Here is a 104,709-nt window from a genome sequence, read left to right on the forward strand (position 1 = left end):
GGAAACTAGTCCGGGCAGGACGGGCCGGTGTTCATTTCTCACCACACGCCGAAGTGGACTAAATCCTGCCGCTCACATGGAGACTTTCCACACGCTCACACGGCCCACTTTCTATTGAACAGACACAACCCAACCGCGCCATATCCAACACCCCGGCCGCCGGCCACACCATCCGCCAGTCACACCGGCCGAACCGGCTATACTCGCACGGCGGCGCAGCACACCCTGCATCACCGATCCACGCAACGTCCCACCACGCCTCATGACAACCCGGTGTCCGATAAGACACCCGTACCGCCGCAAACCGACCGCCACACATCAACCCGCGCCACCGCGCCATGCGGGTTTCACCACACCATGCGGAACAGGACATGGAACCGTTACGACTGTCGCACCTCATGACAACCCGGTGTCCGATAAGACATCCGTCTACAACGGTGTCCCATCGGACACCAGCCTGCCACAAGCCGACCGCCATACAGCGACCCTCACCGTTACAAGCCGACCCCCATTCAACCCGCGTCACATCATCCGGCCACACCACATATCGATCCGTATCCACCGCCAAATCCAACGCGCATACGCACTCCCGGCCACCCATCGCCCGCCCGCACATCAATCAAACGGTGTCCCATCGGACACCGGGTTGCCACGACCGCGAAGGAACAACCGACGCCCCTCCGGGAACCCCGACACCACCTAGTCACTACCCAGTCACTGCCCCGGCACCACCCAGTCACCACGCATCCGACACGGTTCTTCCTATGGACGGCTATCAGACGGCGGAATACCGCCGACTCCCGGCCCTGACGCGCATTCGCGCCGAAAGCGCGCGGCTGGTAGACCGGGAGCATGACCTCAGATCTCGTACATCACGGCGAATCCTTCGACGGCACTCCCCTCGGCTTCGCGACCAAATCCATCCACCTCGGCAACGGGGTCGACGCCGAAACCGGCGCGATCCGCCGCCCCATCACCCTCGCCAACGCGTACGCGCTGCCCTACGACCCCTCCGCCATCAACTGGTCCAGCTCGGACGTGAACCTGTACACACGCAACGGCCACCCCAACCAGCGCTACCTCGAAGCGAAACTCGCGAACCTCGAAGGCACCGAGGACGCCGTCGTGCTCGCCTCCGGCGTCGCCGCACTCGCCGCCACCTTCACCACGCTGCTGAACCGCGGCGACCACGCGATCTTCTCCGACACCACCTACATCGCCGCATACCGTCTGCTCAACCAGATCCTGCCCGAAAAGTACGGCATCGAAACGTCCATCGTCGACACGTCGGACCCCGCCAACATCGAACGCGCCATCAGACCGAACACGAAGCTCGTGCACATCGAGACGCCCGCCAACCCCACGCTCAAGGTGACCGACATCGAGGCGGCGGCGAAACTCGCACACAAGGCGGGCGCGCTGCTCAGCGTCGACAACACGTTCAACTCGCCGTTCAACGTGCGACCCGCAAGCCTCGGCGCGGATGTCGTCATCGAAAGCCTCACCAAATACATCAACGGACACGGCGACGCGCTCGGCGGCGCCATCGCCACCCGCAAAGAGATCACCGACCAGATCCGTTTCACGTATCAGGTGAACTACGGCGGCATCATCTCCCCGTTCAACGCATGGCTCATCAACCGCGGCTCCGTCACGCTGCCGCTGCGCATGCGACAGCACAACGCGTCCGCGCTGGCCATCGCGAAGCACTTGGAATCGCTGCCGCAGGTGCGGTTCGTGGCGTATCCGGGGCTCAAGTCGCATCCGGGGCACGACGTGGCCGTCCGCCAGCTCGCCCGTCCGGACGCCGGCTTCGGCGGCGTGCTCTCGTTCGGACTCGACACCGACCACGACGGGCACAACCGCTTCGTCTCGAAGTTGAACGTCATCACGTCGGCCGTGTCGCTCGGCCACGACGAAAGCCTCATCGTGTTCCTCGGCGAGGACGACGAACGCCAGTACCTGTACCCGCCGGAGTTCCACCGCGGCTTCTTCCGCCTCGCCGTGGGCCTCGAGGACACCGACGATCTTATCCGCGACATCGACCACGCACTCGCCGAAGCCGGGTTGTAGGCAAGGTCAAGTGCAAAGGCCGCCCCGTAGAGACCAGGCGCCGAAGCCGGACGTGAGCGGTCATCAGGAACCGGGCTTGTTCGGCTGTAGGGGCCCGGCCCACGGAAAGCCGTATCCCCGCATGATGCATGATGCGCCGAGGGGCTCCGTCACTGTGAACCGCCCCCGATTGTTGGACTGAAGTAATTCAGATTCGATGATCGGAGGTGCGGTTCACATCATGGAACGCCCCTCCGACCTCGAGCCCGTGGACCCGGAAGAGCAGCAACCACCTCCATTACACTCCGGACCACAGCACCTTGGTCCGGAAGGCCGCGCTGACCTCAAATCGCACTCCGGGGCCACAATTCCTGCACCCGGAACACACCAACACCGCCTTCCCCGCACTCCGGACCACAGCACCCTGGCCCGGAAGGCCGCGCTGACCTCAAATCGCACTCCGGGGCCACAATCCCTGCACCCGGAACACACCAACACCGCCTTCCCCGCACTCCGGACCACAGCACCCTGGCCCGGAACACCACACAGTCCCCGAATCACATTCCCGGTCCACTATCCCCTAGCCCCAGCGAGGCAATCTGGCAAGAACCACCCGAACCGCTTCACAAACCAAGCACCATGCGAAGCATACGAAAGGGGCCGCCTCCGAAATGCTTCGGAAGCGGCCCCTGACCAGTCGGACTCAATCAGGCCCACGCTTCAGGCGTCAGACCCAGACCCCGGCATCAGCCGAATCAGTCCTCGAACGGATCGAAGTCGCGGCGCACGCGGCGACGCGGGCGCTCGTTGCGCTCCACGCGGTCGGCGTGGTACTCGTCGTAGTTCTCGTCGGTGGCATAGCGCGGGTTGCGGTCGTAACCACCGCGGCCACCACGGCCGCCACGGGAGCCGCGACGGTCGTCGCGATCATCGCGATCGGCGGAACGACGACGACGCGGACGGTCGTCATCGCGATCGGAACGGTCGGAACGATCGGAACGGTCGGCGCGGGAGCCGCGACGGTCGTCACGATCGTAGTCGCGGTCGTCACGGTCATCGCGATCGGCGGAACGACGACGACGCGGACGATCGTCGTAATCGCGGTCATCACGACGATCGTCGTCGTAATCGCGATCGGCGGAGCGACGGCGACGCGGACGATCGTCGTAATCGCGGTCGTCGTCATCGTCGCGGTCCACCGGACGGCGACGACGCGGACGATCGTCGAAGTCGCGGTCGTCACGGTCGTCACGGTCGCGACGCGGGCCACGGCCGCCGCGCGGACCACGGTCGCCACGGTCGCCACGGTCATCGCGGTCGTCACGGCCGCCACGCGGACCACGGTCGCCGCCACGACGGGCGCCGGACTCCTGGTCCTCGAAGCCGGGGATGGCGAGGGAGATCTTGCCGCGGTCGTCGACGCCCTGGACGACGACCTCGACGGTGTCGCCCTCCTTGAGGACGTCTTCGACCTGGTCGATGCGCTCGCCGTTGGCGAGGTTGCGGATCTGGGAGATGTGCAGCAGGCCGTCGGTGCCCGGCGTGAGGTTCACGAACGCACCGAACGACGTGGTCTTGACGACCTTGCCGTTGTAGGTCTCGCCCGGCTGCGGCACGTGCGGGTTGGCGATCTGGTCGATGATCTCCTTGGCCTTCTGCGCGGCCTCGCCGCCTTCGGAGGAGATGAACACGGTGCCGTCATCCTCGATGGCGATCTCGGCGCCGGTGTCCTCCTGGATCTGGTTGATCATCTTGCCCTTCGGTCCGATGATCTCGCCGATCTTCTCGACCGGAACGGTGGTGGTGATGATGCGCGGGGCGTACTCGCTCATCTCGGCCGGGCCGTCGATGCACTCGTTGATGACCTCGAGGATGGTGGTGCGGGCGTCCTTGGCCTGCTGCAGGGCGGCGGCCAGGATGTCGGCGGGGATGCCGTCGAGCTTGGTGTCGAGCTGCAGGGCGGTGATGAACTCGGAGGTGCCGGCGACCTTGAAGTCCATGTCGCCGAACGCGTCCTCGGCGCCCAGGATGTCGGTCAGGGTCTTGTAGATGTGCTGGCCGTCCACGTCGCCGGACACGAGGCCCATGGCGATGCCGGCCACCGGGGCCTTGAGCGGCACGCCGGCCGCGAGCAGGGACAGGGTGGAGGCGCACACGGAGCCCATGGAGGTGGAGCCGTTGGAGCCGATGGCCTCGGAGACCTGACGGATGGCGTAGGGGAACTCCTCGCGGTCCGGCAGCACCGGGACGAGGGCCTTCTCGGCGAGGGCGCCGTGGCCGATCTCGCGGCGCTTCGGGGAGCCGACGCGGCCGGTCTCGCCGGTGGAGTACGGCGGCATCTCGTAGTTGTGCATGTAGCGCTTGGACTGCGGGCCGGAGAGGGAGTCGAGCTGCTGCTCCATCTTGAGCATGTTCAGCGTGGTGACGCCCAGGATCTGGGTTTCGCCGCGCTGGAACAGGGCGGAGCCGTGGACGCGCGGCACGATGTCCACTTCGGCGGACAGGGTGCGGATGTCCTTGAGACCGCGGCCGTCGATGCGGTAGTCCTCGGTGAGGATGCGGCGACGCACGATCTGGCGCTGCAGCTCCTTGAACGCGTTGCCGAGCTCCTTGTCCTTCTCGGCGTCGTCCATGTCGGTGAACTCGTTGGCGAGGATCTCGCGCACGTGCTCCTTGATCTCGTGGATGCGCTCCTGGCGGGGCAGCTTCTCCGCGATGGTGAGGGCCTCGTCGAGGTCCTTGTGCGCGATCTCGTCGATGCGGTTGTAGAGGTCCTCGGTGTACTCCGGGAACAGCGGGAATTCGCGGGTCTCCTTCGCCGCGGCGGCCTTGAGCTCGTTCTGGGCCTCGCAGATGACCTTGATGAACGGCTTGGCGGCTTCGAGGCCTTCGGCCACGACGGCCTCGTCCGGCTTGGTCTGGCCCTCGTCGTAGATGAGGTGCCAAGCGTTCTTGCCGGCGCCGGCCTCAATCATGGCGATGGCGACGTCGCCGTTCTCGATGACGCGGCCGGCCACGACGATCTCGAAGACGGCGCGTTCGCGCTCGCTCCACTTCGGGAAGGCGACCCACTGGCCGTCGATGAGGGCCAGGCGCACGCCGGAGACCGGGCCGCCGAACGGCAGGCCGGAGATCATGGTGGAGGCGGAGGCGGCGTTGAGGGCCACCACGTCGTACGCGTCATCCGGGTTGACGGCGAGGATGGTCTCGACGACCTGGACCTCGTTGCGCAGCGTGTGCGGGAACAGCGGGCGCAGCGGGCGGTCGATGATGCGGCAGGCCAGGATCGCGTCGTTGGACGGGCGGCCCTCACGGCGGAAGAAGGAGCCGGGGATCTTGCCGGCGGCGTACATCTTCTCTTCGACGTCGACGGTCAGCGGGAAGAAGTCGTAGTTCTCCTTCGGGCTGTTGCCGGCGGTGGTGGTGCTGAGCACCATGGTGTCGTCGTCCAGATAGGCGGCGACGGCGCCGTCCGCCTGCTGGGCGAGACGGCCGGTTTCGAAGCGCAGCGTGCGCTTGCCGAACGATCCGTTGTCGATGACGGCCTCTGCGGCCTTGATTTCGGGACCCTCCATAGGGTTCCTCCTTTGTTCTTGTTCTGTTGTGTGTTCCTTGTTGTCCTGCAACCTGTGGCCCTTCTTCAGCCGGGCCTGGCTCTTCACATTCGCTTCTGGTTTCGGCGGTGCGTTCCGGCGCCTTCCGGTGCGTTCCGCGTTCCGGTTCCGGTGCCGTCCGTCGCCGCCGCGCGGCCCCCGGCCGCGTTCCTCGTGTCAACCTCTCGATTCGTAAAACCGGGCCTCTCTTGTCGGCCGCCCTTGCGGCCTATCCTCTTCGGCCCGTTCCCTTCTCGTCGGCGTTGCCGTTGGCAGGCGTATGCAAAACGCCCGAGCGCCTGTGGGCGCCCGGGCGGAAGTCTTGAGTTATCGACGCAGACCCAGCTTCTCGATCAGCGCACGGTAACGGTTGATGTCGTTGCGCTTGAGGTAGTCCAGCAGGGCGCGACGGTCACCGATCATCATCTGCATGCCGCGACGGGAGTGGTGGTCGTGCTGGTGCATCTTGAGGTGCTCGGTGAGGTCGGAGATGCGCTTGGAGAGGAGCGCGACCTGGACCTCCGGGGAGCCGGTGTCGCCTTCGTGCGTCGCGTATTCGTCGATGATCTGCTTCTTCTGTTCAGCCGTCAGTGCCACGGCATCCTCCTTATGGTCGGTTTGTTGCGCGGTGCCCCGGGCTTGCTGCTCGGAGCGCTCTCTATCCGCGGGCGATTTACGCCAAAGAGCAACTATAGGGGGTGGTACGGACCATGCGGCGTTCCGTCGTGACGTGCGCCGTGACGTCCGTCGTGACGTGCGTCGTGACGCGACCGTCCGGCCGGCCGCGTCGCCCCCACCTGTCTACGCCGTCACGCCGCCGCGCCGACGGTGGCGAGCACGCCGCCGAACATCACGATGAGCAGGGCCGCGGTCTCGATGGCGAAGAACAGGATGAACGACGTCCAGCTGCGCGTGAGCACGTTGAGCGGCGAGTCCTTGCGGATGATGACGAGCAGGCCCACCCACACCACGGCGAACACGGCCACGCCGAATCCGGCGGCGATGATGCCGAGGTCGGCGGCGTTGGCCATGGCCGCCGCGTCGCCGTACACCACGTAGGTGGAGTACCAGAAGTCGAAGCGGAGAAGGCACACGCCGGCGATGAACTGTTCGGCGGCGAGGCCCACGGTGAACACCACGCGCCACAGCCATCGCCCGGAGTCGACCACGGCGAGGCCGAGACCCGCCAACGCCACGAGGGTGACGGTCCAGGAGAGGAACGTCACGCCTTGCGGGGTGAACGCGGTGAAGCGTTCGGTCACCCATGCGGTGTGTTGCGCGGCGAGCATGCGTCCGTACCAGTAGGGGGCGATGATGGCGACGAGCACGGCCGCCCCGTACACCACCCATTGCACGGGGTGGGAGCGGCGGCGTTCGATGTCCGCCAGGGAGAGGTCGGTTTCGGGGATGGAGGGGTCCGGGTGTTTGGACACTTCGACCGTCTCCACCGCGCCGTCCACGATTTCGGTGGCTTCGTTGTGTTCGCTGCTGTCCGCCATGCGCCCGCTGCTCCGCCTTGTCTCGCCGTTGTTGTCTGGTTGCGTGGTCCAGTGTAGTAGGCCCGCCGGTGGAGGGATGCGCGACGCCACGCCGGCGCGACCATGCGGTCACGCGGACGCGGCCACGCCGGGATGGAGGTCGGCCTGCATGAGCGACGCGGTCTCCTCGCCGCCGTCGGCGGCTTCCGCGTCGCCCGTCTCCGGTTCGCCCAAGCGACCGGCGGCTTTTTCGGCGTCAAGCATGGCGGTGAGCATGGCGACCTTGTGTTCGAGTTCGTCGATGCGTCGCACCTGCTGCGAGATGAGCAGGTCGCGGATGTCGTCGGACCCGCCCACGCCCATCGCGACGTCCGTCTCGCCGGACGCCGCGGGAAGCACGATGGCGCGTTGCGACGCGTCGACAGCGAACGACGCGGGTGTCTTCCTTCCGCGCGTCGCGCGGGAGGTCCATCGTCGCCGCTCCCCTCCGACGCCCTCCTCGCCGGACGTCCCCTCCGCCTGGTCCGAAAGGAGATCGCGGTAGTCCTCCCGCCAGCGGGCGAAGCAGCGTTCGATGCGCTTGTAGCCGATGAGCGCGGGGTCGAGTCCCGCTTCGCGGAACAGTTTGACGGGTGAGCCGCCTTGGTTGTATTGGATGATGCAGTATCGTTTGAAGGCCTCGGCGTAGGTGATCCGCTTGGGCGAGGCCTCGACGACCGCCGGCAACGATTTGAGATACGTGACTTCTTCGGGACTGAACTTCCCTCCGCCGCTGACCATGATGTACTGCGCTCCTTTGTCTACGGCGACGTTTCTGCTCGGATGGGGACGGACGTCGTTCATTCGTGGCGATTGCTCCCCCTCGTCGTCATATGGCGAAGATGGTAACCCCGCGGAACGGTTTACCAATAACCCCGATACGGGGGTATTTTTCTTCCCCGATGTCCGCGGGTCCTTCCACGCGCATCCCGGTGGGCGGATGGAGATGGCGGGGACGACCAGCGCGACCGGGATGAACCGCCCGGAACGACTTGGGAGACAGACGCAACCGGAACGACCGGGGGGAGACCGGAACGCGAACCTCCCGATACGACGAGGTGGCCGGCCCGGAAATCCGGGCCGGCCACCTCATATCGTCATCGTTCCTGCGTGTGCGGGTCTCGACCGTTAGAGCCGCGACCCGTCACACCACAGCAGCGATGGTGGTCAGGCTCACGCGTTGAGCGCGCGCTTGGTGCTGCGGCTCTTGGCGAACACGGTGGCCGCCGCGCCGGCGAGCAGGGCGCCGAGCACGACGAACATCGCGATGCCCGCGGCACCGGTGAGCGGCAGCTGGGTGATGGACTTCACGTTCTTCACCGTGGCGGTGTTGTCACCGGGGGCCACCAGACCGAGCGTGTCCTTGGAGAAGGTCACGGTGCCGTCCTTGGCGATGGTCACGTCGAACGTCGGCAGGAACTGGGTGGAGTAGCCGTTCGGGGCCACGACCTCCTCGATGGTGTACTCGCCGGCGCGCAGACCCTTGAACTCCACGGTGCCGTCAGCAGCGCTGGTCACGGTGTAGTCGGTCTTGTTGGTGGTGGAGTGCCAGCTGGGCAGGGACCACTGATCGGTCTGACCGTACTCGAGGTACGTCTCCTCACCCTTGTACTTGATGGCGAACTGCGCGCCCGCCAGGGCCTTGCCGTCGGCACCCTGCTTGGTGAACTTCACGTTCACGGTCTTGAGGGTGTCATGCTTGCCTCCGACCCAGTTCTGGTTGTCATTGCCGACGTACGGGGTGTTGGTCACGCCGTCAGTGGCGGCATCCTCGGTCACGTATGCCGTGTAGGCGACCAGCAGGGTCTCGCCCGCGTGGCCGGCCACGTTGTCGATCTTCACGACAGTAGTGGTGCCGGTCTTGGCGTCGCCGGTCTGCGATTCGATGGAGTAGCCGCTCTTGAGCACTTCGGAGTTCTGCAGCTTGCCGTCCTTGTTGGCGTCGTAGCCGGCGCGGAAACCGGTGAAGTCGCCGACCTTGGCCGGGACCTTCAGGCCCTTGGACGCGACATCCTTGACGTACAGAGGCAGCGGGTGCGTCTCGTCATAGTTGGTGGTATCCGGAATGGTCGCCTTGATGGTGTAGGTCACGGACTCGCCGTAGCCGACCACACCGACCTCGTCCTTGTCGCTGGTCTTCCCCGGAACCGGGTTCTCGGAGTGCTTCGCGTTGAACTTGCCCGTCACGTCGATGCCATTCTGGGTCGGATCGGCGTTCGCGACCGGCAGGGTCTGGTCGTTCGCGTCGCCAAGCGGGGTCGCCACGATGGCGGACGCACCACCGGACACGACGGTGCCGTCGGCCTTGGTCACGGTGTCGGTCACAAGGTACCAGCCCTGGCCGCCCACGTTCAGCGTGGCGTCCTCGCCGGTGCCGGCCACGGAGCCCGCGCTGTCCTTGGTCGTGATGGTGACGTCGCCGCTAATGCCGAACTGGCCATCCAGGCTCTTGCCCAGAACCGCGGTGAATGCGTCGGCGAACTTGCGCAGCGTCGCCTGATCGAACGTGGTCACGTACGCGGCCGGCTCACCAGTGTACGGTTCCGGAACCGCGTCCACGCCGGCGGCCTGCGCGGCCAGACCGGCCACGACCTTCTCATAGCCGCTGATCGTCAGCTGGGCGCGAGAGCCGCTGGCGGTAGTCACCTCGACCTCGTTCTTGCCGTCACGCTGCACGAGCTTGAGATCGGCGAACTTGTACGCCGTGTAGGTGTGGCTCTCCTGCGAATTGCCCACGGTGATCGCGGACGGCACCTCCGCCGCATTCGCGGTGGCCGCGCCCAACGCGAGACCACCCAGCAGGGTCGCCGCCGCGGCGACGCCTGCGAAAAGCTTCCTCAACTGCATGAGAAAACCCTCTCTTCCTTAACTGCTTGCCGTGCCGCCGACGGACGCCGCCGGCACGATGGTTGTTCTTGCAATCGCGGAGGCTCCGGCTCCTCCCGGAGCCTTCACGATCCGCAAATCTTCTGTTGTGCGGCCGGTCGCGTCGAACGCACCGGCCGCGGATGTCGGCCCGGTCAGGCCGTCATGCGCTTGCGCCACACGACGTACGAGCATCCGGCCAGGGCGAGGAGCGCGCCGCTGCCGATCAGCCACGTGCGTCCGGTGGTGCCGCCGGTCAACGGCAGCGCGGAGACGGGCAGGTAGTGGATGAACACACCGGTCTTGTCGTCCATGACCTTTTCGGGTGTGGTCTTGGAGGCGTCATCGCCGTACACCTGAACCACCTTGGCGGTGGCCTGGAGCTTGCCGTCCGTGCCCTTGTCCACAGTCACGTGCACGCGGTAGACGGCCTGCGACTGCGTGATGTCGTGGTTCGTCTGCGCGGATTCGTTGATGCGGTAGGTGTATTTGCCTTCGGCCGTGTAGGTGATGTCGCCGAACGATTTCGCGTTCTTGTCCGTCACGATGATGGACGTGTTGCATTCGTTGACGTTGTAGCCGTCCGGCATGGGCTGGCAGTCGGCTGCGGCGCGGGTCCTGCCGTCGCCGGCCTTGCCGTTGAGCACGTAGGTGAATGCGTCGGCCGGATCGGTCTTCCAGTCGCGGCCCACGATCACGGCGCGCGCCTTGAAGAACTCGGCGGCGGGCAGGGTGACGGTGTCCTGCCTGCGCTGGTTGGTGACGGTGACGGACGCATCCCCGTCGGACACGGTGACGATGCCGCCATCCGGGCTATAGGTGACGTCGTAGGCGGCAAGACCGCTCGCATTGCCGTTCACCGCGGTCTCGGTGACCTTGTAGCGGCCGTTGTCGAGATATTCGAACACGCCGGACCAGGTGCCGGACTTCAGCGTGAGGTCCTTCTGACCGTCGACCGCGGTGGGGTTGGCGCACTGCGTGTCGGTGTCGGCGCACTTGCCGAGGGACACGGTGACCGTGTCGTCCTTGTGGGCCGTCGTCTCATCGTTGCCGTCCGGGTCGAGCCAGGTCTTGGACACGGTCAGCGAGGGCTTCGCGGTGACGGTCCACACGCCGTTGGCGGAACCTTCGGAGGGGACGCTGACGTCGATGTAGCGGTTGCCGTTCCCATCGGTCTTCACGCCGGTCGAATCCGGCGTGCAGTCACCGTCGCAGGCAAAGCTCACGTTGTACCGGTTCCAGTTCGAGCCTTCGAGGGTGAACCGCACGGTGTGGCTCTTACCCTCCTCGGAGAGCATGGGCACGGTGGCGCTGGTGGAGCTGGTGCTGCCGGTGACGGCGTCGGTGCTTGCGGACGTGTAGCCTTCGGACGAAACGGTGCCGGTGAACTTGTCCGCGGCGTCCTTGACGTTCACGGTGGTGACGGTGGTGCGGGCGTTCGCGACGATCACGCCGAACACGGCGCCCTGCTGCGAACCGTAGCTGGCGTTGTGCAGGGTGATGGACACTTCATTGGGACGCGGGGTCTGATACAGGCTGATGCCCTGGTAGTCGTTCATGTCCACGCCTTCGCAGGTCACGGAGTTCGCGGTCTCCTCGGTGACGTCGCAGAACGTGTACCGGTTACCTTGAGCGTCCACGCCGTTGGCGGGGAAGCTGGCGAACTTCGTGAGCGTCTTGTCGGAGGCGAAGGAGATCCGCTCGGGGACGCGGCTGTTGTCGAGGTTGGTGCTTTCGCCGTCGGACAGCACGAATGAGTAGTCCTTGTTCACGGTGGTGCCAGAACCGTCCCTCACGGTGATGCCGGAAATCGTGATCTTCGTGTTGTCGCTCCAGGAGGCTCCGTCGGAGTTATCGGACTGGTACAGCACCGGCTTGAAGCCGTCCGTGAATCCGGTGTAGCCGAACCGGCCGAACGAAGCCTTGGGCCAGCTCGGCGCGCTCTGCGGGTACACGTACCGCACGCCCTGCATGCCGCTCTCGTTCGTGGTCTCGTACGAGACGGTGAACGACATGGTCAGTCCGCCGCCGAGATCGATGCTCATCTCCTGCGAGCCGCTGTTCGACCGGCCGCCGGCGTTGAACGCGCTCATGTCCAGCCAGCACACGTTCGGCAATCCCGCGTCCGTGTGCTGCGCGTATTCACAACCGCTGCCGGCCGCACGGGCCGCGGCCTTCGCGGCGGTCGCTCCCGCCTTCGCCTTGGACGCCGTCGTGACGGCGGCCGTGGTCTTGGCGGACGTCGTGTTCTTCGCGCCGTCCGCGGCCGTGGCGGCCATCGCGCTGGCGGTGACGCCCGCGACGCCGGTGAGCATGGCGGCCGCAGCCACCACGGCGGTGATCCGTTTGCCGTTCCTCTGCGCCGCTTCCCCTAGGGCGGCGAGCCAATCTGCGAACTTCCTCATGTCTTGCCTGTCTTCTTGCCTCCACGCGCCAAGTGCTGGTGCGCCTCATACAGAAGCCCAAACTATGGGGATTCACCATGCCATGCGTCCACCCTCCAAGTGGGTTCCCGCTCCCCGATTTTTCGCGGTTTCCTGTCTTCAGGCCGTATGTCTTCCCCCGCCATGTCCCCGTCCGTAACGGACAATTTTCACCATGCGGCCCATGTCCCGGCATGTCACGCGATTATGGTCCGCCATCGACGCCGTCATGATGCGCACCCCGTCACCCGCACACTGACGCTTGACGATGCCATTAGCAGACATTGGTATCATTTCATGCAAATCAAATCGGAAATCCAACGAAATCCTCTACGGAGGCTATCGATGTCTACTTCGACGACTTCCACGACTGATTACTACAGTACCCCGGCGAAATCCTCGACGAAGAATTCCTGCAGCCGCTTGGCATCAGCGATTCCGACTCACCAAAAGCATCGGCGTCAGTGAGACCGCGATCGGCGAAATCGTCAATGGGAAACGACGCATCACCACGGCGATGGCATGGGGGCTGTCCAAGGCCCTTGGCACCAGCCCGGAATTCTGGGCCAACCTGCAGACCGACTACGACCTGCTGACCTTCGACTCCAGTTCCCTGGGCGACATCCACCCACTCGTCGAGGCCTGAGCGGTATAAACCGGTTCTTCGCATTGTGGCGTGCAGGAGGGCGCGCGGTCTCATCGTGGCGGTCTCATCGTGGCGGTCTCATCATGTCAGAGCGGCACGCCCGATATGAATCACCACGGCACGTCACGCGCGCCGGGAATGGTACGCAACACACGATTGCGGCAGCCGAGGTGTTGCGTACCACCAATCCTGGGTACACGACGCGGTCTCCGGGGGCTTTCCGCATCATGTACCAATCGCTCTATGGGGGCGTGTCGCGCCGGATATTCCAAGAATGTTGGAATTCCAGCCTTTCCACGGAATCCGCGAATGGTACGTGAACCAATCAGGGACGGTTCGGGCGTCGTGTACCACAGGGCATTGGTACAAAACCATGCGGCACGCCGTCACGACATTGCGTACCACGAATTCCTGGTACGCACACATATTCCGAGACTGTTTCGTATTGCATCCCAATGACGCCCGCCGCCGAGACGGGAGACAGCACCGACCAATCCGGACAACACATCCGAACCACCCCACCAGCCACACGCCACAATGCGAAGAACCCATGAACCGAACCATGCGGCTGTTGGCCAGCCGAACCTCACCGGCATTTCAGTGGTATGCATATGACGGCCGGGACGCCCAACCAGTGTCCGCCGGACAACATCCGATTCCGGAATACGGAGGTTGTCCGGCACCGCTTTGTGCCGGATAACCACAGAAAACCCGATTCCCGCGTTACCCGGCACCACCCCGTGCCGGACAACACGAATCCGCGCCACCCCGGAGTTATCCGGCACGACATCGACCGGCCCGAACCCTGCCGAACCCCGCCGCCAGCCCGGATACGCGAGAGGCCGGAACCCGAAGGTTCCGGCCTCTCGAACGTGGAGCGGGCGACGGGAATCGAACCCGCGTAATCAGTTTGGAAGACTGAGGCTCTACCATTGAGCTACGCCCGCGTGCCGCCTCGCCGCTCGCCCGGGCAACGCTTCCAGCACACATGCCGCGGGTTCGCAATCGAAACAACTCGAGCCATTATACACAACCCCGCGCCCGCACCTCCCCGCGCGTCGCGGACGCGGCAGACGCGACGGGCGTCGCACCATCGGCCGGCTCAGGCCGGCAGCACGCCCACGTCGGCGGTGCGCACCACATGCATCGCACCATCATCGGAACGCAGCGTCAACGACGCGTCGTCGTTCAACGCGATCGCCTCGCCCACCAACTCACGCCCGTCGACGAAATGCGCGACGGCGCGACGGCCCAACGTGACGCAGCACGACGCCGCCTCACGCCGCAACGCGGCGGCCTCGCCGTGCGGATCGGCCGTGAACGCGGCAAGCCGGCGACGCAGCGCGGCGACGGTGCCCGCCGCGATCATGTCGCGCATCGCATCGCCCTCGGGCAACGGACCATAGTGCAGCTGCAGCGACGTGGCCTGCGCCGTGGGCAGCCGATCCGCGGGCACGGCGAGGTTCAGGCCGACGCCGAACACGATGGCCACGTCGGCGGGCGAACCGGACGCGGGAGAACCAGACACGGGCGAGCCGGACGCGACACCTGGCAAGGCATCAGACGCGACGCCGGACACGGTTTCGGACGCGCGCCGCTCCTCCGGCAGCGGCACGAGTTCGGCGAGGATGCCGCCGAGCTTCCGGTCGCCTACGAAGATGTCGTTCGGCCACTTGAGTCCAAGTCGGTCGGCGACGACGACGTCTCCGGAAACGGGAACGGACTTGCCCCCGGCGACGGCATCGCCGTCGGCTTCGGCATCGGCGTGCAGCGGACGGGCGCCCGCCCGCTGCAACGCGGCCCGCAGGCCGTCGAGCGTGGCGAGACCGGCGATCATCTGCAGCCAGCCGTTCACGGTTTCGTCGCGGGCGACGTCGTACGGCACGCGCACCACGTACGACACGGTGGACGACTCCCCCGCGCCACTCACCCACGTGTGGTCGAGTCGGCCGCGGCCTGCGGTCTGGCGGTCTGTCGCCACGACGTTCACGGACGGCGCCACGCCCATGCGTGACGTCTCGTCGTCCACGGCGAGCGCGGCGGACGCGACGAGCCGACGCGCTAACGTGTTCGTCGAGCCGGTCTCGTCGACGAACGCCACGCGTCGGGCCGCGGCCGTCGTGCGCGGCATGCGTTTCGACGCGGCCGTCCAGTCGATGCCGTCGTGTCCGTTGCCGTCGTACGCACCACCGTCGCGGACGATGCCGTCCGACGTTATGCCGTGTTCGTTTTCCTTACGATGATCTTCACGAGGCTCTTCCATACCCCACGACCGTACGCCGCGACGGGCGGAAAGTACAACCGGCGACCAGGCCGCCGGGCGACGGACCGCGCCCGTCGGACGCAGGATGCAGAACCCGCCCGCCGACCGCACGTCACTCGTGCGCGACGACCACCTGCGAGCCGTACGGCTCGAGCGCGATCTCACGCGGCAGCGGCACGCCGTCGATGCTGTCGAGCACCGCGGTCTCGTCGGAATCACGGAAGTTGAACACGCCCACCACCACGCGGGAGCCGGACTTGCGGACCACGGCGAGCACGCCGTCGTCGTGCGCGTTCCACGTGGTGACCCAGGCGTCGGGCGCGAAGCACGGGTCGTGGCGCATCGCGCGCAGATCCTCCATGCCCTCCCACAGACGGTTCTGCAGCGTGCCGGACTTCTCGCGCAGCGCGGCCTTCGACCAGTCGAACGGGCTGCGGTGCAGGTTGCGGCTGTCCTCGATGCGGTCCGGATCCTCCTTGTACTCCCAGCCGTTCAACTGGCCGATCTCGTCGCCGCAGTTGAGCATCGGGAAGCCGCGCAGGAACGCGCACGCACGATGCATGAGCAGGTCGCGCCTGACGGACTTCTCATAGGCGACATGGTCGTGCGTGATGAGCGCCTTCTCCACGCCGCACAGGGACGCGGTGGTGCCGCAGCTGCGCGCGTCGCCGGTGGCGGCGTCGTAGTTGTACAGCTCGCCCATCGACCAGCTGCCGGGCGTGCAGCCCTCGTAGAAGTGGTAGAGGTACTGCTTGTGCAGGAACGGGTCGATGCCGAGGCGACGCTCCTCATCCTCGTCGAGACCCCAGCCGATGTCGTCATGGCAGCGCAGATAGTTCACGAACCAGCAGTTCTCCGGCAGGGCGTTGAGCTTGTCGAGCTGCGCGGCGAGCAGACGCGTGTCGCCGGTGGCGAGCGCGCCCCACAGGTTCACCATGATGGACACGTTGTACAGCATGTGGCATTCGGGATGCTCCGGGGTGCCGAAGTAGGCGGCGAGCTCCTTCGGCGCCATGACCACCTCGCCCTTGAGCACCACGGCCGGGCAGACCACCTCGAGCATGATGCGCATCATGCGCACGATGGTGTGCACCTCGGGCAGATTGCGGCAGTTGGTGCCGAGCTGCTTCCAGATGTACGGCACGGCGTCGATGCGGAACACCTCCACGCCCAGGTTGGCGAGATGCATGACCGAGGTCATCATGGCGGTGAACACCTTGGGATTGCGGTAGTTCAGATCCCACTGGAACGGGTAGAACTGGGTCATGACCCACTTGTGCATCTTCTCGTTCCACGTGAAGTTGCCGGGCGCGGTGTTCGGGAAGACCTGGGGGACGTGCGCGTCGTACTCGTCGGGCACGGTGCGATCGTCATAGCAGAAGTAGTAGTCCTGATATTCGGGGTCGCCGGCCTGGGCCGCCTTGGCCCAACGGTGGGTGGAGGCGGTGTGGTTCATCACGAAGTCGAGGCAGAGGCTGATGCCCGCCTTGCGCAGCTTGGCGGTGAGGTCGGCGAGGTCCTGGTTGGTGCCGAGCTTCGGGTCCACGGCGTCGAAGTCCTGCACGGCGTAGCCGCCGTCGTTGTTCGGATGTGGCATGTCGAGCAGCGGCATGAGGTGCAGGTAGGTGAGCTTCTGCTCCTTCAGGTAGTCGATCTTGCCGGCGAGCTTCTTCAGATCCCCGGCGAAGAGGTCGGTGTACATGGTCATGCCGAACATGTCGCCGCGCTTGTACCACTCGGGGTCCTGTTCGCGGGCGCGGTCAAGGGCCTTGAGGTCGGCGGGGCGCATGGCGTGAGCGGCGGCCATGGCGCTTTCGAAGACGCCGAGCTCCTCGCTGTCGCCGTAAAGGGAGCGGAACAGGCCTTCGAGCTCCTCGCGGTGGCGGGCGAAGCGCTCGTTATAGATGCCACGTTCGGCGGGGTCGTAGGTGGAGGGGGCGGCGGGTGCAGTCTCCACGGAGACGTCCGCGTGCGCGGTTTCCTTGTGCGCGGTGCGACGATGCGTGCGGTTGGTGTGATGCGAGGCCATCTTCAGACTCCTTCTTCGGCGTTCCTGCTTGTCATGCCGTTCGACTGTTCGGCTATGGCGACCGTTCGTTGTCGCGGTGCGTTGCGTCCAGTGTATGCGCGTGCGATTCACGTCTCAAACCGGTTCGATACCGGCGTGTCGAACCGTTTCGATATGTGCCGCGCCATCGACGCCGCGACAAACGGACGCCGAACAACTCCCGGCGGCCGAAAACCGCGGCGCGACCACAGCCACCGCGACAAACGGACGCACAGAATTAGCCAGCGGTCGAAAACCGCAACAACCGGATAGGCATCGCGACAATCGGCCGTCAAGAACCAGCCAGCGACCGAACGCCGCGGAACAGGGATAGGTACCGCGACAAACGGCCGCCCAGCAACTCCCAGAGACCGAGAATCGCGAGACAGAGATACTTACCGCGGCAATCGGCCCCGCAGAGCTAGTCAGCGGCCGATAATCGCAGAAACCCCATAATCACCGCGACAATCGGCCGCTAAGAACCAGCCAGCGGCCGAACGCCGCGGAACAGGGGCAACCACCGCGACAAACGGCCGCCAGGAGAAAACCAGAAGCCGATAATCGCGGAACAGAGACACCTACCGCAACAATCGGCCCCTCGAAGCTCATCAGCGGCCGAACGCCGCGGAACAGGGGCAACCACCGCGACAAACGGCCGCTCAGTGACTTCCAGCGGCCGAAAATCGCGGGAACCCCATAGCCACCGCGACTATCGGCCCCCGAGAAAGACTCAGCGGCCGATAATCGCGGAACAGAGATGCCCACCGCGGCAATCGGCCGCTGAACAACTCCCAGCGGCCGAAAATCGCGGAACAGGGATAGGTACCGCGACAATCGGCCCACAGAGTTCACCGGCAGCCGAAAATCGCGGAAAGCGGGTCAACGGGAGCAGAGCATGGCGACGGCAGAGGCGACGGGACCGTCGTGACTCAATGAGATATGCCAGATCGGACCGGAAGCCGCCGCGGACACGGTCATACGCTCAGCCGCGGGCGCAGCGGAGGCGGCGGCCATCATCGCAGCCGGAGTCGGCGTCGCCTCGGACGCGGAAACGGAAACGGACGACGGACCGCCTGCAACGGGCGGCAGGGAGGAACGCAGCGCGGCCTCGACGTCGGCGCGCAGATCCACATGGGGCACGCCGCGCGAATCGTCGAGGATCTCGACGCCGGCCCACGGGAAATCATCGAGCGTGTACGGCAGCGGCATCTCCCCCAGCGCCTCGCACCACGCCTTGAGCACCGCCTCCTTGCCGGCCCAGCGCGCGGCGAGATGCACGGCCTCGCCGTCGTTCTTGAGACGGGCGCGCGTCACGGCCTGCCGCACCTCGCGCACCGAGAACAGGTTCCTCATGCGCGAGCCCGGTTCGGCGAGCTGTTCGCCGAACGCCGCCACATCGACCACGTCATGTCCCAACCCCAATACGGACATACCCCACGCACCTCGCATCCCATCGGTCCGATCATCGCATGACACCACTGTATTGCGCCCCGGCCACCGCACCGGCATCCACTTCCGGCAGCCACGCATCAATCGGATGTCGGCACCATATCAACTCAGTCCCACCAGAGGCGGATCGCCGACCACAGGCAACCGCAGGTCCGCCGGCATGTTGGATACGAATCACGGATCGACGGCGGGTCGGCCGCCGACCAGCCGCACCGCCGGCGCACCGGACGAACGTCAGCCACACGTCAACCGGACGTCGAACATGCGCGAACGAACGCCCATCGACATACACGATTGACGAAAACGTCAAACAGTCAAAATGTTGACCTCTCTACGAAACAGTCAAAAACGGTGTAAATCCTAGCGACACACCGCATCAACCATTCGTTGAAGTCAAACGTTTGACGTCTTAACTTGGTTAACACAAGCCGACGAAGGCTGGAGAGAGCACCACTGGAGCAACCAAGGGAGGAGGAGCCATGGTCACGATGAAGCAGATCGCCAAACGCGCCAACGTCTCCATCTCCACCGTCTCCCTCGTCCTCAACAACCGTGACGCCGGCCGCGTCAGCCCGGACGTCGCCGCCCGCGTCCGCGACATCGCCGCAACCCTCGGCTACCGCACCAACCGCCTCGCCAGCGGGCTGCGCACCAACCGCACCCGCATCATCGGCCTGCTCAGCGACGAAGTGGCCACCACGCCCTTCGCCGGCAGGCTCATCGAAGGCGCGCAGGACGCGGCCCGTGCGCTCGGCTACATGCTGCTCACCGTGGGCGTCAACGGCGGCCCCGCCGGCGCCGACCGCGAGATCGTCGCCCTGCGCCAGTACGGCGCGGACGGCTTCGTGTACGCGCGCATGTACAACCAGCAGACCATCCTGCCGCAGTCGCTGGAGGGATGTCCGGTCGTCGTGGCGGACTCCACCGACGCCACCGGCGAAGCCCCCAGCATCGTCCCGGACGAGCACAGCATCGGCTTCAAGGCCACAAGCCACCTCATCGAGGCCGGATGCAAGCGCATCGCCTACGTGGGCACCGTCTACAACATGGTCGCCCAGCCGGGGCGCGTGTCCGGATACATGGACGCTCTCGCCAAGCACGGCATCGCGTTCGACCCGGAGATCATGGTCAACGTCGAATCCGGCAGCGACGCCGCCGCACGGATGCCCTCCTTCTTCGACAGGCATCCCGACGTCGACGGCTTCTTCTGCTTCAACGACACCCGCGCCTGGTGCATCTACACGGAAGCCATGCGGCGCGGACTGGCCATCGGATCGGACATCGCGGTGGTCGGCGTCGACAACCACCAGGTCATCGCCGAAACGCTCGACCCGCCCCTGTCCACCGTGGAGCTGCCGCACTACGAGATGGGCTACTGGGCCGTCGGCAAACTCGTCTCGATGATCGAAGGCGAGCAGGTCGACCCGTTCCCACGCAACAGATACCCGGTGGACCGCGTGCCCCCGCCCCCGCTGACCGACCACACCGCCAAACTCGACTGCAAGCTGATCGTCAAGCAATCCTGGGTGAGGCCGCGCAAACCGTAGCCGCATCCACACCACAAGCCACGCCCCACAAACCGCGAACCACGTCCCCGCCCGCACCGCCGGCCCGCGACGCACCGCAGCGTAACGGACCGACCACCACCGACCACCACCCCAGCAACCAGCCGACCAAGCCAACAACCACACAACCACCCACCAACAGACTTCACACGTACACCGCACGGACCGGCCTCAAACCGGTTCGACACTCAAGGAAGAAACAGGAAAAAGGAGGAGCATCATGCCCCATTCCATCAGGCGAACCGCCGTCAAGGCAATCGCCGCCGCACTCGCCCTGGCGGGCATCGCGACCGTCTCCGGTTGCGGCGAGGCGCAACGCGCCGCCGCCAAGGCCAACGCCAACGAAATCACCATCTGGACGCACACCGCAGGCTCCGAAGCCGAGCTCGCCGGCGTCCAGCAGATCATCAAGGACTACAACGCCAACCCGGACAAGAAGGCCACCGTCAAGCTCCAGTCCTTCCCGCAGAGCTCCTACAACGATTCGGTGATCTCCGCCTCCTCCGCCGGCAACCTGCCGTGCCTGGTGGACGTGGACCAGCCGAACACCCCGTACTGGGCCTGGGCGAACATCCTCGCCCCGCTCGACGACGAGGCGCTCCTCAAGCGCACCAAGGACCTCATCCCCTCCGCCACCGGCAAGTGGAACAACACGACGTACACCGTCGGCTACTTCGACGCCACCATCGCCCTGTTCGCCCGCAAGTCCGTGCTGAACAAGCTCGGCATCCGCATCGCCACCGTGGACAAGCCGTGGACCAAGGCCGAGATGGACGACGCGCTCGCCAAGCTCAAGGCCACCGGCGAATGGACCTACCCGTTCGAGATCGGCACCGCCGACAACAAGAGCGAGTGGTACGCCTACGCGTACGCGCCGATCCTGCAGTCCTTCGGCGGCGACCTCGTCAACCGCAAGGACTACCAGAGCGCCGACGGCGTGCTCAACGGCAAGGAAGGCAAGGCGTTCGCCCACTGGATGCGCGACCTCGTCGACAAGGGCTACATCTCCTCCAAGGGCGGCTCCGACACCGCGCTCGACTTCGTGAACAACAAGTCCGGCCTGCTCTACGGCGGCATCTGGTCGATGAGCACCTTCCAGAAGTACGCCAAGGACTACAAGGACATCGTCGTCATGCCGATGACCGACTTCGGCCACGGCTCCGTCACCGGCGGCGGCTCCTGGACGGTGGGCATGACCACCACCTGCGCCAACAAGGAGGCCGCACAGGACTACATCCGCTTCTCGCTGCAGGACAAGTACATCGCGAACATGGCGAGCGCCGGCATGAACATCCCGACCACCAAGGCCGCGCAGCAGCTGGTCAAGCCGTTCGCCAAGGGCGGCGACATGCAGATCTTCACCGAGATCTCCGAGAAGTACGTGAAGATGCGCCCCGAGACCCCGGCCTACAACTTCATCTCCACCGAGTTCCGCAAGACCATCGGCGACATCATGAACGGCGCCGACGTGGACACGTGGCTCGACAAGGCCGTCAACCATATCGACGGCAACATCCAGGGCGCTGACGGATACAGGAAGAACTGAGAGGACCCATCATGACCAACGCAACCGCACCCGTCGCCAAGTCCACACGCACCGCCGAGCAGCGGCATGAGAACGCCGTCGGCTGGGGCATGATCCTCCCCGCGGCCATCCTGCTGCTCCTGTTCATCGGCATCCCGGTGCTGCTGGCCTTCGGCCTGGCGTTCACCAACGCCCGCACCATCAGCCCGAACCCCACCCGGTTCATCGGCGTCGAGAACTTCACCCGACTGTTCTCCGACCCCACCTTCTGGCATGCGCTGCGCAACGTGGCCGTGTTCGCCGTGGTGGTCGTGCCCGTCCAGGCCGGTCTGGGCCTGCTGCTCGCCGTGCTCATCAACAAGCAGGTGCGCTCCTCCGTGTTCTTCCGCACGGTCTACTTCCTGCCCGTGGTGACCTCCATGGTGGTCGTCTCCCTGCTGTGGATGTTCATCTACCAGAACGACGGCATGCTCAACCAGGTCATGGCCAAGCTCACCTTCGGCCACTGGCAGGCCGTGGACTGGCTCAACAACCCGAAGACCGCGATGGCCGCGATCATCGTCATGTCCATCTGGCAGGCCGTGGGCCAGCACATGCTCATCTGGCTGTCCGGCCTGCAGACCATCCCGGGCGAGCTGTACGAGGCCGCCGAGCTCGACGGCTGCAGCGCCTGGGAGCAGTTCAAGAACGTGACCTGGCCGTGCCTGCGCTCCACGCGCAACATGATCCTCATCACCATCACCATCGCCGCGATGAGCCTGTTCACCCAGATCAACGTCATGACGCAGGGCGGCCCGCGCGACTCCACCACCACCGTGGTGTTCGAGGCGGTGCGCTCCGGCTTCCAGCAGCAGGAGATGGGCTACGCCTCCGCGATCACGCTCGTGTTCTTCTGCATCATCATGATCATCACCGGCATCCAGCGCTACCTGACGCGCGAGAAGTGAACGGAAAGGAAAAGGGTTTCCAATGAGCAACGCAACCGCAACCACCGCGCATGACAAGCGCGCGGCCAAGGAGGCCAAGAAGGTCGCCTACAAGCACAACCGCCTGACCGTGGGCGGATGGATCGTGCGCATCCTGTTCGCCTGCCTGTTCGCCTTCCCGCTGATCTTCATGGTGGTCAGCTCGTTCAAGCCGGACGATGAGATCATGGCGGACCTGGGCTCGTTCAAGGCGTTCCTGCCGGTGGGCCACATCAGCCTCGACAACTACGCGCAGGTGTTCACCCGCGTGCCGGCCGCCACGTTCCTCATGAACTCGGTGATCATCACCCTGGTGACCGTGGTCCTCGGCGTCATCGTCAACTCGATGGCCGCGTTCGCCCTGCAGCGTCTCCAGGTGCGCGGCAAGAAGGTCATCTTCACCTTCATCCTCGCCACCCTCATGGTGCCGTTCGAAACGTACGCCATCCCGCTGCTGTGGTGGGTCAACCAGCTGCCGCGTCCGGCCGTCGACCAGTTCGGCCTGTACTTCACCCGCGGCTGGATCGACACGATGCCGGTGCAGATCGTCCCGTTCATCGCGAACGCGTTCTCCATCTACCTGTACATGCAGTACTTCGAGACGATTCCAAAGGACCTCGACGAGGCCGCCCGCGTGGACGGCGCCGGCTGGTTCCGCATCTACTCGCGCATCATCATGCCGCTGTCCGGCCCGGCCACCGCCACCGTGGTGATCCTGAGCTTCCTGCCGATGTGGAACCAGTACGTGTGGCCGCTCATGGTGGTGCAGTCCGAGAGCCTGCGCCCGGTGATGATCGGCGTGCAGTACTTCCAGCAGATGACCACCTCGTGGGGCCAGATCATGGCGTACAGCTCGCTGATCACCGTCCCGATCATCATCGTGTTCGTCATCTTCCAGAAGCAGTTCGTCAGCTCCATCGCCTCCTCCGGAGTCAAGGGCTGACGCGTCAAGCAAACAGCCCTGTGGGCTGTTTGCAGCGTCAGCCGAGCGGCGACAGCCGCGAGGAAACTACCAACCACTCACAATCCCCCGGGGAGGGGAGTCGCTTCGGGCCGCAGGTCCAGCGCCTCCTCCCCTCCCCGCCACACATACTCGCCGGATGGGTTCTTTCCCCTTTTTCACCCATCCGGCCTCATTCATATCCGCAACCGCTATATTGGCAACCGTCCGGCGATCGCCCGCCGACTCCCCCGGAACCATCCAACGGCCGCAGTTCCCGCCGGCACCGACCGCCACGAGCAGGTCGGCCCGTCCATGCAAAGGAGCATCAATGACCACCGTCACCACTTCCGCCACCGCCGCGCCGTCCGACGGCACCGTCATCGCCGCCGACGGCTACACGGCCTTCGAGGCGTTCGTCGCGTACGCCGGGGACGGCGACCGGCCGGGACTCCTGCGTCTGACCCCGATCGTGCCGGACGCCGACGCCGACGTCACCACCGCAACCGACGCCGCAACCACCACCGCTCCCCTCGAAGCGACCCTGACGCGCGAGGAGCGTCGCGGCCGCATCACCCTGCCCATCGATCCGGCCGCACGCTACACGCTGCACGTCGAGGGCCTCGAGCTGGGCTTCGCGTATCTCACCGGCGGCGACGACCTCATCGACCGCGGCATCCGCATCGTCACGCCGGACACGCGCGCCACGGCCTACCGTCCGGACGCGCATTTCGAGCCGGCGCAGCATTGGATGAACGATCCGAACGGCCTGTGCCGCTTCCAGGGCCGCTACCACCTCTTCTACCAGTTCAACCCGTACGGCTGGAACTGGGACGACATGCATTGGGGCCATGCGGTGAGCCGCGACCTCGTGCATTGGACCGACCTGCCGGTGGCGCTGCTGCCGCAGCCGGACCTCACGCGCGAGCCGGATCTGGCCGGCGGCGCGTTCTCCGGTTCGGCGGTGACCGTCGACGACGACGGCCGTATCGTGCCGGGCGACGAGGCGAGCGCGATCCGCGCGTATCTGACCCGTCATTGGGAGCGTCGCGGCGACCGCACGTCCGTCGTCGAGTTCCAGACGACGACGGTGAGCCGCGACGGTGTGACGTTCGGCCCGGAGACGGAGGCGATCCGCCGTCCCGTGGACGACATGGGCCTCGACTTCCGCGATCCGAAGCTTGACGACACGTTCCTCGACCCGTCCATGTCCTTCGTGGCGTCCGCTGTGACGCCCGCCACCACTTCCGCCGTCACCTCCTCCCCCGACACCCCCACCCCGGTCATCGTGGTGGCGACGAACCTGCCGTCCGACCAGGCGCCGGCGGCCGGCGAGCCCGGCTCCACGCCGCGTCCGGCGGAGGGCGACTACTGGTTCGGCGAAGGCGGGTTCGCCGCGGCCGGCGAGCAGACGCCGGACATGGCGCACACGCCCGCGCTGGCGCTGTTCCGCGCCGCCGACGGCCGTACGGACGCCGAGGCCTGGGAGTATGCGGGCCCGCTGCTGTTCGAGACGGGGCTCGCCGAATCGTTCACCTACGAGTGCCCGGACGTGTTCGGTCTGGACGGCTCCGCGGTGGCGGTGGGCTCGCTCATGCACCTGCATGACCGCACGGGCCGCTTCCAGCCGATCCGTTGGTACGCGGGTTCCGTCGAAAACACTCTCGAAAACGCGACCTCCCCGCGTCTGGCCGTGTCCGAGACCGGTTGGTGCGATTTCGGCTCCTGCTATTACGCCGTGCAGTCGTTCCGCGACCGTCATGTGGCAGAGGACGGCACGCCCGTGGACCGTCGCATCGCGATCGGCTGGCTGTGCGACTGGTTCGGCGTACGCATCGAGCGCGAGACCCATGCGAACGGCGTGATGAGCCTGCCGCGCGAGCTGCATGTGCGTGACGGCCGCATGGTCTCCCGTCCGGTGGACGAGGTCTATGACCTGCTCGTCGGCGACGTGCTCGCCGAGATCCCCGCCGAAGGCATCGACCCGCGCCGGCCCGTGGTCGTCGACGCGCCGCGCGGCGCGTACTACGCGGACATCCGCCTGACGCAGGACGCCGCAGACGCCGCGGAACAGCAGGGCGATCCGCTCTCCATGACGCTGGTCTCCGGCACGCGCACCCAGAAAGACGGCTCTGTCGTGCCGGCGTTCCTGAACCTCACGTGCGACGGCGAGCGCGTGCACCTGACCACCGCCGGCCTGCCCACGGACGGCTTCGACTACGTGTCCGCCACCGGCCGCGTGGAGCGCGTGGAGGTGTTCTACGACCGCGGTGTGGCCGAGGTGTTCGTCAACGATGGCGAGGATGCGGGCGCGATCCTCTTCGACTGCGACGGGATGGCCGACGACGGCTTCTCCTCGCCGCTCGTCGTGGAGCGTCTCGACGGCGAGGCCGTCGTCCGGGAACTGCACGGCATCCGCTGAGCGCCCGACCCATCCCAGCTATAAGGGGTACATCCGGTATCTCGCGGACATCCATCTGCGTTACAAGGGGTTGTTGACCGAAGTACAACGACCCCGGAACGGCGGAATGACGTTGCGGGAAAGCCGTCTTGCGGATGAGCGGCACCCCTCATAGAGCAGATAGAGCCCTGCAAGGCCACGAATGTACCCCTTGTAACACGGAAAGCCCTTCCGTGGTGGAACCTCCGCTGAGGATTCCACCACGGAAGGGCTTTCGTCATGCCTTGCGGCCCCGGGAGCCGGAACGGGAGCAGGCCTCGAAGTAGCCGGACGCGCCGAGACGGGCGTTCGGGTCGAGCAGCATGGCCTTCTCGACCTCGTGGGCGTCGTAGCGGCCACCTCCCGCGAGCCTCGTGCCGTCCTCGCGGAAGCGGCGGTTGTCGATTGGCTCGTACAGCGCGGCGCGGCCCATCATGCCCTCCTCGAGGCGGCGCTGGCCGGCGGCCAGACGCGCGTTGGCGCGTTCGCGCCACTCCTCCAGGGCCTCCGAGCCTTCGGTCTTCGCCACGGCGGCCTCGAACGCGCCCGGGTTGACGAGCGCGACGAAGCCGGAGACGTGCCCGAAGCCGAGCGACGTGGCGAGACCCGCCTTGACCGGACGCCCCTCCGCGACGCGGCCGAACGCGTCCTCGCCGCCGCCGATGCGCAGCGGCTTGCGGAGCCACACCATGTGGTCGTCCTTCGCAAGCTTCGGGTCGACGCAGTCGAGCGAGGCGTTCGCCGGGATGACGCCGGAGGCGAACAGCTGCGTGAGGCCGTTGACCTGGAAGACGCAGGCACCGCCCTTCGCATGGCCGGTGAGGGTCTTCTGCGAGATGACGAACAGCGGGTTGCCGTCGGTGCGGCCGATCGCGTGGGCGAGCGTGTTGTGCAGCTCGGACTCGTTCGGATCGTTCGCGTTGGTGGACGTGTCGTGCTTGGAGACCACGGCGATGTCGTCCGGCGTGACGCCGAGCTTGGCGAGGTCGTGGACCAGCTTCGAGTCGCGTCCGCCGAGGCCGGCGGCGAGCGCGCCGAGGCCCGGGGCCGGGATCGACGTGTGGGCGCCGTCCGCGTAGGAGTGGATGAAGCCGATGACGCCGGCGACCGGCAGGCCCAGCTTCAACGCGATGTCGCCACGCGTCAGCAGGATCGTGCCGCCGCCCTGGGATTCAAGGAACCCGCCGCGGCGACGGTCGTTCGCGCGGCTGAAGAAGCGCGCGTCGATGCCCTTGCCGTACATCTCGGCGGAGTTGGCGGTCGCGTTCATGTTGCCGAAGCCGATGACGGATTCGACGCCGATGTCGTCGATCGCGCCGGTGACGACGAAGTCGGCCTTGCCGAGCGCGATCTTGTCGGCGCCCTCCTCCAGCGACACCGCGGCGGTGGCGCAGGCGGAGACCGGCTGGATCATGTTGCCGTAGCCGCCGATGTAGCTCTGCATGACGTGTGCGGCGACGACGTTCGGCAGCGCCTCCTGGAGGATGTCGGTCGGGATCTCGTGGTTGAGGAACCGGTCGAGGTAGAGCTTGCGCATCGAGGCCATGCCGCCGAAGCCGGTGCCCTGCGTGCTCGCCACCAGCGAGGGGTGGATCGCCTGGAGGATCTCGGCCGGGTTGAATCCGGCGGACAGGTAGGCGTCCACGGTGGTGACGATGTTCCACAGCGCGATCTTGTCGACGTCGCCCACCATGGAGGCGGGGATGCCCCACTTGACCGGGTCGAAGCCCTTCGGGAACTGGCCGCCGACCGTGCGGGTCATGGCGGCGCGGCGCGGCACGCGGATCATTGAGCCGGCGTGGCGGGTCACGTTCCATTCGCCGGATTCGGCGTCCTTGGCGATGGACGTGTGGGCCTCGTCGAGCTTGACGTATTCGCGGGCGACCTGCTCGGTGGGCACGGAGAAGGTGACGTCGTGGTCAAGGTAGACCTCGGCCTCCTCCTCGTCGGCGCCGTCCTTGTAGTCGTTGCCCATGCCCTCTTCGAACGGGCGGATGCCGGAGCGGGCCACGACCTCGTCGTGGTAGCGTCCGGCGATGTCCTCCTCGGGCACGAGTTCGCCGTCGGTGTCGTACCAGCCGGGCTTGGGGCTGTCCTGCCAGGTGAGCAGGCCCATGTTCCACGCGAGTTCGAGCACGGCGCCGGCGTTGAGGTCGACGGTGCCGTCCGGGTGGATGCCGAGTTCGGCCTGGGCGCGCGTGCGGCCGGAACCCCACGGGCCGAGTTCGCCGACGGAGACGATGACGATCTCGTCCTCCGGGCGGGCGGTGACGCCGGTCCAGTCGTTCAGGTCGACGTGCGGCTGGTGCGGGACGTGCGGCGTGGGCAGGGCCTTGATGAGCGTCTCGTCCTTCGACGCGGCGTCGGTTTCGGTCTCCACCGTCGTTTCGGCCGCCTTCGCGGCGTCGGCCTCCGCCTCCGCCCTGAGCGCCTTGATGTCGATGGGCGTGTCGCCGAGTCCGCCGGTCAGGTCCACGTCGAGTGGCGCTTCGACGGCCGCCTTGCGCGCGTCCGCCGTGCACAGGTCGAGCAGTTTGGCGGCGATCTGTGCGGTGGAGTACGTGTGGATGCCGTGGCGTTCGACGACGGCGACGAGCGGGTCGTTGCCGCCCATGAGGCCGGTGCCGCGCACCCAGCCGATCTTCGGGTGGGCGAAGGTGACGCGGTTGGACCATGCGTCGCGTTCGGCGCGGGCGCGGTTGACGATCGCGTCGAAGGCCGACTTGACCTCGCCGTACGCGCCGTCGCCGCCGAAGCGGCCGCGGTTCGGGGAGCCGGGCAGGACCACGTGCAACTTGTGCTGCACGTCGGTGTCGGCGCCGATCTTCGACAGTCCGGCGATCGCACGCTCGACGCCCCACAGCATGAGGCGGGCCTGCGATTCGAACAGTTCGCCGGAATCGGCGAGCGTGCCGTGGACCGGCGGGGCGGCGAACGGGAAGAACAGGGTGGGTTCGTAGGCGGGCTTGAGGATGGTGGTGGTCGCGCCGTTCACCTTCTTCTGCACGTGGCCCACCCAGTCCGCGAGCGCGTCCACGTCGCGGAAGCTGGACAGGTTCGCGGGCACGAGCCAGAGCCTGGCGTTTCCGGCCGCGTGCGAACGGTACGCCTGCTTGGCCCACGCCTTGATGGACGGCTTGAAGCTGTGCGAGGTGGCGATGACGGTAGCGCCACCGGCGAGCAGGCCTTCGACCACCTGTGCGGCGATCGAGTTCGGGCTCACGCCGGTGACGACGGCCACGTCGCCCGCGAAGCGGGACGCGGTCTCATCGGCCGAGGCCGGTTCGAGGGCTTCGGCGGCGATGCGGGTGAACGCGTCGGCAAGGTTGACGAACGTGTCGTCGGTCTCGCCGGCCGGGACGAACACGTCGGTGACCGCGAACGAGTCTTCGTGGCGTCGCGACACTTGCGTAGCGAACCACTTGGCTTCGTCGGCGACGGCCTTGCCGAGGCCGACGAACGAGCCGTCGAGCGCGGCGGCGTCGTGCTCGTAGAACGCGCGGGCGAGGTCCTCGCGGGCGGAGGCCCAGCGGTCGTCGAAGAGGATGGCCTTGGAGGCGTCGAAGCGCGGTTCCACCTGCTTCGGCCAGTCGGAGCCGAGTTCGGCTTCGACGGCCGCGACCACGGCGGCGTTCCCGTCCTCGCCCGGCTCGGGGGCCGGGGCGGCCACCCCGAGCTCGTTCAGCACGAAGCGGGCGGTGGCGGCGAGCACGCCGTTGGAGCCGGTGACCTTCTCGGCGAACGCGTCGAGCGCGGCGGAGTCGACCACGGCGCCACCGGCCGAACCGCCGGCGGACGGCTTGGAGACCGGCACGCCCTTGGTCTGGCCGACGAGCGTCACGGCGTCGTCGATGAGCTGGTCGGCGGCGGCCGCGTTGGCGGCGGCGCCGGTGGGCAGCTTGGCGAGGTCGCCGCCGCGGGAGCTGGCGCCTTCGCGGGTGTCGAGCAGCAGCGCCGCGGTGGTGGCGGCCACCCAGCCTTCGCCGAGACCCCACACGCCGGTCACACGTTCGCGGATGTGCGCGGGCTTGACGCCGGCGGCGCCGAACAGGGCGCGCAGACGGTCGCGGATCGCCTCGGACAGAACCGGGCCGAACGGCTTGTAGTTCGGGGCCACCTTGTTGACGAGCGCGGCGAGCTGGTCGAGGGTCGCTTCGGCGGCGCCGTCCACGCTGGCCACGCCCAGTTCGGAGCTGATGTCCATGAGCAGCTGGTTGCGACGGGAGGAGACGCCGTTGGTGAGCGTGTCGGTGGTGTCGGACGCGCCGATCTGGTCGAGGCGCAGCTTGGCGGAGTAGGCCATGAGCACGCCGATCGCGTCGGACGCCTTGAACGGCAGGTCGGCCGCCGGACCGTTCGCCACGGAGCCATCCGCTTGGGCGGCGGCCGGAGCGACTGGAGCGGGGGCGGCGGCCGGAGCCGGAGCCGGAGCCGCAGCCGGCGCCGCCGGAGCGGCGGAACCGAGCTTGGCGACGGCGGAACCGCCGGCGGGCGCGGTCTCGGCCTTCGTGGCCGGAGCCGCGGATGCGGCCTCGGCGCTCTCCTCCGGCTCGTCGGGCACGAGGGAATCGGAGTCGGTCATGTACACGCGGCCTTCGTCTCGGCCCACGTTGTACACGGTGACGTCGGTGTTGGAGAACTCGGGCAGACGCAGGGTCTTGGCGCCGAGGTTCGCGAGGGTCGGGGCGTTGCCGAGGCCGACCTCCACGTACTCCTCCACGCCGAGCCCGCCCTGCGCGGCCTTGCGGAACAGCAGGGACTGGGTCTCGATCCAGCGCACCGGGGAGGCGAACTGCCAGGAGAGCAGTTCGGTGAGGAGCAGGCGGCCGAGTTTCTGGTCGTCGGCGGCGTAGGAGTCCCACACGGCCGGGTCGTCGAGCGCCTCCTTGATGCGCGTCGAGGGCACGACCTCGAGGATCTTCGCGGCGAACTCCTTGGTCATTTCGAACGGCGCGGCCACGAGGTTCGGGATGTAGCGGCCGACGAGGCGTCCGCGGTAGTCGATGTGCTGCGGGAGCAGCGCGTCGAGCTTGTCGCGGAACTCCGGCACGCCCTTGCGCAAGAGCGTGGAGTGGAACGGCACGTCGATGCCGGGCACGAGCATGAACGCCGGCTTGCCGCCCGCCTCCTTGGCGCGGCGGTTGGCGTCCGCCTGCAGGGCCTTGAGGCCGGCGATGGTGCCGGCGACCGCGTACTGCGCGCCGGCCAGGTTGTAGTTGACGATCTGCAGGAACTCGCCGCTCGCCTTGGCGACGCCCTCCACGTATTCGCGCACGTGCGCGTCGTCCACGCCGAACTGGTTCGGACGCAGCGCGCCCATGCGGTAGTTGGAGCGGCCCTGCGCGTCGCGTTCGATGAGGTGGTGCATGGTGGAGCCGCGGTGGAACACGAGCTCGAGCACGGTCTCCAGCGGGATCACGCCGGCGAACGCGGAGAGCGCGTTGTATTCGCCGAGCGAATGGCCGGCGAAGTAGGCGGGCCAGATGTCGCTGCCGGATTCGCGCAGTCGCGCGGTCTGGGCGAACGCCACGGTGGCGAGCGCCACCTGCGTGAACTGGGTGAGGTTGAGCAGGCCCTCCGGGTGGCGGTAGGTGACGCCGTTGGCGGTGAGCTCCTTCGGGTTATCGCGCACGAGGGCGATGATCGAGAAGCCGAGCTTGGCGCGGGTGAGCTTGTCGGCGCGCTCCCACACGTCGCGGGCGGCGGGCGACTTGGCGCGCTCGTCAAGGGCCATGCCCTGCTTCTGGATGCCTTGGCCGGGGTAGACGAACGCGGCCTTGGGGGCGCGCACGAGCGCGGTGCCGCGGGAGACGAGCTGGCCGTCGATGCGGCAGGTGACCTCGAGGGCCATGCCGCCGTGGTCGAGCTTGCCGACGCGTTCCACGGAAATCTCGACCTCATCGTTCAGCTGGACCATGCCGTACATGTTGTAGGTCCAGCCGGCGATCTCGTAGTGGGCGCCCTTGTCGTCGGTCGCCTGGACCGCGTGCTGTGCGGTGGCGGACAGCCACATGCCGTGCACGAGCGGCGCGGCGAGGCCGGAGATGGCGGCGCCCCGCTTGGAGGTGTGGATGGGGTTGAAGTCGCCGGAGGTGCGGGCGAACGCGGTCATGTCGTTCGGCGCGGTCACCTTGACGCGGCGCAGCAGGCGGCGCGGCGTGGGCAGGACCTTGGTCTCCTCTTCGCCGTCCTCCTCGGATGCGGTGGGGTGGGCGGCGAGCCAGTCGCCGTATTCCGGCGCTTCGGCCGGCAGCGCGTCGGAGTAGACGCGGCCGCGGATGGCGAAGCGTTCGGTCTCGCGGGCGAGCAGGGTGCCGTCGGCGGCGGTGTGGGTCACGTGGATGGTGACGACGCGTCCGGAGGCGGATTCGACGTAGTCCTCGGCCCACGATTCCAACGTGATGGTTTCGCCGACGTGCTTCAGCAGTTCGTCCTCGGTCTCCTCGAGTTCGATGAGGTGGTCGAGGTGGACGGCGTTGAGCAGGCCTTCGATGACCGGGTAGCCGTGGACGGACACGGAGCCGAGCGCCGCGTAGATGGCCGGCCATGCGGGGCCGACGAGCGCGTCGGGCGCGATGCGCGAGGCCCTCAGGGTTCCGGGCAGGGCGCCGCCGGTCGCGGCCTCGTGGTCGTAGCCGAGGTTCGCGGAGAGGGTGTAGTGGGCGTGCGCTTCGCCAAACGGACGCGAAGCGGCCGTTACATGCGAAGCGCGCGAGGAGGAGGACAGTCCGGTGGACTGTCCGACGACGGAGCCATCCGTTTCCTGTCCGGGCACCGTCTCGATCTCCGGCATCGCGACGAGCTTGTCGCCGGTGATGGCGGTGTTGCCGATGCCGGCGGTGGCGGCGAGCATCGCGTACACGTCGGGGATGAGGCGTTCGCGGTTGACGATCGGCATGCCGCCGGTGGCGTCCTTCGGCACGGTGAGCGGGATGACGATGTCGCGCACGGCGTGCTTGGACGTGCCGCCGTCCGGGTCGTCGTCCCAGTAGGTGTCGAGGTGGATGTCGAGGTCGTATTCGCCGTTCGTCTCGTCGACGGCGCGGATCTCGTAGTGCTTGTCGCCGAGGGCGGTGCCGTAGGCGGGGTTGTCGGTGACGTGGCCCACCCAGGAGATGTTCGGGGACTTGCGGATGTAGTCCTCGGCGCTGACGGCTTCGCCGAGCGTCGCATACAGCGGTTCGGCGGAGGTGGTTTCGGCGGAGTCCGCGGCGAGCGTCTTCGCGCGTTCGATGGCGGCGGTCTCGAAGCGGCCGAGGATGTCGGCCACCGGCTCGTCCACGGTGGTGATGCCGGCCACGGAGATCGGGCCGGGGATGACGCGCACGGAATCGGCGGAGTAGCGCGGGTCCTCGGACTGCCACAGCTGGTCCTGGCCCCACCAGCGCAGCAGGTCGTTGTCGATGACCGGCACGAACGGCATGGGCTTGGGGTATTCGCGCACGAGCACCGGGAACCAGGCCTCGTCGGCGGGGGTGACCTTGAGTTCGGCGGCCTGCGGGTACGCCTGCGCCAGCGCCTCCAGCGCGGGCGCCGGGTCGGCGATGACGTCGTCGCGCGTCACGTCGAGCTTCGAGGCGAACTTGCCGGAGTCGACGTCGGCGACGCGGGCCTCGATGCGGTGCAGCAGGTCGAGGAAGCGGTCGGCGTACGTGTCGTCGACCCACGGGTAGGCGAGGTCGGCGAAGCGCTGCGCCCACTGGAGGTAGGTCATGGTCTTGAGGTCGCCGAAGTACGGCTTGGCGGTCTTGTCGAGCGCGGCGATGATCTCGTCGCGGCGGGATTCGAGCTCCTCGGGGTGCTTCATGACGCGCACGAGCAGGCGGCCGCAGGCGGCGGAGGCATTCTCCACCTCGTAGATGTCGGCGTGCAGGTGGCTCAGGCCGGAGGCGACGCCGCCCACGGACTTGCCGGACGGCACCCACGTCTCGCCGGCCGGGCCGAACGGGTCGGTCTTGGCCGCGGCCGCGGCGGTCTCGGGCGTGATGCCGGGCGTGGCGACGAGCAGCTTCTTGACCTCGGGGCTGGTGTGCGCCTCCTTGGCGGTCATGACGGCGGTGCCGACGAGCACGCCGTCGACCGGCATGTCGGGCAGGCCGTAGGCGCGCGACCATTCGCCGGACAGGTAGTCGGCGGCGCGTTCGGGCGTGCCGATGCCGCCGCCGGCGACGAGCACGAGGTTCGCGCAGGCGCGCACCTCGGCGTACGTGGAGGTCAGCAGGTCGTCGAGCGACTCCCAGCTGTGGTGGCCGCCCGCGGCGCCTCCTTCGACCTGCATCAGGATGACGGTGGGGGCGACGGCCTTGGCGATGCGGATGACCTGGCGAATCTGGTCGACGGTGCCGGGCTTGAAGCTCACGTACGGCAGGCCGTCCTTCCGCAGCTGCGCGATGAGCGCGACGGCCTCGTCGAGTTCGGGCACGCCGGCGGAGACGACGACGCCGTCGATGGGGGCGCCGGACGCGCGCTTCTTCGGCACGATGCGGGTGGAGCCGAACTGGAGGTTCCACAGGTAGCGGTCCATGAACATCGCGTTGAATTCGACGGTGCGGCCCTCGTCGAGCAGCTCCTCGAGCTTGGCGACGTGACGGTCGAACACCTCGGCGGTGACCTGGCCGCCGCCGGCGAGCTCGGCCCAGTAGCCGGCGTTCGCGGCGGCCGCCACGATCTCCGGGTCCACGGTGGTGGGGGTCATGCCGGGCAGCAGCACCGGCGGCTTGCCGGTGAGTTCGGAGAACTTGGTGACGAGGCGGTCGCCGGCGGGCGTGTGGGCCACGCGCGGGGCGAACGTCTTCCAGTTCTGGGTGCGGGAGGGTTCCTCGGTGGCGGTGGACAGCGCGGCGCGTTCGGCCAGCGTGGAGGCTTCGACGACGCCCACGCCGGTGCCCTGCGCCACGTTGCCGATGAGCTTGCCGAGCGTGTTGCCCGGGCCAAGGTCCACGATCCACAGCGTGGAGGGGTCGTTGTCTTCGAGCGCGGCGCGCACGCGGGAGGCCCAGTCCACGTGGTTGAGGAGCACCTCCTCGGCGAGCGCGCGGGCGCGGTCGGCGTCGAAGCCGCACGTCTCCGCCCAGGCGACGGTCTGGTCGACGGCCGGCTTCATGAGCGGGGAGTGGAACGGCAGGGTCACGTCGAGGTATTCGAGGACGGGCGCGAACACGGCGCCGCCGCGCACCTTCCCTTCGCGCAGGGCGGCCTGCTTCCTGTGCTCCTTGGCGACTTCGACGGCGAAGGCGGCGAGGTCGTCCGGGAAGCCGGAGATGACGTGGTGGTCGGCGGAGTTGGTCACGGCGACGGCGATGGGCCCGCGCGGGTTGTTCACGCGTGCGGCGAGCAGGTCGACCTGTTCGCGGGTGGCGCCGCGCACGGACAGCATCGGCGTGGCTTCGCCGTGGCGCGGGTTGAGGGCGAGTTCGCGGGCGGCGCGCGTGCCGGCGGCGCCGATGAGGGCTGCGGTGGCGAGGATCTCGTCGATCTGGTCCGCGGCGGCTTCGATGGAGCCGGCGGCTTCGATGGCCTTGACCATGTGCACGGCGAGCACGCCCTGCGAGTGGCCGAGCACGGCGGCCGGCTTGGCGGCGGCCACGTCGTAGCCGAGGTGCTGCAGGTCGATGAGCGCGCCCAGCTGGGTGAGGGCGATGCCTTCGACGGAGGCGGTGGCGTCCGCGGCGGCGCCGAGGCGGGCCGGGTTCGGTTCGAAGCCGAACAGGTCGACGGGCCTGCCGGTGGTGGCGAGCAGGTCGGCGTTCACCGGGGTGAGCTTGGTCGCCGCGGCCTTGACGTGCGCGTGGAGCGCGTCGGCGAGGTCGGGGTCGGCGGTCTGGTCGGCGAGCGCGGACGGCCACGGCGTGGATTGTCCGGCGAAGGCGAGCGCGTGCGGCTCGCCGGCGGCCAGGCGGTTGAGGAAGAATGCGGTCATTGGTGTTCCTATCTGTGTGTATCTGTGTGTTGCGTTTCGGGTTGTTGCGTAGGTCTGTGGTTACGTTCCGTCATGCGGATGGCTCCGTCGGAGGACAGTCCACTGGACTGTCCTCCTCGCGCTGTGACCTGCCGAGCGGGTCACAATGGCTGGTTGCCATGGTGCTTGTCGACCGGCCTCACACGGCGTTTGCCGGCGAGGGTGGCGAGCGAGGAGGCGATCGCCTCGCGCGTCTGCTCGGGGTCGATCATCGCGTCGATCTGCCCGAGTTCGAGCGAGAGGTTCGCGTTGACGGTGGTGGATTCGTAGTCGGCGATGTACTTCGCGCGCAGCGCCTCCACGTCCCCGCCGGAGGCCTTGGCCTTGGCGAGGTCGTGGCGGTGGATGATGTTGACCGCGCCGGCGGCTCCGAGCACGGCGATCTGGGAGCTGGGCCAGGCGAAGTTCATGTCGGCGCCGATGGCCTTGGATCCCATCACGATGTATGCGCCGCCGAACGCCTTGCGCAGCACCACGGTGACGAGCGGCACCTGCGCGTTGGCGTACGCGTAGATGACCTTGGCGCCGCGACGGATGATGCCGGCGTGCTCCTGTTCGGCGCCGGGCTTGTAGCCGGGCGTGTCCACGAGGGTGATGACGGGCAGGTTGAACGCGTCGCACAGGCGCACGAAGCGCGCGATCTTCTCGGAGGAGTCGACGTCGAGGATGCCGGCGTTGACGTTCGGCTGGTTGGCGACGACGCCGACGGGGTGGCCGTCGATGCAGGCGAAGCCGACGAGCGCGGAGGCAGCGAACCGTTCGTGCACCTGCACGAATTCGCCGTAGTCGACGATGCAGCGGATCACGTCGATCATGTCGTAGGGCTGGCGGTCGTTGTCGGGCACGATGGCGGCGAGGCGCTTGGCGGTGTCGCGTTCGGCGCGGGTGGCGGCGTACGCGTAGACCGGCGGCTGTTCGCCGGCGTTGGACGGCAGGTAGGCGAGCACGGTGCGCGCGTAGTCGATGGCGTCGGATTCGTCCTCGCCGAGGTAGTGCGCGACGCCGGATTTCCGGCTGTGCACGTCGCCGCCGCCGAGGTCGGCCATGGAGATGGTCTCGCCGGTGGCGGCCTTGACCACGTCCGGTCCGGTGACGAACATGTTCGAGTTCTCGCGGGTCATGATGATGAGGTCGGTCAGGGCCGGGCAGTAGACGGCGCCGCCGGCGCAGGGGCCGAGGATGAGGGAGATCTGCGGGATGAAGCCGCTGGCCTCGCAGGTCTTGCGGAAGATGCGCCCGTATTGGGTGAGCGCGGCGACGCCCTCCTGGATGCGCGCGCCGCCGGAGTCGACGATGGCGACGACCGGGATCCGCAGGGCGATGGCCATGTCCATGAGGTGGCAGATCTTCTCGCCTTCGGCGGTGCCGAGCGTGCCGCCCTTGACGGAGAAGTCCTGCGCGTAGACGGCGACCTTGCGTCCGTAGACGAGGCCGAAGCCGGTGATGACGGCGGAGCCGGCCTTGCCGGCGTTGATGTCGCCGCCCTGGAAGCGTCCGATCTCCTCGAAGGTGCCGGCGTCGAACAGCAGGTCGAGGCGTTCGCGCGCGGTGCGCTTGTGCTTGGCGTGCTGCTTGTCGCGCGCGCGGTTCTCGGCGTCGCGCGCGAGTTCGGCGGCGCGGATGACGGCGGCGCGCAGCGGTTGGCGTCCGTTGGCGGCCGGCGCGGCGGTCGCCGCCGACGCCGAGGCCTCCGATTGTTTCACGCCGTGTTCCACGGCTCCGGCAGACCGTTCCACGCGCTGTTTCACGGCCTGCTGCACGGCGGGCATGTTCACGATGTCGGTCATCTCAGGCCTCCTTCGTCTTGTCGCCGACGGCTCCGGCGGCTGCGGAGGCCGGCTTGCCGGCCGAGCCGGACGCCCCAACCACGTCCAGCGTGACCAGCGTGTCACCGGCCTCCACGCCGTCGGCGGGGCCGACGAAGATCTTCGTCACCGTGCCGGCCGCGGGCGCGTACACGTAGTTCTCCATCTTCATGGACTCCAGCACGACGAGCAGGTCGCCCTTCGCCACCTGCTGGCCGGGGGCCACGTTGACGCGCGTGACGACCGCCTGCATCGGGGAGGCGATGACGCCCGACTTCGCGCCGTCGTCGGCGGCGCGGGCCGTGGCGGCGGCGTGCGAGCCGGCGCCGCGCAGCGGCTGGGTGGGCCGTTGCGCGCCGCGCGCCCTGGCGGAGCCGGTGAGGTTGTCGACGACGTCCGCGGGGATGGTGAGCTTGACGCGGCGGTCGTTCATCTCGATGACGAACGTCTCGGTGGGCGCCGGCTTGCCGGCGTCCGTGTCCGCGGTGAGCGAGGCGGGCTGGCCGGCGCGGGCGGCGGCCGCGCCGCGGTTCAGGTACGTGCGTTCCAGCCATTTCGTGCTCACGTCGAACGGGTGGCCGTGTTCGGCGGTGAACGCGTCGTCGCGGAAGACCTGCTTGAACAGCGGGATCGGCGTGGGCACGCCCTCGATGACCATCTCGTCGAGGACGCGACGCACGCGGGCGACCGCGTCGAGGCGGTTCTGCGCGGTGACGACGACCTTGCCCATCATCGAATCGAACTTCGGGGAGACGGTGTCGCCCTCCACCACGCCGGTGTCGATGCGCACGCCGGGGCCGGACGGCCAGACGATGCGCTCCAGCGTGCCGGCGGAGGGCGTGAGGTTCGTGGCCGGATCCTCGGAGGTGATGCGCAGCTCGAAGCTGTGGCCGCGCGGCTCGGGCGCGGACGTGAGGTGCCCGCCGGCGGCGATGACGAGCTGCTCGCGCACGAGGTCGAGGCCGGAGACCTCCTCGGAGACGGTGTGTTCGACCTGCAGGCGCGGGTTCACCTCGAGGAAGTAGACCTTGCCGTTCGGCGTGACCATGAACTCGCAGGTGCCGAGGCCCGTGTACCCGACGGTCTCGAACAGGCGGCGGGAGTACTCCTTGAGGGTCTCGACGACCTTGTCCGGCAGGAACGGGGCGGGCGCCTCCTCGACGAGCTTCTGGTTGCGCCGCTGCAGCGAGCAGTCGCGCGTGGAGTAGACGGTGAAGTCACCGTGGGAGTCGCGGCCGGACTGCGTCTCGACGTGACGCGCCTTGTCGATGAACTTCTCGATGAAGTATTCGTCGAGGTCGCCGCCTTCGAGCGCGTCGTGGTTGGTGTAGAAGCGGCGCAGCTCCTCGTCGTCGCGCACCACGGTGATGCCATGGCCTCCGCCGCCGTCGGTGCGCTTCATCATGATCGGGTAGCCGTGCGTGTGCGCGAAGTCGAGCAGCGTGCGGATGTCCCTGACCGATTCGGACAGGCCGGGCACCGGCGGCACCTTGGCGCGCATTGCCACGCGGCGCGCGGTGATCTTGTCGCCGAGCTCGGTGAGCGCGGTGTGGTGCGGACCCACCCAGATGGCGCCGGCCGCCTCGACCTTGGCGGCGAACTCCGGCACCTCGGAGAGGAAGCCGTAGCCCGGGTGGACGGCGTCCGCGCCGGACCGGTGGATGAGGTCCACGAGCAGGTCCTGGTTGAGATACGTGTCCTGATAGGTGTCGCCGGGCAGCAGGTACGCCTCGTCCGCGAGGTCGACGTATTGCGAGTCGCGGTCCTGTTCGGCGTACACGGCCACGGTGGCGATGCCCATCTCACGTGCGGTCCTCACCACGCGCAGGGCGATCTCGCCACGGTTGGCGATGAGCAGTTTCTTGACGATAGTCCCCATACCGTCAGGATTGTGCTCTCATTTCTTGACGCTTTCAAACGAATCGTCTACAAAACCGGCGTCGAACTTTTGTTACCTTCCACAAACGTCACCGTAGCTTCGCGGATTTATCCTCGGTGACAACACCGCCGGCCCGGCCGTACCTGGAGCCGGGAGCCGGGCGCACGCCATCGCGCGTCGCCCCGGACGGCGGCATGACCAGCCGGGGCGACGCGCCCCGCGCGAGAAGGGAACCATCATGCAGTCCAACACCCCAGCCACCTCCCGTACCGCCGCCTCGAGGGCCGCGGCCGTCGCCCGCCGCGCCGCCGGCGCCTCCTGGAAGCCCGCCCTGTTCTTCGCGCTCCTGTGGGTGTCGTCCGCCGCCGGCGCCATCCCGATCCCCGGCACGCCCGTGCCGATCACCCTGCAGACCTTCGTGGTGATGCTCGCCGGGCTCATGCTCACCTGGCGGCAGGCCGGCGCGTCCGTCGCCGCCTATCTGGCCGCCGGCGCGGCCGGCCTGCCCGTGTTCGCGGGCGGCTCCTCCATCATGGCGCTGTTCGGCCCGAGCGCCGGCTTCCTGCTCGGCTTCCTGCCCGGCGTGGTCGTCATCGCGCTGGTCAAGGGCCGGTCGAACGGTCGCGACATCAAGGCGACGGCCCTCACCGCCGTGCGTTATCTCGCCGCGAGCGTCCTCGGTGGCGTCGTGGTGGTCTACGCGTTCGGGTTCATCGTCCAGTCCGCGATGACCGGCGCGCCCCTCGCCGCCGTGGCCCTCGCCTCGATGGGCTTCGTCATCGGCGACGCCGTCAAGGCCGTCGTCGCCTCCCTCGTCGCCGCGGGTCTCGCCCGACTCTGACCGACCCCGGTTCCCGATTTCCCATCCGGAAGAATCGGGAACCGCGATCATCGCAGTACACCCACCTCGCTGGCCAGCAGCGCCCGTTCCTCACCGGAATCGGTGCGCACGTTCAGCGAGGCGTCGTCGTTGAGCGACGTCACCACGCCGTGCACGCTCGAACCGTCCACCAGCTGCGCGTCCACCACGCGGCCCTTCATCCAGCACACGTGCCGCATCTCGGAACGCAGACGCGACGACTGCACCACCGGCATCGCGATGAAATCGGACAGACGCGTGCGCATCGACGCGACGAACCGGGAGATGATCTCGTCGCGCAGCTCGTCGACGGGCGGCAGGGGCGCCACGTTCATCTGCAGCGACGTGGCCTTCGCCGTGGGCAGCCGGTCCGCCGGCATGAACAGGTTCGCGCCCACGCTGCACGTCAGCGCGCGCGTCTCCCCGTCACCCGGCACCGGCATCGTCTCCGCGACCGTGCCGCCGATTTTGAGCCCGTGGCAGTAGATGTCGTCCGGCCATTTGAGCGTGAACCCGAAGTCGTCACCGCACGGCAGCGCGCCGCACGCGTCGATGGCGCCCTCCAGCGCGTCCAGGGCCGCCAGCTGCGTGATGATCGCGAGCCAGCCGTTGACCATCTCGTCGTCCACCACCTCGGCCGGCACGGGGAAGACCACCGTGGCGGTGAGCGAACGGCCCGGCGCGCAGATCCATTGGCGGCCGAACCGCACGAGCGCATTGCTCAGATAGTCCGCGGCGATCACGGTGGCGGGGATGCCGCGCTCCGAGGAGAGCACGACCTCGCCGCGTTCCAGCATGCGGCGGGCCTCGGCGTGCGTCGAATCCAATTGGTCGTAGGAGACGACCTTGTCCGCCTCTTCGCGGGTCTTGTCCAGTCGCGGCGCTGCGACCTTCAACAGTGAGATCATGGTCAACATCCTATGCCGCGCCGCTGCGGGCGTCAAAAAACCGTCAACGTCCGCCATGACCCGGGCGGACGGCCACCGGTAGAATACTGCCCTATGAGCAATCCCGTCGAACATCCCTCCACGTCCGTACGCGCCTCCGCCGCGAATCCGACGGATCCGGCGCGGCCGACACGTCCGGCGCGCGTGGCCGCGGCCGCGCGGTGGGCGCTGGCGGTGGCCGCGTGCCTGTGGCTCGCCTGGTGCACCGCCGTGGGACCGCTCTACTGGGACGACTCCTCCCTCGCCAACTTCAACTGGGTGAACGCGGCGTACGGCGTCGTCGCGTTCGTCGTCTACCTCGCCATCGTCGCGGCGATCGTGCGCGTGGGACGACGCGAACCGCTGCTCGGCCGTCGCGTCCATGGACGACGCGACGGACACGACGGCCGCGACGTCACCGGGCGCACGTCGTCGGAAGACAAGCAAACCGCACGGACCGACGGCCGCACACACCGCATCGCACGCGCCGTACGCACCGGACTGCACCGCGCGGGGGCCGTGGTCCAACGCTGGATCGTGCGCGGCACGGACGCGCGCTGGAAGATCGGCGTCATCCTGTTCCTCGGCTGGCTGTGGGCGCCCACCACGCTGCTCGCCGCGTTCGGCGCGGACCTGCGGAGCCAGGCGCGCGAGTTCAGCTGGGCCTGGAACCAGTGGACCGGACTCAAGCAGCCGTACATCGGCTTCTTCTCGTTCGCACCGATGGACATCTACCCCACTGCCCACTACATGTGGCCCTCGGACCCCACCTATCTCACCGACCAGCACAACATCGTGCTCACCCTGTTCTACGGGTCCGTCATGGCCGCGTCCCGCTACCTCACCGATTCGAACGACTGGGGCATCGTGGTCCTGGCCGCCGTCCAGTTCCTCTTCGCGGTGGGCTGCGTCACCGCCACCGCGCACCGGTTCCTCAACATGCCGTGGCTGCGCCGGGCGGGGCGTCCGGGCCGCGCGGGCCGCGCCGGCTATGTGGACCGCACCGACTTCCAGCATCCGGAGCGCGGCGTGAACCTCCGGCCGCGCCGCTTCGGCCGCCCGGAGCTCGGCGTGCGCGCCACCCTGCCGCCGCAGGCCGCGCACGCGGGCGCGCGCGTGGCGATCATCCTGTTCTTCCTCGTCTGCCCGCTGGCCGTGTTCTCCACCATCTCGCTGACGAAGTCGCCGGTGTTCGCGTTCGCGTTCCTCTGGGCGTTCGGCATCTGGTACGAGCTGCACGCCACGCACGACGCCCGCGACGACACCCGCGCCTCCGCGCGGGGAGGCCGTCCCCTGTCCGCCTGGTCCGGCCGGCTCGGCCGATTCCGATTCCTCCGGCATGGCCGTTCCGACGCGACCGTCCCGTCCGGCCGCCTCGCCGTGCCGATTGCGCGCCTCCCCCGCCGCACACTGCTCGCGTTCACGGCCGCGAACGCCGTCATGCTCATCTCCGCGAAATACGCCTGGTACGTGCTCGTCTTCGAGTTCGTGCTCGCCATCGCCGCCGACCGACGCCGCTGGACCACGTACGTGACGGCGCTGCTGCTGCCCACCATCCTCATCCACGGCGGCATCTCGCTGGCCATCGGCTCCGGCGCGATCATCGGCGGCGACCCCATCGAAAGCCGCGGCGTGCAGCTGCAGATGATCGCCCGCGTGGCCGAACGCGACCCGGACTCCATCCCGAGCTCCGCCGTGAGGAACCTCTCCCCCGTCTTCAACCTCGACCAGATGGCCGACGCCTACTTCCCGCAGGACGCGGACCCGGTGAAATCGTCCGGCATCCAATCGAAGAAGGTGAGCTACAAGTGGCGTTCCGTGCAGCCGCAGGACATGGACGGGTTCAACCAGGCGTGGCTCGAGATCGTCAAGGCCAGCCCGGTGATCGCCGCGGACGCGCTCATGGCGAAATGCTTCGGCTACTTCGACATCGCCGACCAGCCGTACGTGGCCATGACCTACTACGTGGACAGCGACTACGTGCAGGTGAACTCCACGTGGATCAAGTACTACGACCATGACTGGCGCGCCGCGGTGGCGGGCGCCGCGGACGCGTGGAGCGCCGTGCCGGTGCTCGGCTGGCCCATCCACGGCAACTTCTACGTGATCGCCACGCTGCTGGTGGGTGCCGCCGAGGTAATCCTGCGCCGTTGGCGCGCACTCGCCTGGCATCTGCCGCTGCTGCTGCTCATGGGCGTGATGATCACCGCGCCGGCGAACAACTTCGAGCGGCACATGCTGCCGGTGGCGTTCTGCTTCGGTTTCCTGCTGCTCACGTTCTGGCGTGATTCCCGCGCTCCCGCGCCACGGCCGGCCGAACTACACTGATGCGTATGTCTGATTTTCTGGGGTTGCTGGCCGGATACGGCTCCGATGCGCCGGCGGACGGCCGCGACGGGACGGACGGCGGGAAGACCCATACGAACGACCGGGACGCACGCGACCTGCTGACCGCCGTGGCGTTCGAAAGCCTCGCCTCGGGTCTGGATGACGCCCGCGTGGCCTCGCTGCTGCGCGTGCTGGGTTGGGACGGCGACGTCCCCTGTTTCGCGGTGGCCGGCCGTCCGGCCGTGAACGCGGCGGGCGCGCTCGCCGCGGTGGACGCCGCGGTGTCCGATCTGGGCGGCTCCTCGCCGATCCGCGGCGTGCATGACGGCGTCGTCGCGGCGGTGGTCCGCGTCGAGGCGGCAGGCAGTCCGGAGGTGGCGTGCACGGCGATGGCGGACGCGTTCGACGTCGCCCGGACCCCGTTGTGTCTGGGACCGGTGCGTCACGGCGTGTCCGGTGCGAAGGCGACGTTGGGGGCGGCGCTGGCGACGGTTGCCGCGGCCCCCGCGTTGGTCCCGGCCGCGCCGGACGGCCCGTCCGGCGCGGCGCGGCGTCGCCGCGCGGCCGCACCGTTGCGCGCGGAGGACGCGCTGCCGGAACGTGCGCTGTTGGGCGACGAGGACGCGAAACGCGAGCTCGTCGACGTGGTGTACGCGTCGCTCGCCGGCGGGCACGGCGACAATCCGGACGATCCGACGATGGTCACCGTCTCCACGTTCCTCGCTTCGGGCGGTTCGTTGGAGACGACGGCGCGCACGCTCAACGTGCATCCGAACACGGTGCGCTACCGTCTGAAGCGTGCGGCCGATTCGACCGGCTGGGACGCCACCGATCCGCGCGAGGCGTACGTGCTCACCACCGCCATCGCGTTGGGGCGCATGCGGGCCGCGTAGGGACGCGTCGTCGGGCGGCTTCGATGGCGTCCGACGCGCCCGGATACGGGAAGACCCCCGGTTCCGTACGGAACCGGGGGTCTTGGCGTATCACCGGGCTTGGCCCGTCACACGTTCGCGTCCCCTGATGCGGGGATGCCTGAGAAAATCAGGCGATCGCGGCGGTGTCGACCGGGATGCCGGGGCCCATCGTGGAGGTGATGGTCGCCTTGGTGATGTAGCGGCCCTTCACGGTGGACGGCTTCAGACGCTTGACCTCTTCGGCCACGGCGTGGAAGTTCTCGTCCAGCGCGGTCTCATCGAAGGAGGCCTTGCCGATGAGGAAGGAGAGGTTGCCGTGCTTGTCGACGCGGAACTCGATCTTGCCTCCCTTGATGTCCTTGACGGCCTTGGCCACGTCCATGGTGACGGTGCCGGTCTTCGGGTTCGGCATGAGGCCACGCGGGCCGAGCACGCGGCCGAGACGGCCGACCTTGCCCATCATGTCCGGGGTGGCGACGACGGAGTCGAAGTCGAGGAAACCGCCCTGCACCTTGGCGATCAGGTCGTCGTCGCCGACGATGTCGGCGCCGGCCTCCTGGGCGGCGGTGGCCTGCGGGCCACGCGCGAACACCAGGACCTTGACGGTCTTGCCGGTGCCGTGAGGCAGGCTCACGGTGCCGCGGACCAGCTGGTCGGCCTTGCGCGGGTCGACGTTCAGGCGGAGCACGGCCTCGACGGTCTCGTCGAAGTTGCGCGCCGGCATGCTCTTGAGCAGAGCGATGGCCTGGTCAGGGGTGTACAGGTTGTTGCGATCGACCTTCTCGGCCGCCTCACGGTACTTCTTGGAATGCTTAGCCATCTGTCCTTCTCCTTATCAGTCGGTCACCGTGATGCCCATGGAGCGGGCGGTGCCTTCGATGATCTTCATGCCGGCTTCGATATCACGCGCGGACAGGTCGGCCATCTTCGTTTCGGCGATTTCGCGGACCTGAGCCTTGGTGACGGAGCCGACCTTGTGGGTCAGCGGGTTCTCGGTGCCCTTCTCGATGCCGGCGGCCTTCTTCAGCAGCGCAGCCGCCGGAGGGGTCTTCAGCACGAAGGTGAAGGTACGATCTTCGTAGACGGTGATCTCGACCGGGATCACCTGTCCCATCTTGTCCTGCGTCTGGGCGTTGTACGCCTTGCAGAAGTCCATGATGTTGACGCCGTGCGAACCGAGCGCAGGACCCAGCGGCGGGGCCGGGTTGGCCTTGCCAGCCTGAATCTGCAGCTTGATCAGCGCGGAGACTTTCTTCTTGGGAGCCATGTGATGGTTCTTCTTTCTATAACGCGGTGCGACCGGTCGCCGTTCGTCTCCCCGGCGCTGCCGCCGCGGAGGCCCGTACGGTCTCCTCCCGCAACTTATATTGCTGTGCTGTGCTAGCGGGTCTCCCCTCCAGACACGAACTTTCTAATATTGCCACCGAAGCCAGACCGGCGACACGCCGTGGATGCGGGCCCGGAAACGAGAAATCCCCGCACCGTGCGGGTGCGGGGATTCTTATGACACATCACCGGAATTCAACGATGCGTGCGGTAGCGAGGCGCACCGAAGGAAGGCGTACAAAGGTACGTCGACCGAGGAGCAACGAAGCTAACGCTCCATCGTTGGATTTCAGTCCAGCTTTTCGACCTGGTTGAAGCCAAGCTCCACCGGCGTATCGCGGCCGAAGATGGACACGAGCACGGTGAGCTTCTGGGTGGTGGGCTCGACGTCGGAGACGACGGCGGCCATGGTGGCGAAGGGGCCGTCGGTGACGGTGACCTGATCGCCGATGGCGTAGGAGACCTCGATGGTGCGCTTCTTGGCGGCGGCGGGCTTGTCGCCGGCCTTCTTGAGCGCCTCGGAGGCGATCATCGGGGCCATCATGGCGACGACCTCCTTGCGGCTGAGCGGGGCCGGATCCTTGGTGGGGCCGACGAAACCGGTCACGCCTTCGGTCTCGCGCACGATGCGGCGGGCGTTCTCGTCGGGCCACATGCGGATGAGCACGTAGCCGGGGACGCGCACGCGGGTGATGACCTTCTTGCCCTTGTCCGTGTGCTTCTCGACTTCCTCCATCGGCACTTCGATCTGGAAGATCTTGTCTTCGAGGCCGAAGGACTGGATGCGGGATTCGACGTTGGTCTTGACGCGCTTCTCGTAGCCGGAGTAGGTGTGCAGCACGTACCACTTGCCTTCGAGGGTGCGCAGCTCCTTGGAGAAGGCTTCGACGGCGGCCTGGCCGGCGTCGGTGGCCTCGGCCTGCTCGGATTCGTTGGTCTCGGTCTCCTCGTCCTCGTCGAGGTTGAGGGCGGGAGCGGATTCGACGGACGCGACCGGCGCTTCGGCGGCGTCTTCGGAAGCCGGTTCGGAGGCGACGGGAACCGCAGGAGCCTCTTCGGCGTTCGCAGCGGCGGCCTCGACCGGTTCGGTCTCCGGCAGGTCGGGCAAAGCGTCGAGGTTCTCGAGATTCACTTCATCACTCATGCGATTTCACCTTCGGGATTCGTGTTGTTCGTTCGGGATACGATCAGCCGAACACCCACAGCGTAAGCTTGCCCAGACCGAAGTCCATGCCGGTGACCAGAGCCATCAGCAGCAGCACGAAGATGAAGACGGCGAGGGACCAGAAGAACAGTTCCTTGGCAGTCGGGGTAACGACCTTGCGAAGCTCGTCGATGATCTGCTTGATGAACAGACCGATGCGCATGAAGACGTTCGGCTTGACGACCTTTTCGCTCTTGCTAGCCTTCGCCATAATCATCCTTCGCTTGGGGTATTCGTCATAACTTGGCAGGGAAGGCGGGACTCGAACCCACAACCTACGGTTTTGGAGACCGTTGCGCTACCAATTGCGCCACTTCCCTAGGTGAACTTCACCTCGGTTCCACGTCCCGAAGGAACGCTTCGCCACGGCGAAAACCGCCAAGCAGATAGTGTAGCGACTCCCCTTGATTTCGTCAATTCATGGTGTCCACATACAGGAAATCCCGTGGTGAAACCACGGGATTCCAACGGTTGTCACGGCATGTCGGGATATGGACGGCGTCCCGTCCGTCGCCCTCGCCGAGAGGAGGGTCAGGCTTCGACGTATGCCTTCATGCGGCGCATGCCCTCGGCAAGCTGGTCGTCGGCCAGCGCGTAGGAGAAGCGCAGGTAGCCGGGCGCGCCGAACGCCTCGCCGGGCACGGCGGCGACGTGCGCCTCGTCGAGCAGGGCGGCGGCGAATTCGGAGGAGGACTGCGAGACGGTGCCGTTCGGGCCGAGCGGCCTGCCGAGCAGCGCGGTGATGTCGGCGAACGCGTAGAACGCGCCGGTCGGCGTCGGGCAGTGCACGCCCTCGATGTCGTTCAACGCGGCGACGATGGCCTTGCGGCGCACGTCGAACGCCTCGCGCATCGTGTACACGGCGTCAAGCGGGCCGGAGACGGCGGCGATGGCGGCGCGCTGGGAGACGTTGGCCACGTTGGAGGTCATGTGTCCCTGGAGCTTGGCGGCGGCCTTGGCGACCGGCTCGGGGGCGATGAGCCAGCCGACGCGCCAGCCGGGCATGGCGTAGGTCTTGGCCACGCCGTTGAGCACGATGAGCTGGTCGCGCACCTCGGGCACGGCGGCGCCGATGTACGTGGTCTTCGCGTCGTCGTAGTTGAGGTGCTCGTAGATCTCGTCGGAGATGACCCACACGTGGTGCTCGATGGCCCATGCGGCGATGCCCTTGATGGTCTCGGCGCTCCACACGGCGCCGGTGGGGTTGTTCGGGGAGTTCACGATGATGGCCTTCGTGCGTTCGGTGCGGGCGGCCTCGATGGCCGCGAGGTCCGGCTCGAAGCCGCGGTCGGCGCCGGCGAACACCTCGACCGGCACGCCGCCGGCGAGCTTGACGGCCTCCGGGTAGCTGGTCCAGTACGGGGTGGGGATGATGACCTCGTCGCCTTCGTCGAGGAGGATCTGGAACGTGGAGTAGACGGCCTGCTTGCCGCCGTTGGTGACGACGACCTGCTCCGGCGCGACCTCGTAGCCGGAGTCGCGCAGCGTCTTGTCGGCGATGGCGCGGCGCAGCTCGGGCAGGCCCGGGGTGGGCGTGTACTTGTAGTTCTTCGGGTCGCGGCAGGCGGCCGCGGCGGCGTCGACGACGTAGTCGGGCGTCGGGAAGTTGGGTTCGCCGGCGCCGAAGCCGATGACGTCGAGTCCGGCGGCCTTCATGGCCTTCGCCTTGGAGTCGACGGCGAGCGTGGCGCTCGGGGTCACATGGTTGATGCGGTCGGAGAGAGTCTGCCATTGAGCCATAGTCATGGCTCCCACAATAAACCCGGGGAACGAGAACGGCAATGGTTTTCAGGGCCGTGCCGCGGCGGGCCGCCGGCGGGGAACGCGCCGTCCCGCCGGCTCAGCCGATGGAATCGTTGTTGGCGGTGTGATAGCCCAGCTCCGCGCTGATACGGGCGGCGGCGTCCATCACCACCGGACCGAGGGCCTTCATGCGCTTGGGCGGCATGAACGGCAGCGCGGCGGAGACGGAGATGGCGGCGACGGTCTTGCCGCGACCGTCGCGCACGGGGGCGGAGACGCAGCGCACGCCGGGCTCGTTCTCCTCGAGGTCGTAGGCGAAGCCCTGCCTGGCGAATGTGGCCATGGCGGCGGAGAAGGCGGATTCGTCGGCGTAGTCGTGTTCGTGGTCTCGGCCGGTGAGGTTGCGGTCCTGCACGTACTGGCCGCGCCAGCGTTCGGGGGAGTCGATGAGCAGCGCCTTGCCGATGCCGGTGTAGGTGAGCGGCATGCGGGCGCCGATCCACGAGCGGATTTCGATGCCGCGCGTGCCGTGGATCTTGTCGAGGTAGAGCGCCATGCCGGAGTCCTCGACGGCGAGGTGCACGGTGTCCTTGGCCTGCCGGGCGAGGTCGACGAGGATGGGATGGGCGATGGTCTGCAGGGAGACGCTGTCGAGCGCCTGGAAGCCGAGTTCGATGAGGGCGGGGCCGAGCTGCAGGCCGCCATCGGCGTTTTCGCGAAGGAACCGTTCGACGCGCAGGGTCTGGATGAGACGGTGGGCGGTGCTGCGGCTCAGTCCGGTCGCCTCCACCACGGATCGCAGCGACGATGCGCCGGCGGCCACGGCCCGGACGACCATGATGCCGTGGACGAGCGTGCGGGTGCCGGCGGGTGCCGCGGTCTGCGCTTCGATGCGCACTGTGTTCTCTGCCATACCGTCCCACCTTAGCCGATGGACCTCGCCACGTTCCCGCCTTCGACGAGAGGGCGGCGGCGCGGGAACAGCCGCCGCTCTCTCAGTCAGCCCTTGTATTGGGCGATGTCGGCGGCCAGCGCGCGCACGTAGAGGTCGGTGTCGCCGGCCACGGCCACGAAGGTGGCGCCCCACTCGTAGAACCTCTCCACGGTCGGACGGTCGAACGCGAGCGAGCCGATGGCCTTGCCGTGGGCCTTGATCACGTCGAACGCGTGGTGGATCCGGTCCATGATGGCCGCGGCGTCATCCGGGTGGCCGAGCGATGCGGACAGGTCGGCGGGGCCGATGAAGATGCCGTCGATGCCGTCCACGGAGGCGATCCCCTCGATGTCGTCGAGCGCCTCCCGGGATTCGACCTGCACGAGCAGGCAGATCTCGTTCCCGGCGTCGCGCATATAGTGGGGGATGCGCCCCCAGCGGCCGGAGCGCGCGATCGGCGAGCCCACGCCGCGAATGCCTTCGGGCGCGTAGTTCACGGCCTTGACCATGAGCTCGGCCTCTTCCTTGGTGTTGACCATGGGCAGCAGCAGCGTCTGGGCGCCAAGGTCGAGCACCTGCTTGATGAGCACCGGGTCGGCGGCGGCGGGACGCACGATGGGCGTGACGTCGTATGGGGCGACGGCACGCAGCACGTCGAGGATGGTGTTGAGGTCGTACGGGCCGTGCTCGCCGTCGACGAGCATCCAGTCGTAGCCGGCGTCGGCGGAGATCTCGGCGATGGTCGGCGAGGCGGAGGCCATCCACAGGCCGTACTGCGGCCTGCCTTCCTTGATGGCCTGCTTGAACGCGTTATGAGGTAGGGATGTCATTGGAGATCCTTGGTGGTGAGTGCCGTAGCCCATCGGACTCGGATCAGTGCTCGAACGGACGCTCGAGCGGGCAGTCGCGGTTGAGCTCGACGCCGAAGCCGGGCTTGTCGAGCTCCTCGGCGGTGATGACGCCATCGTGCGGCACCGGCTCGTCGATGAGGACCGGGTCGAACTGCGGGCGGACGTAGTCGGCGTGCGGCGAGGTCATGAGCATCTCGCTGAACGGCGTGTTGGTGAACGTGATGACCGCGTGGTGCGAGTACACGGAGGAGCCGTGGGGCACCACGAGCTGGCCGCGGGACTTGGCCACGGCCGCGATCTCGCACAGCGAGGTCACGCCGCCGCACCAGCCGACGTCGGGCTGCAGGATGTCCACGCCGGCTTCGGAGAGCTCCTTGAAGCCCTCAAGCGTGCCGGTGTGCTCGCCGGTGGTCATGAGCATGCCCTTCGGCATGTTCCTCTTGAGCTCACGGTAGGACTCGATCTGCTGGGGAGGGAAGCACTCCTCCAGCCACTTCAGCCTGTAGGGGACCGCCGCGTGCGCCAGTTTGGTGGCGTAGTTGACGTCCTGGCTCATCCAGCAGTCGAACATCAGCCAGAAGTCGTCGCCGACGCGCTCACGCATCTCCTTGAGGGTGGCGATGTCCTTGGCGATGCCTTCGTCGCCGTCGGCGGGACCCCAGTGGGTCGGCATCTTGCCGCCGATGAAGCCCATCTTCTGCGCGAGGTCCGGGCGTGCGCCGGTGGCGTAGAAGCGGATCTCGTCGCGCACGGCGCCGCCGAGCAGCTTGTAGACGGGGAGCTTGACGACCTTGCCGTAGAGGTCCCAGAGGGCCAGATCCACGCAGGAGATCGTGTTGATGACGACCCCGCCGCCACCGGAGTAGTACTGGGTGGCGTTGAGCATCTGGTCGTGGATCAGCTTGATCTGGTCCACACGCTTGCCTTCGACGAAGCGGGACAGGTGGTGCTCGACGATGAAGCAGCCGACCGTTCCGGCGGTGGAGATGGCGAAGCCGGTGGTGCCGTCGGAGGCCTCGACCTCCACGACGAGCGTGCCGAGCACGTTGATGCCGAAGGACTGACGGGACTGCTTGTACTCCTCGTATTTGCTCATCGGCGTCGCGATATGATCGTCGATCCAGTGGTCCTTGCCTTGATCGTGGTAGTCACCGCCGCCCTGGCCGTGTACCTTGGCCGCGGCGCCGCCCATGCCGTACGCGCGGATGTGCGTGATCGTGGGCAGCTTCAGTGATGGAGCCAATGCCATAATGTCCGTCCTCGTGTTGTTCCGAACCGGTGTTCCGGGTTATGAAGTCGCATTCGTGACGCTTCGTTGCATCGATACCGCGATGTCGCGGCGTCTTGAATCGACGACACCCGTCACTGTACCAGTCATGGAATGCCGTCCCTATATGTGGAATATCGCAATGTCATCGATGACGTTCCAGGCGTATTTCCCTGAACCACCGTCCCTATATATGGGACCACCGCCCATTCCCTCCTATACTATGCGATGAGCACAGGAATCGGACAGCGTAGTCGACGACAACTCGGCGAATGACCAACGGAGAATCCCCAACCATGACCGCTAATTCCTACGACTTCACCGGCAAGGTCGTCATCGTCACCGGCGGAGGCACCGGCATCGGCCGCGCCATCACCCGCGGCTTCCTCGACAACGGCGCCACCGTCGTCGCCGTCGGCCTGCGCCAGGCCCCGCTCGAGGAGACCGTCGCCGGCTACGAGCACGGCCGCACCCACATCACCGACGTCTCCAGGCACGACCAGGTGCACGACCTCATCCAGGACGTCGTCGACGAATTCGGCCGCCTCGACGTCGTCGTCTCCAACGCCGGCATCTTCGAAGGCGGCGAGATCGAGAACGTCTCCGACGACGTCTGGCACAAGCTCTTCTCCGTCAACATGGACGGCCTCTTCTACCTCACCAAGGAGGCCCTCCCCTATCTCAAGGAGACCAAGGGCAACATCGTCGTCGACACCTCCGTCTCCGGCCTCTACGGCGACTGGGGCCAGACCGCCTACAACTCCACCAAGCACGCCATGAACGGCTTCGTCCGCTGCGTCGCCCTCGACTACGGCCGGTACGGCGTCCGCATCAACGCCTTCGCCCCCGCCTTCATCGAAACCGACATCAACAAGGAGGTCTGGACCGACCCCGAACGCCTCAGGCCCTACATCGAACGCGTCGCCCTCGGCCGCACCGGCAAGCCCGAAGACTGCGCCGACCTCGCGCTGTTCCTCGCCTCCCCCGGCGCCTCCTACCTCACCGGCCTCGTCGTCCCCGTCGACGGCGGCACCACTGCAGCCACCGGTCAGGGACGGAACAACTACGACAACGACACCCGCTCCGTGCTGTGATCCGTGGCGGTGCGTCGGGTCTTCGTCGCCGCCGAAGACCCGACGCACCGCCCTCTCCATCCCGCGCCCCCTCCACGGAGAGGGCGTTCGGCGCGGCCAACCACATTCCGAATCCAAGGAGCACGACCAATGACGCTCGGCGAGGATTACCAACGGCCGGTACCCGGCCGCATGTACACCATCATCCCCGAAACCCCGGAGCACGAAGCCGCGCCCCGTCCCTTCATCGACACGCACGTGCACCTCATGCACACCGACCTCTACTCCTGGTTCAACCCATCCAAGGCCCTCACCTTCGAAGGACCATGGGATCCGCTGTTCCAGGCCGGCGACTACGTGGCGTCCGACCTGCTCGACGAGGTGCACGGCAGCACCATCGGCGTGGTCGGCGCCGTGCACGTGCAGGCCAACGCCGACGATCCGGTCGCGGAAATCGCCGACGTGGAACGGCAGAGCGAGGAGACCGGCCTGCCGGTCATGATCGTCGGCGGCGGTGATCTCTCCTCCCCCGACTTCGCCGAAACGCTCGAACGCGAACTCGACCACCCGCATCTGCGCGGCGTGCGGCAGAACCTCAACATGCATCCGCATCCGCTCTACCGGTACGTCGACATGGCGTACATGGACGATCCGGAATGGCTGAACGGACTCGACCTGCTCGCCGGCCACGATCTCAGCTTCGACATGCAGTTGTACCCCACGCAGTTCGCGCGCGCATGCGAGGTGATCGACGCGCATCCGGACACGCTGTTCATCATCGACCACATGGGCATGTGGGCCGACCGCGATCCGGCCGGATGGCGGCTGTGGAAGAACGGCCTGTATGAACTCGGCAAGCGCGACAACTGCGTGATCAAGATCTCCGGTCAACCATCGATGGACCACTACTGGACCATCGAAAGCATCAAGCCCGGTATCTACACGACGCTCGACGCGTTCGGCATCGACAAGACCATGTTCGCGTCGAACTTCCCCGTCGACAAGCTGCACTGCTCATACCTCGACCTGGTGCACGCCTACGCGCGCTGCGTGGAGACCCTCTCCCCCGGCGAACAGGACATGTTGTTCGTCGGCAACGCGAAGAGGTACTACCGGTTCTGAACAGCCTTCCCTCCCATGTGCGGGGACGCCTGGCTCACCTACACCAGCACGAGGTTGTCCCGGTGCACGAGCGGATGCGTGTACTCCTCGCCGAGGATGCGCTTGAGCTGCGCGGTGTTGCGGCCGAGCATCCGCGGCACCTCCTCGGAGTCGTAGCCGGCGAGTCCGCGCGCCAGATGCGTGCCGTCCTCCGCGTCGATCCACACCGGGTCGCCGGCGGAGAACGCGCCACGCACCTCCACGGCGCCCGCGGCGAGCAGGGAGGCCAGTCCGCCGCGCACGGCGGCCGCGGCGCCCTCGTCCACGATGATGGTGCCGCGCGGTTCGGCGGCGAAGCCGATCCACAGGCGTCGTGCGGATCCGCGCTGCTTGACCGGCGCGAAGACGGTGCCCACCGGGTCGCCCATGAGGGCGGGGCCGGCGTTCGCCGCGCTGGTGAGCACGGCGGGGATGCCGGAGACGGCGGCCACGCGCGCCGCCTCGAGTTTGGTGACCATGCCTCCGGTGCCGACCTTCGATCCGGTGCCGCCCACCTTGACCTCGCCGAGCGCGTCCACCACGTTCGGCACGTAGGCGATGCGGCGCGAGCCCGGTTCGCTCGGCGGCGCGGTGTAGAGGCCGTCCACGTCGGTGAGAAGGACGAGCGCGTCGGCCCTCACCAGGTTCGCGACGAGCGCGGAGAGGCGGTCGTTGTCGCCGAAGCGGATCTCGTTGGAGGCGAGGGAGTCGTTCTCGTTGATGATCGGCACCACGCCCAGGTCGAGCAGCCGTCCCAGCGTACGCTGCACGTTGCGGTACTGGGTGGCGCGGATGGTGTCCTCGGCGGTGATGAGGATCTGCCCCACGCGTACGCCGTAGCGGCCGAACGCCGCCTCGTAGCGGGCCATGAGCAGGCCCTGCCCCACGGCAGCGGTGGCCTGCTGGGTGGCGACGTCCGAAGGCCGCGTCTCGAAGCCGAGCGGACCGAAGCCGGCGGCGATGGCGCCGGACGAGACGAGCACGACGCGCGCGCCCATGAGGTGCGTCGCCGCGAGCGCGGCGACGAGCGCGGAGATCCGGCCGGCGTCGAGATGCCCGTCCGGCGTGGTCAGCGAGCTGGACCCCACTTTGACGACGATGGTCTCCGCCTCGGCGATGCGCCGGCGGATCTCGGCCTGCGATGGTGTGGACATGGTCGCCGTTCTACTCGCCCTGTGTTTCCTCGCCGCGGCCGAAGAGACTCTTCTCGTCGTGGCGGTCGTCGTCGATGGACGGGTCGGCCCAGTGTCCGGCCTTGCGTTCCGCCATCATCGCCTCGCGCACGGCGGCCTTCGCGTCCATCATCTCGTGGTATTCGCGACGGCGTTCCGCGTTGGTGCGGCGGCGTGCGCCGGGGGCGTCGGCCTCGAGGCGCAGGTCCTTGCCGCGGGCGCCGAGCGGCGTGCCGTCGAGCATCTCCGCGCCGGCGGCGATGGTCGGGTCCCAGTCGAAGTCGACGGCGCGGTCGCCCTTGCCGATGCGCACCTCGTCGCCCGGCTTGGCGCCCTTGCGGCGCAGTTCGTCCTCCACGCCGAGCTTGGCGAGACGGTCGGCCAGGTAGCCGACGGCCTCGTCGTTGTCGAAGTTGGTCTGCTGCACCCAGCGTTCCGGCTTGCGTCCAGTGACCTCGTACCAGACGTCGCCGTTGCCGTTCTCCTTGCGTTCGATGGAGAAGTCGAGGGCGGTGCCGCCCTCGTCGGCGCGGCGGCGACGGCCCTTCTGCTCGAGCGGCTTGATGACGACGCGCGCCTCCTCCTCGGCGCTTTCGCGCTTGGCGACCTCCTCGCGCATCTCGGCGACCATGTCGGCCAGCGCGAAGTTGAGCTCCTTCAGGCCCTTGTGGGAGGCGGTGGAGATGATGAACACGCGCATGCCCTTCGCCTCGAACTCGGGCTTGACGAATTCGGCGAGCTCCTCGGCCTCGGGCACGTCGGCCTTGTTGAGGATGATGATGCGCGGACGTTCGGGGATGGGGATGGCGCCGAGCGGCAGGTCGAGCGAGCCGGCGTATTCGGCGAGCTCGTGTTCGAGGGCCTCGTAGTCGCTCATCGGGTCGCGGTCCGGTTCGAGCGTGGCGCAGTCGATGACGTGGGCGATGATCTCGGTGCGTTCGATGTGGCGCAGGAACTCGAGGCCCAGGCCCTTGCCCTGGGAGGCGCCGGGGATGAGGCCGGGCACGTCGGCGATGGTGTAGCGGCGGTCGCCGGCGACGACCACGCCGAGGTTCGGCACGAGCGTGGTGAACGGGTAGTCGGCGATCTTCGGCTTGGCGGAGCTCATCGCGGCGATGAGGCTGGACTTGCCGGCGGAGGGGAAGCCCACGAGCGCCACGTCGGCGATGGACTTGAGCTCGAGGATCACGTCGCGCTCCTCGCCGGGTTCGCCGAGCAGGGCGAAGCCGGGGGCGCGGCGCGTACGGTTGGCCAGCGCCACGTTGCCGAGGCCGCCGTTGCCGCCGAGCGCGGCCACGTAGCGGTCGCCCTCGTGGGTGAGGTCGGCGAGGCGTTCGCCCGGATGCTTGGGCCGTCCGGCCGCGCCCTTCGCCTCGAACACCACGGTGCCGCAGGGCACGGGCAGGACGAGGTCGGCGCCCTTGGAGCCGTCCTTGTTGTCACCCAGGCCCATGGTGCCGCCGTCCGCCACGCGGTGCGGCATGAAGCGGTAGTCCAGGAGGCTGGTGGCGTTGCGCGTCGCCTCGAAGATGACGGATCCGCCGTCACCGCCGTTGCCTCCGTTCGGGCCGGCCAGCGGCTTGTACTTCTCGCGGCGGATGCCGGCGGAACCGTTGCCGCCGTCGCCGCCCTTGACGTGGACGGTCACTCGATCCACAAAATCGCTCATGTCGTTCACCTTACTGTTCGCTGATTACGTTGGTCTCGGCCTTTGCCGTGCGCGCCCGCACGCCGCCGTGGAACCGCACGCCTGCCTCGGGCGTGCGTGGAGGGAGGAATCAGGGGGTACGAAAAAGGCCGCGTCCTTGCGGGCGCGGCCTTCTCGTTCATGCCGTCTCAGATGACGTCGACGACCTTGCGGTCGCGACGGACGCCGAACTTCACGGAGCCATCGGTGAGGGCGAACAGCGTGTGGTCCTTGCCCATGCCGACGTTCTGGCCCGGGTGGAAGTTGGTGCCACGCTGGCGAACGATGATGTTGCCGGCCACGACGGCCTCGCCGCCGAACTTCTTCACGCCGAGGTACTGCGGGTTCGAGTCGCGACCGTTGCGCGAGCTGGACGCACCCTTCTTATGTGCCATGATTGTTCCTTTCGGTGCTGGTTAAGCTTTGTTGGAAAAACCTGTTGACAAGAACTCAGGCGATCTCGGTGACCTTGACCATGGTCAGCTTCTGACGGTGGCCCTTGCGACGGGCGACGCCGGTCTTGTTCTTGTACTTCTGGATGTTGATCTTCGGGCCCTTGGCGTCGTCCTTCACGACTTCGGCCTTGACGGAGACCTTGGCCAGATCGGCGGCGGCCAGGGTGACCTTGGCGCCGTCCACCACGAGCGCGACCGGGAATTCCACGGTATCGCCCTGCTTGGCGTCGAGACGGTTGACGAGGATGACGTCGCCGACCTCGACCTTTTCCTGATGGCCACCGGCCTTCACAATCGCGTACATAATCGTTCCTTTTATTTCACTTGGAAAGCTTATTGCCTGACGCTCCCGGATATGCCGGGCTCGCGGTCAGACACCAGCCATCTAACTTACACCGACGCGCGGACTGACGCAACCGCGATTCGTCCGCGTGTCAAGGGCGACACACCCACGGGGAGGCGATCCGCGCCGGAATCAGCCCGGAATCGCCTCCCGGCGGCGTGTCGGACGGTCAATCACTCGTCGGCGTTGTTCGCCGCCACGGCCGCGGCCGCGATCTGCGCGAGCTTGGCCTTGACGTCCGGGGTGGAGCCGGCGGGCTCCGGCGCGGGCGCGGTGCCGCGTCCGTGCTTGTTCGTCTTGACGAACGGGTCGCCGCCCCTCAGGGCGTACGGGTCGTCGTAGTCGGCGGAGACGATCGGCTTGTCGTGCAGGATGAAGCCACGGCCCTTGCAGGTCGGGCACTCCTCCGAGAACGCCTCGACGAGGCCCTGGCCGATGCGCTTGCGCGTCATCTGCACGAGGCCGAGCGAGGTGACCTCGGCCACCTGGTGCTTGGTGCGGTCGCGCGCCAGGCATTCCACGAGGCGGCGCAGCACGAGGTCGCGGTTGGCGGGCATCACCATGTCGACGTAGTCGATCATGATCATGCCGCCGATGTCGCGCAGGCGCAGCTGGCGGGCGATCTCCTCGCTGGCCTCCAGGTTGCAGCGGGTGACGGTCTCCTCGAGCGACTTGCCCTTGCCGATGAACCGGCCGGTGTTCACGTCGATGGTGGTCATGGCCTCGGTGCGGTCGATGACGATCGAGCCGCCGGACGGCAGGTACACCTGACGTTCCATGCCCTTCCTGAGCTGCGAGTCGATCTGCCACTTGTCGAACACGTCCTTGCCCTCGTGCTCGGCCGGGTCCCACTTCTCCAGCTTGTCCTTGAGGTCGGGGGCCATCGTGTCGAGGTACTCCTCGATGCGGTCGTAGACCTTGTCGCCTTCCACGATGAGCTTGGTGAAGTCGTCGTTGAAGATGTCGCGCACCACGCGGATGGCCACGTCCGGCTCGCCCTGGAGGAGCTTCGGACGCTTGCCGTGCCAGAACTCCTCGCGCTTGGCGTTGATGCGCTCCCACTGACGCACGAGGCTCTCGAGGTCCTTGACGATGGCCTCCTCGGAGGCGCCTTCGGCCGCGGTGCGGATGATCACGCCCATGTCCTTCGGCGCGATCTTGGAGACGATGTTCTTCAGGCGGGTGCGTTCACGCTCCGGCAGCTTGCGGCTCACGCCGGTCATGCCGCCGGACGGCACGAGCACGAGGAAGCGGCCGGCGAGCGTGACCTGCGAGGTCAGGCGCGCGCCCTTGTGGCCGATCGGATCCTTGGTGACCTGCACGAGCACCGGGTCGCCGGACTTGAACGCGAGCTCGATGCGGCGCGGCTGGCCGTCGAGGCGCGTCGCGTCCCAGTTGACCTCGCCGGCGTACAGCACGCCGTTGCGGGCCTGGCCGATGTCCACGAACGCGGCCTCCATGCTCGGCAGCACGTTCTGCACGCGGCCGAGGTACACGTTGCCCACGGTCTGCACCTCCTGGATGTCGGACACGTAGTGCTCGACGAGCACGTTGTCCTCCACCACGGAGATCTGCGTGTGGTGCTCCTTCTCGCGCACCACCATGAGGCGTTCGACGTTCTCGCGGCGGGCCAGGAAGTCCTGTTCCATGATCTGCGACTGGCGGGAGCGCTCGCGTCGGTTGTCGCGGCGGCGCTGCTTCTTCGCCTCGAGTCGCGTGGAGCCCTCCACGTCGGTGATCTCGTCGATGTACTGCTGCTTGCGGGAGCGGCGCACGAGCACCTGCTCGTCGTCGTCCTGCGTCTTGCCGCGGCGACGACGACGGCGACGGGTGACGGTCTCCTCCTCGTCGCGGGCCGGACGGTCGGCATGCTCGGCGTCGTCCGCGGCGGAGTCGCGTTCGGAGGACTTCTCCTCCTGCGCGGCCGTCTGGTCGCCCTTGGCGCGGCGGCGGCGGCGACGGCGGGTGCGCGGCTCCTCCTCGTCCTGTCCGTTCTCCTCCTCGGCGATCGGGCTGTACGCGATGTCGTCGAGCTCGAGGTCCTCCTCGATCTGCTCGACCTCGGCCGCGGCGCGGCGCTCCTGCGCGTTGAGGCGGCGGTTGCGTCCACGGCGGGACTTCGTCTCGCCCTCGTCGGCGCCTTCGGCGGACGACGTGCGGTCCGCTCCGGCGTCCTGCGCCGGGGCGTCGTCACGCGCGTCCGTCTCGTCGTCGTTCTGGCGGGAACGGGAGCGGCGACGACGGCGACGGCCGCCCTCCTCCTGCTCGTCGCGGTCGCGGCGGGAACGCGCGGGACGCACGTCCTCCTCGTCGTCCTCGTCCTCATCGTCCGTGTCGTCGTCGCGGACGCGGGAGACCGGGATCACCGGCTCCTGGAACAGCAGAGACGTCATCGGACGCATGGTGCGGTCGTCGTCGCGGCGGTCATGGACCGGCAGTTCGTCGATGAGCTCCTCGGCGCGCTCGAAATCGTCCTCGTCGTCCAGGTCGCGCGCGGAACGGCGACGGGAGCGGGACGGACGCACGTCGTCGTCATCGTCGTCGTCGCGGAAGCGGCGGCGACGGGAGCGGGACGGACGGTCGTCGTAGTCGTAATCGTCGTCGTCGACGTACCGGGAACGGGAGCGGCGGCGCGTACGCGGCGCGTCGTCCTCGTCGTCCACGTCGGCGCGGGAGCGGCGACGGCGGGAACGTGCGGGACGCACGTCGTCGTCGCGGTCGTCGTCACGGTCGCCGAACCCGGCGAGGGAGTCGACGGCGTCGGACACGCGCTCGTCCGCATCGTCGTCACGGGAGCGGGAGGCGCCGGCGTCCGCGGACGGAACGTCGTCGCGGGGGTCGAGCTTCGGCTCCTCGAAGATCGAACGGGAATGGTCCTCCACCTTGAGCTCCAGGGAGGCGCCGGCGGCACCGGTGCCACGCACCACGCGGCGGCCACGGCGACGACGGGTCGTGGGCGCGGGAGCCGGCGCGGGGGCGTCGGACCGGTCGCCGGACGGCGCGGCGCCGGCGGCATCGGACGAATCGGATACGTTGAGGTTCAGGGCGTCGACGTCGTCGACCCCATTGGTGTTCACAGCGGGCACGATGCTCCTCGCCGACGTGCTGCATCACGTCGGCCTCTCAGGCTTCACACGGCTCTCACACCACGCTCTCACCGTGGCCGCGCATCACTTGCGCCCGCAGAAGCAATTCCAGTCAAAGTCTGTGCGGCTCGGACGGCGGACACCGGCGCTCGCGAGGAAAGGATCGGGCAGAACCCGGGTGCGAGGGGATCGACGCCATCTGGCACGTCGGCGGTTTGCAGAACCACCATCCTCAAGTATGCCACAACTTCACGCGTCCCCCGTCCATCACGCGCCCGGGCGCGACGGCGCGCCCGTCGCGTCGGCGCGTTGGACGGCGGACGGCACGACTGACGGGACGGCGGACGGCACGACGGACGACGGCGTTCAGCGCTCCGCGACGAGCCAGCGCAGCAGGATGTCGGCGAGCAGCGTCAGATCCGATTCGGGCAGCTGCTCGTCGTGCTTGTGGGCGAGCAGCGGGTCGCCGGCGCCGAGGTTCACGGCGGGCACGCCGAGCTGGGAGAAACGGGCCACGTCGGTCCACCCGAGCTTGGCGAGCGGGTCGCGGCCGGTGCGCTCCTTGACGAGCTTCGCGAGCGAGACCGCCAGCGGCGCGTCCATGCCGGGGCGCGCGGACGGCGATTCGTCCCTCATCTCGATGCCGTAGCCCTCGAACACGCCGCCGGTGGCCACGTGCTCGCCGTTGCCGAGCTCGGCGCCCGCGTCCACGCCCATCATCAGGGCCTTCGCCTCGGCCACGGTCTTGTCCGGCGCGAACCGGTAGTTCACATGCACGCGGCACTCGTCCGGGATGACGTTCGTGCCCTTGCCGCCGGAGATCAGCGTGGCGTTGAGGCCCTCGCGGTAGACGAGGCCGTCCACTTCGACGTCCGCGGGGCCGCGGTCGTTGTAGGCGTTGAGACGGTTCAGGATGTCCGCGGCCTTGTGGATGGCGTTCTCGCCCATCCACGCGCGGGCGGAGTGCGCGGCCACGCCGTGCGTGACCACATCGAAGCGGATCGTGCCGTTGCAGCCGCCCTCGATGCCGCAGCTGGTCGGCTCGCCGATGATCGCGAAATCGCCTTCCACCCAATCGGGGTGGGCCTCCACGACCTTCCTGAGGCCGTTCTTCTCGGCGACGACCTCCTCATGGTCGTAGAAGACGTACGTGAGGTCGACCTTGGGCAAGGTCTCCGGCGTCGCGCCGTCGAGCACGGCGGCGAGCTGGAGCATCACCGCGTCGGACGCCTTCATGTCGGTGGCGCCGCGGCCCCACAGGACGCGCTCGCCCGGATGGGCCTCGGCCACGTCGGCGCGGATGAGCGGGTCGCCGGGCTCCAGCCAGCGCGGCGGGAAGTTGTCGATGACCGGCACGGTGTCGATGTGCCCGGCGAGGATGACGCGGTTCGGAAGGCCGAAGGCGGTGGAGGCGACGACCGTGTCGCCGTGGCGGCGCACGGTCAGATGCGCGTACGTCTTCAGGAACGCCTCGATGTCGTCGGCGAGCGGACCCTCGTCGTCGCTCACGGAGTACACGGTCATGATCTGCTCGAGCAGGGCATCGAGCTGCGCGGCGCGGGAGGCGGCGGGGTCCAGGGAAATCGTCATGGCGTCCATCCTATCGGCGGCCCCGGGAATGTGAATCCCCTTACCATTGGGTGAGATTTCACGGATGCGCGCGACGGTCTGTGCCACACTCGAGGTGACGGCCCGCAGGTACGCGGTACGCGGGATACGCGGGAACGTGACACGCGATACGCGGGAACAGCCCCGGGAAGCAGGAAAAGAGGGATTTCGGGAATGCCAGGTCTATTGAGCGCCATGCAGGGATTCTGCGTCATCGGCATCGTGATCTTCGTGGGCTATGTGGCCGCGCGCATGCGCATCGGCGGCCCGAGCGCGCAGATGGTGCTCAACCGCTTCTCATTCTTCGTGTCCAGCCCGTGCCTGATGTTCGCGATCCTCGCCAAGGAGCCGATCTTCGACATCTTCCATCCCTCGATCGTGGTGGCGTTCCTCTCCGCCATGCTCGCGGGGCTCGCGTTCCTCGCGCTCAACCGCGCGTTCTTCCACCTGAAGGCCCCGGACGCCACCATCGGAGCATTGAACTCGTTGTATCTCAACTCGAACAACATCGGCCTTCCGGTGGCCACGTACATCCTCGGTAACGGCGCGCTCGTGGCGCCGATCCTCGTCATGCAGCAGGCCCTGTTCACGCCGATCGCGCTCACCGTGCTCGACGTCACCACGAAGGGCAAGGCGTCCGTCAAGGAGATCGCGAAGCAGCCGCTGCACCAGCCGTTGCTCATCGGCTCGCTGCTCGGCATCGTGGTCTCCGCGCTGAACGCGAAGCTGGGCTGGTTCCCCGTGCCGAACTACATCTACGATCCCATCAACATGATCGGCGAATCGGCGGTGCCGATGATCCTCATGGCGTTCGGCATGTCGCTGCACGGCACGAAGCCGCTGCAGCAGAAGGGCGACAGGCCCGCGATCTTCACGGTGGCGGTGATCAAGAACATCGTCATGCCGATCATCGCGTTCCTGCTCGCCTACTTCATGATGGGCTTCCGCGGGCCGGAGCTGTACGCGTGCGTGGTGCTCGCCGCGCTGCCCACCGGGCAGAACGTGTACAACTACGCCGCCCGGTACAACGTGGGCCTCACCTTCGCGCGCGACGGCATCCTCATGTCCACGATGACGAGCCCGGTGTTCATCGCGCTCATCGCTTTCCTGTTGAGCTGAGGAGCGCGATGAACCGTCGCGGCACGGCCGCCGGGCCTGTCGTCAGCGTCCGCGGTTCGCTTCGGCGAGCGCGTCGAGACGCGCACGGAAGCGCGGCCAGTCGGTCCTCATCGCGGTGAGCAGGCGACGGTCCGGGACCTCGTCGATCGGCACCCAGGCGATCTCCTTGCTTTCGTCGTCGTTCGCGCGCGGCGTGACGCGGCGTCCCGGCTTTTCGAACGCGAACACGGTGGTGTACGCCCACGGACCGTGGTCCTCACGGTAGGAGCCGACCACCTCGATGTCCTCGGGGGTGATGTTCGCCTCCTCGTAGCTTTCGCGCAGCGCACCTTCAATAGGCGATTCGCCGTCCGCGGTGGCGCCGCCGGGGATGCCCCACGTGCCACCCTCCGCCGACCATGAGGCGCGATGCTGCATGACGACGTGCGTCACCGCTCCGGTCGCCGCGTCGCGGCGGGCCAGCAGGACGCCGGACGCGCCGTTCGTCCCCCAATGCTTGCGTCCGCACGCGCAGTCGACCCAGCCGTCGCCCGGCTGGTGGACGTTCTCCGCGGGCGGCAGCTCCTTGCCGTCCTTGTCGAGCACGCCCGGCAGGCTCTCGCCGCGCGCCACGTTCCACAGGTCGGTCCATTCGACGCCGAGTTCGGCGGTGAGCCTGCGCAGCAGCGGCAGGCTGATGCCGATGATGCCGTGCGGGTCACCTTCGATGCCGTCGATGAACGCGCCGCCGAAGCCTTCGAGCGTGAACGATCCGGCCACTTCGAGCGGTTCGCCGGTAGCGATGTAGCGTTCGATGTCGCGGTCGGAGTAGTCGGCGAAGTGGACGAGGGCGTGGCTCGCGCCGCGCACGACCCTCCCGGAGGCGAAGTCGACGACGCAGTGTCCGGTCCACAGCTCGCCGGTCGCCCCGCGCATGCGGCGCAGGCGCTCGCGCGCCACGTCGGCGCTGTGCGGCTTGCCGTAGCATTCGCCGTCCAGCAGGAACATCGAGTCGCAGCCGACGATGAGCGGGCCGACCTCGGCGCGCGTGAGTCCCGGCTGGAGCGCGACGACGTTGGAGATCGGCTCGGTGACGGTCGGCATGTCCACGCCGGAGAAGTCGCGCGTCGAGGCGACGGCGGCCTTCGAGTAGTCGATGTCGTCGTCCGCCGCGGACACGTCGGACGACGTGCCGACGGCGGCCTCACGCGCCTCGTCTTCGGCGATGACGGCTTCGGCTCGCATCGGATAGGCGATGACGCGTTCGCCGGTCGCGGCGGCGGCCGTCGCGGCCACGTCGCGGTAGGCACGATGGACGGCCTCGGCCTTGGCCGAGGCGAGGATCGTCACGCGCTGTTCGACGGTGAGGGCGTCGACCGTCGTGCCGGCGGCGACGGCGGCCGCCTCGAGCGCGGCCGGCTCGTCGACGTGCGAGACGCGGATGGTCGGGCAGACGCCCGCCGCGTACAGCACGTCGCGGCGCGGCTTGGACTTGGACGCGAGAATCAGCGGAACGGACATCAGCGGCGCTCCACTTCCACGCCGTCGCCGTCAATCGGCAGGTGCAGTACCTTCCAATGGCCGGAGGCGAGTTGTTCGGCGGCGATCTCGTCGATGGCGGCGCGGGCGTCGCCGTGATGCAGCACGAGCACGCACGGGCCGGCGCCGGAGACGGCGGCCGCGTAGCCCTTGGAGCGGAACAGGGCGATGAGGTCGGCGGACGGCTGCATGAGCGGCGCGCGGTACGGCTGGTGGAGGCGGTCCTGCGTGGCGGTGAACAGCAGCGCGTTGGCCTGGTGTCCGGCATCGGCGGAACCCTCGTCGGTCTTGGCCAGGATGGACGGGTTCATCGCGGCGGGCAGGAGTCCCACGCGCGAGACGTTGTAGACGGCGTCCTTGTACGGCAGTTCGCCGGGCAGCGCCTGGCGCGCCTTCTCGGTGGACAGCTCGTAGTCGGGCACGAACACGGCGGCGGTGATGGCCGGATCCACCGGGTAGTTCACCGTGTGGAAGCCGCCGTGCAGCGGGTCGCCGCCGGGGATGGCCACCGAGCCGACGCCTTCGGCGGTGGCGAAGTCCCAGGAGACGGTGAGGCCGCCGAACACGGCCGGCGCCACGTTGTCCGGGTGGCCCTCGATCTGCGCGGCCATGTCGAAGATGGCCGGGCGGTTGAGCCCGCCGGGCTGGGCGAACGCGGCCGCCGCCGCGATGCCGGCGACGATCGCCTCGGCGGACGAGCCCATGCCGCGCGCCTGCGGGATGTTGTTCGTCGCCTCGAGCGTGAAGCCGAGGCGTCCCAGCCCGAACGTGGCGCAGGCGCGGCGGAACGTGGAGACGACGAGATGCGTCTCGTCGCGCGGCAGCGTGTCCTCGCCCTCGCCGTGGATAATGACGTGGGCGACGCCGTCGGCGGGATCGTCGTTGAGCGTGAACGTGAGTTCGTCGTGGTAGTCGAGCGCGAGGCCCACGGTGTCGAAACCGGAGCCGAGGTTGGCGCTGGTGGCCGGCACGCGCACGTGGACGCTGCTGCAGATGGGGTTCATATGTCTTCTGTCTTCCTTCGTTTGGTCGCGGGCCGTCTCGGGAGTCGTGGCGGGCGTCGCGGCGCGTATTGCAAGAATCCCCCGGCCGCTTGTGCGCGGCCGGGGGATGGACGGGTTGCGGTCAGTCGAGCACGCGCAGGATGGACGGCTCGCCGGTGACGGAGTCGAGGCGCTGCACGGCCTGGACGGTCTCGCGCAGGGTGACCTCGTCGGTCAGGTGCGTGACGAGGCGCAGCTGCTGGACCTCGCCGTCGTAGCCCGGGGCCTTGAGCGAGGGCTTGAGGTCCTGGTTGACGCCGTTGATGGACACGCCGCGCTTGGCGAACTCGGTGGCGATGGCGGCCAGCACGCCCGGCTTGTCGTGGATGAGGAAGCGCACGGCGAACGCGGCCTTGTTGGCGTTGATGGGGGCCTTCGGCAGCTGCTTGTACAGCGGGATGGCCGGGCCGGTGCAGCCGGCGGCGATGTGGCGGGCCACCGTCACGACGTCGCCCACGACGGCGGAGGCGGTGGGCGCGCCGCCGGCGCCACGGCCGTAGAACATGAGGTCGTCGGCCGCCTCGGCCTTGACGAAGATCGCGTTGAAGGAGCCGTGCACGGAGGCGAGCGGGTGGCTTTCGGGCAGGAGCGCCGGGTAGACGCGCGCGGAGACGCCGGCCTCGCCGTTCTCCACCACGGCGAGCAGCTTGATGACCTTGTGCTCGTTGGTGGCGGCGGCGATGTCGTCGGCGGTGATCTTGGTGATGCCCTCGACCGAGACGTCGTCGATGGTGACGGGCGTGTGGAAGCCGAGCGTGGCCATGATGGCGGCCTTGTTGGCGGCGTCGTAGCCCTCGATGTCGCCGGTGGGGTCGGCCTCGGCGTAGCCCTTGGCCTGCGCGTCCTTGAGGACGTCGTCGAACTGGAGGCCCTTGGTGGTCATCTCGTCGAGAATGTAGTTGGTGGTGCCGTTGACGATGCCCAGCATGCTGGTCACCTTGTCGCCGACGAGGCTTTCGCGCAGCGGGCGCAGGAACGGGATCGCGCCGCCCACGGCCGCCTCGAAGTAGATGTCGACGCCCTTGGCCTCAGCGGCCGCGTAGATCTCCGGGCCGTACTTGGCGAGCAGCGCCTTGTTGGCGGTGACGACGGAGGCGCCGGATTCGATGGCGGCGAGCACGAACGTGCGAGCCACGGAGGTGCCGCCGATGAGCTCGATGACGATGTCGGAGCTGGTGGCCACGTGCATGGTGTCCGTGGTGACGATGGACTGGTCGATCCACGGGAACCGCTCGGTCTCCTTCGGGTCGAGGCAGGCCACGCCGGTCAGCTCGATGGGGCGGCCCACGCGCGCGGCGAGCTCCTCCTTCTGCTCCACGATGAGGCGGGCGGTCTGCGAACCCACGGTGCCGGCGCCCAGCAGGCCTACGCGGATCGGGGTTGTGTTGTCTGTAGCCACGGGATTTCCTCCTGACATTCGGCCGTTCAGCGGGTAGTCGCTGCCTCCCATCCTACGGAACCTTTTCGACACGCCGAACGATAAGCCTCTTAACGAATATGGGACGGACGCCGTCGCGACGACAATCGACCCACGAGTAGCAGTCAGCGGTTGCAACGGTTCCCCCAGGCGCCCCCAATTCCGCATACGTTCTTAACGAATTGGTTGCCGCAAGCGCTTAACCTGACGTACACTTTCCTGTGAAGCGGTACTGCATGGTTCCCACGGCGATGCTCGGCCACACGGAACCGGATCAGGAGAAAGCGACGGCCCGATGGTGGGCCGGAGTGATGCGGCGACGACGACGCATCGGGAGACACCCACACACCGCTCATGACAACCTCGCAATGAGGGAGGTAAGAAGAATGAAGGCATATATCCAGCGCCTGGGACGCGCCCTGATGCTGCCGGTGGCATGTCTGCCGGCCGCGGCGCTCTTCCTTGGCATCGGCTACTGGATCGATCCGAGCGGCTGGGGCGGCAACAACGTGGTTTCCGCATACCTGTGCAAGACCGGCTCCGCGATCCTCGACAACCTCGGCCTGCTGTTCGCGGTGGGCGTGGCCATCGGCATGGCGAAGAACAGGGACGGCGCCTCGGCGCTCTCCGGCCTCGTCGGCTTCATGACCGTCACCACGATCATGGGCTCGGCCTCGATGTTCCTCGGCTTCGACGCGGAGACCGTCGCCACCGAGCACCCGGCCTTCGCGGCCGGCGCCATCGGCAACAAGAACGTGTTCTTCGGCATCATGGTCGGCTGCATCGCCGGCGCGCTGTACAACAAGTTCCATCAGGTCAAGCTGCCCGACTTCCTGGCGTTCTTCTCCGGCCGCCGCTGCGTGCCGATCCTGACCGCCGCGATCATGTCGGTCATCTCGCTGCTCCTGCTGTTCGTCTGGCCGCTCATCTACAATGGCCTGGTCTCCTTCGGCGAGGCCATCATGGGCATGGGCGCCGTGGGCGCGGGCATCTACGCGTTCTTCAACCGTCTGCTCATCCCCACCGGCCTGCACCACGCGCTCAACAACGTGTTCTGGTTCAACCTCGCCGGCATCGACGACATCACCAAGTTCTGGAGCGGCACCGGCGGCCTCAGCGGCAAGGAGGCCGCGGTCCTGGCCACCGGCGGCTTCCACCCGTGGGGCACCTACGTGACCGGCATGTACCAGGCCGGCTTCTTCCCGATCATGATGTTCGGCCTGCCCGCGGGCGCGTTCGCCATCTACCGCAACGCCAAGCCCTCGAAGCGCAAGGCGGTCGGCTCCCTGATGCTGGCCGGCGGCCTCGCCGCGTTCCTCACCGGCGTGACCGAGCCGCTCGAGTTCTCCTTCATGTTCGCCGCGTTCCCGCTGTACGTGGTGCACGCGCTGCTCACCGCCCTCTCGGTGTTCATCGCCGCCGCGTTCCAGTGGATCGCCGGCTTCAACTTCTCCGCCGGCTTCATCGACTGGTTCCTCTCGCTCAACGTGCCGCGCGCCCACCTGCCGTGGATGCTCATCATCCAGGGTCTGGTGTTCGCGGTCATCTACTACTTCGTGTTCGACTTCATGATCAAGAAGTTCAACCTGAAGACCCCGGGCCGTGGCGATGACGACGAGGAGATCTCCTCCGCCGCGCTCGACGACGCCGCTCCGGCCGCCGCGGCCGCGAAGGCCGACAAGGAGTCCGTGCTCGCCGCGAAGCTGTACGAGCTGCTCGGCGGCAAAGCCAACGTGGTGGACATCGAGAACTGCACCACGCGTCTGCGCATGGGCGTCAACGACACCTCCAAGGTGGACGTGGACGCGATCCGCAAGCTCGTGCCCGGCGTGAAGGTGCTGGACGCGAAGAACATCCAGGTCATCGTCGGCACGCAGGTGCAGGCGGTGTGCGACGCGATGGAGGAAATCCACCGCAAGGCGTGACGCCCGTCCGTCCCGCGCCATACACACCCTCGCCCCGCCCGACCGCAGACATCCAGTCGCGGCCGGGCGGCCGGTTTTCCGCGACACGTTCCCCGCGGTTCATGGTGTAGCGTGGGGACCATGGCCGGCGAGCCCGGCCCATCAGTTCCGACCCATCAGTCAAGGAGGATCATCATGGGATTGTTCTCGGGTCTGTTCCATAAGGACGCGCCCGCGCCCGAAGCCCCGGCCGGCCCGAAGACGCTGACCGTCGTCGCGCCGGTGGACGGCGTGTACAAGCCGGTCGAGGAGGTGCCCGACGACACGTTCGCCGCGAAGATCCTCGGCGACGGATTCGGCGTCACGCCCACGTCCGGCACGGTCGTCGCCCCCGTCTCCGGCACGGTGACGACGGTCGCCAACGCCAAGCACGCGGTCGGCATCACCACCGAGGGCGGCGTCGAGGTGCTCGTCCACATCGGCGTCGACACGGTGCAGCTCAAGGGCGAGCCGTTCGACATGCTCGTCGCCGCCGGCCAGCAGGTCACGGCCGGCAAGCCCATCGAACGCGTGGACGTGCAGGCCGTCAAGGACGCCGGCAAGCCCACTGACGTCATCGTCGTGTTCACCAACCCGGACGCGATCACCTCGCTCGACCTCGACGCCTCCGGCACCGTCGCCGCAGGCCAGACGGTCGGCACGATGACCGTGAAGTAACCGGACATTCCGGACGCACGCGCCGACGGCGTCGGACGGGCGTCCGTCATCGCGACGCACCTATACGAAAGGCTCCCCTCGGGGAGCCTTTCGTGCGTTTCAGGCGGTTCCGCGACGTTCCGCACGTCGCGCAGTCGCATATGTCACGTACGGAACCGACGGCGTCACTCGCTCACGTCGAGGGCGAGCAGGTCGTCGACGGTCTGACGACGCAGCATCAGATGCGCGCCGTCGGCCGAAACGGCCACGACGGCCGGGATGAGCGCCTGGTTGTAGTTGCTGGCCATCGTGCGTCCGTACGCGCCGGTGACCGGCACGGCGAGGACGTCGCCGCGATGCGTGTCGGCGGGCAGGCGCACCTCGTGCACGACGATGTCGCCGGACTCGCAGTGCATGCCGACGACGCGCGCGAGCATCGTCTCGGCGGAACCGTCGCGGTTCGCGAGGCGGGCCGTGTAGTCGGCGCCGTACAAGGCCGGGCGGATGTTGTCGCTCATGCCGCCGTCGACGGACACGTACACGCGCTCGTCGATCGGGTTGCCGTCACGGTCGGTCGGCTGCTTGCCGTCGTGCGCGCTCAACGTGACCGGCTTGACGGTGCCGACGCGGTACAGCGTGACGCCCGCGGGCGCGACGATCCAACGGCCCGGCTCGAAGCTGATTGCGGGCGCCGGCATGCCGAGCGCGCGGTTGATGGCACCGACCGCATCGGCGAGACGCTTCAGCTCGACGCGCACGTCCATCGAATCCTCGCCGTCGGTGTAGGCGACGGAGTAGCCGCCGCCGAGGTCGACCTCGGGCAGCGTGTAGGCGTCGGTCGCGTAGAACGTCTTCCGCAGGAGCATCATGCGCTTGGCGGCCTGGATGAACGCGTCGGCGTCGTGGATGTTCGAGCCGATGTGCGAGTGGATGCCGACCAGCTCGAGCACGTCCTGATGCTTCTGGATCTCCTTGAGCACGGCGAGCGCGGGGCCGTCGGCCACGGCGGTCATCGCGGCGGCAAGCGCCTTGTCCTTCTCGGACACCTGCTCGTGGCTCAGGTCGTACGGGTACTTGACGTCGTATTGGAGCGTGCGCTCGCGCCGGCGTTCGGACGCACCCGTACCGGCCGTCGCCACCGCCGCCGAACCGCTCGATTCTATAGAATCGGACGAAACGGGGCCCGGTACCGCCGCCGAACCGCTCGATTCTATAGAATCGGACGAAACCGAAGCGGAATCGGCCTGCGAAACGTCCGATTCCGCAGGAACGGACGCCGCGGCGGCGTCACGGCGGACGGCGAGACGGGCGTTGGTCGCGGCCGGGGTCACGGCGGACGGGTCGTCGGCGAGGTCGTCGAGCACGGCGAGGACGGACGTGTCGGCGCCGGCAGGCAGCAGCGGCACGCCGAACTTCTGGTCCTCGTGCGCGGTGGAGATGTACTCGTGGCCGCCGGCGTGGATGCCGGAGGTGACGCGCAGCATCACCTTGGCGCGCTTGCCGAGGCGGTGCGCGATTGCGGCGATGCGGGCCGGCTCGTCGGGCGAGTCGACGACGATCTTCGCGAAGCCCTGTTCGATGGCGAGCGCGATCTCCTCGTCGGACTTGTTGTTGCCGTGCAGCACGAGGCGACGGCCGGGCGCACCGGCGGCGAGGGCGATGCGCATCTCCCCCATCGAGCAGGTGTCGACGAGCATGCCGGCGGCGGTGACGAGGCGCACGACCTCCTTGGAGAGGAACGCCTTGCCGGCGAAGCTCACATGCGTGGTGGAGTTGTTGAACGCGTCGGCCGCGGCCTTGACGAAGGTGCGGGCGCGGTTCGTGACCTCGTCGGTGTCGATGAGGTAGAGAGGCGAGCCGAACTCGTCGAGGAGGGATTCGGCGGTGCGCCCGTGGAACGTGAGCGCGCCGGTCACGGGGTCGACGGCGCTGGCCTCGGGCCAGATCGGGGTGATTGCCATGGTTGTGGGCGCTCCCGTCACATCTTGTCCGGGGCAGTGACGCCGAGGAGGTCGAGGCCGGAGGCGATGACGGCCTGCACGGCGTCGTTGAGCTTGAGGCGGGCGGCCGCGCGGGCCGGCTCCGGGGCCTTGGCGATGCGCAGCGCCTCACGTTCGGCCTCGGTTCCGCGCTCCTCGAGCCCGGTGAGGTCCATCGGGACGACGCGCTCCACGTTGTACCACTTGTGGTAGGTGGCGGCGAGGTCCTCGAGGTAGCGGGCCACGCGATGCGGGGCGCGCTTGTCGCCGGCCTCCTTGACGACGGCCGGCCACTGGGCGAGCGCGGCGAGCACCTCGCCGTCGGCCTCGGTGTCCAGCAGGGACAGGTCGGCGCCCTCGGCGGTGACGTTCGCGGCCTCGGCGTTGCGGTCCACGTTGCAGGAGCGCGCGTGCGCGTACTGCACGTAGTACACCGGGTTGTCGTTGGAGTGGGAGGCGAGCAGGTCCAGGTCGATGTCGACCGGCGAGTTGTAGTCGGTGCGGGCCAGCGAGTAACGGGCGGCGTCCACGCCGATCGCGTCGACGAGGTCGTCGATGGTGACGACGTTGCCGGCGCGCTTGGACATGCGCACGGCCCTGCCGTCCTTCATCACGTTGACGAGCTGGCCGATGAGGATCTGCATGTTCTCGCCCGGCTTGTCGCCGAACGCCTCGCACATGGCCATCATGCGGCCGATGTAGCCGTGGTGGTCGGCGCCGAGCATGTAGATCGCGACATCCGCCGGGTCCTGCGCGCGGTGGCGCTTGTTCCAGTAGTAGGCGATGTCGGCGGCGAAGTACGCGAACTCGCCGTTGGACTTGATGATGACGCGGTCCTTGTCGTCGCCGTGGTTCGTGGACGCGAACCAGGTGGCGCCGTCCTTCTCGTAGATGTCGCCGCGGTCGCGCAGCACGGCGATGGCCTTGTCGACCTCGCCGTCCTGGTAGAGGCTGTTCTCGTGGAACCACACGTCGAACTTCACGCGGAAGTCCTTCATCGACTTGCGGATCTCGTCGAACATCATCGGCACGGCACGCTTGCGGAACTCCTCGCGCAGCTCGGAATCGGCCTCGCCGATGGGCTCCTCGTGCTCGTTGAGGCCCTGGTCCTCGTGGCCCAGGGCGGTGAGGTCCACGCCGTCGGCCTCGGCTTCGGCCTGGACGCGGGCGGCGATCTCGCCGATGTACGCACCCTTGTAGCCGTCGAACGGGGTCTGGGTCTGGTAGCCCTTGTCACCGAGGTCGTTGATCGCGGCCCATGCGGCGACGAGCGACTTGGCGAAGCGGTTGATCTGCTCGCCGTGGTCGTTGAAGTAGTATTCGCGCACCACCTTGGCGCCGTTGGCCTCGAGCACGCGGGCCATCGAATCGCCGGTGGCGGCCCAGCGGGTGCCGCCGATGTGGATCGGGCCGGTCGGGTTGGCGGAGACGAACTCGAGGTTCAGGGTCTCGCCGCCGAGGTGGCCGTTGCGGCCGAACGCGGAGACGGACGCGCCGTTGTCGGACTCGGTCTTCGGCGCGGCGAGGATCTGGTCGACGATGGCCGCGGCGGAGGCGGAGTCGAGGGTGATGTTGATGAAGCCGGGGCCGGCGACCTCCACCTTGGAGATGCCTTCGGCGGCGGTGAGTTCGGCGGCGAACAGCTCGGCCAGGTCGCGCGGCTTCATGCCGGCCTTCTTGGCGAGCTGCATGGCGGCGTTCGAGGCCCAATCGCCGTGGGCGCGGTCCTTCGGACGCATGACGGCGAATTTGGCGACCGGCGGGATGAGGTCTTCGGTGAGTTCGCCGGCCTTTCCGGCGGCGACGAGGTCGTGGGCAATACGCGAAATGAGTTCGCTCAACGCTTCAGGATTCATTCTTCCAAGGATACCGGGCGCGCAGACTTCCGTTCCGGCCGCCGTTCCGTACCTATTTCCGGGAATCCTTGCACTGACAACACCTCAGCACAACAAATCCCGGGTAAGACCATCCACTACCGAAGAATCCCGGGAATCCTTGCACTGCCACCACTTCAGCACAACAAATCCCGGACGGAGCGACCCGACCCCGGGAATCCTTGCACTGACAACACCTCAGCACAAGAAAACCCGGAAACCACCGGCGACGCCACCGACCTCACCGCTCCGAATCGCCGCGGCGCCGCTCCAACAGGTGGTAGCCGCCGTAGCACAACGCGACGAACGGCACCATGTAGAGCAACGTCGAACGTTGGGTTTCGTCGAGGATGACGAGCACCAGGGCGCCGATGCACATCACGATCGCCATCCACGGCAGCACCGGGAATCCCGGCGCACGATACCCGAGTTCGTCCGGCGAGTGCCCCGCGGCGGCCCATTCGCACCGGAACCGGATGTGGCACACGCAGACGGAGAACCACACCACCAGCGTGGCCAATCCCGAGACGGCCACCAGCACGAGGTACACGGTCGAGGCGGCCACCACCGAGGAGAGCAGCGCGAGCAGCGAACCGGCCATCGAGAACAGCACCGCCCACACGGGCACGCCGTGGAAGTTGGTCTTCGCGAACCGGGCCGGGATGAGCCGCTCCTTGGCGAGCGACCACACCATGCGCGAGCACACGTACAGGCCGGAGTTCGCGGCGGACAGCACCGCGGTGAGCACCACGAAGTTCATCACGTCGCCGGCGAACGGCATGCCGATCGACTGGAACACCAGCACGAACGGGCTCGTCTCCACACCAGACTTGTGCCACGGGATCAACGCGGCCATCACGGCGATCGAACCGATGAAGAAGATCGCGAGACGCAGCACCGTGGTGTGCACGGCCTTCGGAATCGCACGGCCCGGATCCTTCGTCTCGCCGGCGGCGACACCCACCACCTCGGTGCCGGAGAACGCGAACACCACGGTCAGCAGGGTCGAGAAGACCGGCGCGAAACCTTGCGGGAACCAACCATCCGCATAGAAGTTACGGAACAACGGCGCGGAATCATACCCGGCGATCGGCATCGCGCCGAAGATCGCCAACAGACCGATCACGATGAACGCGACGATCGCGAACACCTTGATCGAGGCGAACCAGAACTCGGCCTCGCCATACAGCCGCACCGAAAGGATGTTGAGCACGAACACCACCGCGATGAACACGGCCGACCACACCCAGGTGGGCGAACCGGGGAACCATCGCTGCATCAAAAGCCCCGCGGCGGTGAACTCGCTGGCGAGCGCCACCGCCCAGTTGAGCCAGTAGAGGATCGCGATGACGAACGCGGTGCCGGGGCCGATGAAACGCTTCGCGTACATATGGAAGCTGCCGGCGTACGGCATCGCGACGGACAGCTCGCCGAGCGAGACCATCACGCAGTAGACGAGCAGCGAGCCGACCGCGTACGCGAGAATCGCGCCGAGCGGTCCGGCCTGGTGGATCGTGTATCCGGAGCTGACGAACAGGCCGGTGCCGATGACGCCGCCGAGCGAGATCATCGTCAGGTGCCGGGATTCCATCTTGCGTTCGAGACCGGTGGCCTGCCCTTCGGAGCCGGCCGCCGAGCCAGCCGCCGAACCGGCCATCGGACCGGTCTCCGCCGCCACGACGCTCCCCGCGTCGGCCTCCATGCCGCCGTTGTCTTCGTTGCCATTGCCGGCGTCGGCCATGCTGGGCTCCTTCGGAATCGCGTGTACGTCATCGGATGATGACTACCGTATGATACCCAACGCCGTCCCGGGACGGACCGGGACGGACCGGAACGGACCGGAACGACCCGGAACGCACCATCACAACGACCGTCGGAACGACCGTCGAAACACACGAAGGCCGGCCCGGACAAACCGGAACCGGCCTTCATCCCGTCGCGTTTCCGCGGCCGTCACGGCACAACCGTCACAGCACAACCGTCACAGTACGACCGTCACGGCACAACCGTCACAGTACGACCGTCACGGCACAACCGTCACAGCACAACCGTCACAGCACGACCGTCACAGCACGGCAATCGCGTCGATCTCGACGAGCGCGCCCTTCGGGATGTCGTTGCCGCCGAACGCCACACGCGCCGGCTTGACGGAGCCGATGAACACCTCGGCGTAGCGGGCGTCGACCTCCTTGAAGTCCTCGACGTTCTTCAGGTAGATGGTGGCGCGGCACACGTGCTCGATGCCGGTGCCGGCGGTGTCGAGGATGTGCTTGATGTTCTTGAGCGCCTGCGCGGCCTGCTCGCCCGCGGTCTCGCCTGCCAGTTCGCCGGTCTCCGGGTCGATGCCCAGCTGGCCGGACACGAACACGAAGCCGTTGGCCTTGACCGCCTGGCTGTACGCGCCCAGCGCGGCCGGCGCCTCGGAGGTCGCGACCGCTTCCATCTTCTCGCTCATATGTGCTCCTTCGTCGAAGAACGATACGTTTGCGACGCACTGCCCCGGACGGCTCGCGGACCGACCTGCGGAAGGCGCCGCCTCCGGACCATGCGTTACCGCACAGCGTAGCGTACGTTCGTTGTGGTCCGGCCGCCGATGACCACATTGTCGTACGTCACGCCCATCGCGCGGCGTACGCTCCCGCACGCCGTCACCGTCGCCACGGCGTCGCGGCGTCCGGTTCGACGCCGCGGGACGGCAGGTCGACCGCGTGACGGTCGACGGTGCCGAGCACGCGCCGGGTATCGCCGCCGAGGATGCCGTCGGCGCCGAGACGCAGGCATTCGTTGCCCTTGCGGTAGTCGTCGCTCACGCCGGCGAACACGGGAACGCCGTCGTGCCGGGCGTGCGCAATGACGCGCGCGTCGATGCGGTCGCCGCGCATCACGACGAAACTCGCGTCGCGCGGCCATTCGACGCGCGGACGGCCCTTCGGGCTCACGCACTTGCCGACGGTCCAGTCGGGGTGACGCCGGTGGACGATCTCGATGTCCTCGTCGAACGTGGACATGAACATCGCACGGTCGGCGAAACGCCGGTCCTCGACCTGCGCCATCACCGCGTCGTCGAGACGGGCCGGATGCCGCGGGTCGCTTTTGAGGTGCAGCAGCAGTCCCAGATGGTCGGAGGAGTGCTTCGCCGCCTCGATGGCCTCGGCCAGCGTAGGCACGTGGAACGTCTCGCCGTATTGGCTCATGCGCATGTGCTGCAGTTCGGCCGACGTCAGTGCGGAGACGCGCAGGTCGAGTCCGTCGGCGGAGAGGCGTCCGGTGCGTCCGTCGTGGAAGACGACGGGGACGCCGTCCCGGGTGAGGCGCACGTCGATTTCGGCGTAGTCGGCGCCGCGCGCGCCCGCGTTCGCGATGGCGTGCAGCGAGTTCTCGGGTGCGGAATCGTCGCCGCGATGCACGATGGCGAGCGGGCGCACGCGCCATCGGCCCGTATCGGCTTCTGCGGCCGGGCCGCTGATGATGCCGATTCCGTCGCGTTCGCGCCGGCGCAGGTTCGCGGCCACGGCCACGCCGGCGACGAGCGACAGGGACACCATGAGGATGACCAGCTGCGCGAGCAGCCTTCGGGTGCCGGTCCGCGTTGCGGTCTGCGTCCCGGCGCCGTCTCCCGAGCCGGGCCACGCCCCGATCCCGGCATTGCGATTCCACCGCCGATTCGTCATCACACACCTCCAAACCACACGGCCCGGTCTTTCCGACCGGGCCTCATCGTCTTCACTGCCCTCATTATGGGTGTGCGAAGGTGGGGCGACGGTGCGTTTTCATGGTCTTCCCATGGTCGCCTCAGGGAAAAATCAGGGTGCCTCCGCCGTAAGGATGACTGCGGCGAAACGATGACCGTCAGGACGCATGAATCCTTGTGGACGATGCCGCGAATGCGATGCGTGGATACGTACACGCATTGTCCCGGGGCGGGGTGCAGCGCGGGACTCGGCGCGGACACCGGTACAAAGCTCCTCGGCAATCCCGGCAAGGCATTCGACACCAGCGGTTCGGCGCTGGGTGTACCAGCATTTGCAAAAAGTTGGGATCGCAAGCGAAATGATGGCAGATTATCGCGTCGGCATCATGCCATATCGACCAGAATCATCAAATGCCGACACGGCATGACGCCGACCCGTTCATGAGGATATTGCGTTGCACCACAAAACCATTGGAATATCAACGATTCCTCAAGATGGCGCCATATACGGACCGTGCCACGATTCCCTGGTTTGCCCTTCCTCTCGCGTATGATGGCAAATCCGCAGTCGGCATTTGCCGAAAATCCTTGTAATGGCAAAATGGCGACACGTATCTGTGCCATCGTCCACGCGAAGACGCCATTATCTCGAAACGGTGGTGCAAAACCGTGAATTTCCAGTACGACGAAGCCCGCTTCTCCGATGATCGGAGAAGCGGGCTTGTTGGTGGGCCCAAAGGGGATCGAACCCTCGACCTTCTGTTCCGGAGACAGACGCTCTATCCACTGAGCTACGGACCCATGCCACGCACACGCGCACACGACGCGGAACGCAACTCCCCCACTGTACACCACGTTCGCGTTCCATGCACGTCCGCACCACGCGAAATGGCCGTCCCGGGCCGGAATTCCGGCAATCCGCGGGTGTCGGGCGCTACACTGGGGTTATGTCCGAGCCTGTGAACGAATTCGAATACGAGCGCCGGTTCTTCTGCCGCGAGATGCCCGCCGAATACGACGACGGCGACAACCCCACCCTTATCCTGCAGAGCTACTACGTGCACACCGACAACTATGCGCTGCGCGTCCGGCTGCTGCTGCGCGACGTGCGGCTCGACATGACCCCGGATCTGGACCCGTACGCCGTGCTCGAAGCATACGAGGAGCGGTTCTCGGAGGCGTACGTCACCGTGAAGGGGCCGTCCGTGGGCGGCACCCGGTATGAATCGGAGCATGCCATCGATACGCGCATCGCCGTGGAGCTCGTGCGGCGCGGAGGTGCGCTGGTCGTCAAGAACCGGTATTCCGTGTGGATCGCCGAGGACGGTTGGAGCGTGGACGTGTTCGGCGGGGCGAACGCGCCGCTCGTCGTCGCCGAGGCGGAACGCGCCACCCCGGTGACGAACCTCACGATCCCGAAGTTCTGCGTGACGGAGATCACCGACCAGCCGCGGTTCAACAATGACGGACTGGCCGGCAGGCCGTACTCCGAATGGCAGGACGAGTTCGAACGCGAGCTCGCCGTCCAGGGCCCGCATTTCCAGCCGTACTTCGGCCGCAACCGCATGGAGTAGCGGCCGCGGCGAAGGCCACGGCCAATCGGCGCAAATCCGTCTCCGTCAGCACATATCCATCAGCGCATGAACGTCAGTACATGAGCGTGGCAAGGCGGCGGCGCGCCGCGGACAGCCGCGCGTCGGTCGGCTCGGGGATGGCGAAGTATTCAAGCAGGCGCTTGCGCACCGGCTCGATGTCGGCCTTGTGCCCGGCGGCCACGAAATCGAGCAGACGGTCGAACGCGTCCTGAATCTGACCGCCGATCATGTCGATGTCGGCCACGGCGAGCTGCGCCTCCACGTCGTCCGGGCGGTCGGCCGCGGCCGCGCGCACCTCGCGCACGTCGGCGGAGCCGGAACGGGCCAGCAGCAGCGCCTTGGCACGCTCGCGGGCGGCCACGGCGTCGGACGGATCGGATTCGAGCACCTTCGCGTAGGCCGCGGCCGCGCCGGCGTAGTCGCCGGCCTGGGCCAGCTGATGGGCCTCCTGATGCTCCGGCGGCACCACGTCGGCACCGGCACCGGCACCCGCGGCACCTCCATCACCCGCACCGCCCGCGGCGTCCGGGTCGCCGGAATACGGCGCGGTGCCGGTCACGCCGGACTGGGCGGCGAGGTTCACGATCTTCGGCAGCACCTGCTCTTTGATCTGGGTGAGCTCGTCGTCGGTGGGCAGGCCTTCGAGCAGCGGCATGGGGCGGCCGCCGACGAGCGCGAACAGCGCCGGCGCGCCCTTCACCTGCAGCGCCTGTCCGATGGACGGGTAGGCGGAGATGTCGATGCGGGACATCTGGATCTGGCCGTTCATCGCGTTGACCGCGTCGGCCAGGAACCGCGCCATCGGGAAGAGGCGGTCGTCGGTGGGGATCCACAGGAACAGCAGGATCGGGAACGTGGCGGAGGTCTGCACCATCGCCTGGAACGTGTTCTCAGTGGTGTCGATGACGTATCCGCCGGCCGCGGGCGCGCCGCCCGTCTGACCGGGTTCGGCCTTCACCTGATGGCTCAAGGCCTCCAGGTCGACGGCTCCCGCCAGGGACACTCCGGGATTGAACTTCGGCTGATCTGCCATGTCATGCCTCCAACTTCCGCGCGTATCGCCACGCACGTCCGTGCGTGCACCCGCGCGCCCGCCTATACGGCGGCCTATACAACGATGCCGCCACTCATCTTAGCGGCGGCATCGAAGATGTCGGGCGGCGTATCGCCGTCCACGAACACGCACCCTGCGACGCGCGGCACGGCGCCCCACGGCACGGTCCCGGCGAGGCCTACAGCGCCTCCACCTTGATCGGCTGGCGTTCCGCCCCCACGGCGGTGATCTTCGCGGCGGCGCCCTTGGCGTCGGCGCGCGGCACCACCAGGGCGATGACGTTCACGTACGTCACCTTCATAGTGCTGGTGGCCGTGCCATCGCCGAACAGGGCCTTCTCCGCGTCGGAGGCGGGCAGCGACTCGCGCCCCTCGCCGGCCTGGCGCGTCCATACGGAGTCGATGCGCGCCACCACGAGGTCGGCGCCGTCCGGGGAGCGCATCACCTTGATCTGGTCTTTGGGCACGGTGAACTCCTGCTGCTGCGTGCCCTTGTTGGCCTCCATGCCCTGCTGCACGGTGGCGCTGAGCGTCTGGAGGTCCTGCCGGAACAGGTCGTCGGCGAACTTGTCCTTGTACTTGCTGGAGTCGCCGTTGTTGAGCAGGTCGGCGTACCACTGCACAGCCCGTTCGGGCGTGGTGACGAGCTTGCCGTCGTTGGCGGCGCCCATTTCGGTGCCAAGGTCAGGCACTTCGAACTTGGGCAGTTCGGCACCTTGGAAGAGGCGGGCCACGCCCCACAGCTTGTAGTTCTGGCGGGCGGAGTCCTGCGTCATGACGAGCAGGCGCTTGCTCTGCTGGTCCTCGGTGGTGGTGGTGATGCTGTATACGGTGCGCGGCCAGCCGTCGTCCACGGGGATGACGGTCTGGGTGATGTCGCTGGGGATGGTGGCCTTCGCGTCGAGGTTGCCGGTGGCCTGCGCGATGGCGATCTCGCTGGAGCGCACGTCGAGCTGCGGTCCGGTGAGTCTTGCGTCCAGCCCGTCGGTGCTCTTCGACTGGTTGGCGGCGTCGATGACCTTGAGGATGGAGCCGCGAATCTTCTTCTCCTGCGCCTGCGTGAGGTCGGGCGTCTGTTCGGAGGAGGAGACGGGAGTCGGCTTGGGCACCTGGCCCTCGCATCCGGCGAGCGCGACGAGCATGCCCGCCGACAGCATGACGGCGACGGCTTTGGCCATGACGGCCGTTGCGTTGGTCCTTCTCATCGGTTCGCTCCTTCCTCGTCCCCGTTCGTCGTGTCGTTCGTGTCGCCGTCGCCGACCTCCTGCGCGAGGCGTGCGAAGTACGCCTGGAGTTCGTCCGTCGAGATGACCGACGTGGCTTCCGCGTCGTCGTAGGCGGCCGACGCGCCTGCGTCTCCGGCCGGCTGGTTCGTGCCAGCCGCGTCCGCGACGAGGTTGCGTGCGCCCGGATCGACGACGACCGGCTGGTCGCCGACCGGCTGCGGCGGGTTGGCGCCGGCGGCGTGCCTGCGGCGGCGACGTCCCTTCGGCGCGAAGCTGGGTTTGATGCCGCCGAGCGATCCGGCAACGGCCTCGCCGAAGCTCACCTCCTCCTGTTCCGCCTGCGCTTCGGCCTGCGTGGCGCCGGAACTTTCGACGATGCGCTTGCGGCGCTTGTGGGGCGGCATGGCGAACACGGTGGCGGTCAGTACGGCCAGCACGGCCAGCAGTCCGCCGATGAAGTACATGGGGGTGGCGTAGTCGGGCAGCGTCTGACGCGTCCAGGTGAACGAGACGGTGCCGGAGGCGCCGGCGGCGCCGAGGTCGACGAGCGCGACGTCGTGTTCGGACGTCGCCTTCGCGGTGAGCGTGGCCTTTCCGGCGCCGCACGCGACCTTGCGCCACATGTCGGAGTCCTTGAACGCGACGTCGGCGTCGCTGGTCTGCGCCTTCGTGCCGGACTTCTCCTTCGCGACGGCGAACGTCGACCAGTCGGACAGTCCGGTCAGTCGCGTGTAGGACGCGCCGGACAGCCATCCGGCGGCGTCCTTGGCGGAGGCGAGGGCGACGCATACGTCGTCGCCGCCCTTCGCCTGCACGGCGACCTTGACGTTGTCGTCGACGAGACCCAGCACGTCCGGGTCGGTCAGGACGTATCGGGAGCCGGTGACGGCCGCCGTCGCGTCGATGACGCGGCTCGGCTGCCATATCGTGGCGTTCAGCGCGCCCACGGCGAACGCCGCGACGGCGAGCAGGCCGAACAGCGGCGTGACCACGCCGCGCATGACCACGGCGTGACGTCGCGCCCGGCGCGCGGCGTCGGTGGGGGTTGCGTTCCTGCGTTCTTCAGCACTCATAATACGGGCCATTCTACAATCCCCGCCTGAAAGCGGCTCCAATCCGCCGAAATCAGGGCCATGCCTGCGGCTAGGGTGTGTGTCATGCGCAATACCACCAAGCTTTCCGTATTCCGTTCCGCAATGGCCGTCGCCTGTTCGCTGGCCATGTGCGTGACGCTCGCCGCGTGCGGCGGCGACTCCGGTTCGAAGGACACGAAGAAGTCGTCGTCCAGCTCCTCGCAGTCGTCCGATTCGTCCACGAAGATGGACGAGATGACCGGCGTGTCCGCGTCCGGCACGCTCGGTCAGAAGCCGTCGATCAAGCTCGCCACCACGCCGATGACCGTGCAGAACAACACGTACGCCGTGCTGCAGCAGGGCGACGGCGCCGTCATCAAGAAGGGCGACCGCATCTGCGCCCAGGGCGTGGCCGTGAACGTGAAGGACGGCAGCGAGCTGATGAGCTCCTGGGAGAAGAACACCCCGGACTGCTCGATCCAGCTCACCGACGCGAACCTCAAGCAGATCCCGCCGTACCAGAAGATGGTGGGCCTGAAGGTCAACTCGACGATCGCGTTCGGCGTGAACGACGCGAACAGCAGCGGCACATCGTACGTCATCGCGTACACGCTGGTGTCGCGTTCCAGGGACCTGACGAAGGCCACCGGCGAGGTGGTCAAGGACGTGCCGGCGGACCTGCCGAAGGTGACGCGCGCGAAGAACGGCAAGCCGTCCATCGACATGAACGGGCAGAAGGCGGCGACGTCGCTGGTGGCGCAGACCCTGGTGAAGGGCACGGGCGCCGAGACCACGGACAAGAACACCGTGGTGGTCAAGTACACGGGCTGGCTGACGGACGGCACGCAGTTCGACTCCTCGTGGGACAAGAACACCACGATCGACGCGGACCTGTATTCGGGCGGCGACCACGGCGTGATCACCGGCTGGCAGGAGGGCCTCAAGGGCCAGACGGTGGGCTCGCAGGTGCTGCTCATCATCCCGCCGGACAAGGGCTACGGCTCCACGGCGCAGGGGTCGATCCCGGCGAACAGCACGCTGGTGTTCGTGGTGGATATCCTGGCCGCGTACTGATCGGTACGTATGCGGTCACTGCGCCGCGATATACGAAAAGGGCGCCTCCCGTCGGGAGGCGCCCTTTTCGTATATCAAAACAGGCGCAGGGCGTCGTCTTCGGTACCCTTCATCTCCTCGTAGTCGAGGATGAGGCAGGTGAAGCCGCGGTCCTCGGCGAGGACGCGTGCCTGCGGAGTGATGGTCTGCGCGGCGAAGATGCCGTGGACGGGGGCGAGGAGCGGGTCGCGGTTGAGGAGCTCACAGTATCGCGTGAGCTGTTCGACGCCGTCGATGCCGCCGTGGCGTTTGATTTCGATGGCGACGTGTTCGCCTTCGGCGTTGACGGCCATGATGTCGACTGGGCCGATGGCGGTGGGGTATTCGCGGCGCACGAGCTTCGCGCCGTCGCCGATGCGTTCGATCTGTTCGGCGAGGTAGTGCTGGAGGTGGTCCTCCACGCCGTCCTTGACGAGGCCGGGATCCTGGCCGAGGTCGAAGGTCTGGTCGGAGTAGACGTGGGTGATGGTCACGTCGAGCACGTCGGAGGTCTTGTCGGCGGTGACGCGCAGGCGTTTGACGGGGCGCGGTTCGTCGGAGGCGTCGGAGGGGTCGGGGTCGCCGGACGACGACGTGGCGGCGTCATCGGCAACGGCATCGGACGCGGGGTCCAGGTCGGTCTCCCTGATGGTGCAGGGGGCGCTCATCCAGTTGAGCGGCTTGTACGAGCCGAGTTCGGAGAAGATAAGCAGGCTGTTGTCCGCCTTGACGAGCAGCACGCGCTTGGCGGGCGGCAGGGAGGCGTTGAGACGGCCGGAGTACACGGCGGAGCAATCGGCGACGAGGATGCGCATAGCGAGCCACTGTACCGCATGCACTGCACCCGACGCATCTTCCGGGAATCCTTGCGCTGAACCAACCCCAGCACAAGGAAACCCGGAAGCCCCGATCCACCTCCGGGAAACTTTGCACTGACTAACTCCCCGCGCAACAAATCCCGGACGGCATCCCAAACCCCCGGGAAACTTTGCGCTGAGGTATCCGCAGCACAACAATTCCCGGACAACGAGCCCCGCTCACATACGCGAGGACCCCGACCGCACCAAGTGCGATCGGGGTCCTGACGATGCGAGAGGTCACTGCTCCGCGGAGGAGTACTGCACGTCGCGGCCGCGCTCGACGGCCACGGTGAGCTTGTTCGAATCGAAGGAGATGAATCCGTCGGTCACTTCGAACATGTGGCGGGCCTCATCGGGTTCAACCACGGTGACCGTGCCCTGCTTGATGACCGTGAGCACCGGCTCATGGTTCGGCAGGATGCCCATGCCGCCCTCATAGGCGGGGATGGTCACGCTCTTCGCCTCGCCGTGCCACACGGGGTGGTCGGCGGCGACGATGTTGACCTGCATCGTGGTCTTGTCCGATCCAGCCATCACGCACCCAGTTCCTTCTGCATGTTGTGCCACTTCTCCTCGAGGTCGTCGATGCCGCCGATGCCGGAGAACGCCTGCTCCGGGACGTCGTCGTACACGCCGTCGCAGATGCGGGTGAAGGCCTCGATGGTCTCGTCGGCCGGCACGTAGGAGCCCGGGCGACCGGTGAACTTCTCGGCCACGTAGAAGTTCTGGCCGAGGAACTGCTCGATCTTACGGGCGCGGTTGACGGTGGTCTTGTCCTCTTCGGAGAGCTCGTCGATACCGATCAGGGCGATGATGTCCTGCAGTTCCTTGTTGCGCTGCAGGATCGCCTTGACGCGGTTGGCGCACTCGTAGTGGGCCTGGCCCACGTAGCGCGGATCGAGGATTCGCGAGGTGGAGCTCAGCGGGTCCACGGCCGGGTAGATGCCCTTGGACGCGATGTCGCGGGACAGCTCGGTGGTCGCATCGAGGTGGGCGAAGGTCGTGGCCGGGGCCGGGTCGGTGTAATCGTCGGCCGGCACGTAGATGGCCTGCAGCGAGGTGATGGAGTGGCCTCGCGTGGAGGTGATGCGCTCCTGGAGGGCGCCCATCTCGTCGGCCAGGTTCGGCTGGTAGCCCACGGCGGAAGGCATGCGGCCCAGCAGCGTGGACACCTCGGAACCGGCCTGCGTGAAGCGGAAGATGTTGTCGATGAACAGCAGCACGTCCTGGTTCTGCACGTCGCGGAAGTACTCGGCCATGGTCAGAGCGGTCAGCGGCACGCGCAGACGGGTGCCCGGCTGCTCGTCCATCTGGCCGAAGACCAGTGCGGTCTTCTGCAGAACGCCGGCCTCGCCCATCTCGCCGATGAGGTCGTTGCCCTCACGGGTGCGTTCGCCGACGCCGGCGAACACGGAGACGCCGCCGTGGTTCTGCGCCACGCGCTGAATCATCTCCTGGATAAGCACGGTCTTGCCGACGCCTGCGCCGCCGAACAGACCGATCTTGCCGCCCTGCACGTACGGGGTCAGAAGGTCGATGACCTTGATGCCCGTCTCGAACATCTGGGTCTTGGACTCCAGCTGGTCGAAGGCCGGCGGGTTGCGGTGGATGGGCCAACGCTCCTTGACGGTGATCTTCTCCTCCGGCTTCTTGTTGAGGATGTTGCCGGAGACGTCGAAGACGTGGCCGAGGGTCACGTCGCCGACCGGCACGGAGATCGAGGAGCCGGTGTCGTACACGGCGGCGCCGCGCACGAGGCCGTCGGTCGGCTTCAGGGCGACGCAGCGCACGGTGGAGTCGCCGAGGTGCTGTTCGACCTCGAGGGTGATTTCGGTGGCCTTGGCCTCGCCCTCCTCCTTGGCGCCCGTGTTGACGATGGTCACATGCAGGGCGTTGTAGATGTCGGGCATGTGGCCCGCCGGGAACTCAACGTCGATGACCGAGCCCTGGACACGGGTGACGCGTCCGTGAATCGGCTCGCCGTTGGTCTCGGAAGCCGCAGTGGTCTGGTTTGCAGCCATAGTGCGTTCCTACTCTTCCTTCTTGTTCAGAGCATCGGCGCTGCCGATGATCTCGGTAAGTTCCTGCGTGATCGAGGCCTGACGCGAGGCGTTGAGCTTGCGGGTGAGGTCGTCGATCAGGTTGCGTGCGTTGTCGGTGGCCGTGTGCATCGCGTTCTGACGGCTCGCCGTCTCGGAGGCGGCGGCGGTCAGCAGGCATTCGTGGATGCGGGACTGGATGTACTTCGGCAGGATCGCGTCCAGCACCTCGTCGATGCTCGGCTCGAACGAGTACAGCGGCGGCATGTTCGCCGTGTCGACCTGCTGGTCCGGATCCGGCACGGTGGCCGTGTTCCCCACGATCTCGACGGGCAGCATGCGCAGCACGCGCACCTTCTGCACGACCATGTTGATGAACTCGGTGTAGACGATGTAGAGCTCCGAGACCCCGCCCTGGTCCGCCGGCTTCATGTAGGCGTCCATCAGGGTGTTGGAGATGGTCTCGGCGATTTCCACGCCGGGCTGGTCGGTGTCGCCCTCCCACGTGGCCACGACGTCGCGGTTGCGGTACTTGTAGTACGTCGAGCCACGACGCCCGTACACGAACAGCTCCGGCTGCTTGCCGTCATCCTCGAGACGGGCGAGCAGCGCCTCGGTCTCGCGGATGATCGAAGAGGTGTACGGGCCGGCCATGCCACGATCCGAGGTGAGGGCGAGAACGGCCACACGCGGGTTGTTCTCGTCCTTCACCGCGATCGGATGCGTGATGTGGGTGTGCGCCACCAGCGCTTGCACGGCATCGAAAATCGCATCGGTGTACGGCTTCGCGTTCAAGGCGACGTCACGTGCCTTGGCGATGTGCGAAGACGCGATCATCTCCTGGGCGTTGAAGATCTTCTCCAACGACTCGGTGGAGTGGATGCGTGATTTCAATGCGAGTTGCGAGCCCATGGCTTATTTCTCTCCCGCCACGATCTTTTCCTGGTCCACCGGAGTGGCCTTGGACACGTCGGGCTTCTTCTCGACCAGCGGCTTGCCGCTGGAGGAGACGAAGGTCGCGCGGAACGCGTCGACGGCCTTGTCGAGGGCCGCCTCGGTGTCCGCCGTGAAGTCCTCGGTCTCACGGATGGTCTTGAGGATATCGGTGTTGTGATCAAGGTAGTCCAGCAGTCCCTGCTCGAACGGGAGCACGTCCTTCAGCTCGAGGTCGTCGAGCTTGCCGTGGGTGCCGGTCCAGACGGACACGACCTCCTGCTCCATCGAGTACGGGTGGAACTGCGGCTGCTTGAGCAGCTCGGTCAGGTGGGCGCCTCGGGTCAGCTGGGCCTTGGACGCGGCGTCCAGATCGGACGCGAACATCGCGAAGGATTCCAGCGAACGGTACTGCGCCAGGGAGATCTTCAGCGTGCCGGAGACCTTCTTCAGGGCCTTGGTCTGCGCGGCGCCGCCCACTCGGGACACGGAGATGCCGACGTCCACGGCGGGACGCTGGTTGGCGTTGAACAGATCGGACTGGAGGAAGATCTGGCCGTCGGTGATGGAGATCACGTTGGTCGGGATGTAGGCGGACACGTCGTTCGCCTTGGTCTCGACGATCGGCAGACCCGTCATCGAGCCGCCGCCGAGGTCGTCGGAGACCTTCGCGCAGCGTTCGAGCAGACGGGAGTGCAGGTAGAAGACGTCACCCGGGTAGGCCTCGCGCCCCGGCGGGCGGCGGAGCAGCAGCGAGATCGAGCGGTAGGCCTCGGCCTGCTTCGACAGGTCGTCGAAGACGATGAGCACGTGCTTGCCGTTGTACATCCAGTGCTGGCCGATGGCCGAGCCGGTGTACGGGGCGATGTACTTGAAGCCGGCGGAATCGGAGGCCGGGGAGGCCACGATGGTGGTGTACTCCATGGCGCCCGCGTCCTCGAGGCTCTGGCGCACCGAGGCGATGGTGGAGCCCTTCTGGCCCACGGCCACGTAGATGCAGCGCACCTGCTTCTTCGGGTCGCCGGACTCCCAGTTCGCCTTCTGGTTGATGATGGTATCGATGGCGATGGCGGTCTTGCCGGTCTGGCGGTCGCCGATGATGAGCTGGCGCTGGCCGCGGCCGATCGGGGTCATCGCGTCGATGGCCTTGAGGCCGGTGGACAGCGGCTCGTCGACCGGGTGGCGGTGCATCACGTCCGGGGCCTGGGCCTCGAGGATGCGGCGCTCGTCGCACTTGATCTCGCCGAGGCCGTCGATCGGCTTGCCCAGCGGGTCCACGACGCGACCGAGGTAGCCGTCGCCGACGGGCACGGAGAGCACTTCGCCGGTGCGGCGCACTTCCTGGCCTTCCTCGATTCCAGCGAAATCGCCGAGGATAACCACGCCGATCTCACGGGCGTCAAGGTTGAACGCCAGGCCGAGCGTGCCGTCTTCGAACGTCAGCAGCTCATTGGCCATGCAACCAGGCAATCCCGTCACGTGCGCGATGCCATCACCGGCCGTGGCGACATAACCCACCTCCTGGGTGGGCGTGCTGCTCGGCTGGTACGACGACACGAAGTCGTCGAGGGCCTTGCGGATCGAGGCGGGATCGATGGTCAGTTCTGCCATGATCACTCCTTCATTGTTTTTTCTTGGGTTACCAAGTCTTGTCAGTCGGTCCTTGCGGCCCGCGCGGGGCGGGTCGGGACTTGTTGTGGGTTCAGGCGTCGGCGTTGACCGTGCGGTGCAGGTGCTGCAGCTGGGCGACCACGGTGTTGTCCGTGACTTCGTCGCCGATCTGCACGCGCATGCCGCCGAGCACGCTCGGGTCGACCACCGAGTTGATGTGCACCGGGCGCCCGGCCTTCGCCGAGTAGATCTTCGTCAGTCGCTGGATCTGTTCCTTCGTCAACGGGCTGGCGGTGGTCACGGTGACCATCGATTCGCCCATGTGGCGCGAGAACTTGTTGATCAGCCACTGGATGGTCTCCAGGTAGCGGCGGCGACGCAGGTTGCAGGTCGCGTGTTCGGCGAGCCTCACCGTGATCGGGTCGAGGCCCTTGCCGTCGAACACCTCGTGGAACAGCTTCACGCGGGCTTCGCTCGGGGCCTGGTCGTCGTACAGCTTGGCGCGCACGACGGGCAGTCCCAGCAGGGCGGAGTGCAGCTCGGACAGTTCGATGGACACCTGCAGCGTGGCGTCGGTGACGTCCGCGTAGTACATCATGGCGTCCACGCCGAAGTCCTCCACCGCGTTGGCGATGTCCTTGGCGCGGGACCAGCGGCGGGAGACCAGGTCGGTCATGATCTCCATGGTCACCGGATGCTCGTTGCCCTGGAACAGCTCCTTGAGGACGGCGACCTTGTCGGCCACCGGCCTGGAGGGGTCGGTCAGGGCGCGTTCGAGCGCGAGGTTGCGGTCCAGCACGCCGGTGATCTTGAACAGCTCGTTGCCGATCCGCCACGCGTCCTTGCCGGAGTCGCGCAGCTTGGGGGCCAGCGAGTCACGCGACTCGCGGTCTGCGATGCGCGATGCCTCTCCTCGCATGGTCACCTCCCTTTCTGCTTACGGTTGACGGCGTCCGCCATCACTGCTTGTCCAGCTCGTCGAGCATCGAGTCGATCATCGACGACTGCACGTCCTTCTCCTGGAGCTTCGCGCCCAGGATCTTGCCGGCCAGAGCGGTGGCCAGCGTGCCGACCTCGCCCTTCAGGGAGACCAGGGCCTGCTGCTGCTGCGATTCGATGGAACGCTGCGCGTTGGCGGTGATCTGGGCCGCGTCGGATTCGGCGCGGGAACGGGCGTCGGCGATGATGTGCGAGGCTTCGGCGCGCGCGTCGTCGCGGATCTTGGCCGCTTCCACGCGGGCGGTGCTCAGCTGGGCCTCGTACTTGGCCTTGGCCTCGTCGGCGTCCTTCTGCGCCTGCTCCGCCTTCGCGATGCCGCCTTCGATCTTGGCGGCGCGCTCGTCGAACACGGCCTGGAACTTCGGCAGGAAGTACTTGTAGAAGAATGCGGCGACGATGACCAGGATGATCAGCGACCAGACGATGTCATACGTCTCGGGCAGAAACAGCTCCATACCGTCTTCCTCCTTTCATTTCCCTTGGAAAGTCGTTGGTGTTCGGTGTCCCGACTTACTTGATGAAGGCGAGCACGAAGCCGAGCAGCGCCAGCACCTCGACGAACGCCAGACCAAGGAACATCAGGGTCTGCAGACGGCCGCCGAGCTCGGGCTGACGGGCCGTGCTCTCGATGGTCTTGCCGATCAGGATGCCCAGGCCGATGCCGGGGCCGATGGCGGCGAGGCCGTAGCCCACGACGTTCAGGTTGCCGGCGACCGCGGCGAGCGTGACGATATCCATGGTTGTTTCCTTTCTTGCTATTGCTGTGGGAGCAACAGGTTTATGTGCCCGCGGCCGGTTGAGGGGCCCGGGATGCCCGGGGTCAGTCGGCCTCCGGGAAGCTCATGTTGATGTACGCGGTGGTGAGGATCGCGAAGATGTAGGCCTGCAGGCAGGCGACCAGCGCCTCGAAGAGGAACATGAACGTGCCCGCGGCGAAGGTGATCACGCCGAACGGCGCCATCGCCTTGTTGGCGATGTCGATGAGGAAGAACTGGGTGGCCGACAGGCACAGGGCCAGGATGAGGTGGCCGGAGACCATGTTGGCGAAGAGTCGGATCGTCAGCGAGAACGGGCGGATGATGAGCAGCTCGAACAGCTGGATCGGAGACAGCAGGATGTAGATCGGCCACGGCACGCCCTTCGGGAAGAGCTCGTCGCGCAGGAAGTGGCCGAGGCCCTTCTCGCGGATGCCGGCGATCCAGTACTGGAAGAAGCACCACATGGCGAAGACCAGGGGCAGGGTGATCGTGGCGGAGGCCGCGATGTTGAAGCCCGGGATGATGCCGCACAGGTTGAACACGAGCAGCGTGCAGAACACGGTGGTGATCATCGGTACGTAGCGGCGACCGCGCACCTCGCCCATCACCTGGTAGACGATCTGGTCGCGGACGAACTCGATGAGCCATTCGACGGCACCCTGCCAACGGCCGGGGATGAGCTTCACGCGCTTGGCGGTGATGCCCAGCACCAGCAGCATGATGACAGTGGCGATGATGCGCACCATGATGATGCGGTTGACGGCGAACGGCGTCCCGTCGAACAGGAACGGTTCGGGGAGGAAGTCGTTGACGCTCGGGTATTCCGGCTGCGTCGCGCTTGCCAGTGTCAGTGAGCTTATTGCAGCACCAATCATTCGCTCCTCCTGCTTCTTGAAATCGACTGTCAGTCTATACCCGGTGAAGGGGCGAATATGTCCGAAAGGTTACCGTCGCGCCCTGTATTCGGGCGGTGGCGTACGCCTCGTGCGCATCCGTTCGTTCCGCCGGTCCGCAGCCGTATGCGGGGAAGGTCCGTCCGATCCGAATGGCACCTCCCACGCATTCGGCTCCGAATGACTGAAGTGTGATTCTTGTCCTGCGTTCGGACAATTGCAAGCCCGCTCCCCGGCTTGCGGCGGGTCGCTCGGTATCCCGCCGTTTCGTTGGCATGACGCGGGTTTGCGGCTATGCGACATCCGATTCCGCGATGTCATATTTGGGTGCGGGAGGCGCGCTCCGTCCGTCCGACGCGGCCGCGACGGAAGCGGCGTCGTTCCGCCGTGCGACGTCCTGCGACGACGTGCGTCCGTCGGCGTTCCGGACGGTGGCGTCGAAGGCCCTCCCACCGGAAACGACGCGTCCACGATACGGACGTCTTTCGGTCCGATTGGCGGACGCGACATGGTCCGTCAGTCGGACGCCTCACCATCGGACGCCGCGTCATCGGACGCCGCGCCATCGGACGCGACGGATGTCAGACGGAATCGGACGGAACGGAATCGGCCCGTCGCCCCATCGGACGACGCACCATCGGACGACGCACCATCGGACGACGCGACGGGACGCAACGCGACGCGACGCGTCAGCCGCGGATCACGCCGTACCCGTCGTGCACGAACGGCGCGAACCCGTCGCGACGCGGCGAACCCGGCACATGACGGATCGAACGGTCGGTGCCCAGACGCTTCTCCGCACGCAGACGCGGCACCTCCGTCAGGTCGTACGGCGTGGTCTGGTACACCCAATTCAGCCAGTTGCGCCACAGCAGGTTCGCATGGGCGCGCCACGCGAACAACGGCTCGAGCGAGGGGTCGTCATGCGGGAAATAGTTCACCGGGAACGGCACGTTGTCGAGCCCCTTCTTCATGTCGCGCTCGTACTCCTCGGCGAGGGTGTACTTGCCGTACTCCCAATGGCCGAGCGCGAACACCTCGGAGAAATCGCGCGTGGCGATGAGGCCGGGGCCGGACTGCGGTCCCCACGTGAGGATCTGCAGGTCCGGATCGGCGCGCACATCGTCCTCGTCCACGCCGGCCAGACGCGAATGCGGCTGGAGGGCGATCTCGTCGAAACCGTTCGTCAGGAAACAGTACTCGTCCTGCAGATACTGCGGGAAGACGCCGAACACCTTCTCCGCGTAGTCGACCTTGCGCACGCCGTAACGGTAGTTGAGCGCGCCCATCGCGCCCCAGCAGAGGTACATCGTGGAGAACACGTGGGTGGAGGCCCAGTCGAGGATCGTCTTGAACTCGTCCCAGTAGTCGACCTGTTCGAACGGCAGATGCTCCACGGGCGCGCCGGTCACGACGAAGCCGTCGTAGTAGTTGTCCTTGAACGCGTCGAGCGTCTCATAGAACTTGACCAGATGGTCGTGGCTGACATGCGTGGCCTCATGAGTGGAGGTCTTCATGAAATCGACCTCGACCTGCAGCGGACTCTTCGAGATGAGGCGCAGCAGCTGCGTCTCGGTCTCGATCTTCTTGGGCATGAGGTTCAGGATCACCAGTCTGAGCGGACGGACGCGCTGACGCTCCGCCTCTGGCTTCTCGAGCGCGAAGATGCGCTCCGAGTCGAGTATGGCTCTGGCCGGAAGGCCGCTGGGAATCTTGATAGGCATGCATCCAATTATGGACGCAACGCGGATATGCCGCACGCCGTCCTCCGCGCCGCCGCCATACCGTCTGCTTATGGCCGGTTGAAACGGCGGTCGGGCGGCTGCCGGGCGACTACCAGGCGGCGACCGGCCGGGACGATTCCCGTTCCCGGGAATTGTTGCGCCAAGGCTCAATCAGCGCAAGAAATCCCGGAACCATCACCCAACCTCCGGGAATTCCACGGGAATCTCCGGGAATAATTGCACTGAGAGATTCCCAGCACAACAAAACCCGGAATCCAACGACACCACCCGGGAATCCTTGCACTCAGCACCACCCAGCACAAGGAATCCCGGAACCACCAACCCTCCTCCGGGAATAGTTGCACTGAGAGATTCCCAGCACAACAAAACCCGGAATCCAACGACACCACCCGGGAATCCTTGCACTGAGCACTAGTCACCACAACAAATCCCGGACGAAGCCACCCGACCCCGGGAATCCTTGCACTGAGCACTGGCCACCACAACAAATCCCGGACACCCCGGAAAACATTGCGACACGCCGATGACGCACCCAGGAATTGACAAATATCCGTTTGCCCCTATCTTAGATAGAGCTGTCGCACAGACAAGCCGACGCGGGGTGGAGCAGCTCGGTAGCTCGCTGGGCTCATAACCCAGAGGTCCATGGTTCAAATCCATGCCCCGCTACCAATCGAAAAACGCCAGGAATCGTTTGATTCCTGGCGTTTTTCGTTTTCCGAGGCCACCGTGGCCGGGCCCCGTCCGGAGTTATAGGCCAGAATGTGTGTCTGTTTTGGCTTGCCAGGCCTTGGAATGATTGGTGTTTCATTGGTTTGAATGTGGATGCCGTGACTTTCGATGCCGGACGCAATCACCGGCGACGCGTCTCAGGCGTCCTGGAGTTCGCGCCGGCGCCGGACCACCACGATCATGACGCCTCCCGCGACGATCAGCGCGGCGGACGCACCGACGCCCACGGCCACGTCCGTGCCGGTCGCCGGCAGCGGCTCCTCCGGCTCCTCGGGCTCCTCCTCTTCCGGCTCTTCTTCCTCGGGCTCCTCCTCCTCGGGCTCATCGGGCTCGTCGTCCACGTACGTCATCTCCCACTGGTCGTCGTACCGGCTGGACGCGGGCATGACCCGGTCGTCGCCCTTGAAGCTCCACACGAACACGTACCATCCGTGGGATTCGGCGACGATCTCCACCGGATTGCCGTGCGCGTCCGCCGCACCGCCACCCACGCGGATCACGCCGTTGACGGCCGGATACTCCCACGTGCCCACCAGACGATGGTTGGCGTCGTCGCCTGCGGGAGGTTCCGCGCCGGACGGCTTGTACGCGGCGTCGTTCGACGGATCGGACGGATCGCCCGCCCACCAGACGCTCACCTGCGCCAACGGCTCGTCGGCGCCGATGCCGTACGCCTCGTCGCCGGCGAATAGGCCGTGGTCGTCGGGGAAGCCGCCCACGGTGATGGTGTCGCTGAGATGCGAGCCGACGTGCGCGGTGTGTTCGGTGACGGAGGATTCCACTTCGACCTTCGCGCGGTTCGAGTTGGTCTCGCTCTGGTCGAGGAACGCGCTGAGCGAGTCGCCGGCGACGTAGGGGCGCGCCTCGTCGCTCTGCCGCGACTGGTCGAACACCCACACCCACGTGCCGATGCCGCCGCGTCCGGGCGCCCTGTACTCCCCGCCGTCCTCGGCGTGCGCGGTCACCTCCTGCGTCTGCCCGGGACCGGTGAACGTGGTCTCACCCCATGCGGCCGGCGTGTAGCCGCGCCGTTCGATGCGGCCGAGGAACTCCTCGACGGTCTCGCCCTTCTTCGGCTGCATGCGGTCCACGAGCCTGCCCGAGGGGATCGAGTCGAAGTAGTAGCCGTGCGCGGTGAGCTCGAGTCCCGCCGGCCAGTGGCTGTCCTCGCCGGTCACGGTGGAGGTGACCTTGTCCGAGACCGGCTGTCCGGCGTCCACGATCTTCGCGGACGCCACGGTGGTGACGGCGGGCGTGAACTCCTTGCGCACGCGGAAGGAGACGCCCTGTTCCTCGTGGCGCCCCTGCCCGCCGAAGGTCAGGAAGTCCTGGGCGCTGTCCACGCGGTTGGCCTGCGGATGGTCGTAGGAGGCGAACACCTGCACCTCGCCTTCGCCGGTGGCGCGCCATGCGTGACGTTTCGCCTCCGTTCCGGTGACGCCGTCCACGCGTTTGCCGGCGAGCGCACCATCATTCCCGACGAATTCCGCGGGACCTTGGATGCGCAGCGCGTAGGGGACGCCGGCGAGCGCCGCGCCGGACGCGGCGGTGACGCGCGCGTCCACCCAGCCGGCGCGGATGCCGTCGGTCATGTCGGCGTCGACGTTGGCGTCGACGGGCACGTTCGCGTTCGCCTCCTCCCACAGCTGCGCGGCGCGGGTTTCGGGTGCGTCGCCGTGCTGCCGGCGTACGGCGTCGAGTCTGGTGGTCCATGCGCCGCCCGTGTTCGCGTCGATCTCGCGGTGGACGAGGAATCCGATGGCGGCGTGCGTGACGGCGTCGCGGCTGCCTTGGTAGCGGTCGGCGAGCCAGGCGAGTTTGCGGACGGCATCGCTGTCGCCGATGGCCTGTTCGCCGTTGTGGCTGTAGTCGGAGTCCTTGCCCGCCTCCATGCAGTAGACGAGGCGTCCGTCTCCGGCAATGGCGATGGCGCCCAGGTAGAGGGTCTTCGTGCCGAGCTTGTAGACGAGGTAGGTGCCGTTCGGCGGGTGGGCGAGGCTGGCGGCCGATGCCGCGGGTGTGATCCCCAGCGTCATGGCGATTGCCGCGAACAGCGCGACGACGGCCGCGAGGCGGCGTGATGGTGCGGTCATGATGGTTCCTTCCCCACACGTGCGGCGTGTGGCTGTTGCCGGATGGTTGGTCCGATGGTCGATTCGTTGTCCGATGGCGGTTGCGTCGTTGTCGTGTCGTCGGCGGCGTCGCATCGTCGCGCGCCGCCGCTCCCCCGGTGCGGCCGCCGGCCGCGGGAGGTGGTTCCAGCATGGTCGCCAAGACGCCGGAACGGCCGGTTTCCCAAGGCCTGTGGTCGGAGCCCCGCCCCTTGGGCGTGTTGTGGATAACCGATGGGGAGGGTTATCCACATGACGCCGTTTCCGGGCCGTCCCGGACGGGGTTGTCCACAGGCCCGTCGCCGTCGTCCACCGGGTTGTCCACATCGGCCGGACCGGCCGTACGCGGCGTACGCCGCGGCGTCGCACGGAATTCATGGGACAAACGTGCGATTCGACGACCCCCTACATACAATGAGAACGATGGCAACATCATCCAAGAAGTAAGGAGAAGGCCGCCATGTCGAAGACGACGACCGAGCATGAAGTGACAACAGAAGATACGCAGAAGGCCGCCGAGGAGAAGGCCGAAACCACAACCACGAAGACGAAGCGCACCACGCGCAGGACGACCGGCGCCAAGACCCGCCGCAGGACCGCGCGATCCTCCAAGCCCGCGCAGATGACCGTCACGGTCGCGGGGGAGATTCCCGCGCCGTCCATCCCGGTCACGGAGCCCGGCCAGTTCGGCCGCATCAACATCATGGACGTCACCCCGAACGAGGAGCGCGGCACGTACCCGGCGCGCGTCGAACTGGGCGAACCGTTCGAGGTCACCGCGCAGGTGTTCATCGAAGGCCGCACCAAGGTGGGCGCCACCGCGGTGGTGCGCAACCATCGCGGCAAGGAGATGCAGCGTCTGCCCATGACCTGCGTCAACCCGGGTCTGGACCGCTGGGCGGTGACCCTCACCTGCGGCGAGCATTCCGACGTCAAGCCGTGGGAGCCGGAGTTCGCGCAGATCAAGCGTCAGCTCGGCGAATGGACCGTCACCATCGAAGGCTGGGAGGACACCTACAAGTCCTGGCTGCATGACGCGGCCATCAAGGTGAAGGTGAACGACGACGTGGAGAACGCCCTGATTTCCGGCGCACAGCTGCTGGAACGCTGGGCCAAGACCCCGGACGCGAAGCTCAAGGCCCCGCAGCGCAAGGCGCTCGAGGCGGCCGCCAAGACCATGGCTGACGAGACCCTCACGCCCGAGCAGCGTCTCGCCGCCGCCACCGGCGACGAGGTCACCGCCCTGCATGAGAGCAACCCGCTGCGCGACGGCCTGTCCTTCAGCACGCCGCAGCGCTTCCTCGTGCAGCGCCCGAAGTCCAGCTTCGCCGCCTGGTACCAGTTCTTCCCGCGCTCCGAAGGCGCCTACGTGGACCAGGAGACCGGCAAAATCGTGCAAGGCACGCTGAAGACCTCCGTGGCCGGACTCGAACGCGCCAAGGAGGAAGGCTTCGACATCGTGTACCTGCCGCCGATCTTCCCCATCGGCGTGACGAACCGCAAGGGCCGCAACAACACGCTGGTGGCCGGACCGGACGATCCGGGCTCCCCGTTCGGCATCGGCTCGGCCGAGGGCGGTCACGACACCGTGGACCCGCTGCTCGGCACGATGGACGACTTCAAGGCCCTGTGCGCCAAGGCGCATGAGCTGGGACTGGAGATCGCGCTCGACTTCGCGCTGCAGTGCTCCCCCGACCACCCGTGGGTCAAGGCGCATCCGAACTGGTTCCGCACCAAGCCGGACGGCACCATCGCCTACGCGGAGAATCCGCCGAAGAAGTACCAGGACATCTACCCGATCGACTTCAACGCCGACATGGCCGGCATCGAGAAGGAGGTCGAGCGCATCATGGACCTGTGGATCGAGGCGGGCGTGACCATCTTCCGCGTCGACAACCCGCACACCAAGCCGGTGCGCTTCTGGCAGGACGTCATCGCGGCGGTCACCAAGAAGCACCCGGAGGTGCTGTTCCTCGCCGAGGCGTTCACCCGCCCGGGCATGATGCGCGCGCTCAGCTACGTGGGCTTCACGCAGTCGCACTGCTACTTCCCGTGGCGCAACACCAAGGAGGAGCTGGCCGAGTACCTGGCCGAGACGAACGGCGACGACGGCTACTACCAGCACAACACGTTCTGGCCCACCACGCCGGACATCCTCACCGCCTACGTGCGCGACAACGGCATCGCCGGACACGCGGTGCGCGCCGTGCTCGCCGCCATGGGCTCCCCGAGCTGGGGCATCTACAACGGCTTCGAGCTCATCGAGAACCAGCAGCGTCCGGGCTTCGAGGAGCAGATCGACAACGAGAAGTACGAGGTGAAGGTCCGCGACTGGAGCAAGGCGGACAAGTTCGGCATCGCCGAGCTGCTCACCTCGCTCAACCGCATCCGCCGCGAGCACGTGGAGGCGTTCAGCTACCACAACGTGCACGTGCTGGAGACCTCGGATCCGAACATCCTGGCCTTCGCCCGCCACACGCCGTCCACGCTCACCAAGTCCGGCAAGCCGGAGACGCTGGTCGTGGTGGTCAACCTCGACTGCCACAACGCGCATCAGGCCATGGTCCACTTCGAGATGCCGGAGTTCGAGGTCGATCCGGAGTGGGGCGCCCACATGCACGACGAGCTCACCGGCCGTGACTTCGCGTGGAGCTGGGACAACTTCGTCTCCCTGGCCCCGTGGGCCGACGTGGCTCACGTGTTCACCGTGGTCCACGAATTCGGCGAGTGAGTCACTGACCTCCGTCACGCCTCGCCCTGCGATACGTCGCGGGGCGAGGCGTTTCGCGCTATTGTGGGTAGCGGCAATACCCGTTCCATTGGAATGATTCGATAAAGGAGCATCGATATGGCAGAGACCTTCAACGTCGTGGTGGAGATTCCGCGCGGTTCCAAGAACAAGTACGAAGTGGACCAGGAGACCGGCCGCGTCTTCCTGGACCGCGAGCTCTTCACCGCCATGGGTTACCCGGATGACTACGGCTACATCGAGGGCACCCTGGGCGAGGACGGCGATCCGCTGGACGCGCTCGTCATGGTGAACAACTCCGTGTTCCCGGGCTGCGTGGTCGAGTGCCGCGCCGTGGCCCTGTACCACATGGAGGACGAAGAGGGCGGCGACGACAAGGTGCTGTGCGTGCCGGCCGACGTCCGCTACGACGGCATCCAGGACGTCAAGGACGTCAACGAGTTCCACCTCAAGGAGATCAAGCACTTCTTCGAGCAGTACAAGGCCCTCGAGCCCAACAAGGAGGTCCTCCCGGGCGACTACTGGACCGGTGCCGACGTCGCCGAGAAGGAGATCAAGGAGGCGCGCGAGCGTCTGGCCGCGGCTTCCAAGTGAGCCACCGCGGGCCGCACGCGAAACGTGCGGACACCGCAATGACACGACGTCGCTGACGTGACTTCGGGGCGCGCATCTTCGGGTGCACGCCCCTTTCGCATGCCCGGAAACACCGCCGCGTCCGGGGGCAATGTGCCTTCCTCCCCTGCTGTGGGTAGGATTATGGCAGTTAATTGACGAACGCAGTGGCAGTGATGGAGTTGATCATGGCTGATGGAACCGTAAGCAAGTGGAATGCGAAGCGCGGCGCGATGCTGGGCGCGCAGGCGCTCGCCTATGTCCTGCTTCTGGCGGTCGGCGCCGTGTGGGGTCTGGGACCGTCCGGAGTGGGCGATTCGCCGCTCATGCCCGTGCTCACGCTGCTGGTCATGGCCGCGGTCCTCATCGCGTTCCACGTGTGCTGGCCGTTCCGCGCCACGCTCATCGACCGTGCGATCGGCCTGATCGCCGGCGCGCTCTCGCTGGCCGCCGCGGCCGTGCAGGTGTACGGCGTGTACGTGCCGGACGATACGGCCGACGACCAGCTGCTCGCCGGTACGTATCCGCTGGCCCGTTGGGCCGCGGCCGTGGCCGGACTGCTGGTGGTGCTGACCATCGTCTCGTTCGCGCGCCAGATGCTGCGCAAGGAACGCTCCCATCTCATCCGCGCGCTGTCCCATTGCGTGACGGGAGGCGCCGCCTCGATCTCCCTGGCCGGATGGTTCTTCATTCCGTATGTGACTGCGGGCGTGAGCGCCGGTTTCACCGCCGAGTTCGGCATCATCGTCGCCGGCATCATCGCCGCGATGGTCGTGTTCGCCGTGGTGCTGGCGGTCTCGTCGTCCTGGTGGCTGCGCGAGCTCGACGCGGCGCCGGATGCGCGCGCGCCTTGGCTGGGCGTGGCCATGCTGCCGGTGATGTTCTTCGGTCTGGTGGTGTTCGCGGCCGCCCTGCTGCTGCAGATCCTCGCCTGACCGGTGGCCCCGGAGCGGGGCAGCCCGTCCGTTTTACCGTTCCGGACCAATGGCCTGTGGTCCGGAACAAGCATGCCCCAGGACATGGCGTCAACCATGCCCCGAGACATGCGTCAACTATCCGCTGAGACTAGACAGTCCGGAACAACACCACACCGGTCATCATCATTCCGGTGCACCCGTCTGGCTCCGGCCAATGTCCCCGGAACGGCGGAACACGTCTCTCCACCGTTCCGGACCAACCCCCAGTGGTCCGGGACACCTGAATCACCGCGCGAAAGCCTTCCGACGCCACAAACCATGCCACCGGAGCGCCAAACAGCACCATCCACACGCTCCGGACCAACGGCCCGCGGTCCGGAACACGCAATCGGCCCATATCCATGTTCCCGGGCCACCAATCACGCCACCGGAACAACAATCAGGCGGACATTCCCATTCCGGACCACAACCCCACGGACCGGAACGCACAGACAGCACCATCCAGCGCTCCGGGGCCAATAGACGCCGGCCAGCGTCGCGCACGCCCTGCGGGGAACCGCCGTCGGAACCTTCAGAACGCCCGGAACGCCCGGAACGCTCGAAACCCTCGAAACACCCGGAACGCTCGAAACCCTCAGAACGCGATGAGACCCAAGTGCTCGAGCAGCACCTTCAGGCCGATGAGGATGAGCACCACGCCGCCTGCGATCTGCGAGGGCGTCTGCCAGCGGGAACCGAACGCGCGGCCGATGTAGATGCCGCCGATGGAGAACAGCCCGGTCACGATGCCCATCGAAGCGATGGCGAACACGATGTTGATGTTCATGAGGCCGAGGCTCACGCCCACGGCGAAGGCGTCGATGCTGCATGCCACGGCGAGCGGCAGCATGTGACGCCAGTCGAACTGCGGCGTCTCCTTGGCGTTCTCCTCGGGCTCTTCGAACGCCTCGCGGATCATGTTGCCGCCGATGATCGCGAGCAGGCCGAAGATGATCCAATGGTCCACGGCGGTCACGTACGAGGCGAACGCGGACGCGGCGAGAAAACCGAGCGCGGGGAACAGGGCCTGGAATCCGCCGAACCACAGTCCGCATTTCAATGCGTCCGTGAATCGGGCCTTCTGCACGGTCAAGCCTTTGCCGATGGAGACGGCGAACGCGTCCATGGACACGGAGACGGAAATAAGCAACGACTGGATAATCATCGAAATCATAGTGTGCGTCATATGGTTCATCCCACGGCGGCATTCTCGGTTCCGCCCGTTACGCGGGATGGGCCTCGACCAGCGTTTCCACACGCCGCCTACGCCTAGCTGAAATTGCGAGGTATCAGTATAGCCGTACGTCTGCCGGGCCGTCATGCCCGTGGGTACGCCGCCCGATGCCGTCCGCCCCTCCGCCCGCCGATTCCGGTGCGCGTTAGTGTGCGATTATTGCCTTCAGTTGTCACAAAGATGAACATTATGTGTCCGCCGCATGCGCGTACAATAATCACAGAATTCGCAAAGGTTTCCGCAACGAGTTTCGAGGACGGGCAACCGTTCCACGATCTTCGCAAGGTCAATCGAAATGAGAGGGGCGCTACGTGACTGATCTGACGTTGATGACGTTCGCCAGCAACCCCGCATCCGTGCTGCCTTCGCTCGCCCTGCTCTCCCACCGCGTGCGCGTGCTGCCGATGGACGCGGCAAGCCTGGTCAAGATGCCGGAGAACACCATCCTGTTCCTGGACGCGCGCGACGATCTGGCCACCGCCAAGACCTTGTGCAATCTCATCCACGCCTCCGGGCTGTCCACGCCCATCGTGCTGGTGCTCACCGAGGGCGGGTTCACCGTCGTCAATTCGCAGTGGGGCATCGCGGATGTGGTGGTCACCTCCGCATCCCCGGCCGAGGTGGAGGGCCGTCTGCGCCTGGTGTCCGAACGCGGCAATGCGGCGCCCGCCGCATCCGCCGCCGGCGCCGCGGACAAGGGCGTCACCACGGAGGACGGGCAGATCCGCTCCGGCGACCTCATCGTGGACACCAACGGCTACACCGCCTCCCTGCATGGACGCCCCATCGACCTGGCCTACAAGGAGTTCGAGCTGCTCAAGTACCTGGTGCAGCATCCGGGCCGCGTGTTCACGCGCGCCCAGCTGCTGCAGGAGGTGTGGGGCTACGACTACTACGGCGGCACGCGCACGGTGGACGTGCACATCCGTCGTCTGCGCGCCAAACTCGGCGGCGAGTACGAGCATCTCATCGGCACGGTGCGCAACGTGGGATACCGCTTCGACCCGCCGGACGACGAATCGGAGGAGTCGGCCGCGAAATCGGCCGCCAAGCACGCCCCCATCGACGAGTGACGCACATGCCGCATCAGTAGGCCATATGGCAAACCGCACCGGTAGGCCGCATCGGCAACCGGGGCATCGCCCCTGACGCCGCCCCGCCAGCGCCACCGACATTCCCACCTTCCGGCGGCGTCTCAACAACCCGCACAACCCGGCACCGTCCGCACGACGGCGTTTCACCATGCGGACACCGCACCCTGACGTCCACATGCTGGACGCGTCCGAACATCAATTTCGCCGAAGGAACCGTCATGGCACGCGAATCGAAGAAGTCGCGCATCGCACGCATGCACGCCGAGTACGACATCCTGCGCACGCTGTATCCGGAACCGAAGTGCGCACTGGATTTCTCCACGCCGCTGCAACTGCTCATCGCCACCGTGCTCAGCGCCCAGACCACGGACAAACGCGTCAACACGGTCACGCCGGAACTGTTCGCGCGCTTCCCCCAGGCCGCCGATCTCGCGGCCGCGAACCCGCAGGACGTCGAGGACATCATCCACCCGCTCGGCTTCTACCGGTCCAAGACGAAGCATCTGCTGGGACTCGCCGCCGCGTTGGACGAACGGTTCGACGGCGAGGTGCCGCGCACGATGGCCGAGCTGACGAGCCTGCCGGGCGTGGGACGCAAGACCGCGAACGTCGTGCTCGGCAATGCGTTCCACGTCCCCGGTTTCCCCGTGGACACGCACGTGATGCGTGTGACCGGCCGGCTGCGTTGGCGCGCCGATTGGCACGACGCCCACCCCGATCCGGTGGCCATCGAACGCGAGATCACCGCCTGCTTCCCGCCGGAGGACTGGACCGACCTGAGCCATCGGCTCATCCTGCACGGCCGTGCCGTCTGCCACGCGCGTCGCCCCGACTGCACCGTCTGTCCGCTTGCCGACACCTGTCCCGCCGCATCCGTATAAGGCCGCGTATAGGGGTCGTCTCCTGTCCGATTCTATAGAAACGGACGGGAAACAGGGCAGCACAACCATCGAAACGCCCGATTCTATAGAAACGGACGATACACGCGACGATACGCACCTCGAAACGCCGGATTCTATAGAAACGGATGGGAAACACGGCAGCACGGCCCCTGAAACGTCCGATTCTATAGAAACGGACGGGAAACACGGCAGCACGGCCCCTGAAACGTCCGATTCTATAGAAACGGACGGGAAACACGGCAGCACGGCCCCTGAAACGTCCGATTCTATAGAAACGGACGGCAGATACGACCTGCGCCACACCAACACCCACGCCCACACGCAACCCGTCCCATCGCGTCATCTCCCCACGC

Annotated in this window: 72 protein-coding genes, 4 tRNA genes and 2 pseudogenes; 24 read left to right on the top strand and 54 right to left on the bottom strand. The window is 67.1% G+C overall.

The features are described 5' to 3' along the window. The first annotated feature begins 852 nt into the window (after positions 1–852). On the top strand, positions 853–2,073 hold the full coding sequence (locus tag KIH78_RS07595) for a trans-sulfuration enzyme family protein (RefSeq protein ID WP_219131878.1): 1,221 nt from the start codon (positions 853–855) through the stop codon (positions 2,071–2,073). A gap of 734 nt (positions 2,074–2,807) precedes the next feature. Here KIH78_RS07595 and KIH78_RS07600 read toward each other — a convergent pair. From KIH78_RS07600 to KIH78_RS07625, 6 genes are all read right to left on the bottom strand, one after another. Then, on the bottom strand, positions 2,808–5,627 hold the full coding sequence (locus KIH78_RS07600; RefSeq protein WP_219131879.1) for a polyribonucleotide nucleotidyltransferase: 2,820 nt from the start codon (positions 5,625–5,627) through the stop codon (positions 2,808–2,810). A 345-nt stretch (positions 5,628–5,972) separates the two neighbouring features. Further along, positions 5,973–6,242, bottom strand: a complete 270-nt coding sequence (gene rpsO / locus KIH78_RS07605; protein WP_214314363.1) for a 30S ribosomal protein S15 — start codon at positions 6,240–6,242, stop codon at positions 5,973–5,975. 212 nt (positions 6,243–6,454) lie between these two features. Beyond that, positions 6,455–7,144: a hypothetical protein gene (locus KIH78_RS07610; protein WP_219131880.1), complete on the bottom strand. Its 690-nt coding sequence runs from the start codon at positions 7,142–7,144 to the stop codon at positions 6,455–6,457. 108 nt (positions 7,145–7,252) lie between these two features. Continuing rightward, the gene (locus KIH78_RS10655) at positions 7,253–7,903 is read right to left on the bottom strand and encodes an HTH domain-containing protein (protein WP_236034513.1); all 651 of its coding nucleotides are present in this window, start codon (positions 7,901–7,903) and stop codon (positions 7,253–7,255) included. A 432-nt stretch (positions 7,904–8,335) separates the two neighbouring features. Continuing rightward, a complete protein-coding gene (locus KIH78_RS07620) occupies positions 8,336–10,009 on the bottom strand; it encodes a SpaA isopeptide-forming pilin-related protein (RefSeq protein ID WP_219131881.1) in 1,674 nt (557 codons plus the stop codon). 173 nt (positions 10,010–10,182) lie between these two features. Further along, complete coding sequence (locus tag KIH78_RS07625; RefSeq protein ID WP_219131882.1) at positions 10,183–12,432, bottom strand: Spy0128 family protein; 2,250 nt, start codon at positions 12,430–12,432, stop codon at positions 10,183–10,185. 286 nt (positions 12,433–12,718) lie between these two features. Between KIH78_RS07625 and KIH78_RS07630 the strand changes: the two genes are divergently transcribed. Beyond that, positions 12,719–13,096, top strand: a complete 378-nt coding sequence (locus KIH78_RS07630; protein ID WP_236034514.1) for a HigA family addiction module antitoxin — start codon at positions 12,719–12,721, stop codon at positions 13,094–13,096. A gap of 873 nt (positions 13,097–13,969) precedes the next feature. Here KIH78_RS07630 and KIH78_RS07635 read toward each other — a convergent pair. From KIH78_RS07635 to KIH78_RS07650, 4 genes are all read right to left on the bottom strand, one after another. Then, positions 13,970–14,043, bottom strand: a tRNA-Gly gene (locus tag KIH78_RS07635). A 155-nt stretch (positions 14,044–14,198) separates the two neighbouring features. Beyond that, positions 14,199–15,359, bottom strand: a complete 1,161-nt coding sequence (locus tag KIH78_RS07640; protein ID WP_420830139.1) for a biotin--[acetyl-CoA-carboxylase] ligase — start codon at positions 15,357–15,359, stop codon at positions 14,199–14,201. A gap of 112 nt (positions 15,360–15,471) precedes the next feature. Then, positions 15,472–17,388: an alpha-amylase family protein gene (locus tag KIH78_RS07645; protein ID WP_219131883.1), complete on the bottom strand. Its 1,917-nt coding sequence runs from the start codon at positions 17,386–17,388 to the stop codon at positions 15,472–15,474. Positions 17,389–18,285: 897 nt separating this feature from the next. Then, complete coding sequence (locus KIH78_RS07650; RefSeq protein WP_219131884.1) at positions 18,286–18,837, bottom strand: holo-ACP synthase; 552 nt, start codon at positions 18,835–18,837, stop codon at positions 18,286–18,288. A gap of 497 nt (positions 18,838–19,334) precedes the next feature. On the opposite strand from KIH78_RS07650, the gene KIH78_RS07655 reads away from it, so the two are divergent. The 5 genes from KIH78_RS07655 to KIH78_RS07675 all read left to right on the top strand — a co-directional run bounded on the left by KIH78_RS07655 (position 19,335) and on the right by KIH78_RS07675 (position 26,272). Further along, on the top strand, positions 19,335–20,402 hold the full coding sequence (locus KIH78_RS07655) for a LacI family DNA-binding transcriptional regulator (protein ID WP_219131885.1): 1,068 nt from the start codon (positions 19,335–19,337) through the stop codon (positions 20,400–20,402). A 238-nt stretch (positions 20,403–20,640) separates the two neighbouring features. Further along, on the top strand, positions 20,641–21,966 hold the full coding sequence (locus KIH78_RS07660) for an extracellular solute-binding protein (RefSeq protein WP_219131886.1): 1,326 nt from the start codon (positions 20,641–20,643) through the stop codon (positions 21,964–21,966). Between the two features lie 11 nt (positions 21,967–21,977). After that, positions 21,978–22,892 (top strand): carbohydrate ABC transporter permease, encoded by a 915-nt coding sequence (locus tag KIH78_RS07665; RefSeq protein WP_219131887.1) that lies wholly within the window; start codon positions 21,978–21,980, stop codon positions 22,890–22,892. A 22-nt stretch (positions 22,893–22,914) separates the two neighbouring features. Continuing rightward, the gene (locus KIH78_RS07670) at positions 22,915–23,853 is read left to right on the top strand and encodes a carbohydrate ABC transporter permease (RefSeq protein ID WP_219131888.1); all 939 of its coding nucleotides are present in this window, start codon (positions 22,915–22,917) and stop codon (positions 23,851–23,853) included. A 328-nt stretch (positions 23,854–24,181) separates the two neighbouring features. Beyond that, entirely contained in the window at positions 24,182–26,272 is a 2,091-nt protein-coding gene (locus tag KIH78_RS07675; protein WP_219131889.1) for a glycoside hydrolase family protein, read from the top strand. Between the two features lie 256 nt (positions 26,273–26,528). Here the strand turns inward: KIH78_RS07675 and KIH78_RS10885 are convergent. The 4 genes and pseudogenes from KIH78_RS10885 to KIH78_RS07690 form a co-directional block, all read right to left on the bottom strand. After that, a pseudogene (locus tag KIH78_RS10885) lies at positions 26,529–30,638 on the bottom strand (beta-ketoacyl synthase N-terminal-like domain-containing protein); the annotation flags it as partial. Between the two features lie 96 nt (positions 30,639–30,734). Then, positions 30,735–36,209, bottom strand: a pseudogene (locus KIH78_RS10890) (fatty acid synthase subunit beta domain-containing protein); the annotation flags it as partial. Positions 36,210–36,349: 140 nt separating this feature from the next. Continuing rightward, complete coding sequence (locus KIH78_RS07685; RefSeq protein WP_219131891.1) at positions 36,350–38,035, bottom strand: acyl-CoA carboxylase subunit beta; 1,686 nt, start codon at positions 38,033–38,035, stop codon at positions 36,350–36,352. A gap of 1 nt (position 38,036) precedes the next feature. Further along, complete coding sequence (locus tag KIH78_RS07690) at positions 38,037–39,932, bottom strand: ATP-binding protein (RefSeq protein ID WP_219131892.1); 1,896 nt, start codon at positions 39,930–39,932, stop codon at positions 38,037–38,039. A 238-nt stretch (positions 39,933–40,170) separates the two neighbouring features. On the opposite strand from KIH78_RS07690, the gene KIH78_RS07695 reads away from it, so the two are divergent. After that, positions 40,171–40,773 (top strand): biotin transporter BioY, encoded by a 603-nt coding sequence (locus KIH78_RS07695; protein WP_219131893.1) that lies wholly within the window; start codon positions 40,171–40,173, stop codon positions 40,771–40,773. Between the two features lie 47 nt (positions 40,774–40,820). Here the strand turns inward: KIH78_RS07695 and KIH78_RS07700 are convergent, their stop codons facing one another. After that, complete coding sequence (locus KIH78_RS07700; protein ID WP_219131894.1) at positions 40,821–41,699, bottom strand: biotin--[acetyl-CoA-carboxylase] ligase; 879 nt, start codon at positions 41,697–41,699, stop codon at positions 40,821–40,823. Between the two features lie 93 nt (positions 41,700–41,792). Between KIH78_RS07700 and KIH78_RS07705 the strand changes: the two genes are divergently transcribed. Next, on the top strand, positions 41,793–44,045 hold the full coding sequence (locus KIH78_RS07705) for a DUF6020 family protein (protein ID WP_219131895.1): 2,253 nt from the start codon (positions 41,793–41,795) through the stop codon (positions 44,043–44,045). A gap of 5 nt (positions 44,046–44,050) precedes the next feature. After that, positions 44,051–44,938 (top strand): PucR family transcriptional regulator, encoded by an 888-nt coding sequence (locus KIH78_RS07710; protein WP_219131896.1) that lies wholly within the window; start codon positions 44,051–44,053, stop codon positions 44,936–44,938. A gap of 148 nt (positions 44,939–45,086) precedes the next feature. On the opposite strand, the gene rplA is transcribed toward KIH78_RS07710, so the two are convergent. The 9 genes from rplA to rhmD form a co-directional block, all read right to left on the bottom strand. Then, positions 45,087–45,779: a 50S ribosomal protein L1 gene (rplA, locus tag KIH78_RS07715; protein ID WP_214314402.1), complete on the bottom strand. Its 693-nt coding sequence runs from the start codon at positions 45,777–45,779 to the stop codon at positions 45,087–45,089. A gap of 15 nt (positions 45,780–45,794) precedes the next feature. Then, positions 45,795–46,226, bottom strand: coding sequence for a 50S ribosomal protein L11 (gene rplK, locus KIH78_RS07720; RefSeq protein ID WP_214314404.1), 432 nt, complete (start codon positions 46,224–46,226; stop codon positions 45,795–45,797). Positions 46,227–46,574: 348 nt separating this feature from the next. Beyond that, complete coding sequence (gene nusG, locus KIH78_RS07725; RefSeq protein WP_214314406.1) at positions 46,575–47,429, bottom strand: transcription termination/antitermination protein NusG; 855 nt, start codon at positions 47,427–47,429, stop codon at positions 46,575–46,577. Positions 47,430–47,472: 43 nt separating this feature from the next. After that, positions 47,473–47,700: a preprotein translocase subunit SecE gene (secE, locus tag KIH78_RS07730; protein WP_214314408.1), complete on the bottom strand. Its 228-nt coding sequence runs from the start codon at positions 47,698–47,700 to the stop codon at positions 47,473–47,475. Positions 47,701–47,733: 33 nt separating this feature from the next. Further along, positions 47,734–47,809, bottom strand: a tRNA-Trp gene (locus KIH78_RS07735). 211 nt (positions 47,810–48,020) lie between these two features. Next, a complete protein-coding gene (locus tag KIH78_RS07740; protein WP_214314410.1) occupies positions 48,021–49,229 on the bottom strand; it encodes a pyridoxal phosphate-dependent aminotransferase in 1,209 nt (402 codons plus the stop codon). Between the two features lie 100 nt (positions 49,230–49,329). Continuing rightward, a complete protein-coding gene (locus tag KIH78_RS07745; RefSeq protein WP_219131897.1) occupies positions 49,330–50,145 on the bottom strand; it encodes an IclR family transcriptional regulator in 816 nt (271 codons plus the stop codon). Between the two features lie 86 nt (positions 50,146–50,231). Further along, on the bottom strand, positions 50,232–50,996 hold the full coding sequence (locus KIH78_RS07750) for an aldolase/citrate lyase family protein (RefSeq protein WP_214314414.1): 765 nt from the start codon (positions 50,994–50,996) through the stop codon (positions 50,232–50,234). A 43-nt stretch (positions 50,997–51,039) separates the two neighbouring features. Then, complete coding sequence (gene rhmD, locus KIH78_RS07755; RefSeq protein ID WP_219131898.1) at positions 51,040–52,266, bottom strand: L-rhamnonate dehydratase; 1,227 nt, start codon at positions 52,264–52,266, stop codon at positions 51,040–51,042. A 314-nt stretch (positions 52,267–52,580) separates the two neighbouring features. Between rhmD and budC the strand changes: the two genes are divergently transcribed. Both budC and KIH78_RS07765 read left to right on the top strand, forming a co-directional pair. Next, positions 52,581–53,378, top strand: coding sequence for a meso-2,3-butanediol dehydrogenase (gene budC / locus KIH78_RS07760; protein WP_219131899.1), 798 nt, complete (start codon positions 52,581–52,583; stop codon positions 53,376–53,378). A gap of 129 nt (positions 53,379–53,507) precedes the next feature. Further along, a complete protein-coding gene (locus KIH78_RS07765; RefSeq protein ID WP_219131900.1) occupies positions 53,508–54,479 on the top strand; it encodes an amidohydrolase family protein in 972 nt (323 codons plus the stop codon). 38 nt (positions 54,480–54,517) lie between these two features. On the opposite strand, the gene proB is transcribed toward KIH78_RS07765, so the two are convergent. The 6 genes from proB to dapE form a co-directional block, all read right to left on the bottom strand. Beyond that, positions 54,518–55,651, bottom strand: a complete 1,134-nt coding sequence (proB, locus tag KIH78_RS07770; protein ID WP_219131901.1) for a glutamate 5-kinase — start codon at positions 55,649–55,651, stop codon at positions 54,518–54,520. A gap of 10 nt (positions 55,652–55,661) precedes the next feature. Then, on the bottom strand, positions 55,662–57,338 hold the full coding sequence (gene obgE, locus KIH78_RS07775) for a GTPase ObgE (protein ID WP_219131902.1): 1,677 nt from the start codon (positions 57,336–57,338) through the stop codon (positions 55,662–55,664). 167 nt (positions 57,339–57,505) lie between these two features. Next, positions 57,506–57,751 (bottom strand): 50S ribosomal protein L27, encoded by a 246-nt coding sequence (gene rpmA, locus KIH78_RS07780; protein WP_214314426.1) that lies wholly within the window; start codon positions 57,749–57,751, stop codon positions 57,506–57,508. Between the two features lie 55 nt (positions 57,752–57,806). Beyond that, positions 57,807–58,115 (bottom strand): 50S ribosomal protein L21, encoded by a 309-nt coding sequence (gene rplU, locus KIH78_RS07785; protein ID WP_214314428.1) that lies wholly within the window; start codon positions 58,113–58,115, stop codon positions 57,807–57,809. Between the two features lie 212 nt (positions 58,116–58,327). Continuing rightward, positions 58,328–61,240, bottom strand: a complete 2,913-nt coding sequence (locus tag KIH78_RS07790) for an Rne/Rng family ribonuclease (protein WP_338024130.1) — start codon at positions 61,238–61,240, stop codon at positions 58,328–58,330. Between the two features lie 366 nt (positions 61,241–61,606). Continuing rightward, on the bottom strand, positions 61,607–62,830 hold the full coding sequence (gene dapE, locus KIH78_RS07795) for a succinyl-diaminopimelate desuccinylase (RefSeq protein WP_219131903.1): 1,224 nt from the start codon (positions 62,828–62,830) through the stop codon (positions 61,607–61,609). Positions 62,831–63,022: 192 nt separating this feature from the next. On the opposite strand from dapE, the gene KIH78_RS07800 reads away from it, so the two are divergent. Next, complete coding sequence (locus tag KIH78_RS07800) at positions 63,023–63,967, top strand: AEC family transporter (protein WP_214314432.1); 945 nt, start codon at positions 63,023–63,025, stop codon at positions 63,965–63,967. Positions 63,968–64,009: 42 nt separating this feature from the next. Here KIH78_RS07800 and KIH78_RS07805 read toward each other — a convergent pair whose 3' ends face one another. The 3 genes from KIH78_RS07805 to KIH78_RS07815 form a co-directional block, all read right to left on the bottom strand. Further along, a complete protein-coding gene (locus KIH78_RS07805; RefSeq protein WP_219131904.1) occupies positions 64,010–65,467 on the bottom strand; it encodes a Maf family protein in 1,458 nt (485 codons plus the stop codon). Next, on the bottom strand, positions 65,467–66,489 hold the full coding sequence (gene thrB / locus KIH78_RS07810) for a homoserine kinase (protein ID WP_219131905.1): 1,023 nt from the start codon (positions 66,487–66,489) through the stop codon (positions 65,467–65,469). The genes KIH78_RS07805 and thrB overlap by 1 nt, the downstream gene beginning before the upstream one ends. Positions 66,490–66,610: 121 nt before the next feature. Continuing rightward, complete coding sequence (locus KIH78_RS07815; protein WP_214314438.1) at positions 66,611–67,927, bottom strand: homoserine dehydrogenase; 1,317 nt, start codon at positions 67,925–67,927, stop codon at positions 66,611–66,613. 404 nt (positions 67,928–68,331) lie between these two features. Between KIH78_RS07815 and nagE the strand changes: the two genes are divergently transcribed. Both nagE and KIH78_RS07825 read left to right on the top strand, forming a co-directional pair. Next, a complete protein-coding gene (gene nagE / locus KIH78_RS07820; protein WP_219131906.1) occupies positions 68,332–69,870 on the top strand; it encodes an N-acetylglucosamine-specific PTS transporter subunit IIBC in 1,539 nt (512 codons plus the stop codon). 174 nt (positions 69,871–70,044) lie between these two features. Beyond that, on the top strand, positions 70,045–70,566 hold the full coding sequence (locus KIH78_RS07825; RefSeq protein ID WP_219131907.1) for a PTS sugar transporter subunit IIA: 522 nt from the start codon (positions 70,045–70,047) through the stop codon (positions 70,564–70,566). A gap of 164 nt (positions 70,567–70,730) precedes the next feature. Here the strand turns inward: KIH78_RS07825 and KIH78_RS07830 are convergent, their stop codons facing one another. The 6 genes from KIH78_RS07830 to KIH78_RS07855 form a co-directional block, all read right to left on the bottom strand. Continuing rightward, on the bottom strand, positions 70,731–72,506 hold the full coding sequence (locus KIH78_RS07830) for a diaminopimelate decarboxylase family protein (protein WP_219131908.1): 1,776 nt from the start codon (positions 72,504–72,506) through the stop codon (positions 70,731–70,733). Between the two features lie 17 nt (positions 72,507–72,523). Continuing rightward, positions 72,524–74,380: an arginine--tRNA ligase gene (gene argS / locus KIH78_RS07835; protein WP_219131909.1), complete on the bottom strand. Its 1,857-nt coding sequence runs from the start codon at positions 74,378–74,380 to the stop codon at positions 72,524–72,526. A 259-nt stretch (positions 74,381–74,639) separates the two neighbouring features. Continuing rightward, positions 74,640–76,055, bottom strand: a complete 1,416-nt coding sequence (locus tag KIH78_RS07840) for an amino acid permease (protein ID WP_219131925.1) — start codon at positions 76,053–76,055, stop codon at positions 74,640–74,642. A gap of 408 nt (positions 76,056–76,463) precedes the next feature. Then, positions 76,464–76,853 carry a Rid family detoxifying hydrolase gene (locus tag KIH78_RS07845; protein ID WP_163197027.1) on the bottom strand — a complete coding sequence of 130 codons (390 nt, stop codon included), beginning with the start codon at positions 76,851–76,853 and terminating at the stop codon, positions 76,464–76,466. Between the two features lie 193 nt (positions 76,854–77,046). Then, a complete protein-coding gene (locus tag KIH78_RS07850; protein ID WP_219131910.1) occupies positions 77,047–78,069 on the bottom strand; it encodes a glycerophosphodiester phosphodiesterase family protein in 1,023 nt (340 codons plus the stop codon). Between the two features lie 745 nt (positions 78,070–78,814). After that, positions 78,815–78,890: transfer RNA gene (locus KIH78_RS07855), tRNA-Arg, on the bottom strand. Between the two features lie 146 nt (positions 78,891–79,036). On the opposite strand from KIH78_RS07855, the gene KIH78_RS07860 reads away from it, so the two are divergent. Further along, the gene (locus KIH78_RS07860; protein WP_214314450.1) at positions 79,037–79,663 is read left to right on the top strand and encodes a CYTH domain-containing protein; all 627 of its coding nucleotides are present in this window, start codon (positions 79,037–79,039) and stop codon (positions 79,661–79,663) included. A gap of 73 nt (positions 79,664–79,736) precedes the next feature. Here the strand turns inward: KIH78_RS07860 and KIH78_RS07865 are convergent, their stop codons facing one another. The 3 genes from KIH78_RS07865 to KIH78_RS07875 form a co-directional block, all read right to left on the bottom strand. After that, entirely contained in the window at positions 79,737–80,717 is a 981-nt protein-coding gene (locus tag KIH78_RS07865) for a co-chaperone YbbN (RefSeq protein ID WP_219131911.1), read from the bottom strand. Positions 80,718–80,916: 199 nt separating this feature from the next. Beyond that, the gene (locus KIH78_RS07870; RefSeq protein WP_420830140.1) at positions 80,917–81,942 is read right to left on the bottom strand and encodes a DUF8094 domain-containing protein; all 1,026 of its coding nucleotides are present in this window, start codon (positions 81,940–81,942) and stop codon (positions 80,917–80,919) included. Further along, positions 81,939–83,036 carry a hypothetical protein gene (locus KIH78_RS07875; protein ID WP_219131912.1) on the bottom strand — a complete coding sequence of 366 codons (1,098 nt, stop codon included), beginning with the start codon at positions 83,034–83,036 and terminating at the stop codon, positions 81,939–81,941. Before KIH78_RS07875 ends, KIH78_RS07870 begins: the two co-directional genes overlap by 4 nt. A gap of 84 nt (positions 83,037–83,120) precedes the next feature. Between KIH78_RS07875 and KIH78_RS07880 the strand changes: the two genes are divergently transcribed. Further along, positions 83,121–84,110 carry an FKBP-type peptidyl-prolyl cis-trans isomerase gene (locus tag KIH78_RS07880; RefSeq protein WP_214314454.1) on the top strand — a complete coding sequence of 330 codons (990 nt, stop codon included), beginning with the start codon at positions 83,121–83,123 and terminating at the stop codon, positions 84,108–84,110. Between the two features lie 74 nt (positions 84,111–84,184). Here the strand turns inward: KIH78_RS07880 and nucS are convergent, their stop codons facing one another. The 10 genes from nucS to KIH78_RS07930 all read right to left on the bottom strand — a co-directional run bounded on the left by nucS (position 84,185) and on the right by KIH78_RS07930 (position 93,945). Further along, entirely contained in the window at positions 84,185–84,943 is a 759-nt protein-coding gene (gene nucS, locus KIH78_RS07885) for an endonuclease NucS (RefSeq protein ID WP_214314456.1), read from the bottom strand. Positions 84,944–85,225: 282 nt separating this feature from the next. Next, positions 85,226–85,522 carry a F0F1 ATP synthase subunit epsilon gene (locus tag KIH78_RS07890; RefSeq protein ID WP_214314458.1) on the bottom strand — a complete coding sequence of 99 codons (297 nt, stop codon included), beginning with the start codon at positions 85,520–85,522 and terminating at the stop codon, positions 85,226–85,228. Further along, on the bottom strand, positions 85,522–87,009 hold the full coding sequence (gene atpD, locus KIH78_RS07895) for a F0F1 ATP synthase subunit beta (protein ID WP_214314460.1): 1,488 nt from the start codon (positions 87,007–87,009) through the stop codon (positions 85,522–85,524). Before atpD ends, KIH78_RS07890 begins: the two co-directional genes overlap by 1 nt. A 9-nt stretch (positions 87,010–87,018) precedes the next feature. Next, entirely contained in the window at positions 87,019–87,939 is a 921-nt protein-coding gene (locus tag KIH78_RS07900; RefSeq protein ID WP_214314462.1) for a F0F1 ATP synthase subunit gamma, read from the bottom strand. A 3-nt stretch (positions 87,940–87,942) separates the two neighbouring features. Beyond that, complete coding sequence (gene atpA, locus KIH78_RS07905) at positions 87,943–89,571, bottom strand: F0F1 ATP synthase subunit alpha (RefSeq protein ID WP_214314464.1); 1,629 nt, start codon at positions 89,569–89,571, stop codon at positions 87,943–87,945. A gap of 91 nt (positions 89,572–89,662) precedes the next feature. Continuing rightward, complete coding sequence (locus tag KIH78_RS07910) at positions 89,663–90,490, bottom strand: F0F1 ATP synthase subunit delta (RefSeq protein WP_219131913.1); 828 nt, start codon at positions 90,488–90,490, stop codon at positions 89,663–89,665. 40 nt (positions 90,491–90,530) lie between these two features. Then, on the bottom strand, positions 90,531–91,025 hold the full coding sequence (locus tag KIH78_RS07915; protein ID WP_214314468.1) for a F0F1 ATP synthase subunit B: 495 nt from the start codon (positions 91,023–91,025) through the stop codon (positions 90,531–90,533). A 55-nt stretch (positions 91,026–91,080) separates the two neighbouring features. Further along, positions 91,081–91,308 carry an ATP synthase F0 subunit C gene (atpE, locus tag KIH78_RS07920; RefSeq protein WP_214314476.1) on the bottom strand — a complete coding sequence of 76 codons (228 nt, stop codon included), beginning with the start codon at positions 91,306–91,308 and terminating at the stop codon, positions 91,081–91,083. 82 nt (positions 91,309–91,390) lie between these two features. Next, positions 91,391–92,203: a F0F1 ATP synthase subunit A gene (atpB, locus tag KIH78_RS07925; protein ID WP_219131914.1), complete on the bottom strand. Its 813-nt coding sequence runs from the start codon at positions 92,201–92,203 to the stop codon at positions 91,391–91,393. A 707-nt stretch (positions 92,204–92,910) separates the two neighbouring features. Further along, the gene (locus KIH78_RS07930; protein WP_219131915.1) at positions 92,911–93,945 is read right to left on the bottom strand and encodes a homoserine O-succinyltransferase; all 1,035 of its coding nucleotides are present in this window, start codon (positions 93,943–93,945) and stop codon (positions 92,911–92,913) included. A 616-nt stretch (positions 93,946–94,561) separates the two neighbouring features. On the opposite strand from KIH78_RS07930, the gene KIH78_RS07935 reads away from it, so the two are divergent. Next, a tRNA-Met gene (locus tag KIH78_RS07935) sits at positions 94,562–94,638 on the top strand. A 197-nt stretch (positions 94,639–94,835) separates the two neighbouring features. On the opposite strand, the gene KIH78_RS07940 is transcribed toward KIH78_RS07935, so the two are convergent. Then, positions 94,836–96,791 (bottom strand): cell surface protein, encoded by a 1,956-nt coding sequence (locus tag KIH78_RS07940; protein WP_219131916.1) that lies wholly within the window; start codon positions 96,789–96,791, stop codon positions 94,836–94,838. A 478-nt stretch (positions 96,792–97,269) separates the two neighbouring features. Here KIH78_RS07940 and KIH78_RS07945 point away from each other — a divergent pair, with 478 nt between their 5' ends. From KIH78_RS07945 to KIH78_RS07955, 3 genes are all read left to right on the top strand, one after another. After that, complete coding sequence (locus KIH78_RS07945; protein ID WP_219131917.1) at positions 97,270–99,540, top strand: alpha-1,4-glucan--maltose-1-phosphate maltosyltransferase; 2,271 nt, start codon at positions 97,270–97,272, stop codon at positions 99,538–99,540. A 117-nt stretch (positions 99,541–99,657) separates the two neighbouring features. Then, complete coding sequence (locus KIH78_RS07950) at positions 99,658–100,152, top strand: inorganic diphosphatase (protein WP_219131918.1); 495 nt, start codon at positions 99,658–99,660, stop codon at positions 100,150–100,152. 206 nt (positions 100,153–100,358) lie between these two features. Then, positions 100,359–101,105: a hypothetical protein gene (locus KIH78_RS07955; RefSeq protein WP_219131919.1), complete on the top strand. Its 747-nt coding sequence runs from the start codon at positions 100,359–100,361 to the stop codon at positions 101,103–101,105. 616 nt (positions 101,106–101,721) lie between these two features. On the opposite strand, the gene KIH78_RS07960 is transcribed toward KIH78_RS07955, so the two are convergent. Continuing rightward, complete coding sequence (locus KIH78_RS07960; RefSeq protein ID WP_219131920.1) at positions 101,722–102,300, bottom strand: manganese efflux pump MntP; 579 nt, start codon at positions 102,298–102,300, stop codon at positions 101,722–101,724. Between the two features lie 389 nt (positions 102,301–102,689). Between KIH78_RS07960 and KIH78_RS07965 the strand changes: the two genes are divergently transcribed. From KIH78_RS07965 to KIH78_RS07975, 3 genes are all read left to right on the top strand, one after another. Beyond that, a complete protein-coding gene (locus KIH78_RS07965; RefSeq protein ID WP_219131927.1) occupies positions 102,690–103,433 on the top strand; it encodes a winged helix-turn-helix transcriptional regulator in 744 nt (247 codons plus the stop codon). A 239-nt stretch (positions 103,434–103,672) separates the two neighbouring features. Next, complete coding sequence (gene nth / locus KIH78_RS07970; protein ID WP_219131921.1) at positions 103,673–104,335, top strand: endonuclease III; 663 nt, start codon at positions 103,673–103,675, stop codon at positions 104,333–104,335. Beyond that, positions 104,304–104,709, top strand: a 406-nt coding sequence (locus tag KIH78_RS07975; RefSeq protein WP_219131922.1) for a hypothetical protein, incomplete at its 3' end; no start/stop codon positions are given. The genes nth and KIH78_RS07975, both read left to right, overlap by 32 nt.

Source organism: Bifidobacterium saguinibicoloris, from assembly GCF_019331725.1.
In the GTDB taxonomy this organism is placed as follows: domain Bacteria; phylum Actinomycetota; class Actinomycetes; order Actinomycetales; family Bifidobacteriaceae; genus Bifidobacterium; species Bifidobacterium saguinibicoloris.

Bases quoted from the DNA above. Each gene is read 5' to 3' on its own strand.
- KIH78_RS07595 (WP_219131878.1), top strand. From the start codon at position 853: ATGACCTCAGATCTCGTACATCACGGCGAATCCTTCGACGGCACTCCC.
- KIH78_RS07600 (WP_219131879.1), bottom strand. From the start codon at position 5,627: ATGGAGGGTCCCGAAATCAAGGCCGCAGAGGCCGTCATCGACAACGGA.
- KIH78_RS07610 (WP_219131880.1), bottom strand. From the start codon at position 7,144: ATGGCGGACAGCAGCGAACACAACGAAGCCACCGAAATCGTGGACGGC.
- KIH78_RS10655 (WP_236034513.1), bottom strand. From the start codon at position 7,903: ATGGTCAGCGGCGGAGGGAAGTTCAGTCCCGAAGAAGTCACGTATCTC.
- KIH78_RS07620 (WP_219131881.1), bottom strand. From the start codon at position 10,009: ATGCAGTTGAGGAAGCTTTTCGCAGGCGTCGCCGCGGCGGCGACCCTG.
- KIH78_RS07625 (WP_219131882.1), bottom strand. From the start codon at position 12,432: ATGAGGAAGTTCGCAGATTGGCTCGCCGCCCTAGGGGAAGCGGCGCAG.
- KIH78_RS07630 (WP_236034514.1), top strand. From the start codon at position 12,719: ATGCCATTAGCAGACATTGGTATCATTTCATGCAAATCAAATCGGAAA.
- KIH78_RS07640 (WP_420830139.1), bottom strand. From the start codon at position 15,359: ATGGAAGAGCCTCGTGAAGATCATCGTAAGGAAAACGAACACGGCATA.
- KIH78_RS07645 (WP_219131883.1), bottom strand. From the start codon at position 17,388: ATGGCCTCGCATCACACCAACCGCACGCATCGTCGCACCGCGCACAAG.
- KIH78_RS07650 (WP_219131884.1), bottom strand. From the start codon at position 18,837: ATGTCCGTATTGGGGTTGGGACATGACGTGGTCGATGTGGCGGCGTTC.
- KIH78_RS07655 (WP_219131885.1), top strand. From the start codon at position 19,335: ATGGTCACGATGAAGCAGATCGCCAAACGCGCCAACGTCTCCATCTCC.
- KIH78_RS07660 (WP_219131886.1), top strand. From the start codon at position 20,641: ATGCCCCATTCCATCAGGCGAACCGCCGTCAAGGCAATCGCCGCCGCA.
- KIH78_RS07665 (WP_219131887.1), top strand. From the start codon at position 21,978: ATGACCAACGCAACCGCACCCGTCGCCAAGTCCACACGCACCGCCGAG.
- KIH78_RS07670 (WP_219131888.1), top strand. From the start codon at position 22,915: ATGAGCAACGCAACCGCAACCACCGCGCATGACAAGCGCGCGGCCAAG.
- KIH78_RS07675 (WP_219131889.1), top strand. From the start codon at position 24,182: ATGACCACCGTCACCACTTCCGCCACCGCCGCGCCGTCCGACGGCACC.
- KIH78_RS07685 (WP_219131891.1), bottom strand. From the start codon at position 38,035: ATGACCGACATCGTGAACATGCCCGCCGTGCAGCAGGCCGTGAAACAG.
- KIH78_RS07690 (WP_219131892.1), bottom strand. From the start codon at position 39,932: ATGGGGACTATCGTCAAGAAACTGCTCATCGCCAACCGTGGCGAGATC.
- KIH78_RS07695 (WP_219131893.1), top strand. From the start codon at position 40,171: ATGCAGTCCAACACCCCAGCCACCTCCCGTACCGCCGCCTCGAGGGCC.
- KIH78_RS07700 (WP_219131894.1), bottom strand. From the start codon at position 41,699: ATGATCTCACTGTTGAAGGTCGCAGCGCCGCGACTGGACAAGACCCGC.
- KIH78_RS07705 (WP_219131895.1), top strand. From the start codon at position 41,793: ATGAGCAATCCCGTCGAACATCCCTCCACGTCCGTACGCGCCTCCGCC.
- KIH78_RS07710 (WP_219131896.1), top strand. From the start codon at position 44,051: ATGTCTGATTTTCTGGGGTTGCTGGCCGGATACGGCTCCGATGCGCCG.
- rplA (WP_214314402.1), bottom strand. From the start codon at position 45,779: ATGGCTAAGCATTCCAAGAAGTACCGTGAGGCGGCCGAGAAGGTCGAT.
- rplK (WP_214314404.1), bottom strand. From the start codon at position 46,226: ATGGCTCCCAAGAAGAAAGTCTCCGCGCTGATCAAGCTGCAGATTCAG.
- nusG (WP_214314406.1), bottom strand. From the start codon at position 47,429: ATGAGTGATGAAGTGAATCTCGAGAACCTCGACGCTTTGCCCGACCTG.
- secE (WP_214314408.1), bottom strand. From the start codon at position 47,700: ATGGCGAAGGCTAGCAAGAGCGAAAAGGTCGTCAAGCCGAACGTCTTC.
- KIH78_RS07740 (WP_214314410.1), bottom strand. From the start codon at position 49,229: ATGGCTCAATGGCAGACTCTCTCCGACCGCATCAACCATGTGACCCCG.
- KIH78_RS07745 (WP_219131897.1), bottom strand. From the start codon at position 50,145: ATGGCAGAGAACACAGTGCGCATCGAAGCGCAGACCGCGGCACCCGCC.
- KIH78_RS07750 (WP_214314414.1), bottom strand. From the start codon at position 50,996: ATGACATCCCTACCTCATAACGCGTTCAAGCAGGCCATCAAGGAAGGC.
- rhmD (WP_219131898.1), bottom strand. From the start codon at position 52,266: ATGGCATTGGCTCCATCACTGAAGCTGCCCACGATCACGCACATCCGC.
- budC (WP_219131899.1), top strand. From the start codon at position 52,581: ATGACCGCTAATTCCTACGACTTCACCGGCAAGGTCGTCATCGTCACC.
- KIH78_RS07765 (WP_219131900.1), top strand. From the start codon at position 53,508: ATGACGCTCGGCGAGGATTACCAACGGCCGGTACCCGGCCGCATGTAC.
- proB (WP_219131901.1), bottom strand. From the start codon at position 55,651: ATGTCCACACCATCGCAGGCCGAGATCCGCCGGCGCATCGCCGAGGCG.
- obgE (WP_219131902.1), bottom strand. From the start codon at position 57,338: ATGAGCGATTTTGTGGATCGAGTGACCGTCCACGTCAAGGGCGGCGAC.
- rpmA (WP_214314426.1), bottom strand. From the start codon at position 57,751: ATGGCACATAAGAAGGGTGCGTCCAGCTCGCGCAACGGTCGCGACTCG.
- rplU (WP_214314428.1), bottom strand. From the start codon at position 58,115: ATGTACGCGATTGTGAAGGCCGGTGGCCATCAGGAAAAGGTCGAGGTC.
- dapE (WP_219131903.1), bottom strand. From the start codon at position 62,830: ATGACGATTTCCCTGGACCCCGCCGCCTCCCGCGCCGCGCAGCTCGAT.
- KIH78_RS07800 (WP_214314432.1), top strand. From the start codon at position 63,023: ATGCCAGGTCTATTGAGCGCCATGCAGGGATTCTGCGTCATCGGCATC.
- KIH78_RS07805 (WP_219131904.1), bottom strand. From the start codon at position 65,467: ATGTCCGTTCCGCTGATTCTCGCGTCCAAGTCCAAGCCGCGCCGCGAC.
- thrB (WP_219131905.1), bottom strand. From the start codon at position 66,489: ATGAACCCCATCTGCAGCAGCGTCCACGTGCGCGTGCCGGCCACCAGC.
- nagE (WP_219131906.1), top strand. From the start codon at position 68,332: ATGAAGGCATATATCCAGCGCCTGGGACGCGCCCTGATGCTGCCGGTG.
- KIH78_RS07825 (WP_219131907.1), top strand. From the start codon at position 70,045: ATGGGATTGTTCTCGGGTCTGTTCCATAAGGACGCGCCCGCGCCCGAA.
- KIH78_RS07830 (WP_219131908.1), bottom strand. From the start codon at position 72,506: ATGGCAATCACCCCGATCTGGCCCGAGGCCAGCGCCGTCGACCCCGTG.
- argS (WP_219131909.1), bottom strand. From the start codon at position 74,380: ATGAATCCTGAAGCGTTGAGCGAACTCATTTCGCGTATTGCCCACGAC.
- KIH78_RS07840 (WP_219131925.1), bottom strand. From the start codon at position 76,055: ATGGCCGGTTCGGCGGCTGGCTCGGCGGCCGGCTCCGAAGGGCAGGCC.
- KIH78_RS07845 (WP_163197027.1), bottom strand. From the start codon at position 76,853: ATGAGCGAGAAGATGGAAGCGGTCGCGACCTCCGAGGCGCCGGCCGCG.
- KIH78_RS07850 (WP_219131910.1), bottom strand. From the start codon at position 78,069: ATGACGAATCGGCGGTGGAATCGCAATGCCGGGATCGGGGCGTGGCCC.
- KIH78_RS07860 (WP_214314450.1), top strand. From the start codon at position 79,037: ATGTCCGAGCCTGTGAACGAATTCGAATACGAGCGCCGGTTCTTCTGC.
- KIH78_RS07865 (WP_219131911.1), bottom strand. From the start codon at position 80,717: ATGGCAGATCAGCCGAAGTTCAATCCCGGAGTGTCCCTGGCGGGAGCC.
- KIH78_RS07870 (WP_420830140.1), bottom strand. From the start codon at position 81,942: ATGAGAAGGACCAACGCAACGGCCGTCATGGCCAAAGCCGTCGCCGTC.
- KIH78_RS07875 (WP_219131912.1), bottom strand. From the start codon at position 83,036: ATGAGTGCTGAAGAACGCAGGAACGCAACCCCCACCGACGCCGCGCGC.
- KIH78_RS07880 (WP_214314454.1), top strand. From the start codon at position 83,121: ATGCGCAATACCACCAAGCTTTCCGTATTCCGTTCCGCAATGGCCGTC.
- nucS (WP_214314456.1), bottom strand. From the start codon at position 84,943: ATGCGCATCCTCGTCGCCGATTGCTCCGCCGTGTACTCCGGCCGTCTC.
- KIH78_RS07890 (WP_214314458.1), bottom strand. From the start codon at position 85,522: ATGGCTGGATCGGACAAGACCACGATGCAGGTCAACATCGTCGCCGCC.
- atpD (WP_214314460.1), bottom strand. From the start codon at position 87,009: ATGGCTGCAAACCAGACCACTGCGGCTTCCGAGACCAACGGCGAGCCG.
- KIH78_RS07900 (WP_214314462.1), bottom strand. From the start codon at position 87,939: ATGGGCTCGCAACTCGCATTGAAATCACGCATCCACTCCACCGAGTCG.
- atpA (WP_214314464.1), bottom strand. From the start codon at position 89,571: ATGGCAGAACTGACCATCGATCCCGCCTCGATCCGCAAGGCCCTCGAC.
- KIH78_RS07910 (WP_219131913.1), bottom strand. From the start codon at position 90,490: ATGCGAGGAGAGGCATCGCGCATCGCAGACCGCGAGTCGCGTGACTCG.
- KIH78_RS07915 (WP_214314468.1), bottom strand. From the start codon at position 91,025: ATGGAGCTGTTTCTGCCCGAGACGTATGACATCGTCTGGTCGCTGATC.
- atpE (WP_214314476.1), bottom strand. From the start codon at position 91,308: ATGGATATCGTCACGCTCGCCGCGGTCGCCGGCAACCTGAACGTCGTG.
- atpB (WP_219131914.1), bottom strand. From the start codon at position 92,203: ATGATTGGTGCTGCAATAAGCTCACTGACACTGGCAAGCGCGACGCAG.
- KIH78_RS07930 (WP_219131915.1), bottom strand. From the start codon at position 93,945: ATGCCTATCAAGATTCCCAGCGGCCTTCCGGCCAGAGCCATACTCGAC.
- KIH78_RS07940 (WP_219131916.1), bottom strand. From the start codon at position 96,791: ATGACCGCACCATCACGCCGCCTCGCGGCCGTCGTCGCGCTGTTCGCG.
- KIH78_RS07945 (WP_219131917.1), top strand. From the start codon at position 97,270: ATGTCGAAGACGACGACCGAGCATGAAGTGACAACAGAAGATACGCAG.
- KIH78_RS07950 (WP_219131918.1), top strand. From the start codon at position 99,658: ATGGCAGAGACCTTCAACGTCGTGGTGGAGATTCCGCGCGGTTCCAAG.
- KIH78_RS07955 (WP_219131919.1), top strand. From the start codon at position 100,359: ATGGCTGATGGAACCGTAAGCAAGTGGAATGCGAAGCGCGGCGCGATG.
- KIH78_RS07960 (WP_219131920.1), bottom strand. From the start codon at position 102,300: ATGATTTCGATGATTATCCAGTCGTTGCTTATTTCCGTCTCCGTGTCC.
- KIH78_RS07965 (WP_219131927.1), top strand. From the start codon at position 102,690: ATGACGTTCGCCAGCAACCCCGCATCCGTGCTGCCTTCGCTCGCCCTG.
- nth (WP_219131921.1), top strand. From the start codon at position 103,673: ATGGCACGCGAATCGAAGAAGTCGCGCATCGCACGCATGCACGCCGAG.